Origin of the sequence: Janthinobacterium sp. BJB304, assembly GCF_002735765.1 — a bacterium.
Taxonomy (GTDB): Bacteria; Pseudomonadota; Gammaproteobacteria; order Burkholderiales; family Burkholderiaceae_D; genus Janthinobacterium.
Genome location: NZ_PDZN01000010.1, coordinates 1 through 112538 on the forward strand (window position 1 = coordinate 1; position 112538 = coordinate 112538).

General features: G+C 63.5%; 110 protein-coding genes (1 of these 110 running past the window's edge). 51 read left to right on the top strand and 59 right to left on the bottom strand.

All coding sequences use genetic code 11. The annotated features are described in order from the left end of the window. Positions 1-588: IS3 family transposase (locus tag CSQ95_RS13395; RefSeq protein WP_143449967.1), on the top strand; the 588-nt coding region annotated here is incomplete at its 5' end. 43 nt (positions 589-631) lie between these two features. On the opposite strand, the gene CSQ95_RS13400 is transcribed toward CSQ95_RS13395, so the two are convergent. The 10 genes from CSQ95_RS13400 to CSQ95_RS13445 all read right to left on the bottom strand — a co-directional run bounded on the left by CSQ95_RS13400 (position 632) and on the right by CSQ95_RS13445 (position 9632). Beyond that, complete coding sequence (locus CSQ95_RS13400; protein ID WP_373631942.1) at positions 632-1573, bottom strand: type II secretion system F family protein; 942 nt, start codon at positions 1571-1573, stop codon at positions 632-634. Between the two features lie 18 nt (positions 1574-1591). Continuing rightward, on the bottom strand, positions 1592-2560 hold the full coding sequence (locus CSQ95_RS13405; protein ID WP_099409871.1) for a type II secretion system F family protein: 969 nt from the start codon (positions 2558-2560) through the stop codon (positions 1592-1594). A 6-nt stretch (positions 2561-2566) separates the two neighbouring features. Further along, entirely contained in the window at positions 2567-3913 is a 1347-nt protein-coding gene (locus CSQ95_RS13410; RefSeq protein ID WP_070225027.1) for a CpaF family protein, read from the bottom strand. Between the two features lie 63 nt (positions 3914-3976). Continuing rightward, on the bottom strand, positions 3977-5137 hold the full coding sequence (locus CSQ95_RS13415; protein WP_070224964.1) for an AAA family ATPase: 1161 nt from the start codon (positions 5135-5137) through the stop codon (positions 3977-3979). 37 nt (positions 5138-5174) lie between these two features. Further along, positions 5175-5447, bottom strand: coding sequence for a pilus assembly protein (locus CSQ95_RS13420; RefSeq protein WP_099409872.1), 273 nt, complete (start codon positions 5445-5447; stop codon positions 5175-5177). 9 nt (positions 5448-5456) lie between these two features. Further along, complete coding sequence (locus CSQ95_RS13425; RefSeq protein ID WP_099409873.1) at positions 5457-6965, bottom strand: type II and III secretion system protein family protein; 1509 nt, start codon at positions 6963-6965, stop codon at positions 5457-5459. Positions 6966-6990: 25 nt separating this feature from the next. After that, positions 6991-7824: a Flp pilus assembly protein CpaB gene (gene cpaB / locus CSQ95_RS13430; protein ID WP_070224961.1), complete on the bottom strand. Its 834-nt coding sequence runs from the start codon at positions 7822-7824 to the stop codon at positions 6991-6993. A gap of 63 nt (positions 7825-7887) precedes the next feature. Then, entirely contained in the window at positions 7888-8448 is a 561-nt protein-coding gene (locus tag CSQ95_RS13435) for a prepilin peptidase (protein ID WP_099409993.1), read from the bottom strand. Between the two features lie 116 nt (positions 8449-8564). Next, positions 8565-8738, bottom strand: a complete 174-nt coding sequence (locus tag CSQ95_RS13440; RefSeq protein ID WP_071650303.1) for a Flp family type IVb pilin — start codon at positions 8736-8738, stop codon at positions 8565-8567. A 201-nt stretch (positions 8739-8939) separates the two neighbouring features. Next, the gene (locus CSQ95_RS13445; protein WP_257218045.1) at positions 8940-9632 is read right to left on the bottom strand and encodes a response regulator transcription factor; all 693 of its coding nucleotides are present in this window, start codon (positions 9630-9632) and stop codon (positions 8940-8942) included. A 558-nt stretch (positions 9633-10190) separates the two neighbouring features. On the opposite strand from CSQ95_RS13445, the gene CSQ95_RS13450 reads away from it, so the two are divergent. Genes CSQ95_RS13450 through CSQ95_RS13460 form a run of 3 tightly spaced genes read left to right on the top strand, consistent with a single transcriptional unit; the run spans position 10191 to position 12624 of the window. Further along, the gene (locus tag CSQ95_RS13450; protein ID WP_070224959.1) at positions 10191-10679 is read left to right on the top strand and encodes a TadE/TadG family type IV pilus assembly protein; all 489 of its coding nucleotides are present in this window, start codon (positions 10191-10193) and stop codon (positions 10677-10679) included. Beyond that, positions 10679-11284 carry a TadE/TadG family type IV pilus assembly protein gene (locus tag CSQ95_RS13455; protein WP_099409875.1) on the top strand — a complete coding sequence of 202 codons (606 nt, stop codon included), beginning with the start codon at positions 10679-10681 and terminating at the stop codon, positions 11282-11284. The genes CSQ95_RS13450 and CSQ95_RS13455 overlap by 1 nt, the downstream gene beginning before the upstream one ends. Continuing rightward, on the top strand, positions 11284-12624 hold the full coding sequence (locus CSQ95_RS13460; RefSeq protein WP_099409876.1) for a VWA domain-containing protein: 1341 nt from the start codon (positions 11284-11286) through the stop codon (positions 12622-12624). The genes CSQ95_RS13455 and CSQ95_RS13460 overlap by 1 nt, the downstream gene beginning before the upstream one ends. A 14-nt stretch (positions 12625-12638) precedes the next feature. On the opposite strand, the gene CSQ95_RS13465 is transcribed toward CSQ95_RS13460, so the two are convergent. Both CSQ95_RS13465 and CSQ95_RS13470 read right to left on the bottom strand, forming a co-directional pair. After that, a complete protein-coding gene (locus tag CSQ95_RS13465) occupies positions 12639-14489 on the bottom strand; it encodes an amidohydrolase (protein WP_099409877.1) in 1851 nt (616 codons plus the stop codon). A gap of 70 nt (positions 14490-14559) precedes the next feature. Next, a complete protein-coding gene (locus CSQ95_RS13470) occupies positions 14560-15213 on the bottom strand; it encodes a hydrolase (protein ID WP_070224955.1) in 654 nt (217 codons plus the stop codon). Between the two features lie 219 nt (positions 15214-15432). Here CSQ95_RS13470 and CSQ95_RS13475 point away from each other — a divergent pair, with 219 nt between their 5' ends. Then, positions 15433-15687 (top strand): hypothetical protein, encoded by a 255-nt coding sequence (locus CSQ95_RS13475; RefSeq protein WP_070224954.1) that lies wholly within the window; start codon positions 15433-15435, stop codon positions 15685-15687. A gap of 15 nt (positions 15688-15702) precedes the next feature. On the opposite strand, the gene CSQ95_RS13480 is transcribed toward CSQ95_RS13475, so the two are convergent. From CSQ95_RS13480 to CSQ95_RS13495, 4 genes are all read right to left on the bottom strand, one after another. Beyond that, the gene (locus CSQ95_RS13480; RefSeq protein ID WP_099409878.1) at positions 15703-17853 is read right to left on the bottom strand and encodes a TonB-dependent siderophore receptor; all 2151 of its coding nucleotides are present in this window, start codon (positions 17851-17853) and stop codon (positions 15703-15705) included. 74 nt (positions 17854-17927) lie between these two features. Then, positions 17928-19139, bottom strand: a complete 1212-nt coding sequence (locus CSQ95_RS13485) for a M23/M56 family metallopeptidase (protein ID WP_099409879.1) — start codon at positions 19137-19139, stop codon at positions 17928-17930. Positions 19140-19142: 3 nt separating this feature from the next. Beyond that, positions 19143-19520, bottom strand: coding sequence for a BlaI/MecI/CopY family transcriptional regulator (locus CSQ95_RS13490; protein WP_099409880.1), 378 nt, complete (start codon positions 19518-19520; stop codon positions 19143-19145). A gap of 100 nt (positions 19521-19620) precedes the next feature. Continuing rightward, positions 19621-21342, bottom strand: a complete 1722-nt coding sequence (locus CSQ95_RS13495; protein WP_099409881.1) for a methyl-accepting chemotaxis protein — start codon at positions 21340-21342, stop codon at positions 19621-19623. Positions 21343-21632: 290 nt separating this feature from the next. On the opposite strand from CSQ95_RS13495, the gene CSQ95_RS13500 reads away from it, so the two are divergent. From CSQ95_RS13500 to CSQ95_RS13525, 6 genes are all read left to right on the top strand, one after another. Continuing rightward, on the top strand, positions 21633-23003 hold the full coding sequence (locus CSQ95_RS13500) for a DEAD/DEAH box helicase (RefSeq protein WP_070291324.1): 1371 nt from the start codon (positions 21633-21635) through the stop codon (positions 23001-23003). A 244-nt stretch (positions 23004-23247) separates the two neighbouring features. Further along, on the top strand, positions 23248-24048 hold the full coding sequence (otnI, locus tag CSQ95_RS13505; RefSeq protein ID WP_099409882.1) for a 2-oxo-tetronate isomerase: 801 nt from the start codon (positions 23248-23250) through the stop codon (positions 24046-24048). A gap of 88 nt (positions 24049-24136) precedes the next feature. Then, positions 24137-24955 carry a hypothetical protein gene (locus CSQ95_RS13510; RefSeq protein WP_099409883.1) on the top strand — a complete coding sequence of 273 codons (819 nt, stop codon included), beginning with the start codon at positions 24137-24139 and terminating at the stop codon, positions 24953-24955. Then, entirely contained in the window at positions 24940-25413 is a 474-nt protein-coding gene (locus CSQ95_RS13515; RefSeq protein WP_083287293.1) for a hypothetical protein, read from the top strand. Before CSQ95_RS13510 ends, CSQ95_RS13515 begins: the two co-directional genes overlap by 16 nt. Before the next feature lie 83 nt (positions 25414-25496). Further along, the gene (locus CSQ95_RS13520; RefSeq protein WP_099409884.1) at positions 25497-25916 is read left to right on the top strand and encodes a VOC family protein; all 420 of its coding nucleotides are present in this window, start codon (positions 25497-25499) and stop codon (positions 25914-25916) included. A 108-nt stretch (positions 25917-26024) separates the two neighbouring features. Continuing rightward, complete coding sequence (locus tag CSQ95_RS13525; RefSeq protein ID WP_099409885.1) at positions 26025-26405, top strand: TraR/DksA family transcriptional regulator; 381 nt, start codon at positions 26025-26027, stop codon at positions 26403-26405. 168 nt (positions 26406-26573) lie between these two features. Here the strand turns inward: CSQ95_RS13525 and phbB are convergent, their stop codons facing one another. Then, on the bottom strand, positions 26574-27320 hold the full coding sequence (phbB, locus tag CSQ95_RS13530; RefSeq protein WP_099409886.1) for an acetoacetyl-CoA reductase: 747 nt from the start codon (positions 27318-27320) through the stop codon (positions 26574-26576). Between the two features lie 168 nt (positions 27321-27488). Here phbB and CSQ95_RS13535 point away from each other — a divergent pair, with 168 nt between their 5' ends. Beyond that, a complete protein-coding gene (locus tag CSQ95_RS13535; RefSeq protein ID WP_099409887.1) occupies positions 27489-28355 on the top strand; it encodes a universal stress protein in 867 nt (288 codons plus the stop codon). Positions 28356-28376: 21 nt separating this feature from the next. On the opposite strand, the gene CSQ95_RS13540 is transcribed toward CSQ95_RS13535, so the two are convergent. From CSQ95_RS13540 to CSQ95_RS13575, 8 genes are all read right to left on the bottom strand, one after another. Continuing rightward, positions 28377-28736, bottom strand: a complete 360-nt coding sequence (locus CSQ95_RS13540) for a hypothetical protein (protein WP_099409888.1) — start codon at positions 28734-28736, stop codon at positions 28377-28379. Between the two features lie 196 nt (positions 28737-28932). Beyond that, positions 28933-29499 (bottom strand): glycine zipper domain-containing protein, encoded by a 567-nt coding sequence (locus tag CSQ95_RS13545; RefSeq protein ID WP_099409889.1) that lies wholly within the window; start codon positions 29497-29499, stop codon positions 28933-28935. Positions 29500-29613: 114 nt separating this feature from the next. After that, positions 29614-30357: an amino acid ABC transporter ATP-binding protein gene (locus tag CSQ95_RS13550; RefSeq protein ID WP_099409890.1), complete on the bottom strand. Its 744-nt coding sequence runs from the start codon at positions 30355-30357 to the stop codon at positions 29614-29616. Then, entirely contained in the window at positions 30354-31046 is a 693-nt protein-coding gene (locus CSQ95_RS13555) for an amino acid ABC transporter permease (RefSeq protein ID WP_099409891.1), read from the bottom strand. The genes CSQ95_RS13550 and CSQ95_RS13555 overlap by 4 nt, the downstream gene beginning before the upstream one ends. After that, positions 31046-31729 carry an amino acid ABC transporter permease gene (locus CSQ95_RS13560; RefSeq protein ID WP_099409892.1) on the bottom strand — a complete coding sequence of 228 codons (684 nt, stop codon included), beginning with the start codon at positions 31727-31729 and terminating at the stop codon, positions 31046-31048. The genes CSQ95_RS13555 and CSQ95_RS13560 overlap by 1 nt, the downstream gene beginning before the upstream one ends. Before the next feature lie 128 nt (positions 31730-31857). Further along, entirely contained in the window at positions 31858-32688 is an 831-nt protein-coding gene (locus CSQ95_RS13565; RefSeq protein ID WP_099409893.1) for a transporter substrate-binding domain-containing protein, read from the bottom strand. A 110-nt stretch (positions 32689-32798) separates the two neighbouring features. Then, positions 32799-33671, bottom strand: coding sequence for a zinc-dependent peptidase (locus CSQ95_RS13570; RefSeq protein ID WP_070224937.1), 873 nt, complete (start codon positions 33669-33671; stop codon positions 32799-32801). A 318-nt stretch (positions 33672-33989) separates the two neighbouring features. Then, complete coding sequence (locus CSQ95_RS13575) at positions 33990-34490, bottom strand: winged helix-turn-helix domain-containing protein (RefSeq protein ID WP_223278908.1); 501 nt, start codon at positions 34488-34490, stop codon at positions 33990-33992. A 466-nt stretch (positions 34491-34956) separates the two neighbouring features. Here CSQ95_RS13575 and CSQ95_RS30285 point away from each other — a divergent pair, with 466 nt between their 5' ends. The 7 genes from CSQ95_RS30285 to CSQ95_RS13610 all read left to right on the top strand — a co-directional run bounded on the left by CSQ95_RS30285 (position 34957) and on the right by CSQ95_RS13610 (position 42124). Next, on the top strand, positions 34957-35193 hold the full coding sequence (locus tag CSQ95_RS30285; protein WP_099409894.1) for a hypothetical protein: 237 nt from the start codon (positions 34957-34959) through the stop codon (positions 35191-35193). A 397-nt stretch (positions 35194-35590) separates the two neighbouring features. After that, a complete protein-coding gene (locus CSQ95_RS13585) occupies positions 35591-36592 on the top strand; it encodes an ABC transporter substrate-binding protein (protein WP_070224935.1) in 1002 nt (333 codons plus the stop codon). Between the two features lie 42 nt (positions 36593-36634). Beyond that, entirely contained in the window at positions 36635-37444 is an 810-nt protein-coding gene (locus tag CSQ95_RS13590) for an ABC transporter permease (RefSeq protein ID WP_373631952.1), read from the top strand. 11 nt (positions 37445-37455) lie between these two features. Further along, positions 37456-38247 carry an ABC transporter ATP-binding protein gene (locus CSQ95_RS13595; RefSeq protein ID WP_034786306.1) on the top strand — a complete coding sequence of 264 codons (792 nt, stop codon included), beginning with the start codon at positions 37456-37458 and terminating at the stop codon, positions 38245-38247. A 235-nt stretch (positions 38248-38482) separates the two neighbouring features. Then, entirely contained in the window at positions 38483-40381 is a 1899-nt protein-coding gene (locus CSQ95_RS13600) for an ATP-binding protein (protein WP_099409895.1), read from the top strand. Positions 40382-40384: 3 nt separating this feature from the next. After that, complete coding sequence (locus tag CSQ95_RS13605) at positions 40385-41731, top strand: sigma-54 dependent transcriptional regulator (protein ID WP_099409896.1); 1347 nt, start codon at positions 40385-40387, stop codon at positions 41729-41731. Positions 41732-41836: 105 nt separating this feature from the next. Further along, positions 41837-42124: a hypothetical protein gene (locus tag CSQ95_RS13610; RefSeq protein ID WP_099409897.1), complete on the top strand. Its 288-nt coding sequence runs from the start codon at positions 41837-41839 to the stop codon at positions 42122-42124. A 1-nt stretch (position 42125) separates the two neighbouring features. On the opposite strand, the gene CSQ95_RS13615 is transcribed toward CSQ95_RS13610, so the two are convergent. Next, the gene (locus CSQ95_RS13615; RefSeq protein ID WP_143449968.1) at positions 42126-42644 is read right to left on the bottom strand and encodes a hypothetical protein; all 519 of its coding nucleotides are present in this window, start codon (positions 42642-42644) and stop codon (positions 42126-42128) included. A gap of 162 nt (positions 42645-42806) precedes the next feature. Between CSQ95_RS13615 and CSQ95_RS13620 the strand changes: the two genes are divergently transcribed. From CSQ95_RS13620 to CSQ95_RS13630, 3 genes are all read left to right on the top strand, one after another. Next, on the top strand, positions 42807-43487 hold the full coding sequence (locus CSQ95_RS13620; protein WP_099409899.1) for a hypothetical protein: 681 nt from the start codon (positions 42807-42809) through the stop codon (positions 43485-43487). A 92-nt stretch (positions 43488-43579) separates the two neighbouring features. Further along, positions 43580-45898 carry a DUF3274 domain-containing protein gene (locus tag CSQ95_RS13625; RefSeq protein WP_099409900.1) on the top strand — a complete coding sequence of 773 codons (2319 nt, stop codon included), beginning with the start codon at positions 43580-43582 and terminating at the stop codon, positions 45896-45898. Positions 45899-46008: 110 nt separating this feature from the next. Then, positions 46009-47631 (top strand): DUF2875 family protein, encoded by a 1623-nt coding sequence (locus CSQ95_RS13630; RefSeq protein WP_180279052.1) that lies wholly within the window; start codon positions 46009-46011, stop codon positions 47629-47631. Here the strand turns inward: CSQ95_RS13630 and pbpC are convergent, their stop codons facing one another. Both pbpC and CSQ95_RS13640 read right to left on the bottom strand, forming a co-directional pair. Next, positions 47632-49728, bottom strand: coding sequence for a penicillin-binding protein 1C (pbpC, locus tag CSQ95_RS13635; protein ID WP_099409994.1), 2097 nt, complete (start codon positions 49726-49728; stop codon positions 47632-47634). 17 nt (positions 49729-49745) lie between these two features. Beyond that, entirely contained in the window at positions 49746-55490 is a 5745-nt protein-coding gene (locus CSQ95_RS13640) for an alpha-2-macroglobulin (RefSeq protein ID WP_257218046.1), read from the bottom strand. A gap of 20 nt (positions 55491-55510) precedes the next feature. On the opposite strand from CSQ95_RS13640, the gene CSQ95_RS29125 reads away from it, so the two are divergent. From CSQ95_RS29125 to CSQ95_RS13650, 3 genes are all read left to right on the top strand, one after another. Further along, complete coding sequence (locus CSQ95_RS29125) at positions 55511-55771, top strand: hypothetical protein (RefSeq protein ID WP_143449969.1); 261 nt, start codon at positions 55511-55513, stop codon at positions 55769-55771. Positions 55772-55962: 191 nt separating this feature from the next. Next, positions 55963-56916 (top strand): OmpA family protein, encoded by a 954-nt coding sequence (locus CSQ95_RS13645; RefSeq protein WP_099409902.1) that lies wholly within the window; start codon positions 55963-55965, stop codon positions 56914-56916. A 72-nt stretch (positions 56917-56988) separates the two neighbouring features. Next, on the top strand, positions 56989-57936 hold the full coding sequence (locus CSQ95_RS13650) for a YihY/virulence factor BrkB family protein (RefSeq protein WP_099409903.1): 948 nt from the start codon (positions 56989-56991) through the stop codon (positions 57934-57936). A gap of 62 nt (positions 57937-57998) precedes the next feature. On the opposite strand, the gene CSQ95_RS13655 is transcribed toward CSQ95_RS13650, so the two are convergent. The 3 genes from CSQ95_RS13655 to CSQ95_RS13665 form a co-directional block, all read right to left on the bottom strand. After that, positions 57999-59195 (bottom strand): AI-2E family transporter, encoded by a 1197-nt coding sequence (locus CSQ95_RS13655; RefSeq protein WP_373631957.1) that lies wholly within the window; start codon positions 59193-59195, stop codon positions 57999-58001. Positions 59196-59267: 72 nt separating this feature from the next. After that, a complete protein-coding gene (locus CSQ95_RS13660; RefSeq protein WP_034758914.1) occupies positions 59268-59579 on the bottom strand; it encodes a BON domain-containing protein in 312 nt (103 codons plus the stop codon). A gap of 82 nt (positions 59580-59661) precedes the next feature. Continuing rightward, the gene (locus CSQ95_RS13665; RefSeq protein WP_046682431.1) at positions 59662-60216 is read right to left on the bottom strand and encodes a hypothetical protein; all 555 of its coding nucleotides are present in this window, start codon (positions 60214-60216) and stop codon (positions 59662-59664) included. A 270-nt stretch (positions 60217-60486) separates the two neighbouring features. Between CSQ95_RS13665 and CSQ95_RS13670 the strand changes: the two genes are divergently transcribed. The 3 genes from CSQ95_RS13670 (at position 60487) to CSQ95_RS13680 (ending at position 61500) form a co-directional block, all read left to right on the top strand. Continuing rightward, positions 60487-60933, top strand: coding sequence for a glycine zipper 2TM domain-containing protein (locus tag CSQ95_RS13670; RefSeq protein ID WP_070224919.1), 447 nt, complete (start codon positions 60487-60489; stop codon positions 60931-60933). Positions 60934-61000: 67 nt separating this feature from the next. Beyond that, a complete protein-coding gene (locus CSQ95_RS13675) occupies positions 61001-61153 on the top strand; it encodes a DUF3309 family protein (protein WP_010396415.1) in 153 nt (50 codons plus the stop codon). A gap of 44 nt (positions 61154-61197) precedes the next feature. Beyond that, positions 61198-61500: a hypothetical protein gene (locus CSQ95_RS13680; protein WP_099409904.1), complete on the top strand. Its 303-nt coding sequence runs from the start codon at positions 61198-61200 to the stop codon at positions 61498-61500. A 27-nt stretch (positions 61501-61527) separates the two neighbouring features. Here CSQ95_RS13680 and CSQ95_RS13685 read toward each other — a convergent pair whose 3' ends face one another. The 7 genes from CSQ95_RS13685 to CSQ95_RS13715 form a co-directional block, all read right to left on the bottom strand. After that, positions 61528-62682 carry a patatin-like phospholipase family protein gene (locus CSQ95_RS13685; protein ID WP_099409905.1) on the bottom strand — a complete coding sequence of 385 codons (1155 nt, stop codon included), beginning with the start codon at positions 62680-62682 and terminating at the stop codon, positions 61528-61530. Between the two features lie 136 nt (positions 62683-62818). Beyond that, on the bottom strand, positions 62819-63157 hold the full coding sequence (locus CSQ95_RS13690; RefSeq protein WP_070224916.1) for a hypothetical protein: 339 nt from the start codon (positions 63155-63157) through the stop codon (positions 62819-62821). A gap of 21 nt (positions 63158-63178) precedes the next feature. Beyond that, on the bottom strand, positions 63179-63565 hold the full coding sequence (locus CSQ95_RS13695; RefSeq protein WP_070224915.1) for a phage holin family protein: 387 nt from the start codon (positions 63563-63565) through the stop codon (positions 63179-63181). Positions 63566-63583: 18 nt separating this feature from the next. After that, positions 63584-63886: a YqjD family protein gene (locus CSQ95_RS13700; protein ID WP_070224914.1), complete on the bottom strand. Its 303-nt coding sequence runs from the start codon at positions 63884-63886 to the stop codon at positions 63584-63586. A 58-nt stretch (positions 63887-63944) separates the two neighbouring features. Continuing rightward, positions 63945-64481 (bottom strand): ferritin-like domain-containing protein, encoded by a 537-nt coding sequence (locus CSQ95_RS13705; RefSeq protein WP_070224913.1) that lies wholly within the window; start codon positions 64479-64481, stop codon positions 63945-63947. 87 nt (positions 64482-64568) lie between these two features. After that, positions 64569-65468, bottom strand: coding sequence for an OmpA family protein (locus CSQ95_RS13710; RefSeq protein ID WP_070224912.1), 900 nt, complete (start codon positions 65466-65468; stop codon positions 64569-64571). Between the two features lie 25 nt (positions 65469-65493). Then, positions 65494-65898, bottom strand: a complete 405-nt coding sequence (locus CSQ95_RS13715) for a DUF4398 domain-containing protein (RefSeq protein ID WP_070224911.1) — start codon at positions 65896-65898, stop codon at positions 65494-65496. 261 nt (positions 65899-66159) lie between these two features. On the opposite strand from CSQ95_RS13715, the gene CSQ95_RS13720 reads away from it, so the two are divergent. Together CSQ95_RS13720 and CSQ95_RS13725 are read left to right on the top strand one after the other, a co-directional pair. Further along, positions 66160-68196: an AsmA family protein gene (locus tag CSQ95_RS13720; RefSeq protein ID WP_099409906.1), complete on the top strand. Its 2037-nt coding sequence runs from the start codon at positions 66160-66162 to the stop codon at positions 68194-68196. A gap of 169 nt (positions 68197-68365) precedes the next feature. Further along, entirely contained in the window at positions 68366-68584 is a 219-nt protein-coding gene (locus CSQ95_RS13725; RefSeq protein WP_034758955.1) for a glycine zipper 2TM domain-containing protein, read from the top strand. A gap of 119 nt (positions 68585-68703) precedes the next feature. Here the strand turns inward: CSQ95_RS13725 and CSQ95_RS13730 are convergent, their stop codons facing one another. Next, positions 68704-69480, bottom strand: a complete 777-nt coding sequence (locus tag CSQ95_RS13730; protein WP_257218047.1) for a Crp/Fnr family transcriptional regulator — start codon at positions 69478-69480, stop codon at positions 68704-68706. Between the two features lie 184 nt (positions 69481-69664). Here CSQ95_RS13730 and CSQ95_RS13735 point away from each other — a divergent pair, with 184 nt between their 5' ends. From CSQ95_RS13735 to CSQ95_RS13745, 4 genes are all read left to right on the top strand, one after another. Beyond that, the gene (locus tag CSQ95_RS13735) at positions 69665-70330 is read left to right on the top strand and encodes a glycine zipper 2TM domain-containing protein (protein WP_099409907.1); all 666 of its coding nucleotides are present in this window, start codon (positions 69665-69667) and stop codon (positions 70328-70330) included. 165 nt (positions 70331-70495) lie between these two features. Continuing rightward, positions 70496-70741, top strand: coding sequence for a hypothetical protein (locus tag CSQ95_RS13740; protein WP_070224908.1), 246 nt, complete (start codon positions 70496-70498; stop codon positions 70739-70741). Positions 70742-70907: 166 nt separating this feature from the next. Further along, a complete protein-coding gene (locus CSQ95_RS29130) occupies positions 70908-71054 on the top strand; it encodes a lmo0937 family membrane protein (RefSeq protein ID WP_121670992.1) in 147 nt (48 codons plus the stop codon). Positions 71055-71267: 213 nt separating this feature from the next. Next, positions 71268-71903: an OmpA family protein gene (locus CSQ95_RS13745; protein ID WP_034759522.1), complete on the top strand. Its 636-nt coding sequence runs from the start codon at positions 71268-71270 to the stop codon at positions 71901-71903. A 70-nt stretch (positions 71904-71973) separates the two neighbouring features. Here the strand turns inward: CSQ95_RS13745 and CSQ95_RS13750 are convergent, their stop codons facing one another. Next, entirely contained in the window at positions 71974-74820 is a 2847-nt protein-coding gene (locus CSQ95_RS13750) for a pitrilysin family protein (protein WP_099409909.1), read from the bottom strand. A 285-nt stretch (positions 74821-75105) separates the two neighbouring features. Between CSQ95_RS13750 and CSQ95_RS13755 the strand changes: the two genes are divergently transcribed. The 3 genes from CSQ95_RS13755 (at position 75106) to CSQ95_RS13765 (ending at position 77647) form a co-directional block, all read left to right on the top strand. Then, positions 75106-75393: a hypothetical protein gene (locus CSQ95_RS13755; RefSeq protein ID WP_139143790.1), complete on the top strand. Its 288-nt coding sequence runs from the start codon at positions 75106-75108 to the stop codon at positions 75391-75393. 69 nt (positions 75394-75462) lie between these two features. Then, positions 75463-77010, top strand: a complete 1548-nt coding sequence (locus tag CSQ95_RS13760; RefSeq protein WP_070312973.1) for a TerC family protein — start codon at positions 75463-75465, stop codon at positions 77008-77010. A gap of 67 nt (positions 77011-77077) precedes the next feature. Further along, on the top strand, positions 77078-77647 hold the full coding sequence (locus tag CSQ95_RS13765) for a DUF3617 domain-containing protein (RefSeq protein WP_099409910.1): 570 nt from the start codon (positions 77078-77080) through the stop codon (positions 77645-77647). Here the strand turns inward: CSQ95_RS13765 and CSQ95_RS13770 are convergent. Next, positions 77635-78744, bottom strand: a complete 1110-nt coding sequence (locus CSQ95_RS13770) for a porin (RefSeq protein WP_099409911.1) — start codon at positions 78742-78744, stop codon at positions 77635-77637. The two genes, CSQ95_RS13765 and CSQ95_RS13770, sit on opposite strands and share 13 nt — an antisense overlap. A 320-nt stretch (positions 78745-79064) precedes the next feature. Between CSQ95_RS13770 and CSQ95_RS13775 the strand changes: the two genes are divergently transcribed. The 4 genes from CSQ95_RS13775 to CSQ95_RS13790 all read left to right on the top strand — a co-directional run bounded on the left by CSQ95_RS13775 (position 79065) and on the right by CSQ95_RS13790 (position 83189). Continuing rightward, positions 79065-81176 carry a site-specific recombinase gene (locus CSQ95_RS13775; protein ID WP_099409997.1) on the top strand — a complete coding sequence of 704 codons (2112 nt, stop codon included), beginning with the start codon at positions 79065-79067 and terminating at the stop codon, positions 81174-81176. A gap of 11 nt (positions 81177-81187) precedes the next feature. Further along, positions 81188-82564 carry a cardiolipin synthase gene (cls, locus tag CSQ95_RS13780; RefSeq protein ID WP_373631964.1) on the top strand — a complete coding sequence of 459 codons (1377 nt, stop codon included), beginning with the start codon at positions 81188-81190 and terminating at the stop codon, positions 82562-82564. Between the two features lie 96 nt (positions 82565-82660). Then, on the top strand, positions 82661-82906 hold the full coding sequence (locus CSQ95_RS13785) for a type II toxin-antitoxin system ParD family antitoxin (protein ID WP_070224900.1): 246 nt from the start codon (positions 82661-82663) through the stop codon (positions 82904-82906). Then, positions 82899-83189, top strand: coding sequence for a type II toxin-antitoxin system RelE/ParE family toxin (locus CSQ95_RS13790; protein ID WP_070291352.1), 291 nt, complete (start codon positions 82899-82901; stop codon positions 83187-83189). Before CSQ95_RS13785 ends, CSQ95_RS13790 begins: the two co-directional genes overlap by 8 nt. Before the next feature lie 30 nt (positions 83190-83219). Here the strand turns inward: CSQ95_RS13790 and CSQ95_RS13795 are convergent, their stop codons facing one another. From CSQ95_RS13795 to CSQ95_RS13805, 3 genes are read right to left on the bottom strand one after another with little or no spacing between them, the layout of a single operon-like run. Then, on the bottom strand, positions 83220-84038 hold the full coding sequence (locus CSQ95_RS13795) for a metallophosphoesterase (RefSeq protein WP_070224898.1): 819 nt from the start codon (positions 84036-84038) through the stop codon (positions 83220-83222). 9 nt (positions 84039-84047) lie between these two features. Then, the gene (locus CSQ95_RS13800; RefSeq protein ID WP_099409998.1) at positions 84048-84956 is read right to left on the bottom strand and encodes a diacylglycerol kinase family protein; all 909 of its coding nucleotides are present in this window, start codon (positions 84954-84956) and stop codon (positions 84048-84050) included. Positions 84957-84967: 11 nt separating this feature from the next. Continuing rightward, a complete protein-coding gene (locus tag CSQ95_RS13805; RefSeq protein WP_306532451.1) occupies positions 84968-85720 on the bottom strand; it encodes a phosphatase PAP2 family protein in 753 nt (250 codons plus the stop codon). A gap of 147 nt (positions 85721-85867) precedes the next feature. On the opposite strand from CSQ95_RS13805, the gene CSQ95_RS13810 reads away from it, so the two are divergent. Then, on the top strand, positions 85868-86092 hold the full coding sequence (locus tag CSQ95_RS13810; RefSeq protein ID WP_010396348.1) for a hypothetical protein: 225 nt from the start codon (positions 85868-85870) through the stop codon (positions 86090-86092). Between the two features lie 107 nt (positions 86093-86199). Here the strand turns inward: CSQ95_RS13810 and CSQ95_RS13815 are convergent, their stop codons facing one another. From CSQ95_RS13815 to CSQ95_RS13825, 3 genes are all read right to left on the bottom strand, one after another. Beyond that, positions 86200-87312, bottom strand: coding sequence for an AI-2E family transporter (locus CSQ95_RS13815; RefSeq protein ID WP_099409913.1), 1113 nt, complete (start codon positions 87310-87312; stop codon positions 86200-86202). Positions 87313-87404: 92 nt separating this feature from the next. Further along, positions 87405-88589, bottom strand: coding sequence for a DUF1501 domain-containing protein (locus tag CSQ95_RS13820; RefSeq protein WP_099409914.1), 1185 nt, complete (start codon positions 88587-88589; stop codon positions 87405-87407). 15 nt (positions 88590-88604) lie between these two features. Then, positions 88605-90152: a DUF1800 domain-containing protein gene (locus CSQ95_RS13825; protein ID WP_099409915.1), complete on the bottom strand. Its 1548-nt coding sequence runs from the start codon at positions 90150-90152 to the stop codon at positions 88605-88607. Between the two features lie 251 nt (positions 90153-90403). Between CSQ95_RS13825 and CSQ95_RS13830 the strand changes: the two genes are divergently transcribed. After that, positions 90404-90781: a cytochrome c gene (locus tag CSQ95_RS13830; RefSeq protein WP_099409916.1), complete on the top strand. Its 378-nt coding sequence runs from the start codon at positions 90404-90406 to the stop codon at positions 90779-90781. 44 nt (positions 90782-90825) lie between these two features. On the opposite strand, the gene CSQ95_RS13835 is transcribed toward CSQ95_RS13830, so the two are convergent. After that, positions 90826-91740, bottom strand: coding sequence for a LysR family transcriptional regulator (locus CSQ95_RS13835; protein WP_099409917.1), 915 nt, complete (start codon positions 91738-91740; stop codon positions 90826-90828). A 226-nt stretch (positions 91741-91966) separates the two neighbouring features. On the opposite strand from CSQ95_RS13835, the gene CSQ95_RS13840 reads away from it, so the two are divergent. Beyond that, positions 91967-92980 (top strand): zinc-binding alcohol dehydrogenase family protein, encoded by a 1014-nt coding sequence (locus CSQ95_RS13840; protein WP_099409918.1) that lies wholly within the window; start codon positions 91967-91969, stop codon positions 92978-92980. A 2-nt stretch (positions 92981-92982) separates the two neighbouring features. Here the strand turns inward: CSQ95_RS13840 and CSQ95_RS13845 are convergent, their stop codons facing one another. Beyond that, complete coding sequence (locus CSQ95_RS13845) at positions 92983-94251, bottom strand: glycerate kinase (RefSeq protein WP_099409919.1); 1269 nt, start codon at positions 94249-94251, stop codon at positions 92983-92985. Between the two features lie 90 nt (positions 94252-94341). Between CSQ95_RS13845 and CSQ95_RS13850 the strand changes: the two genes are divergently transcribed. Next, positions 94342-94695 carry a YnfA family protein gene (locus tag CSQ95_RS13850; RefSeq protein ID WP_099409920.1) on the top strand — a complete coding sequence of 118 codons (354 nt, stop codon included), beginning with the start codon at positions 94342-94344 and terminating at the stop codon, positions 94693-94695. On the opposite strand, the gene CSQ95_RS13855 is transcribed toward CSQ95_RS13850, so the two are convergent. Together CSQ95_RS13855 and CSQ95_RS13860 are read right to left on the bottom strand one after the other, a co-directional pair. Further along, positions 94696-95097 carry a TerB family tellurite resistance protein gene (locus CSQ95_RS13855; RefSeq protein ID WP_070224889.1) on the bottom strand — a complete coding sequence of 134 codons (402 nt, stop codon included), beginning with the start codon at positions 95095-95097 and terminating at the stop codon, positions 94696-94698. It abuts the gene before it with no gap. A 70-nt stretch (positions 95098-95167) separates the two neighbouring features. Further along, a complete protein-coding gene (locus CSQ95_RS13860) occupies positions 95168-96130 on the bottom strand; it encodes a TerC family protein (RefSeq protein ID WP_099409921.1) in 963 nt (320 codons plus the stop codon). A gap of 160 nt (positions 96131-96290) precedes the next feature. Here CSQ95_RS13860 and nhaR point away from each other — a divergent pair, with 160 nt between their 5' ends. Beyond that, positions 96291-97190, top strand: coding sequence for a transcriptional activator NhaR (nhaR, locus tag CSQ95_RS13865; protein WP_099409922.1), 900 nt, complete (start codon positions 96291-96293; stop codon positions 97188-97190). A 115-nt stretch (positions 97191-97305) separates the two neighbouring features. Beyond that, a complete protein-coding gene (locus CSQ95_RS13870; protein ID WP_099409923.1) occupies positions 97306-98649 on the top strand; it encodes a chloride channel protein in 1344 nt (447 codons plus the stop codon). Here CSQ95_RS13870 and CSQ95_RS13875 read toward each other — a convergent pair. The 6 genes from CSQ95_RS13875 to CSQ95_RS13900 form a co-directional block, all read right to left on the bottom strand. Further along, positions 98639-99133: a MarR family winged helix-turn-helix transcriptional regulator gene (locus CSQ95_RS13875; protein ID WP_099409924.1), complete on the bottom strand. Its 495-nt coding sequence runs from the start codon at positions 99131-99133 to the stop codon at positions 98639-98641. The genes CSQ95_RS13870 and CSQ95_RS13875 overlap by 11 nt on opposite strands. 79 nt (positions 99134-99212) lie before the next feature. Further along, positions 99213-100037, bottom strand: a complete 825-nt coding sequence (locus tag CSQ95_RS13880; RefSeq protein ID WP_143449970.1) for a toxin-antitoxin system YwqK family antitoxin — start codon at positions 100035-100037, stop codon at positions 99213-99215. A gap of 9 nt (positions 100038-100046) precedes the next feature. After that, the gene (locus CSQ95_RS13885) at positions 100047-101174 is read right to left on the bottom strand and encodes a toxin-antitoxin system YwqK family antitoxin (RefSeq protein ID WP_070224883.1); all 1128 of its coding nucleotides are present in this window, start codon (positions 101172-101174) and stop codon (positions 100047-100049) included. Between the two features lie 159 nt (positions 101175-101333). Next, the gene (gene msbA / locus CSQ95_RS13890) at positions 101334-103169 is read right to left on the bottom strand and encodes a lipid A export permease/ATP-binding protein MsbA (RefSeq protein ID WP_099409926.1); all 1836 of its coding nucleotides are present in this window, start codon (positions 103167-103169) and stop codon (positions 101334-101336) included. A 107-nt stretch (positions 103170-103276) separates the two neighbouring features. After that, positions 103277-103660 (bottom strand): hypothetical protein, encoded by a 384-nt coding sequence (locus CSQ95_RS13895; protein WP_143449971.1) that lies wholly within the window; start codon positions 103658-103660, stop codon positions 103277-103279. 45 nt (positions 103661-103705) lie between these two features. Continuing rightward, entirely contained in the window at positions 103706-104668 is a 963-nt protein-coding gene (locus CSQ95_RS13900; RefSeq protein WP_180279053.1) for a Dyp-type peroxidase, read from the bottom strand. A gap of 155 nt (positions 104669-104823) precedes the next feature. On the opposite strand from CSQ95_RS13900, the gene CSQ95_RS13905 reads away from it, so the two are divergent. After that, complete coding sequence (locus tag CSQ95_RS13905) at positions 104824-106248, top strand: PLP-dependent aminotransferase family protein (protein ID WP_070224879.1); 1425 nt, start codon at positions 104824-104826, stop codon at positions 106246-106248. 5 nt (positions 106249-106253) lie between these two features. Here the strand turns inward: CSQ95_RS13905 and moaA are convergent, their stop codons facing one another. Both moaA and CSQ95_RS13915 read right to left on the bottom strand, forming a co-directional pair. After that, complete coding sequence (gene moaA / locus CSQ95_RS13910) at positions 106254-107342, bottom strand: GTP 3',8-cyclase MoaA (protein WP_099409929.1); 1089 nt, start codon at positions 107340-107342, stop codon at positions 106254-106256. A 104-nt stretch (positions 107343-107446) separates the two neighbouring features. Next, entirely contained in the window at positions 107447-107722 is a 276-nt protein-coding gene (locus tag CSQ95_RS13915) for a helix-turn-helix domain-containing protein (protein ID WP_099409930.1), read from the bottom strand. Between the two features lie 197 nt (positions 107723-107919). Between CSQ95_RS13915 and CSQ95_RS13920 the strand changes: the two genes are divergently transcribed. The 3 genes in view from CSQ95_RS13920 to CSQ95_RS13930 are tightly spaced (at most 30 nt apart) and all read left to right on the top strand, a layout consistent with a single transcriptional unit that may run on beyond the window. Further along, entirely contained in the window at positions 107920-110232 is a 2313-nt protein-coding gene (locus CSQ95_RS13920; protein WP_099409931.1) for an FdhF/YdeP family oxidoreductase, read from the top strand. Positions 110233-110245: 13 nt separating this feature from the next. Continuing rightward, the gene (locus CSQ95_RS13925; RefSeq protein ID WP_099409932.1) at positions 110246-111625 is read left to right on the top strand and encodes a cytochrome ubiquinol oxidase subunit I; all 1380 of its coding nucleotides are present in this window, start codon (positions 110246-110248) and stop codon (positions 111623-111625) included. Between the two features lie 30 nt (positions 111626-111655). Next, on the top strand, positions 111656-112538 hold the 5' portion of the coding sequence (locus CSQ95_RS13930; protein WP_099409933.1) for a cytochrome d ubiquinol oxidase subunit II. It continues 98 nt past the right edge of the window; only the first 883 of its 981 coding nucleotides appear in the window; the start codon lies at positions 111656-111658; its stop codon lies beyond the right edge, outside the window.

Here is a 112538-nt window from a genome sequence, read left to right on the forward strand (position 1 = left end):
GTGCAACCACAGCGGGCCTATCATAAGACCACGAATAGCCATCACCGCTTCCGGCGCCATCCCAATTTACTCAAGGAGGGGCCGGGACAAGTGCTCGCCACGCGGCCGGAGCAGGTGTGGGTAGCCGATATCACGTATCTCCCGAGCGCCGGAAAATTCGTCTATCTGAGCTTGGTAACGGATGCGTATTCGCGCAAGATCGTGGGCTATCACGTGCACGCAAGCCTGCAAACCGAAGAGGTCAGCGAGGCCTTGAAGATGGCCCTGCGAGCACGACAGCGCAAGACGCCGCTGATCCATCATTCAGACAGGGGCATCCAGTACTGCTCGACTTACTATCAAGAAATTCATCGTCGTCATGGACTGACTTGCTCCATGACCGACGGCTACGACTGCTATCAGAATGCGCTGGCCGAACGTATCAACGGCATTCTGAAAGGCGAGTTCTTGCTGAATCGACCTGCAGACCTGAAACAGGCGAGCAAAATGGTGGCGCAATCGGTGCGGATATACAACCAGGAACGACCACATACGGCCTTGAAGTACAAAACGCCCGATGCGGTGCATCGGGCGTTTGTGCAGCAATAAATACTGTCAACCTATTTTAGGACTGGACAGCCCCGGCCAGCCCTCAGCCACCCCGCATGGCCGGCAGCAGCACGCGGTAAATCTGCAGGAACGCCGGTCCCATCAGCACCACCATCAGCGACGGGAAGATAAAAAAGATCAGCGGGAACAGCAGCTTGAGGGCGATCCTGGCCGCCGTTTCCTCGGCGCGCTGGCGCCGCTTGGTGCGCAGCTGATCGGACTGCACGCGCAGCGACGCGGCGATGCTCGTGCCGAAGCGCTCGGCCTGGATCAGCAAGGTCACCAGCGCATCGACATCTTCCACCCCGGTGCGCAGGGCCAGGTTGCGCAAGGCCTTGTCCTTGGCGCTGCCGGCGCGCAATTCCAGCGTCACCAGTTGCAGCTCTTCGGCCAGGACCTTGCTTTTCAAGCCGATTTCCTGCGCCACGCGCGCCAGCGCCGCATCCATGGCCAGCCCCGCTTCGACGCACACCGTCATCAGGTCCAGCGCATCGGGAAAGGTTTCGAACACTTCGCGCTGGCGCTGTTTCAGGCAATGCGACAGCCAGACATTGGGCAGGTAATAGCCGAGGGCGGCCGCCGCGACCAGCCACAACAGCATATTGTGCCCGCCGTGGCGCAGCAGGAAGTACGCCAGCAGCGGCAAGCCCACGAACAAGGCCGTCTTGCCCGCGTAAAACAGGGCGGGCGCGGCCTGGCTGCGCCAGCCGGCATGGACGAAGCGGCTGCGGATGGGCGAACTTTCCCAGCCCTCGTCCGGCAGCGACAGCCTGGCCAGCGGGCGCGTCAGGCTGACGGCATGCGCCAGCCAGCGCCGCCTGGCATGGCGCCCGCTATCGCCGGCGGCGCCGGCATCGCCCAGCGCCTGCAGCCGCTCCTGCACGGCGCTGCCGGCGAATATGCGCAGCACCAGCAAGACCAGCGCGAAAACGATCAGGAACAGCAGGCCCAGCAAAGCCAGCTGCGCCGCGCTCATGCCGCTCATCGTGTTTTTTCTTTCATGTCACACCCGGATATGGATAATTTTTCTGATGCAGAGCACGCCAACCATCAGCAAGCCCAGCGCCACGCCGACCATCTTGCGCCCGCCCCCATCCGTGTACAGCACGGCGATAAACTGCGGATTCATCACGTGCATCATCAGCGCCGCGCCGAACGGCAGCAGGCCCAGGACCCAGGCCGACATGCGCCCTTCGGCCGACAGCACGCGCACCTGTCCCAGCAATTTCAGGCGGTCGCGGATGATGGCGCTGATGCTGCTCAGCAATTCAGTCAGGTTGCCGCCCGTTTCGCGCTGAATCAGCACGGCGATGACGAAATAGCGCAAGTCCGTGCTGGGCACGCGCGCGGCCAGGTTGCCCAGCGCATCGGCCATCGCGACGCCGAAACTGACTTCGTCGAACACGGCGCGAAATTCCTCGGCCAGCGGCCCCGTCATCTCCTCGCCCACCATTTTCAGCGCGGTGGGAAACGCATGGCCGGCGCGCATGGCGCGGCCCATCAGGTCGAGCGCATCCGGCAGTTGCTGCTCGATGCGCACCAGCCGTCGGCTCCTGGCGCGGCGCACCAGCAGATACGGCAGCATGGCGCCGCCCGCGCCCAGGCCCAGGCGCACATACCAGGGCAGCGGCAGCGCGCCGGCCAGCAGCAGGCCGGCCAGCGCGCCGAGTGCGCAATAGCCGAGGAAGCCGGCCACGAGCCAGCGCATGCCCGCCTGCAGCAATAGCTGCTCGATGCGCCCCGCGCCGGGCAAGCCTTCCAGCACGCCTTGCAGAAACGGATGGACGCTCAGCGGGCGCTGCTTGGTGATCGACAGCGCCTGTTCGCCACCGCTGGCCGTATACATGGCTTGCAGGCGCCGCGCCACGCGCGCCGCACCCGGCCCCCGCGCCGCCTGCCACGCCAGCCAGGCACCAGCCACCAGCAGCAGGACGGCCAGGAAAATAAACAGATAGACAAGGTAGGAAAGCATGGCGTGTCAGCGCCCCGCCGCGGTGGGTTCGAACAGCGAGGCCGACACGCCGATGCCGAAGCTGTTCAGTCGTTCGAGGAAGCGCGGGCGGATGCCGCTGGCCGAGAAATGCCCGACCACCGCGCCGCCCTCGGCCACGCCCGTCTGCCGGAAACTGAAGATTTCCTGCATCGTGATGACCTCCCCTTCCATGCCCGTGATTTCCTGGATCGACGTCACCTTGCGCTTGCCGTCGATCAGGCGCGACACCTGCACCACCACCGACACGGCCGAGCTGATCTGCTGCCGGATGGCCTTGCTGGGCAGGTTGGCCGCCGCCATGCTGATCATGTTTTCCAGCCGCGTGATGGCGTCGCGCGGCGTGTTGGCGTGGATGGTCGCCATCGAGCCTTCATGGCCCGTGTTCATGGCGCCCAGCATGTCGAGCGCCTCGGCGCCGCGCACCTCGCCCAGGATGATGCGGTCGGGACGCATGCGCAGCGCATTGCGCACCAGCGCGCGCTGGCTCACTTCGCCCTTGCCTTCGATATTCGGCGGACGCGTTTCGAGCCGTACCACGTGCGGCTGCTGCAACTGCAGTTCGGCCGCGTCTTCCACCGTGACGATGCGCTCGGTCTGGCCGATAAAGCCGGAAATCACGTTCAGCATGGTGGTCTTGCCGCTGCCCGTGCCGCCGGAAATGAGGATATTCATCTTCGCCTTGCCCAGGCCCTGCAGCACCTCGGCCATTTCCGCCGTCATGCTGCGGTAGGCGACCAGGTCGGCCAGGCGCAGCGGATCGACGGAAAAACGCCGGATCGACATCACGGGGCCGTCGATGGCCAGCGGCGGGATGATGGCGTTGACGCGCGAACCGTCGGGCAGGCGCGCATCGACCATGGGGCTCGATTCGTCGATGCGCCGGCCCACGCGCGAGACGATCTTGTCGATGATTTTCATCAGGTGGGCGTCATCGTCGAAGCAGACATCGGTCAGCTCGAGGCGGCCGCCGCGCTCCACATAGACCTGCTGGTGGCCGTTGACGAGGATGTCCGACACGCTGGCGTCCGACAGCAGGGTTTCCAGCGGGCCGAAGCCCAGCATCTCGTGCTGGATATCGCGCGTCAGGCTCCTGCGCTCGGCCTCGTTGATGACCACCGCCTCTTCATCCAGCAAGCGCTCGACCAGGCCGCGCAATTCTTCGCGGATGCGCTCCTGCGACAGGCGCTGCATGCTTTCCAGGTCGACCCGTTCGAGCAGCAGCCCATGGATGCGCAGCTTGAGGTCGCGGTAGCCGCGGTTGTCGATGGCCGCCATGCGTTGCGGCGCGAGCGCGGCGATCTTGGCGCTGCCAAGCCGTTCGCGGATGGACAAGGCGGCGATGGGGGAACCAGCCATGAAATGCTCCTGTTCTATGATGTGGATCAAGCGCGTGGATCAGGCGCGCCGCAGGACGCGGCCCAGCCAGCCCTGGCGCGCCGTGCTGGCCGCGCCGCCGGCCAGGCTGGCGGCGAATTCCTGCAGCGAGCGCGTGATCGGGCTGGCTTTGTCGAGCTGTAAAATCGGCACGCCCTGGTTGACCGAGGCGGCCGCCGAGGCGTAGTGATTGGGCACGGTGCGGTAGACGGCCGTGCCATAGGCCGCTTCCAGGTCGCGCAGGCGGATCTCGCCGCCCTTGTCGTGGCGGTTGACGATGATATGCACCTTGTCACTGGCGTATTCGAGCGAGCGGAACATGCCCAGCAGGCGCTTGCCGTCGCGGATGTAGGGCAAGGTCGCCTGCAGGACGGGAAAGATCATGTCGGCGTGGTCCAGCGCGCGCACGCTGACGGCGTCGAGGTTGCGGCCCACGTCGAGCACGATGAAATCATACTGGCGCCTGGCCTGCCGGATGATGGCGTCGATGTGTTCGGGCGCCACTTCGCTGGCGTGGGCGGGATCTTCGGGCGCGGCCAGCACGCTGTAGTTGGGCAGGATGTGCAGCATGCTCGATCCCAGGAACGAGGAATCGAGCCGGTGGATGTCGCGCGTGACGTCCGACAGCGTGGCCAGCGGCTTGTTCTCGGAGACGAACAGCGAGGCGTCGCCAAAATGCAGGTTCATGTCGATCAGGGCAACGCGCTGCTGGCCGCCGGCGGCCAGCGCATAACCGAGGTTGCTGGCGATGAAGGTGGCGCCGCTGCCGCCCTTGCACGAGATGAAGGCCAGCACCTTGCCGTTGCCATGCTCGCGCCGCTCCAGCTTTTCCTCGATGCGTTCGAGCGCCGCATACAGGCTGGCCGGCGCGGCGGGAAACGGCAGCACGTCGCGCACGCCCGCGCGCATGGCCTGCAGCAGGAATTCGGGCGGCTGCTGGTGGCACAGCACGATGAAAGCCATGCGCGGATGCAGGTTGCTGAGGCGCTCGATGGCGGCCAGGTCGGCGCCGTCGTTCGACGGGCGGTCGAAGATCAGCACGTCGGGCGGCGACTGCGCCGCCTGCAGCGGTTCGAGCGTTTCGCCGCCCGCATCGATCTCGTCGAGCCGGTTGCGGCCGCGCAGCAGCTGGCCCAGCGCGGACAGCGTTTTTTCATCCCTGGAATTGATGGCGATTTTCACGATAGGCCTTGCTGGTTCTGTGGTGACGGTGCCAGCTTCACTTGCGCGCCCCGACGCCGATGGTGAAGGCGGCCGCTTGCGGCGCGGGTGCGGCAAAGCTTTTCTGGTACGCCGCGTAGGCGGCCTGGGCGGCCTTGCCGTCCATGCCGGCCACGGGGTCGCGGTTCGCGCCCGCCTGCGGCGACAGCATTTGGCGCTGGCGCAGCTGCGCGACGCTGTGGCCGAACTGGCGGTCCAGATTCGGGGTGGCGGCGCAGCCGCTGGCGGCCAGGGCGGCCAGCAGTACGGAGAGGAAAACGGGATGCTGCATGATGTGCTCCTATTGAATGTCCGGATCGGCCGGCGCTGTCTGCGTGGCCGCGTCCTGCCGCGGCCGTGGCGCGGCGGCGCCTTCCATTTTTCCTTGCAAGAAGAACTCGCCGCGGCTGGGCGCCACGTAGGCATCGGTCGGCAGCACAATTTCACTGTCGAGCGGCTTGACCAGGTGCGGCGTGATGATGAAGACGAGCTCCGTGCGGTCAGTCTGGAAATCGCTGCTGCGGAACAGCGCGCCCAGCACGGGGATCTCGCCCAGGAAGGGCAAGGCCTTGATATTGGTCGTCACATTGTTCTTGATCAAGCCGCCGACGGCAAAACTCTGGCCGTCGAACAGCTGCACCGTCGTGGTGGTGCGCCGCGTGGTAAAGGCCGGCAGCACCGCGTTGGCGGCGGCGCCCCCGCCGGTGGTGATGCCGATGCCTTCGCGGTTCAGCTCCGACACTTCCGGCGCCACCTTCAGGTTGATGCGTCCGCCTTCGAGCACGGTGGGCGTGAACTTGACGGCAATGCCGAATTCCTTTTCCTCCAGCGTGATCTTGTTGGTGGTGCTGTCTTGCGCGACCGGAATGAAAATCTTGCCGCCCGCGAGGAAACTGGCTTCCTGGCCACTGATGGCCATGATGTTCGGTTCGGCCAGCACCTTGACCAGGCCGTCGCGCTTTTGCGCATCGAGCGTGAGACCGTTGCCATTCTTGCCGTTGACGGCGCCCAGCTGGCTGGGGTGGCCGCTAAGCAGGTTCGACAGCAGGCCGTAGCTCCAGTTGCCGCGCGTGCCGCTGATGCCCACGCTGGCGCCCAGCTGGTCGACCAGGGTCTTCGACACTTCGGCGATTTTCACTTCCAGCATGACCTGCTGCGGCGCCGCGACCGTCAGCATATTGATGACCTTGACGCCGCCGGCGGCATTGGCAGTGCTGGCGGCGCCGTCGGCCGGCGCCGCCGCTTCGCCCGCGCCGCGCTGGGCATAGGCTTGCGCCATCTCGAGGATCTGGCTGGCCTTGACGCTGTCGCTGACCTGCCCCGACAGCACGATGCTGCCGCCGGCCGCGCCCGCCTTGACGGCATGCTCGCCGGGGAAGACATAGGCCAGCTGCGCCTGCAAGCCCTCGACATCGATCTCGACTTCAATATCGACGATCACGGGGCGCTGCTGCCGGTCCCACAGGATCAGGTTGGTGCTGCCCGGGGCCAGGCCCCAGACGAACAGCTGGCTGGACGAGCCCAGCATCCTGGCGCCGGCCACGCGCGGATCGTTGACGGCGATCTGCGACACCGGCAGGCTCAGGCTGCGCAAGGTGGACTTGCCCACGGCGATGCGCACGGGCGCGCCCAGGCGGGCGATATCGGCGCCCAGCGACATGGGCGGCGCCGCGACTGGCGTCATGACGGCCTGCCGGGAAGGCGCCGCCGCGCCGGCGCTGCCGGGCCAGGCCAGGCCCGCGGCCGCGCCGCCCAAGGCCAGGGCCAGGCGCATGCCCGCACTCGAGGCGTGCTTACGAAATGTATTCATCGATCATCCTTGCTTGCCTGCTGATTTAAAATTGCTGGACGCTGGTATCCATGCCCTTGATGACGGTGATGCTGTCGCGCGCGGCAGCGCGTGCCGGGGCCGTCTGGCGCCGCGCCGCGCGCACGGGCGCCGCCGCCGGCGCCAGCGCCTTCAATTCCAGCAGCGACTCCTTGGTGGCGCCGCCCGTGTCGGCGGGCGCCGGATCGACCTGGTTGCGCAGCACCAGCGACAGGCTGCCCACGCTGCGCGCCAGGTCCAGCTTTTCCACCTGCTCCGGCGTCAGCTCCAGGGTCACGGCGTTGACCACCTTGGGCTTGTTGTCGTCGCGGCCGGATTCCTGCGCCACGGCCAGCACCAGGATGCGTTCCAGCACGATCTTGGAAATGGCCAGCGGCCCGCCGCCCGCCGGCCTGGCGCGGTCATCCTGCGTATGCACGAGAATGTCGACGAAGTTGCCCGGCAGCGCGAAGCCGGCCACGCCCACCACATCGTTGACGCGCACGGTCATGGCGCGCTTGCCGGCAGCGACGATGGCCGACAGGCCACCGGTGGCGCCGGGCGGCGCGAGCTTGCTTTCCAGCACAGGCTCGCCCCTGCTGACGGCGCTGCGCGTGATGCGCCCGTCCAGCGCGCCGGCCTCGCCAAACGCCCCCGGCGGCATGGCACCCGCCGGCCAGTCCATGCCGCGCAGCATGGCCGGCGTCACCTTCGCGCCCACGCCGATATCGACCAGCGCGACCATCACCGTCTGGCTGGCCGGCGCGCCCTGCCCTGACATCCAGCGGGCGGCCGCCAGCACGGCGCCGCCCGCCATCAGCAACGCCAGCAGCAGCACGATCGCAACGCGGCTATTTCTCATGATTTATCCTCTTGGTGAAACATGGGTTTCCGCGCGCACGCGGCCATATCGCTGCCCGGCGCGTCATGCATGGCCGCCGGCCGCCAGGGCCAGGCTGATGGCGGTGCCGGCGGCAATGGCGATCGCGTACGGCAGGCTGCCGCTTGGCAGCTCGGGCGGGCCGACCTGCGGCGCCTCGCCTGCCGCGGCGCGCAGCCAGCCTTGCAGCAGCAATTGCCGGGCATTGGCCAAGGCCTGGCGCAGCGTGCCCTGGCACAGGGCGACGGCCAGCGCCAGCACGCCGCCAGCAAGCAGGCTGCACAGCACGGCAAACACGGCGGGGCGCGGGCCCAGAAACGCCCCCACCATCGCCATCAGCTTGACGTCGCCCGCGCCCAGCGCCTTCAGCGCATACATGGGCAACAGCAAGCCCAGGCCGACGGCCAGGCCGCCCAAGGCCAGCCACGGCCCGGCCGGCGTCAGCCCGGGCAACGCCAGGCTGTTGAGCAGCACGCCGAGCAAGGCGCCGGAAAATACCAGCCGGTTGGGAATGCGCCGGCGGCGCACGTCATGCCAGACAGCGGCGGCCAGCAGCCCCCACAAGACTATGGCGGGGCTGAACGTCCAGAAAGAATGAGGGTCCATCGTGTACCTGATGCAAGCCGAGCGCATGACGGCATGCGCATCGTTGGGCGGGAAGCCGGCAGGCCAGTGCGCATGGGCAGCTGGCATGCCGGGGTGCAGCGCGGTGGGCGGGCGTCTTAGATCGCCGCGCCCGTCAACTTGGTGCCGATGGCCTTGAAGGCGCCATCGAGGCCGGTGGTGAAATAGCCGACGGCCGTGACCAGCGCCGCCGCCACCAGCGCAGCGATCAGCGCATATTCGATGGCGGTCACGCCATCTTCTTCGGCGATAAAGTTTTTAATGAAATTCATATTATTCCCTTTCAGGTCAAGTTTTAAACATGATAAAAACTGAAAATACAGTCTGAAAATAAAAACATTCACCTTGTTTTTATTTGCCAATTTCTGATGCGTGTATTTTATATAAACAAACATTAAATCGAATCAGAGAAAAGTCATTTTATGCGCAGTACAAACCATCTTAATTTTTTGTCCACATTCAGGACATATGTACTATCCCTCCACAGGCAGGGACTCGGCCAGCCGGTTGCGGGTGGCGTACACATATAATTCCAGGCGGTTGGTGACATCGAGCTTGCTGTAGATCGATGTCAAATGATTACGCAAGGTTTGCTCCGAGATAAAAGCGCGCTGGGCTATTGCACGGTTCAGCGCGCCATTTCCCTCCACCATCATGGCAACGATCTTGCGCTCCTTCAGCGTCAGCCTGGCGATCCGCTGCTCTTCCGGATCGGGTGCCGCTTCCGGCTTGTTGAGCACCCCCAGCATGCTGTCGAGCAGCGCCGGAGCCAGGCACAACTCGCCCTGATGCAGGCGGGCGATGGCGTCGATCATTTGCTTGACGGGCGTCTCCTTGCCCACCACCGCGCGCACACCGCTGCGCACGGCGCGTCCGCACTCGACCTGGTCCTGCGTGCCGCTGAACAGCAATACGCGCGAGACGCCATTGCCGAGCAGCTGCGGCAGATAATCGATGGCGCAGGCGCCGCCGCAGCCCAGATCGGCGTCAAGCACGATGACGTCGGGACACAGGGTCCGGGCCAGCAGCAGCGCGCCGTCGATCTCGGTGGCGCTGGCCACCACCTGCATTGCCGGCTGGGCGCCGGCGAGCAGCTGCTCCAGGCCCCACAGCCAGGTTTTGTGGTCCGACACCAGCATGACGCGTATGACATTTTTTGTTGACATGCTTTACCTCTTAACGTGTAACCCATTCCCTTCGGGGAATGTTGTTGATCCGAATCGGATTGCCAGCCTCGCCCGCGCGCGCCTCTGTTGCCGCGCGCAGGGGAGGAAGTCATGGGGGCACGAAGGAAGAGGCCTTGGGCCGGCACGCGCAAACGCGGTGCGTGCCCCATCCCAGCGGTCGCCGCACGCCGGGCGAGTGCCGATGGATGGGCAGCGCGGCCAGGGCGGGCGCGCCGCCGGCGCGCCATCGCTGCTGCCATCGCTGCTGTTGCTTACATTGCAGCATTTTTATTGCATCACCTTGCAAAACAAGTCTTTGCCTGCACGCAGGACAATCCTGACACCAAGCCTGTTTTCATACCCGCGCATATTACTCCCGCCCCTGTAGGGACGGGGGCCGCACACTTGAAATAAGGCGCTTAATTACGATTATCTTGACCTGTAATAATTTAATGGGAAGACATGCCCTTGAAAATCGATATAGAATAATCGCCAGTCAAATTACGCAATACCATCCGCCCGACATTCTTCATCGTGGCACCTAACCGGATTAATCCCATGCGTTTAAAACAGGCCGATTCCCCTATATTCCGCAAGCAAAGCGGACAGGGCGGCGCCACCTTGCTGGAATTGGCCCTGATAACGCCGGTCTTTCTCATGCTGATAATCGGCATCATTGAATTGAGCATGGCGTATTTTGCCAATATGACCATGCAGCATGCGGTGCGCGAAGGCGCGCGCTATGCCGTCACGGGGGCCAAAGACCTCGACCCCGACAGCGCCAACCAGCAGCGCTACCAGGCCGTGATACAAAAAATACGCGACAGTTCCATGGGCATGTATGACAAGGTCAGCCCCGTGATCTCCGTCAACGGCAGCGATGCGGTCGGCGCCGCCATGTTCGGCCAGGCCGGCGATATCGTCGTCATCTCCGTCGATTGCCGCTGGGCATTTGCCACGCCGATGATCCGGGCCCTGTTCCGCGACGGCCAGGCGCACTTCGTGGTGGCCGCCACCATGCGCAATGAAAGCTTTGGCGGCCTGTGATGCGCGCCCGCCCTCCTGCGCCGCGCGCCGCGCGCGGCATCGCCGCCGTGGAATTTGCCATCGTTCTGCCGCTGCTGGCGCTGCTGCTGTTCATGCTGGCCGACCTGTCGCGCGCCATCCAGGCCAAGACCATCCTGCTCAACATCAGCCGCGAAGGCGCCAACCTGGCCTCGCGCTCCACGTCCGACCTGAGCGGCTCGGGCCAGGCCATCATGAATGCGCTGGCGGCCACCACCCCGCCGCTGGACATGAACAAGCGCGGCATGATCTACATCACCAAGATCATGGGCTACACGGCAAAGAGCGGCTTGCGCAATATCGTGCTGGAACAGTACCGCTGGGATGCCGGCGCCAGGGCCAGCGGCTACCTGCCCGCCAGCCAGGTATGGCAATGCGGCAGCTGGAGCAACGGCACCTGCACCGGCATCGCCAGGGACGAGCATGCCCCCACGGTGGCATTGATGCAGAACCAGCTGGCCGATGGCGAACTGATCTACGCCGTGGAAACGTTCTACGATTTCGACATGCTGTTCGGCACCCTGAACTTTGGCAACAGCACGACGCCCGTGCTGGCGCCCAACCTCACTTCGATGACGGTATTCTGATGCGCATTCCACACAAGCGGCAAGGCGGCCAGGTGCTGATCATGGTGGCGCTGTCGGCCGTCGTCCTGATCGCCTCCGTGGGCCTGGCCATCGATTCGGCCCTCGGTTACTTCGTCAAGGCCAAGCTCAATGCGGCCGTCGACGCGGCCAGCCTGGCGGCGGCGCGCGGCGTCACCGCGGGCAGCTCGGAAGAGGCGCAGCGGGCCAGTGCGCGCCAGTCAGCCAGGGATTTTTTTGACATTAATTATCCGGACCACTTCCTGCTGTCGACGCCGGTCCTCGATCCCGTCGGCGTGGTGTTCGACAGAGGCACCGTCACCATCGACGTCTCGGCCACCGCCTCGCTGCCCGTCTCGCTGATGGGCGTACTCGGTTTCAAGACCCTGAACGTGGCGGCCAGCGCGCAAACCATCCGCAAGGACCTGGACATGGTGCTGGTGATGGACACGTCGCGTTCACTGGAAAACAATGCGGACGCCGTGCGGGCGGCAGGCAAGTCCTTCCTGAACAAATTCAACTCCACGGTCGACCGGGTCGGCTTGCTGCACTTCGCTTCGGAAGCGCAAATCGATGTCCCGATCAGGCAGGTCGAGCGCGGTTTCGACCGCGACAGCATGACCATGAAAAATGGAAAGATCGATCAATTCTCGTTTGTCGGCGGCACCAATTCTTCCGCCGGCATGTTCCAGGCGCGCAAACAGCTGAACGATATCGAGCAACTGAACCGCTCCAGCCTGCGCGTCATCGTGTTTTTTTCCGATGGCTCGCCAGCGGCGTTTTCCGCGTACTTCCCCAATAAGGACAACAAATGCAAGGACGCAGGCGGCCTCGCCACCTTTCCGAAACTGCAAAACCCGGCATTGGCAGGCCTGTACAGGATGAAAGTGAGCGACTCGCTCCAATACGGCGATTGCGCCGCCAGTCAGATCACCGCGCTTCCCGCATGGTATAACGCGAATAATGACGCGGCGCTGCGCGAGTTTCCCATCGTCACCAATACGCCCCGCGTCGTGACTTCTTCCACCGCAACGGCGCAAGCGCAATGGACGAATATGCACCGCGCCTCGCGCAACCTGGTTGAAGCGATGGCGGCAAAAGCGCGCCAGGAAGGCATTTTTGTCTTTACCCTGGGCATGGGCGCCTCGCTGAAAACCAAGGAAGGGCCGGACAACGAGCTGGGCGAAGACTTGCTGCGCTGCCTGGCCAACACGACCGACGCAAAAGCAGCTTGCCGCAAGCCGGCCGAACCCGTGGGCCTGTACTGCTATGCGGCCACCGAAAGCGAGCTGAGCCCATGTTTCACGCGGCTCGCCTCGGCCATCCTGCGCATTTCCAAATAAGGCCAGGCCGCCATCTAAAAGGCGAAGCAGCTGCAGCCCAAGGTGCCCCAGAAGCCGGAAAAGTCACTGATCGGCACGGCCGACTTGCGCGCCCGGTCGTGCGCATGCGCATGCACGCCGCAGGCGCCCGCGCACTGGTGCGGCAGCATGGTTTGCGCCGGCCTGGCCGCGGGCCGGTAATGACCGGGCACCGTGCGCACGGGCGACCATTCGGGCAGCACGGGGATAGGCGGCGGCGCCAGGGTCGTGAATTCCGCCTGGCCGTAGACGACCTTGCCGCCCACCATGGTCAGCACGGATTCGATGGACTTGATCGCCTCTTCCGGCACCGTAAAGTAATCGGCCGACAGCACGCTCAAATCGGCCAGCATGCCCTCGCGGATGCGCCCCTTCTTGCCTTGCTCACTGGAGAACCAGGCGCTGCCCGCCGTCCACAGCTCCAGCGCCGTGTCGCGCGACAACCTGCCCGCCACATCCGTCAGGGCCAGGCCGCCCACGGTGCGCCCCGAAACCAGCCAGTACAGCGCCGTCCACGGATTGTAGCTGGCGACCCTGGTCGCATCTGTGCCGCCGCCGACGGGCACGCCCGCGTCCAGCATGCGCTGCACGGGCGGCGTGGCCTTCGCCGCGTCGGCACCATAGCGCTCGACGAAATACTCGCCCTGGAAAGCCATGCGGTGCTGGATGGCCAGGCCGCCGCCCAGCGCTTTCACGCGGTCGATATTTTTCGGGCTGATGGTTTCCGCGTGGTCGAACAGCCAGTGCAGGCCGCCGAACGGCGTGTCGCGGTTGACCTTTTCAAACACGTCGAGCATGCGGCCGATCGATTCGTCATAGGTGGCGTGCAGGCGGAACGGCCAGCGCTGCTCGACCAGGTGGCGCACGACCTTTTCCAGTTCGTCTTCCATGCCGGCCGCCAGCTCGGGGCGCGGCTCGAGGAAATCCTCGAAGTCGGCGGCGGAAAACACCAGCATTTCGCCTGCGCCGTTGTGGCGGTAAAAATCGGTGCCGTCGCCGGGTTTCACCATGCCCGTCCACTTCTGGAAGTCCTGCAATTCCGCGCCCTTGTTTTGCGTGAACAGGTTGTAGGCGATGCGGATGGTCAGCTGCTCTTTTTGCGCCAGCTCGTCGACGACCGCGTAGTCTTCCGGATAATTCTGGAAGCCGCCGCCCGCGTCGATGGCGCTGGTGATGCCCAGGCGATTGAGTTCGCGCATGAACTGGCGCGTGGAGTTCACCTGCAATTCCAGCGGCAGCTTGGGGCCTTTCGCCAGGGTCGCATACAGGATCATGGCGTTCGGCCGGGCGATCAGCAAGCCCGTGGGATTGCCCGATGCATCGCGCACGATCTCGCCGCCGGGCGGGTTCGGCGTATTTTTATCGTAGCCGACGGCGCGCAGGGCCGCGCGGTTGAGCAAGGCGCGGTCGTACAGGTGCAGGATGAAAACGGGCGTGTCGGGCGCAGCCGCGTTGATTTCGTCCAGCGTCGGCATGCGCTTTTCCGCGAACTGGAATTCCGTCCAGCCGCCCACCACGCGCACCCATTGCGGGTTCGGCGTGCGCAGCGCCTGTTCCTTCAACATGCGCAGGGCGTCGGCCAGCGAGGGCACGCCTTCCCAGCGCAATTCCAGGTTGTAGTTCAAGCCGCCGCGGATCAGGTGCAGGTGCGAGTCGTTCAGGCCGGGAATCACCGTGCGGCCAGCCAGGTCGATCAGCTGCGTGGCGGGACCGCGATGACGGATCACGTCTTCGACGTCGCCCACGGCGAGGAATTTACCATCGGCGATGGCAACGGCGGACGCCAGCGGCTGCGTCCTGTCGACCGTGTGGAAACGGCCATTGAGTAAAATCGTGCTTGCGTGCATGGAAACTCCCGGTTCAGGTGAAGAATACCGCCCCGCCGGCGGGCGGCGGTGGCGCAATATCAATACAATCTCAATGGCCTTCGCTGGCGTTGAACATGGATTTGGCGTAGATCAAGCCCAGGCCATAGCCGCCGCCGTGCGCCACGGCCGTCGCCACCGTCTCGTTGTAGGTCTCGCCGCGGGCCCAGTCGCGCTGCAGTTCCAGCAGGTATTGCACGGACGTCATGGGCTGCGCTCCCGCCTGTATCATGCGCTGCATGGCCATCGCATGGGCTTCGTCGGAGACGTCGCCGCTGGCGTCGGCGATCACGTACACCTCGAAGCCCTGCTCCAGCGCCGACAATGCAGGGCCCACGATGCAGACGGACGTCCACAGGCCGGCCAGCACGATCTTGCCCTTGCCGTAGCCATTGACCTTGTCGGCGATGCGCGCGTCTTCCCAGGTATTCATGCTGGTGCGGTCGATCGGCGCCTGCTCGGGGAAGACGGACTGGATCTCGTCAAAAATAGGGCCGGAGAACGATTTGGCGGCCACCGTCGTCAGAATCGTCGGCACCTTGAATTGCGCCGCCGCCTTGGCCACCAGGGCCGCATTGTTGCGCAGCAAGGCCAGGTCGATCGAACGGGTGGCGAACGCCATCTGCGACTGGTGGTCAATCATGATCAGGGTATGATCGTTGGGAGTCAGCAGTTTGTGGGCGGCTTGGGCGGTGGCGATAGGCATGATGTTTTCCTTAGTGAAAATAATTGAATATGAAAAAAGAGAGGTACTTGTACGGCATTTCTGCTCCTGCCCTTGCGTCACGCTGTGTGTGCCGGGCCAGTGCTATGCAGTATGGACGAGATACTTTGAAAACAAAAACGGAAAGAATGCCAAGCTATGTGCAATTTTTTCGATAATTAAAAATAGCCGCTGCGGCGGCCTGTCAATCAAGGAGAAAACATGGGATTTGAATTCAGGATCGCGGCAAGCCTGGCGCCGCGCCAGCGCCAGCACCTCGAACAGCTGCTGGCGGCACTGCCGCAGGCGCCGCGCGTAACCGGCGCCGCCATGCCCGACACCGACGCCAGGCTGACGGACGCCGGCCTGTATATATGCCAGCACCTGCGCCCCGACCCGTGGCACGGCCTGGACGCCGTGCGCGGCTACCTCGAGGCGCAGGGCGTCAGCTACACCGTCGACGAGATCGACGACTAGGCTGGCTACAGCTGGCTACAGGGTTCCCTCCAGCATCAGCCGCCAGGTGCGGTAGCTGCCCGTATCGACCGTGCGCAGCAGGCTGCGCGCGCCATCCGCATACAGGCTGCGCGTGCGGTAATCCTGCCCCAGCAGGTTGGCGCCCGACAGGCGCAGGCGCAGGCGCAGCCTGTCGCTGACTTTCCATAGCGCGTACATATCGAGTTCGCGCTTGCCGCCCTGCCAGGCCAGCAGCTGGCCGGACTCGCGCGAGCGCCCTCCCGCCTGGTAATTCAGGTCGACGCCCAGGCTCAGGGGCAGGCGGGCCAGCTGGTAGTCCCCTCCCACGTTGGCGCTCCACGGCAATTGGCTGTCGAGGCGGCTATCGGGGCCGGGCACGGCATCGAGCCTCGACCAGTTGCGCGCCACGTTGGCCCGCAAGTCCAGCGCGGGAGCGCCCGCCCACAGCGCCGTCAAGGGCAGCTTCGCTTCCAGCGCGATCGAGCGCACGCCGGCATGGCCATGGTTGACGGGCGTGCTCACCCAGCGCCCGTTGTCCTGGTACAGGCGCTCCAGCATCACGTCGCTGATGCGCCGCAGCGAGGCGCTGGCGCCCAGCATGGCGCCCGCGCCCGGATAGTATTCATAGGCGGCATCGAGGCCCCACGCCAGCTCCGGGCGCAGCGCCGGATTGCCCTGGGTGTCGGGATTCGTGGGGCTGTTGCCATTGTCGACCGTGTACGGGCGCGGGATCAGCTCGAAAATCTGCGGCGCCTTGTAGGTGCGCGTAACGGCCAGGCGCACCTGCTGCTTGCCGCCGGACTTCCACAGGCTTTGCAGCAAGGGGCTCCATACCTGCGCGCGCACGTCGACCGGCTCGCCGCCGCCCGTGGCGCTGGCCGTGCGCCAGCTTTCCCAGCGCAAGCCCAGGTACAGCGACCAATGCGCGGACAGTTCCCATTCATCCTGCGCGAACAGGGCCAGGCGCCGCACCGTGGCCGCATAGTCTTCGTCGCTGAGCACGGGCGGCCCGCCCGGCTCCAGCTGGCGTTCGCGGCGAAAATCCGTGCGCCGCCGGTGCCCCGCATCCCAGCCCGCCGCCAGCGTGTGGTGTTCGCCCAGCGCGCGGCGGTAGGTGCCGCTCGCCTGCACGCCCACCTCGTCCAGGCCCGAATCGACCAGGCGCGTGATGCCCTGTCCCGGCGCCGCGCCGCGGCCCAGGAACTGATAATCATTGGCGCGGTGATTGATGCTGGCGCCCAGCTTCACGTCGAGACTGGCGCCATGGTCGAGCTTGCGCAGCCAGTGCAGGTCGCTGCGCACGGTGCTGCTGTCCTGGTTGAAATGGGCCTGGTTCTCCGGATAGGCGGTCGTGCCGCCCAGGTAAGCCGTTTCCTGCGCATGGCGGCGACTGGCCAGGCGGCGCACGTTGACCAGGCTTTGCCAGGCCAGGCTGCCCTCGCCCGCCAGCGCCCATTGCACGCGGGGCGCCAGTTCGATGGCGTCGCTCGTCACGCGCTCGGTGAGCGGCACGTGGCGCACCACCGCGGGCGCGCCCGCTGTGTCGAATTCGCGGCTCCACTCGTCGAGCAGCGCTTCGCGTCCCGTATGGCTGAGCGTGCCGGCCAGCGCGTACGACCGGCGCCCATCCTTGTCCGACCACTGCACGGTGGCGCTGCCGGCGGGCATGCCATGGCTGGCGGACGCGCCCAGCTTGAACGTGCGTTCGCGCCGCCCGCCCGACTTTTTCAGCACGATGTTGATGGAACCGGCGATCGCCTGGGTGGAAAATTCTGCCGTGGCGGCGCGCATGATTTCCACGCGCTCGACCAGTTCCGGGTCCAGCGCGTCGAGCGAAAAGCCGGGCGCCACGGGCACGCCATCGAGCATGATCAAGGTATAGCCCTGGCCCAGGCCACGCATCTGGATTTGCCCGCCAGCGGCGCCCGCAGCCGCGCCGGACGGCCCGCCGATGGAAATGCCGGGCAGGCGCTTCAGGGCGTCGGACAGCACGCGGTCGCCCTGGCGTATCAATTCATCGTGGCCGACGACGATGGCGGCGACGGTGTCGTTGCGGCGCTGCTCCACTTTACCGGCATGGACCGTCACGGAAGGGAGAATGTCTTCGGCACGGACGTGCGCCGTCAACGGCAGCACGAAGCTGCACAATACAATACTCAATCGCATGGAGAATCCTGAAAGGGTTGTGGTGGTGTCGGCTTGCGCGTTCCCGCGCTCACCCGACCAGCGGCCAGCTCACGCTAATGGCCGAACTGCTCCTTGCGCGTGCGCAGGGCGCGCGCGGTGGCGTTGGCATCGAGACCGGCCAGCCACTGTTGCGGGTCCTGCAAGCGCCCGTCGCGGATCACCTCGAAATGCAGATGCGGCCCCGTCGCCAGGCCGGTGGCGCCCACGGTGCCGATGGCCTGCCACGCCGTGACGGCCATGCCGGTCGTGAGCGTGACCCGGTCGAGATGGGCATACAGCGACTCGACGCCGCCGCCATGGTCGATGCGCACGGCCTTGCCGAGGCGCGCATCTTCGCTGACGCTGGCGATGCCGTCGGCCGCCGCATGCACGGGCGTGCCGCGCCTGGCGCCCAGATCGATGCCGCGATGGCCCCGCGGCGTCAGCTGGCGCACCACGCCAAAGAAGCCGGTCACGCGCATGGTATCGAGGGGATTGCGCCAGAGCGCTGGCGCCGTCGCCGGCGCAGCGGGCAGGGTTGCCGGTGCGGCTGCCACGGCCCACGCCAATGCCGGCTGCAGCGCCAGGCTGGCCGCGCCGATCGCGCACAGCAGCAGCGGCGTCAGCACCCGCAGGGCCGCAGGCGGGCGTGTCTGCCCGTCACGCATGCGCAGCAGGCGCTCGGCCATGCTGCCGCCGCCGAAAGCCAGCCCCGGCAGCGGCTGCGCCTGCAATCCCAGCTGCCGGACCAGGGCCGCCGCATATTGCTGGCGCTGGCGCGCGGGGCGGCCGGCCAGAACCTGGCGGTCGCAACCGAGCTCTTGCGCCCAAGCCAGCTGGCCGGCCAGCCAGCGCGCGGCCGGATTGAACCACAGCAGCGCCTGCAGCAGATTGGCCAGCAGCAAGAGCACGGGGTCGCGCCGGCGGGCATGGGTCAGCTCATGGGCGATCACCAGCTGCCGCTGTTCCGGCGTAAATTGCGCCAGGTGCGCCGGCAACAGCAAACGCGGCCGCCACACACCCACCAGCATCGGCGAGATCGGCGCGTCCACTTCCAGCACGTCCATGCCATGCAGGCGGCGGCGCTGCGCCAGCTGGCGCGTGTCGGGCAGCAGCGGCAGCACAAACACGGCGGCCAGCACCAGCTGAGCGCCCAACCACACGCTGCGCTGAGCCGCCAGCGCGGGCCAGCGCCGTTGCGCCAGGCTCAGCAATGCCCACAGCAGCGGGCCCGTCACGAGACAGACGGCGCTGGCCTGCAACAGCGTGAGAGAAAACAGCAGCATCGCTTATTCCTTTCCCTCGAGCGGCCAGTCCTGCAGCAGCAGCTCCAGCGCCGCCAGCTCCTGCTGGTCCACCAGTTTGCTGCCCGTAAACATACTGACCGGCAAGGGACTGTCGATTTCCATCACGCGCCGGCCAAAGTCGTGGGCGAACGCGGCCAGGGTGGCCACCTTGTCCACGTTCGCTTCATACACGAGCACGCCGTGCACGCTGCGCTGCAGCAGCATGCCCTTGTCCAGCATGCGCTCGAGCGTCTTGCGCGTGGACGAAAAAGACCAGCCCAGCTCTTCTTCCACGCGGGCATGCAATTCGCGCGCGGACAGCGGGTGGTCTTTCCACAAGGCTTTCAATAACGACAGTTCGGTGACGGAGGGCGTGCTCATGGTGCATCCTTTGAGTGACTATTGACACAATTATGCGACAACAGTCACACGCACGCAAGCGGTATTTGCGACAGCTGTCACATGCACTCGGACGCCGCCATTAAAACTCATCCCACTCATCGTCCCCAGGACGCTGTTTGCCAGCTGGAACTTGCGGCGCATGGCGCGCCGCGGGTTTACCGCTGAGGCGGGTGGGCGCGCGCGCCGCCTTGAGCGGCACGGGACGGCGCACGGCGGGCCGGGGTGCCGGCGCCGCGATGGCGTCCACCTGCGCCGTCCTGAACACGCTCACCGCATCGGCCAGCCGCGCCGCCTGCTCCTGCATGGCTTCCGCAGCCGCGGCAGCCTCTTCCACCAATGAAGCGTTTTGCTGGGTCACATGGTCCATTTCGCTGATCGCCTGGTTGACTTGCTCGATACCGGCCCGCTGCTCATCGCTGGCAGCCGAGATATGCCCGACGATGCTGCTGACCTTGTGCACGCTGTCGACGATCTCGTGCATGGTGTGGCCCGCCTCGTCGACCAGGCGCGCGCCGCTCTCCACCTGCGCCACCGAGTCGTTGATCAGGGCCTTGATTTCCTTCGCTGCGCCGGCTGATCTTTGGGCCAGGTTACGCACTTCCGTGGCGACGACGGCAAAACCGCGCCCCTGCTCGCCCGCCCGGGCCGCCTCGACGGCCGCGTTCAGGGCCAGGATATTCGTCTGGAAGGCGATGCCGTCGATCACGGCGATGATGTCGACGATCTTGCGCGACGAGTCGTTGATCGAACCCATGGTGTCGACCACCTGCGCCACCACGCTGCCGCCCTTGCCCGCCACGGCGGAAGCCGATGCGGCCAGGCCATTGGCTTCATGGGCATTCTGCGCATTCTGCTGTACCGTGCCGGTCAGTTCTTCCATCGAGGACGCGGTCTCTTCCAGCGAACTGGCCTGCTGTTCCGTGCGCGCCGACAGGTCGAGGTTGCCCGAAGCGATCTGGCGCGAGGCCGTGGCGATGGCCTGCGTGCCGCCGCGCACCTCGGTGACGATGCGCAGCAGGCTGGCCGTCATGTCTTTCAATGCCTGCATCAGCTCGCCCGTCTCGTCCTTCGAGCGCACTTCCACCTGTACCGTCAGATCGCCCTGCGCCACCTGCCTGGCCACGTCGATGGCCGAACGCAACGGCCCGCTGATGTTGCGCGCCAGCCACCAGGCGATCAGGGCGGCCAGGATCAGCGCCGCCGCGCCGCCGCCCAGCAAGGTCCAGTGCGTGCGCGCCTGCAAGGCCGCCGCCGCTTCCGAGCGCTGCGCCAGCAGCGCCGTTTCCGCCTGGCCGATCTCGCCCAGCAATGCGCGCATGGCATCCATGCCCTGCTTGCCCCGGCCCTCCTTTTCCAGCGCCAGCACGGGCTCGATGGCCGCCGTGCCCTGCGCCACGGCGCGCCGCAGGGCGATCACGGGTTCGAGCGCGCCGGCCAGCCAGGCTTGCTTGGCGGCATCGAGCTTCGCCAGGCGCTCCTGCTGGGCAGGATTGTCGCTGGTCAGGGCGCGCGCCTTGTCCAGGTGCGCGCCGAACGCGGCCTGCCCCGCCTTGTACGGTTCCAGCGAGGCCTCCGCACCCGTGATCACATAGCCGCGCTGCCCCGTTTCCATATTGATCAGGCTTTCCAGGATCGCGCTGTTTTCAGCGAGTACCTGGTAAGTGTGGGTATTGATGGCATTGGCGTCGGCCAGCCGCGAGACGTTCAATGTGGCGACGGTCACCAGGGCGGCCAGCAACAGGACGATGGTGGCAAAACCGCCATACAGGCGGGTGGCGATGCGAAGATCGGCAATACGCATGATAGTCCTCCGGGAGTGAACACCCCGGCGGCGCGGCGAGTCCCGCGCATGGAGTGCTACAGGGAATGATAATGAAGAACGACATGCAAAGGCGCGCTCCAGCCATGTATTTCTTTTACCTGTGGCATTGCATACTTTAAACAAACTCGGCGGTTTTTTGCCATGCTGTTATACTTCGCGTGTGCGGCACATATGACCAGTCCCCTTGCCGCTGTCTTTCGACCCCTAATCTGATTGCCTGCGACTGGCGCCTCACGATGGCGACAGGCCGATCTCACAATAAAGTTACCATGTCCTTTTCCTCCCTCGGATTGTCCGACGCTATCGTACGTGCCGTTACCGAACACGGCTACACCGTGCCGACCCCGATCCAGTCGCAGGCGATTCCCGCCGTGCTCGCTGGCGGCGACTTGCTGGCCGGTGCACAAACCGGTACCGGCAAGACGGCCGGCTTTACCTTGCCCGTGCTGCACCGCCTGTCGACCGACACGAATGGCGCTGCCATCACCAGCAACACCTCGACGCGCCCGATCCGCGCCCTGATCCTGGCACCGACGCGCGAACTCGCCGCGCAGGTCGAGGAAAGCGTGCGCGCCTACAGCAAGTACACCAAGCTGAACTCCACCGTGATCTTCGGCGGCGTCGGCATCAACCCGCAAATCAAGCAGCTCAAGCATGGCGTCGACATCCTCGTCGCCACGCCTGGCCGTTTGCTCGACCACATGGGTCAGGGCACCGTCGACCTGTCGAAAGTGGAAATCCTGATCCTGGACGAAGCCGACCGCATGCTGGACATGGGCTTCATCCGCGACATCAAGAAAGTGCTGGCCGTGCTGCCGCCGAAACGCCAGAACCTGCTGTTCTCGGCCACGTTCTCGGAAGAGATCAAGGCCCTGGCCGACGGCTTGCTGAACAAGCCGGCCATGATCGAAGTGGCGCGCCGCAATTCGACCGTGGAAGTGATCAAGCAAAAGATCCATCCCGTCGACCGCGACAAGAAGCACCCGATGCTGTCCTACCTGATCAAGTCGAACAACTGGACGCAAGTGCTGGTCTTTACGCGCACCAAGCATGGCGCGAATAAACTGGTCGAGCAGCTGGGCGCGGACGGCATCGGCGCCCTGGCCATCCACGGCAACAAGAGCCAGTCGGCACGCACGCGCGCCCTGTCGGAATTTAAAGATGGCACCCTGCAAGTGCTGGTCGCCACCGACATCGCCGCGCGCGGCATCGACATCGACCAGTTGCCGCACGTCGTCAACTACGACTTGCCGAACATTCCGGAAGACTATGTGCACCGTATCGGCCGCACGGGCCGTGCCGGCGCCAAGGGCGAAGCCGTGTCGCTGGTCTGCGTGGACGAGCACGAAATGTTGAAAGACATCGAAAAGCTGATCAAGCAAACCCTGCCGCGTGAAGTCATCCCCGGCTTCGAGCCGGACCTGAACGCCCGCGCCCAGCCTGTGCAATTGCGCAGCGGCACCGGCGGCCACCGCAACAACAGCCGCGCGCCAGCCGGCGCCGTCGTGCGCGTAAAAACGGGCGGCAGCGGCGCCAAGCCACGCAGCGCCGGCCCATCGGGCGGCGGTGGCGGCGGCAACCGTTCGGGCAATGCGCCGCGTTCGGCGGCCTCCCACCGCTCCGGCGGCCGCGGCCGCTAAAACGCGGCCTGAAAGCTACTGCGCGGGGCGCTATTGTGTTTGCGTTGCTCGCCGTACTCCAGTACGGCTGCACTACTCGACGCAATATCACTCCCGCTCGCTACGCTTTCAGGCGGCGTTTGTCTTTGTCAAAAAGAGGACAAAAACCGTTCCAGGACTTGATTCTGGAGCGGTTTTTTCATGCACGCCACTGATTGGCAATTTGGGCTAGGATAGTATCCATCTTCCTCACCTGCGTGCCGCCATGCCGAACTTCGCTGCCAACCTCAGCATGATGTTTACCGAACTGCCTTTCCTCGACCGCTTTGCCGCCGCCAGGGAAGCGGGCTTCGATGCCGTCGAATTCCTGTTTCCCTATGCCGTCGAGGCGCGGCAGATCGCCATGCGGCTGGAACGCCACCATCTGCAGCTGGCCGTCTTCAACTTCCCGCCCGGCGACTGGGAACACGGCGAGCGGGGCATCGCCTGCGACCCGCGCCGGGGCGAGGAATTTCGCACGAATGTGCAGCTGGCACTCAACTATGCGCTGGCGCTGGGGGCGAAACAGCTGCACTGCATGTCCGGCATCGTGCCGCCCGGCATGAGCCTGGAGCGTGCGCGGCAAAGCCTGATCGGCAACCTGCAATTTGCGGCCGACGCCTGCCGTCCGCACGGCATCAACGTGCTGATCGAGCCGATCAACCGCTTTGACATGCCCGGTTACTTTCTGAACCATAGTCAGCAGGCGGCCGACGTCATCGCCGACTGCCAGCGCAGCAATATCTTCCTGCAGTACGACATTTATCACATGCAGCGCATGGAGGGCGAGCTGAGCAACACTATCCGCGCCCTGCTGCCCCTGATCCGCCACATCCAGATCGCCGACACGCCGGGCCGCCACGAACCGGGCACGGGCGAGATCAATTACCGCCACCTGTTCAAGCTGCTCGACCAGGTCGGCTACGCAGGCTGGGTCGGCTGCGAATACCGCCCCGCCAGCGACACCGTGGCCGGACTTGGCTGGCGCGAACAATGGGCCACCACCACGGGCACAACAGGCGCCTGATCGCAGCGCGCTTGCGCCCGCACAAGGCGGGCAACGCAGGCCGGCACGACAATACCTTTCCATACAGTATTTCCTGTCGAGAGGTGACGTGTCCACCCTGCCCGCCCGCCATCGCCGCGCCCTTTGCCTCAACCTGTACCTGAGCCTCTTCCTGGCCGTCGTGCTGTGCGGCTGCGCCAGTCCGCGCACCGACCTGGCGCAAGTGCGCGCCCTGGCCGCCGGCACCGATGCCTTGACGGCCTTCGGCGAACTGTCGCAGCGCCACGTGGACAGCTACCAGCGCACCCGCCCCTATCTGTCGCCCGCCGAAGACGCGCGCGAACGCCTGCTCGATGCGCAGCGCCGCGCCGCGCAGACGGACGTCGCGCGCCTGGCGCAGGCCGTGCGCCTGTACCTGCAGGCGCTGGGCCGGCTGGCGAATGCCGATGCGTTTGACGTGCAGCCGGAACTGGCCGGCGCAGGCGCCGCCATCCGCGCCTGGCCCGGCAGCGGCATCGACGACCGTCATGTCAGCGCCTACACCCTGTTGCTGCAGCAACTGTCGCGCCTGGGCGGCGCGGCCAGCCAGCAGGCGCACCTGGCGCAAGTGCTGCACGACGGCGACGCGCCGCTGCAAGCCCTGCTGGCCGCGCTCGACAGCTTGCTGGCGCTGTACGACAAAAGCGGCGACAACGAGCGCGACATGGTGCTCGGCCTGCTCGACGTGGAAATCGCGTTTGCCGACACGCCGCAGCAGCGCCTGCTGGCCGTGCTGGCGAAAACCATGCAGCAAAGCAAAACCGAAGAATACCGGCTGCTTGGCCTGCGCCACACGCTGGCGCGCCGGCAACTGGCGGCACTGGCGCGCGACCACGCACAGCTGGCCGCCGCCCTCACCACCACGGAGGCAAGATGGACGGATCGGTAGGCAGGAGCAGCGGCAGCGAACGCCGCGAAGCGGCTCTCAGCAGCGCCATGCGCGTCGAGCAACTGGCCGACAGCCTGTCGCAGGCGGCCGTCACCTTGCACGGCGCCGTCATGCGCGCCATCCGCAAGCGCGCCAGCCAGGGAGAAAATGGCATCAGCCACAGCCAGGCACAAGCCGTCTTCGCCCTGGAAGTAGCCTTGCGCCAGCAAGCCAACCAGCTGTATGCCGATGCCGCCGGGCATACGGTAATGGGCCTGGAAACGGCGCAGCGCCAGCTCAGCGGCCTGCTCGACACGGTGCGCCTTCGCATCGCCCGCAACGACGATGTGCGGCACTGGATCAGCCTGTCGACGAGTTTGTTGCATCTGGGCAGTGCCGTCCTGGCCGGCAATCCCGAGCGCATCCTCAGCACGCTGGGCAAGGTGCGTGAGCGGCTGCAAGAGATGGCGCCGGACTGATTGAAATCGGCCGGCGAGCGCCTATACTGGGACGTCCCCGCCTGGCAATCGTGCCTGCGGGGCGATTGCCAGAGGAGACCAACATGCGTATCGAACCGTATTTGCAATTCAATGGAAACTGCGCGCAAGCGCTGGAATACTACCGGCAGCACCTGCATGGCACGGACCTGTGCCTGATGCCGTTCCGCGGCTCGCCGGGCCAGGAGCAAGTCAAGGAAGACTGGTATGACAAGATCATGCACGGCTCCGTGCAGCTGGGCCCCACCATGCTGATGGGCTCGGACGGCGGCTGCCAGGAAGATGGTGCCAAGGGCATGAGCGGCAGCTCGATCTGCCTGACCGTCGACACGCCGGAGGAGGCGGAACGGGCCTTCGCCGCGCTGGCGCGTGACGGCTCCATCCAGATGCCCATGGAAGAAACGTTTTGGGCCAAACGCTTCGGCATGCTGAAAGACCAGTTCGGCGTGGCCTGGATGGTCAACTGCCTGAAAGAGCCAGCATAGAACGGCCCGCGCCTGCCTGCGCCGCGTCAAACGCGGCGCAGGTAGTAGCGCAAGCAGAGCTGCCCATCCTGGACTACCATATAGGAGATACGCCTATCGGGGACCGCCATGAATGGATTGCCGCAAGACCAGCTACAGCGCCTGCAAGGCGTGCTGGAGCAACGCAAGCTGGCGTTGCTGGAACAGATAGAGAACGAAGCGGCCGAAGCGGACGCGCGCGCCTCGCTGCTCAATGAAATCGAAGCCTCGCCGGCCGACAACGCCAGCGTGCGCACCTTGAACGCCCTCGTCAGCGAAGCGGCCGAGCACAATATGGCGCAGCTGGCCATCATCAAGCACGCGCTGGCCAAGTTTGCCGACGGCAGCTACGGCCTGTGCGACAACTGCGGCGAAGCCATCGGCCTGTCGCGCCTGAACGCCCGCCCCGAAGCGCGCCTGTGCATCGATTGCCAGACGCGGCTGGAAAAGGCCAGGCGCGCCATACCATGACCCTAGCTTAACGGCGGCACGACAACAAAGGGCAAGGCATCGCTGCCCTGCCCCCTGTTTTCCAGCGTAGTTACCATGCTGCCTGCCGTCCTCCGCCAGCGTCTTTGCGCCGGCTGGGTGGACGGGTCTCCTCTACTGCCATTGCCTCTATGCAAGCTGTACGCTTGCTTAACTCATGTGCTGTCCGCCATTGATGGCGATGTTTGCCCCCGTGACGAATGCCGCCTCGTCGGACGCCAGGTAAGCGACCAGGGCCGCCACCTCGTCCGGCTCGCCCAGGCGGCCCAGGGGAATTTGCGGCAGGATCTTCGTTTCCAGAATATCGGCCGGCACGGCCGTCACCATCTGCGTGCGCAGGTAGCCGGGCGACACCGTGTTGACGGTGATGCCGTGGCGCGCCACTTCCAGCGCCAGCGCCTTGCTGAAGCCATGCACGCCGGCCTTGGCGGCCGCGTAGTTGCACTGGCCAAACGCGCCCTTCTGGCCATTCACGGACGAGATATTGATGATGCGTCCCCATTTCTTTTCCAGCATGGGTTCCAGCACCTGCTTGCTCATGTTGAACAGGCTGTCGAGATTGGTCCGCATCACCTCGGACCAGTGCGGCAACTCCATCTTGCGCATGCTCTGGTCGCGCGTGATGCCGGCGTTATTGACCAGCACATCGATACGGCCGAACTGCGCCAGCACCCTGCCGACAGCTTCGCTGCAGGCAGCAAAATCCGTCACGTCGAGGGCCAGCGGATGAAAATAATACTGCTGCGCCTGCTGCTCGTCGAGCCAGCTTTCCACCCGCGTGTTGCCCGGCGTATGCGCCGCCACGACGGCAAAGCCCGCCGCATGCAGGCGCCGGCACAAGGCCGTGCCCAGGCCGCCCATGCCGCCCGTCACCAGCGCTACCTTTTGTTCCTTCATTGCTATCTCTCCCCGCTTGTTATGGTTGTTCTGCGTAGGATCAAGTGTAGGAGTAGTTTTTATTGCCAGCTTTGCGCTAGATCAAGTGCTCAGCCTGATACAGTCGTGCGCGTGCGGCGCCCCGGACTGTGCCAGAATGGCCGCTACTGCACAGCGAGAGGACAGGCCATGACGTACAAGACCGTATTGCTCCACATCGACGACAGCGCCGGGCGCGCCGCCCGCATCGAAGCGGCAGCCAGCATCGCCCAGGCGTGCGGCGGCCACCTGACGGGCGTGGCGCTGACGGGCGTGTCGCGCCTGCTGTACCAGCACCAGCCCGACCTCGATGCGGACCCGAACCTGAGCTTGCATCTGAATTTCCTGCGCGACCGCGCCACGCGCGCCCTCGACGGTTTCGAGCAACAGGTGCGCGCGGCCGGCGTCGCCTCGTTCGAACAGCGCGTGCTCGACGACGAAGCGGCGGGCGGCATCAGCCTGCTGGCCCGCTATGCGGACCTGGTCGTCATCAGCCAATACAATGCCAAGGATAAATCGCCGTCCGTGATGCGCGACTTTCCCGCCTATGTGCTGCTGCATTCGGGCCGGCCCGTGCTGATCGTGCCGTATGCGCCGCCGCTGCCCCTGCTGGCGCCGCCGGCAGCGGCGCGCAATGTGCTCATTTCCTGGAACGCCAGCAAGGAAGCGAGCCGCGCCGTGACCGCCGCCCTGCCCCTGCTGCAGCGCGCCGGGCAAGTCCACGTGGCCATCTTCGACGCCCAGGTGCATGCGGCCGAGCACGGCGAACAGCCGGGCGCGGAACTGGTGCACTACCTGGCGCGCCACGGCGTGGAAGCGCGGCTGCATTTGCTCGATGGTGGGGGCGTGCGGCGCGGCGATATCGGCGAAGCGCTGCTGTCGCAGGCCGCCGACCTGTCGGCCGACTTGCTGGTGATGGGAGCGTATGGCCATTCGCGCCTGCGCGAAACCATCCTGGGCGGCGTCACGCGCACGATTCTGCAGAGCATGACGATCCCCGTGCTGATGGCGCACTAGGCTCTTGGCAAGACGGCAGGGCTAGCCGCCCTGCCAGGGCTGGCTGCGGATCTTCGCCACCTGGCGCTGCGCCAGCCACTGCCACAGCTGCAGCGCGTCGTGCTGCGGCAGGGCCGACATGTGGCGCGGACTGGCCAGGGCAATTTCGCAATCGCGGTCCGACCATTCCTCGAAAGTGACTTCGCCTCCGCTAGCGACTTCGACCTGATACATCAAGCCGTCGTCGTAGCCAAAGCGCAACAAGACGGCGGCCGGGCTGCCGTCCGGCGTGACGGCGCCGCCGCGGTACACCTCGGCCAGCGCATCGGCCAGCTGTGCCGGCGAGGGCGCACAGATGTCGCGCCCATCGGCCCGTGTCAGAATGAACCATGCCTGTGTCATGACGCGCCCTCCTATCCATACTCGTTAGCATGCGAGGCAAGTACTACGGGCAGTCACCTTGGTCCAGTGTCACTTCGGGCGCGCGGAAACTATCCCTGTCGGCATTGTTTACCAATAATTACTCATACTAACAAGGATCATACCTAAATTTCGTGCGGCGAGGAATTTATGCATATGGCACCACAGAGACACCGGTTCACGCCACCAGCACGGGAATGCTGAGCGGATCGAAGTCATACCAGTCGCCATTGGCGATCGTGCCTTCCGCTTCCTCGATATGCTCGGCGCCCAGCCGGTGCAGCGCCTCAAGCGCCCGTTCACGCTCTTCGAGGCCGCCCAGCGCCACGGCGATCAGCATGCCCGGATGGCGCGGCTGGCGGCGGTTTTCGCCATTCTTCTCGCCATGCTTCTCGGGCTCGCCCGCCTCCTTCATCTTGTTGAAACTGTAGAGCGAGCCCACGTGGGCACCCACCAGCGCCCCCACCACCGGGCCCAGCGGTCCCGTCGCCAGGGCGGTGGCCGCGCCGATGCCCGCGCCCAAGGCGGCCCCGACGGCCACGCCTTCCACCACGCCTTCCGGCGTCTCTTTGGCGCCGGGCGAGATGTCGCGGTCGCCGCCGAGCACATGCAAATCGTGCTGGCCCGGCTGGTTGACAAAGAAGGCGCTGATGCGGCTATCGGGAAAGCCCGCCTGGTTCAGCGCGGCGCGCGCGGCGTCTATCTGTTCCTGCAACTGAAAATGACCTGCGATGATGCGTGACATGATACGGCCCTCCTGGTCGGCTGCGGGCGCACCGTGCGCCGCCTCGATAGCGTGCGCCGGACAACGCCAACAGACCGTTCGCTTGCGCACACAGCCACACTATCATGCGCTCATTCATGCGCTCGCGCTGAACGGGCTGCGGATATCGGCCAGGAATTGCTGTGCGCGCACATGCTGCGGCCGCGCAAAGAACTCCTCGGGCGCGGCCCGTTCCAGCACTTGCCCGTGGTCCATGAACCAGACGCGGTCCGCCACTTCGCGCGCGAAACCCATCTCGTGCGTCACGCACACCATCGTCATGCCGCCGTGCGCCAGATCGCGCATCACTTGCAGCACCTCGCCCACCATTTCCGGGTCCAGCGCGCTGGTCGGCTCGTCGAACAGCATCAGCGGCGGCTGCATGGCCAGCGCGCGGGCAATCGCCACCCGCTGCTGCTGCCCGCCCGACAAGGCCGCCGGCATGGCGCGTGCCTTGTGCGCCAGCCCCACCCGCTCCAGCAGGGCCAGCGCCCGCTCCTCGGCTTCGCGCCGGGTGAGGCCGCGCAAGCGCTGCGGCGCCAGCGCGCAATTGTCCAGCACGGATAAATGGGGAAACAGGTTGAATTGCTGGAACACAAAACCGATATGCGAGCGGAAGGCATTCACGTCCAGCCCGGGCGCGTGGATATCCTGGCCCGCCACCGCGATGCGGCCCGTAGCGATCGCTTCCAGGCGGTTGATGGTGCGGATCAGGGTTGACTTGCCGGAGCCGGACGGCCCGCACACGACCAGCACCTCGCCTTTGGCGACGTGTTCATTGATCTCGCGCAAGGCGTGATACTCGCCATAGTATTTGTTGACGTTGTCAAAGGTAATCATCTAGCCGCTTTCAGGAAACGCGCCTGGCGCCGCTCGAGCCAGAAGGCGGCGCGCGACAGGCTGAAACACAAGACAAAATACGTCATGCCCAGCAGGAAATACACTTGCACGGGCTTGGTCAGCACGAGGCCGTTCACTTGCGAAGCGATGAACGACACCTCGGCCAGGCCGATGATGTAACCGAGCGAGGTTTCCTTGATGGTCGAGACGAACTGGTTGACCAGCGAGGGCAGCATGTGGCGCAGCGCCTGCGGCAGCACCACCGAGCGCATGCTGTCCAGATAATTCAGGCCCAGCGAGCGGGCCGCCTCCACCTGCCCGCGCGGCACGGCTTGCACGCCGGCGCGCACGATTTCCGCCAGATAAATGCCGTCGAAGATGACGAGGGCGGCCAGCATGGTGCCGAATTGCCCGCTTTCATGTCCCGTGATACTGGGCAGGAAGAAATACGCCCAGAAGATGACGAGCAGCAAGGGGATGCCGCGCACCACGTGGATCAGTACGGCGACGGGCCAGCGCAGCAGCCGCCAGGGACTCAGGCGCGCCAGCCCCAGCAGCAGGCCGAACGGCAAGCTCAGTACCAGCGCCAGGCTGGCCAGCACGACCGTCAGTGCCAGCCCGCCCAGCGGCCCCTCGGGATAGCGGCCGACGAGAAAATACAGCCAATAATCGTGGATCAGTTCCAGCATCAGGACACCTTCCTTTGCAGCAAGGCCGCCAGGCCGGCGATCAGCAGGGAGACGGCCAGGTAGGCCGCGCTGGCGAAGACGAAGGCATCGACGCTGCGGAACGAGGCCGCTTCCACGCGCTGCGTCTGGTACATCAGCTCGGCCACGCCGATGACGGTGGCGATGCTGGTGTTTTGCCACAGGGTCAGGATTTGCGACAGCAGCGGCGGCGCGGCCAGCCGCAGCGCCTGCGGCACGATGCACAGGCGCATGGTGGCAAGAAAACTGAAACCCAGCGCCCGGCCCGCCTCGAATTGCTGGGCGGGTATGGCGCGGATGCCGCTGCGGATGTCTTCCGCCATGTAGGCGGCTGTATATAAAGTCAGGGCCGTGACGGCGCTGACGGCTTCGATATTGCCGGCATACAAGCGCTCCTTCCACACATCGGGCAGCAATTCGGGCGCGCCGAAATACCAGAACAGGAAGTGGGCCAGCAAGGGCACGTTGCGGATCAGCTCGACATACGCGGCGCCCAGGCCATTGAGCAGGCGCGACGGGGCCAGCCGCAGCATGGCCACGCCGCAGGCCAGCGGCAAAGACAAGAGCAAGGTAATGCCCATCAGTTGCAGGGACAGCAGCAAACCGGAAACGAGCCAGTCGCGGTAGTCGCCGGACAGCAAAAAGGTCAGATCAAATTGGAACATGATGGTGAAATATCATTGATGCCTAAGAAAACCGTAGCGAGCGGCAGTGATTGGTGGCTGAGAAGCGCAACCGTGCTGGAGCACGGTGAGCATCGCAGGCCGCAAAGCGCGCCGCGCAGTAGGTTTGCTTAGGCGTCAATCTTGTCCGATTCGATCTTGAAGGTCCGTTTTTGAAACTTGACGTTGCTCGTCGGGCCATACCATTTGAAGAACAGTTTTTCCGCCTCGCCCGATTTTTCCAGCCCCCGCAGCACCTGGTCGACGGCTGTTTTCACGCCCGTCTCGCCCTTGCGGATGCCGAAGGCAAACACTTCCTGGCTGATGTTTTGCGGCAGCACAAGGTAATCCTTTTGCGCGGCGCCCAGCTTGGCGTAATTGTTCAACAAGGAGACTTCATCGTCGACATAGCCGGCGCCCTTGCCTTGCTGCAAGCCCAGATAAGCCTGGCCCGCCGTCTCGAACGTCACCACCTCCACGCCGGGCACGGCCTTGCGGATATTCGGTTCCTGCGTGCCGCCCTTGACGGTCAGCACTTTCTTGCCGGCCAGGCCAGCGACCGTCGTGATATGGCTGCTTTTTTTGACCAGCACGCGCTGGCCCGTGTAAAACGTGGACAGGGAAAAATCGACGAGCGCCTCGCGTTCCTTGTTGTGCGTCAAGGACGCCGTCAGGATATCGATGCGGCCCTGCTGCAATTCGGGAATGCGGGCGGCCACGGCCAGCTGCTTGATCACGGGCTTGACGCCCAGGCCCTGGGCGATGGCGCGGCACAGGTCCACTTCATAGCCGACCAGCTGGCGCGACTTGGCGTCGATAAAACTGTTCGGCTCATCCGTGCCCAGGGTACCGCAGACCAGCTCTCCCTTCGCCTTGATGGCGGCCAGCTGGTCCGCTTGCGCCACTTGCGTGAAAGCGATGGAGGTGAAAAGAAGCGCGGCGAAATGAAGGCGGGTCTGCATGGGATTCCTCTGGTGGATAACGAATGCCGCCATTAGACCGCAGCGCACTTATTTCCAAAAAGGAATCTTTTCACCCTTGCTTATGAGTAAATCATGTAAGGCGCTGCTGGCTACCAGTGGGGCGCGTAATTGGGAAACGGCGAGGCCATGTGTTCGGCTTCCACGGGCGGCGCCATCCAGTCGCGCGGGTCGACCTTGTAGTACTGCAAGAATTGCGCATACAGTTCTTCGTGGTGCTCGGCCATCTGGTATGGCTTTTCAAAGAAGGTTTCCGTGGCCACGGCAAAGAATTCGGCGGGATTCGTGGCGCCGTAATGGTCCATCACGCTGTGCTGCTGATAGATGGCGTCGTGGCGCAGGTTGTCGAAGTCGCGCGACAACACGGTGGCCCAGCTGCGGTAGCTCGACACGCTGGGCAGGTAGGGCGCGCCATTCGCGGCGCCCGATTCGCTGTCGAGCTGGTGGGCGAATTCATGCAGCACGACGTTGTGGCCATCAGTCCAGTCGGCCGCACCGCGCTGCACGTGGTCCCAGGCCAGCACCACGCGGCCATCGCCCCAGGATTCGCCCAATAAACCATTGGCCGATGGCGTGACCACGCCGCCCGGCCCCACTTCATCGCGCGTAACGATGAATTCCGTGGGATACACGAGGATGGTGTCGAGTTCCGGATACACCTGGGTCTGGCGATTGAGCAGCAGCAAGCACGCCTGGCCGGCGATGGTGTAGCGCATCTCGTCCGTGATCTCCAGGCCGCCGCAACCGACGAATTTCTTCTGATACAGGAATTGCACGACCAGACGGCGCAACTGCTGCTGCAGCGGCGCCGGCATGCGCGGATAGACGGGGATATTCTTTTCCAGCACGGCCAGGCCTTCGGGTGGCAAGGGCCTGGACAGGGCCCGCTTCAAGCGCCAGCGGGGGAACCATAATGAAAAGACGATGGCGGCCGTGACGAGGGCGATCCACAGCAACGGGTTCATGCGGCGGCCCGTTTCAGGCAGCGCAATGGCGGGAACGATAACAGGGCGGCGTAGGCAGACAAGGACAAGCTCCTTCAAGTGAACCCGCGTGTTGCGGGCAGCAGTCCAGCCCACATGGGGTTGATTAATATCTTTTCAATCCGCCAAGCTCAAAGGGCTTGCCCCAACGCCAAAAGCCGGGCTGTCACCCGGCTTCTATTACGTCCCAACGCCTGACAAAACCGTAGCGAGCGGCGATGATTTGTGGCTAAGAAGCGCAACCGTACCTTGGTACGGCGAGCATCGCAGTCCGCACGCCGCGCGAGGTTTGGTCAGGTGTTACTCGGCCGACTTTTGCTGTGGCGCGCCAAACAGGGCTGCCACCAGCGGATCGCGCGTCACGGGACCGCGGTTGACGCGGATGGCGTAATGCGTGTCATCGGCCAGGATGTGGAAGTGGCGGCCGCTGCCGGCCATGCTTTGCTCGCGCAAGCCTGGACGGTCCTTGCGCGGTGGCGCGCCTTCGCGTTTCGGCTGGACGATGGCGGCCAGGAAGGCGCGCACGCGCTCAGGATCCGGCGTCAGCTGGTACACTGCCTTGCCCAGGTAGGTGGCGGTGCCTTCGATGTAGCGGGCCAGTTCGATCACGCCCGCTTCGCGCAGGTCGCGGATGTATTTGCGGGCGCCCGACGGCGAAAACTTGAGGAACCAGGCGATTTCGTCAGCCAGCATCTCGTGCAGCGACAATTCGCCAATCAGTTTTTGCATGTTTTCGATGCGGCGCAGGGTGGCCGACGTCGAGCGCACGCGCTCGATCGGTGCCATGGAAATAGGATTCATGCGTTCCGGGGGGATCGGTGCTGCGCGTTCGACCATTTGCGAGCCTTTTTCGGGGCTACGAAGTTCCTGGTGCGCTGCCTTTAATTCGCTCTTCACGTGAGACTGAGTCATTGCATGCATTTGAATACTCCTTTTAAACGATTGCCGGTAGCCCGGATTGTTAAGTTCTTGGCAATTTTTATACCAGAACACCACGAATCCTGAGCGTCTGCGCACAGAATGCCATCCTGCTCCGCACTGGTCTGTGCGTTAACGAACATTAGAAGCAAGAAAGTGAAAAATATTGCCTTGCTGAATTATTTCTCTTGAGGCATCTACAAAAGACATTTAAACCGCTGTGCCTCGATGCGCGCACAAAGTGAAATAGCGAACAGAAGCGTCGGCATTCTTGCAATAAATTCAAGCTTCGCGCGCGGCACCCGCCGCCCGCATCGCGCCAATCTTGATACTTTGCAAAGGAACCATCATGAACATGCCTACTCTGCTGGCTGCCGCCGCCCTGATCACCTTGTCCGCCTGCAAAAAACCGGCCGAAGCACCGCTGCCTGAAACGGCGCCCAACCCTGCTTCCACCCCACAAGTGATGCCCCCTCCCGTCACGCCAGCCACGCCGGAAACGGGCCCGGGCAGCACGACGCCGCCTGCCCCGCTGACCGATCCGGCCACCGCGCCGGCCCTGCCTCCCGCCACGGCGCCGAAATAAGGCCCGCCAAAGGCGACCGATCAGGCGCCCCTGCGGCGCCGCCCCTACTCCACGGGGGAGTTACGCGTTGCCAGCCTGTTTGCAACGCGTTTTTTTACGATTGGAGTCGGCCGCGCCCTGAAGGTTCACCGGCATGCGGCACCGCAAGCCGGCACCGGACCAGCCAATCAAAATGCGGTAATCCGCACAGTCTTTCCCTTCGTCGTGCGGAAAGACGGAATCTCGTCATTTCCCATTTTCAATAGATTCAAATTAAACCTTTATAAACAATCACTTGCAATAAACGCCAAAATGCGCTCCACTGGCACGGAAGATGCTTTTATATTTTCATAACCGCCACCAGAGCGGCAGCCTTACCCAATATAAAAACCATCTACCTTTTTTTGGAGACAACAGCATGGCACGCACCTTCCGCATCTCGTCCTTCCTGAACACCAAGGCACTGGCCGTGGCCGTCGCACTGGCCGCGCAATTCCCGCTGGCCGTCCATGCGGCCGACCTGGTCCGTCTGGGCAACCTGAAATTCGCCCATTACGGCGCCGTCGCCTACATGAAGGAAATCGCGCCGAAGTACGACCTGAAAATTGAAGAACGCATCTTCGCCAAGGGCCTCGACATCGTGCCGGCCATGATCGCCGGCGAAATCGACGTGTCCGCCAGCGCGCTGGAAGCGGCCATCACGGGCCGCGCCACGGGCTTGCCCGTGTACCTGGTGGGCGGCTTCGCCAAGGGCGGCGTGCAGATCGTCGGGCGTCCCGACCTGAACATCAAGGATATTGCTGGCCTGAAAGGCAAGAAAGTCGGCGTCACGCGCGGCGGCCCGCAGGAAATCCTGCTGTTTGCCGAATTGACCAAGGCCAAGCTGACCTGGTCCGACAAGCCGGGCAAGGACGTGCAGATCCTGTACATGGGCTACCCTGACCTGAACCAGGCGCTGCTGACCAAGGATATCGACGTCATGAGCCAGTCCGAACCGTACTCGACGCAGGCCATCCACAAGAAGTACGGCGCGGCCATCATCAAACCGTATGACACGCCGCTGGGCGAGCCCGTACGCGCCCTCGTGATGACGGAAAAGATGTACAAGGAAAAGCCAGCCGTGGCCCAGCGCTTCATGGATTGCTTCGTCGCCGCCACGCGGGCGTTTTTGGCCGACCCGAAACTGGCGGAAAAATACGTGCGCGAATCGATGTTCAAGAACCAGATCACGACCGAGGATTACCGCGATGCCATCGACAACGCCATCTTCACGGAAGACATCACGCAAAGCCACGTGCAGCTGACCACCGACTACATGGTGAAATTCGGCGTGGGCCGCATGGCCAAGGCGCCTGCCGCCAAGGATTGGGTCAAGCTGGACCTGCTGGAAAAAGCCAAGAAGTCCTATGTCCCACGCTAACCACGACCTCGCTAATCTGAAAGTATCACGATGAATATGCAAATGATGAAACGCTTCGCGCACGGCGCCGCCGTGCCCGTCGCCGTGCTGCTGCTGTGGCAAGCCATGTCGACCTTCGGCTGGATCAACCCGCAGATCCTGCCCTCGCCCGTGGCCGTGCTGGTGAAGTGGTATGAATACCTGATGCCGATGCAAGCGTACACGCCCGAAGCGGGCAACTACCTGGTGTGGATGTTCTCCGGCGAATTGCCGCATGACGCCTGGGCCAGCCTGTCGCGCGTGCTGGGCGGCTTCGCCATCGGCGCCGGCCTGGCCTTGCCGCTGGGCTTGCTGATGGGCACCAACAAGACCATCTATAAACTGTTCGACCCGCTGGTGCAGGTGCTGCGCCCGATTCCGCCGATCGCCTACATTCCGCTGGCCATTTTGTGGTTCGGCCTGGGCAACCCGCCCGCCTTCTTCCTGATCAGCATCGGTTCCTTCTTCCCCGTGCTGATGAATACCATCGCCGGCGTGCGCCAGGTCGACGGCATTTATATTCGCGCCGCGCGCAACCTGGGCGCCAGCCAGATGACCATGTTCCGCCGCGTCATCCTGCCGGCGGCCACGCCGTATATCCTGGCCGGCGCGCGCATCGGCATGGGCACGGCCTTCATCGTCGTGATCGTGGCGGAAATGATCGCCGTCAATAGCGGCCTCGGTTTCCGCATCCTCGAAGCGCGCGAGTATTTTTGGTCTGACAAGATTATCGCCGGCATGTTTACCATCGGCCTGTTCGGCCTGGCCATCGACATGGCCATGAATGCCCTGAATAATCATTTGCTGCAGTGGCACCGCGGCCTGGAACACTGAGAGGAACGGCCATGACCACGATCAATATCAATGCAGTCAATAAAATCTTCACCACGGGCGGCGCGGACGTCATCGCCCTGAAGGATATCAACCTGGAAATCGCCAGCGGCGAGTTCATCTGCCTGCTGGGGCCGTCCGGCTGCGGCAAGTCGACCCTCTTGAACGCCATCGCCGGCTTTTCGCAGCCGACGTCGGGCCAGATCCTGGCCGGCGGCAAGCTGATCACCGAACCCGGCCCCGACCGCGGCATGGTGTTCCAGGAATACGCGCTGTTCCCATGGATGACGATTGAAAGCAATATCGCTTTCGGCCTGGAAATCGCAGGCAAGACGCCGGCCGAGATCAAGGAACGGGTCGACATGCTGCTGAGCATGCTGGGCTTGACGGAATTCCGTGCCCGCTACCCGAAAGACTTGTCCGGCGGCATGCGCCAGCGCGTGGCGATTGCCCGCGTGCTGGCCCTCGATTCGCCGATCATGCTGATGGATGAACCGTTCGGCGCGCTGGACGCCTTGACGCGGCGCAACCTGCAAGACGAATTGCTGAAAATCTGGAAAGTCTTCGGCACCACCATCGTGTTTGTGACGCACTCGATCGAGGAATCGATCTACCTGGCCGACCGCACCATCGTCATGACCTACCGTCCCGGCACCATCAAGCGCGACGTGGCCATCGACCTGCCCCGCCCGCGCGACCCGAGCGACCCCGAGTTCAACCGCTTGAAGCGCATGCTGGGCGAGATGGTGATGGAAGAGCAGCAGCGTCATCACAATGCGGAGACCATGGCCAGCACCGCAGATTAGTGGTGTCTGACCAAACCTACTGCGCGTCGGTATAGGCGGCCTGCGATGCTCACCGTACTAGAAGTACGGTTGCGCTTCTCGGCCACCTCTCCCTTCCGCTCGCTACGGTTTTGTCAGGCACCGCAAGTTTGCATGTCAGACATTACTTTGGATTCGCCCATTCGGGTGAATCCCACCGTACACTACAATTCCTTCTTTGCGGTACACGCAAGCTTAACCAAATAGACGGAGCACCATGGCATTCGGCAAATGGCCCCTGAGACCCGCGCTCGGCCCCCTGCTGGCCGTGGGCTCGCTGGTCGTGCTGACGTGGGCCTCGTATGCCTGGGTCAAGCAGCGCCAGCTCGATGAATTGCACCGCACGCTAGATTCGCGCGCGGAACTGTATGCGGCGTCCATCGGCGGCGCCCTGAACAAATACGAATTCCTGCCCCTGGCCGTGGCCCAGAGCGATGCCGTGGCGCAATTGCTGGAGCAGCCCAGCGCCGATAAAGTCACGCAGATCAATGCCTACCTGGTCGACATGAACCGCCGCGCTGGTGCCTTTGCCGTCTACGTGCTCGACGACAAGGGCACGACCCTGGCTTCGAGCAACTGGCAAGACCGCAGCTCGTATGTGGGCGTCAACTACGGCTTCCGTCCGTATTTCAAGAACGCCATCGCGGGCGGCATCGGCCGCTTCTACGGCATCGGCTTTTCCACCTTCGAAGCCGGCTACTTCATTTCGCAGCCCGTGCAGCGCGACGGGCGCATCCTCGGCATCGTCGCCGCCAAGGTCAACCTGGACTGGATCGAGCAATCGTGGCGCACGCCGGGCGCGGGCGAACAGATCTGGGTCAAGGATGCGAATGGCGTGATCATCCTGGCCACCACCCCCGCCTTCAAGTTCAAGACCCTGGCGCCTTTGTCGCCGGCCGCCAAGAAAGACATCAGCGAACAGCGCCAGTTCCTGCAAGAAAATCTGCCCATCCTGCCGCACAAGGTGCAGCGCCAGTTCGCCGATGGCGCCAGCGTGATGACGTTGGAACGCCCGCAGACGAATGACTCCCCCGCCCTGTCCGGCAGTGCCGACAAGGCGGACTATCTGGCCGTGAACCGCGTGCTGGGCCCGCTGCAATGGCAAATCACCGTGCTGGCCGAGCTCGACCAGGTGAATGAGGCGGCGCGCAACGCGGCCATCGCCGCCGCGCTGGGCTGGGCCTTGCTGCTGCTGGCCCTGATGTATGCGCGCCAGCGTCGGCGCCGCATCGCCGACAAGCTCAATGCACAACAAACGCTGGCCCGTGCCTATGAACAGCTGGAAATCAAGGTCGAACAGCGCACGGCCGACCTCGTGCACGCGAACGGCCGCCTGCAGGCGGAAGTGGCCGAGCGCGAGCGGGCCGAGCAGACCTTGCGCTATGCCCAGGCGGAACTGGTACAAAGCGGCAAGCTGGCGGCCATCGGCCAGATGGCGGCCGGCGTCACGCACGAGCTGAACCAGCCGCTGGCCGCCCTGCAGACGTTTTCCGACAATGCCAAGGTCTTTTTGGCACGCGGCCAGATCGACGACGCGCTCGACAACCTGTCGACCATTTCCGACCTCGTCAAGCGCCTCGGCTACGTGACCTCGCAATTGAAAGGCTTTGCGCGGCGCAGCGACGACGCCCGCAAGCCCGTCAGCGTGCGCCAGGCGTTTGCGCAAACCATGCTGCAAATCCGCACGCGCAAGGGCTCGCAGCGCCTGACCCTGCATGAAAGCTGGCTTGAGGACGACATTATCGTGCTGTGCAACGCCATCGGCCTGGAACAGGTATTTACCAACCTGATCACGAACGCCATGGATGCCGTGCCGGAAAGCGAGCCCGTGCAGATCTGGTTCCAGGTACGGCGCGAAGGCAGCCTTGCCGTGCTGCATATCACCGATAATGGCCCCGGTATCCCGCTGGCTTCGCTCGACAAGATCTTCGACCCCTTCTATACCACCAAGGAACACGGGCTGGGCTTGGGATTGTCGATCAGCGCTGGCATACTGCGCGCGGCCGGCAGCGCCCTGGCCGTGCGCAACCGCAGCGCGCAGGAAGGGGGCGGCGCACAATTTACCATCACCCTGAGCTGCGCCCCGGGGGAGAATAAGATAGAGACGAAGGAATAGGGAATGCACGAAAATAATTTTGAAGGCATGCAAGTGCTGCTGGTGGAAGACGATGCCGTCGTGCGCAAGGGCGCCCGGCAATCGCTGGAACTGGCGGGCCTGCAAGTGACGGCCGTCGCCACGGCCGAGGAAGCGCTGCCTTACCTGGTGCCCGAATTCGCGGGCATTTTATTGAGCGACATCAAACTGCCCGGCATGGATGGCTTGAAACTGCTCGATATCGCCGTGGCGCAGGATGCCAGCCTGCCCGTCATCCTCGTCACGGGCCACGGCGACGTGTCGATGGCCGTGGGCGCCATGCGCCGTGGCGCCTACGATTTCATCGAAAAACCGTTTTCCGCCGACCTGCTGGTGGAAGTGTGCCGCCGCGCCCTGGATAAACGCCACCTGGTGCTGGAAAACATGAACTTGCGCCGCCAGCTCGAGCAGCGCGTCGGCATCGAGGCGCGCATCGTGGGCCGCAGCGCAGCCATGGCCAAGGTGCGCCAGCTGGTGCTGAACCTGGCGCCGAAATCGGCCGACATCATCATCCTCGGCGAAACGGGCACCGGCAAGGAACTCGTCGCGCGCTGCCTGCACGACTTCAGCGAGCGGCGCGACCACCCCTTCGTGGCGATCAACTGCGGCGCCCTGCCCGAATCGATCTTCGAATCGGAACTGTTCGGCCACGAGGAAGGCGCGTTCACGGGCGCGCAGCGCCAGCGCATCGGCAAGATCGAGTACGCAAACGGCGGCACCCTGTTCCTCGACGAAATCGAAAGCATGCCGCTGGCCCTGCAAGTGAAACTGCTGCGCGTGCTGCAGGAGCGGCAAGTCGAGCGTCTCGGTTCCAACAAACTCATTTCCGTCAATTTCCGTGTCATCGCCGCCGCCAAGGAAGACTTGAATGTGCTGGCCGAGCAGGGAAAATTCCGGCCCGACCTGTATTACCGCCTGAACGTGGCCAGCCTCACGCTGCCCGCGCTGCGCAACCGGCGCGAGGATATCCCGCTGCTGTTCGAATTTTTCGTGCTGCAGGCGGCGCTGCGCTATGGCCAGCCGGCCGCCCTCGTCAGCGGCGAACTGATCGCCTCGCTGATGGCGCAGCGCTGGGCCGGCAATGTGCGCGAACTGCACAACGTGGCCGACCGCTTCGTGCTGGGCTTGCTGGACGACACCCTGAGTCCTGCCGGCTGCCGCGAGGCATCGCTGGCGGAACAGGTCGACACCTTCGAGATTTCCATCATCGAGGAAGCCTTGCGCCGCCACAATGGCAACGTCATCGACGCGGCCGCCAGCCTGAATATTCCGAAGAAAACCCTGTACGACAAACTCAAGCGATTTGACATCTCGACGGAACAATTCCGTTGATCTGAAGCAAATGGCCGACACAGCCATGCGGCGGCGTCCTACCCGTGCGGGCGGTCGCCTGTGTGAGAATGCAAGCTCTTATTCATTTCTGCACAGGACACTGCCATGAAAACCGCCGCTCTCTTGCTGGCCGCCACCCTGATGACCGTCGGCGGCGCCTGGGTGCAAGCCCAGTCGACGACGAACGTCAACCAGACGGGCAACCACACCAACAATGCCAACGATCCGGGCCAGCAATCGGACCAATCCGACAAGCTCGACAACAAAGGCAAGCTGGTCCACGACGGCAAGCCTGCCAAAACGCGCACCGACAAGCGCACGCGGCGCGGCAAGCCGACGGCCACGCCGGCCGCCAGCGCAGCGGCCACCTCGCCACCATCGACGACGCGCTGAACTACAGCACGTGGCGGTCGAACAGCCAGGTGCCGTAGCGTTCAACGAAGACATAGGTGTTGGAATAGTGGGGCTCAGTATTGCCGAGTCCTACGAACTCGACCGTCAAGCTGATGGTCTGTGCGTCATGCACGATCCAGTTGCATAAGCGGCGCGCAAGAAGATAATTGTAGTCATCGATACGCGGCGGCTTGATCAAGGCCAGTTCGCCGTTGTAGGTCGTCACCATGCGTATCGCATGCGCAGGCTGACGCACCTGCCCGGTCACTTGGAAAAATTGCACGATCGGATTGATGGCCGCCTTGACGGCCGCCAGGTCGTCGGCGCGGGTGATGGCGGACAAGTCCACGCGCCGCTTGAATTTCCGGTTCGGCGCCTCCTCCATAAAAGCCAGATCCAGCGCGCCTGGCACAGGCGCCGAAGCGGCGCGCATGGCATACGGCGCATCTTCCGCCTGCGCGGCTGGCAGAACGAGCACGCCGCACAGCAGGGACAGCAATATCGATAATCGTAATGTCATAGGCGAATTCCTGCAATGATCCATGCCGCGAAACGCGCGGCCCGCTGATGCAAGTCGCAGGTGGTCCTGATGCCGCCCGCAGCTCGAGCATAAGGCAATCGTGCACGAGTGAACAGTAGCAGCACGCTATCATCGCATCATTAAAAAATAACAAGGATGGCAATGAAAGCAGCATGGCAAGTGTTGGTGGCGGCAGGCGTATTGGCGGCCGCAGGCGTACAGGCGGCGCCCACGGTGGGCGAGTGCATGGAACTGACGACGGGTGTCAAGTTCAGCAAGAACAATGGCGACGCGCAAGTCAACGTCGAGGAAGTCTTCGAAGGCAGGAAACTCAAGGGCATCCAGCTGATCCTCGACGGCGGCGTCTTGCTGGCCACGTCCTACCAGGACATCCGCGACGGCCAGGTCTTCCTGACGGGCACGGTCCATTACAACGAAGACGGCACAGTGCGCAGCAAGAACGTCTACGCGCCGCAGTCGGCCATCCCTGCCAAAATGCGTCCGGGCCAGGAAGTACGCGTGCAATTCACCGACACGCAAACGAGCACCCACTACCCGCTGGCGGGCCTGTCCGACAAGATCACCACCTCCACGCGCACGGACCAGCGCGATTTCTCGATCACCTTCCTGGGCTGGGAACGCCTGGAACTGGGCGGGCGCCGCTTCCCCGACGCCTGCAAGTTCGAACTGCACGATGTGGGCGGCAAAAGCAAGGGCAAGAGCGGCGAATACGTCTGGTATGCGCAGGGTTTCGGTGTGATCATGACGGACAAGCTGGACCAGGATGGCGACGTGCAGCCCGCGTACCGCATCGCGCTGACGAAGATCATCAGCGCGCCGTAAGACCGCATTCTTTCCCGCAAAGTTTGCGTAAGCGCAACTAATCCGCCATCGCGCCTCTCTACACTGTCCTGACTGGTCAGCATGGAGCGGCGATGGCGTATCCCAAACTTCCCTACACCAGCGGCAAGAGCACCGCCCTGCTCCATTGCGGCCGCTTAAACGACGCCATCGTGCGCATCCGCCCTGAGCTGCCCGGCAACGTCATCGTCATCCATGGCGTCAACGACGTAGGCACCAGTTTCGGCGCCGTGGAAAAGGGTTTATGCCAGGGACTCGATGCACGCATGTATGGCGGCGGCCACGTGTTCATGCCAGCCGCCTACCGCATGCCGCAGGCGTCCGACAAGAAGGAAGCCCTGGCCGACCCGGACGACGTGTTTTTCAAGCGCCAGCCTGATGAGACCACGTACAGCCCGGTGATCCCGTTTTACTGGGGCTTTCGCGAACGCAGCAACGCGAGCAAAGTGGTCAACGGCCAGAACACGGACCGCTACGGCAACCGTCTGGACAAGGACATGTCGAAGAACGGCGGCCCGTTCGGCAATGCCACCAACACCCTGCCCGACATGTGGAACAAGGGGCTGTTCTCACCCTACGACGTGGGCGGCGACCCCGTGCGCCCGTTGAAGACGGCGCCGGGGCGCATGTACATGGTACTGGCCGCCAAGCGCCTGGCAGCCCTCATCGCCATGATCCGCGATTACGACAGCAACGACGTGGTCTCCATCGTCGCGCACAGCCAGGGCTGTTTGATCTCGCTGCTGGCGCAGGCCTTCCTGCTCGACGAGGGCAAGCGGCCCGCCGACACCTTGATCCTCACGCATCCTCCCTACAGCCTGGTGGAGGACACCACGATGTTCTTCGGCGCGGCGGAAGCTAGCCGCATCTTCGGCGGCGGCCGGGATGCGGTGATGGAGGAGCAATACGATGCCATCGACAACCGCCAGACCCTGCATGCGCGCCTGCAGACGCTGGTGCAGATCGTGCAGGGCGTGGTGGCAAAAAAGCATGCCAGTCCCGCCTTTGCGCAGATCAAGGATCACGCCGTCTGCCATGGCATGGCGGGCGCGGCATGGCGGGCGGAAGCGGACCGCGACAACCGGGGTAAGGTCTACCTGTACTTCTGCCCCGAAGATATGACGGTAGCGCTGGACAATATGCAGGGCATCGGCTGGCAAGGCATACCCGACTACATCGACGGCCATCGTCTGTCCAAGACCAAGGGCAAGACGGACAAAAGTATCTGGGGCGACGGCCCCACCTGCTGGGAAAAGGAATTCCAGCGCCGGCAACCGCTGGCGGAACTGGGCAAGGGATTTTACCAGCGTGTCTTTACCAACAAGCAACGTCCCGATGCGACTGGAAAGAACAACGGTCCGGTGCTGGTGGGCCAGCCGCCGCACGACTTCGCCCTGCGCCTGGAAGGCGAGGACGATCACGCCCATGTGGCCGGCGCCAATCGTGGCCATCGCGGCAGCCATGCCGAGGCACCATGGCCGCCCGTCAAACCCGGCAAATGGAATATCTTTTCAACGGAACCAGGCCGGCGTGAAGGCTTGCGCACGATCAATGGCGAAGCGCTGCGCGCGCCCAGGGCGGCCGTGCTGGACGGCGGCGAGATCCGCCCTGGGCAATTCCCGAAGGATTCCGACCAGGCCAAGCTGCCGCGCGACCAGCAAGGACCGTGCGAAGAAGTCGACCCCATCGATGCAGCCATCGCGGTGACCAGCACGAAAGGTTTGCGGATGCGCAAGCAGGAAATCATCGCCGACCCGCGGCCGAAGCAGCATCGCATCCCCGAATTCGGTGCCGGCATGTTCGGCGCGGGCGAGCGCGAGCAGGTGGAAAAAGCCCTGAACCTGGGCAAGGAAGCGGGCGACCAATGCAGGATAGACCGCGTTTCGCGCCATCCGGGCAGTGGCGACAAGCTGATTGTCGACCGCGAAGAGACCCCGAATGAGGCGCGCAAGCGCTGGCAGAACGAGGTCAGCCCCAAATCCTTCCACGGCGCCATCATCGGCAACGCGGAAAACCACCGCAACGTGACGGCGTATGACGTGGCCATCGGCAGCGGGAAGGCGAGCAGCGATCCGCAGTTTTATCAGTATTTGTGTGCGGTGGCGGATTGGCGGCTGCAAAACGACAAAAAAAATCCTATAAGAAAATCCATCCTGAGATGGGAGGATTTCATGAAAAAATTTGCAATCTATTGGGCTGCAGAACCTCTACAACGCAAGCAAATCATTGAAGGTAATGCACATTACTACAGTTCGGGAGACTTACCTGCCTTTGTGCCCGCACTGCAAGCAGGCCTGCCGTCTACCGTCGTTTGTGAAACAGTGAATGGCAGGCGTACCGAATCGGTCGTCACTCCTTTTGTACATAAAGCCAGCGATGACATTCCAAGATGAAAAAATTTTTCCCAAACTTGCTCTCTCCCTTCTGCGTAACCCTCGCATTGATGACTCTGCTATTGCTTGGGTTTGTATTGATCAGTCCTACTTATTTACAGGAGTCCACGATGAGCAGCAAAATATGGCGCCACCTGCAATGGCTGTTGCTGATCCCGCCCATCGTCGCGGCTACATTGCTCGGTTCTCGCTGGCTGCATTCGTCCAAGCCTGTGGCCGTCGCACAGCCGCAAGTGCAACAGGCGGCGCCCAGCGAACAGGACAAGCGGGAATATGTGCTGGAAGTCATCGGTCTCGGCGTCACTCTGGACAAGTATCGCCAAGGCAAGCTGTGGGAAGTGCTGCAGCAGGGAAATGCCTATGCCAGCATCCGTGAACAGGACAAGGAAAAATACACCTGGGATGCCATGCAGAGAGCTGGGATAGCAGGTGGCCGCGGCGGTGACACGCTGGAAAATGGGGCAAGGGACATTCCCATGTATTTTGGCGTGCCCGTTTTCAATGCCGAACCACCAATCTTTAATTCGCACATGCTGGACAGCCCCGACTCGCCGGCCATAGGTCTGGCCGGTGGCGCTGCGTCATCCGGCCTGCACTGGCATCTGTTCGCCAGTGGTCCGCGCCGCCTCAGTGAACATCCGGACCGCATACTGGAAGATGTATTTGCATTTTTCGATGCCCATCCCGACGTGCCCTACATCGTGCTCAATTCGGAAGACAGCATGCCCACGCGCGATCTGTACAGCCCGGACAACTCGCCACCGCTCACAAGAGACGGCCGCTACATCCCCGAAATGCCCGACGCCTCCGCCCTGTTCGTGCTGGCCCGGCGCGAACGCATCGATGCCGTACGCAAGTTTGCGTATGACGATGCGCCGCCAGAGGACAGCGTCGACGATTTGAATACCTACGGCGTGGCGCGGCGCTTGTATCTGGCCTACTATGATTTGATGGGAACCGTGCCACAGGCACGCCTGGAAACTGATCCCACAGCCATCACCCGGCGCCAGCCCAGCATCGCCGAATGGCTGCCCGTCGCCGCGCAATTCGCCCGGCGTCCCGACATCCGCGGCACGGGCAGCTTCAGCATGCTCGACAGGCTCCAGCACAAGACTTATCACCCGCCGAAAGAGTGGCAGCCCACGCCCTGGTTTCCCCTGCCGTTTAACAAGGAACAGCTGGCGCAGCTGGACCGCCTGCCCACCTTCGGCTTCCTCCACCGGCCCACTTTTATCAAGTTGACGGATGAACACGGCAAGCCGCTGACGCGGCGCGACCAGCGCGAACGCGCCCTGCAGGCGGGCTGGCGGCAAGCCTTGCACAGCTTGCCGGAAACCGAACGTCCCGCCGCACCGGCACGCCTCGTCGCCGCCACGGGCGGCAATCAGGCGCAGCTGGTGGCGCTGCACAAGACCTTGCTGAAACATGCGGAAGATGGCGGCACGGAACTCGACAGCGGCAACACGGCGCAATGGATAGACACGGACCGGCGGCTGGGCAACACGGGCGCGGCCACCCTGTTCGTACAGATGGCCATAGCCGTGATGGGCAGCTACCGCGATGGCGGCGTCAGCGCCGTGGTGAATTTGCGCAATCCGGACGAGGCGACCATCGTGCTGGTCAGCCCGCCATCGGACGAAAAACGCCACACGCAGCAGCATCCGCACGGCGGCGATGTGCTGCGGCACTACGTCACGCCGGCCATCGATCCGGCGAATTATCCATCGAACTGATTATTTTTCCTGTGCGGCAAGCTGCGCCAAGGCATTCCCCCGCACCTGGAACGCCACCCGCGCCACCGTCTTGCCAACGTCGTCGACGAGGGCCAGCGCATGCTTGCCCGGCACGGGGCGCCAGCTGATGCTCTCGGCTGCACCGCCCATATCTTTGCCGTCGAGCACCCAGCGCAAGCCGTGGCTGCCTTGCGCCTGGAAAAACACGCGCTGCAGGGCGGGCGGGATGTCGGGGTCGATGGCGAGGATGCTGTCCTCGGCCGGATACACGATGGCGGGCGGCTTCACGGTGTCGCCCAGCACGGCGATGACGGGACTTTCCGTGCCGGAGATAAACCATTCGCGGCGCGGCGCTTCCAGTGCGGGTTGGTACGCCACCATTTGCTGCAGCACGCCGGGCGGCGCTTTCGGTGCATGGCTGGGCACGTTCTTGTGCAGATAATCCATGACGTCGCGCCACACGGGCGCGGCGCCCGTCACGCCCGACACGTCCCACATGGGCTTGCCGTCGAAGTTGCCCACCCAGACGCCCACCGTGTAGCGCTCCGAGTAACCCATGCACCAGTTGTCGCGCATGTCCTTGCTCGTGCCCGTCTTGACGGCGCTCCAGAAATTCGTCCCCAGCTCGTTGCGCAAGCCAAAGGTCATGCTGCGCGCGGCGCGGTCGGCCAGGATATCGCTCACGATGAAGGCGGCGCCCGCCTCCATCACGCGGCGCCGGTCCTTGCCAGCCTGGCCCGGCTGCAGGCTGGCCGTGCTGTACAGCCCGCCATTGGCCAGCGCGCGGTAGGCGTTGGCCAGTTCCAGCAAGGTCACTTCCGACGAGCCCAGCGCCAGCGAGGGGCCGTAGTATTCGGCCGGTTCCGTCAGGCTGGACAGGCCCACGTCCTTGAGGCGGTTGTAAAAGCCGTCCTGTCCCGTCAGCAGCACCGTGCGCACGGCGGGAATGTTGAGGGAACTGGCCAGACTGGTGCGGGCGCTGACGTAGCCCTTGAAATTGCGGTCGTAGTTTTGCGGCGCATACATGCCGGACGCCGTGGCGACGTCCAGCGGTGTATCGTCCATGACGGAGGCGGCCGTCATCAGACGGCGCTCGATGGCCAGCTCATACAGAAAAGGTTTCAGGGTGGAACCGGCCTGACGCAGGGCCGTCACCCCATCGACATGGCTGCCGCCCGCATTGCCGACATAGGCGAGGATCTCGCCGCTGCGGTTATCTAGCACGATGATGGCGCCGTCGTTGACATTGCGCTCGCGCAAAGATCCCAGTTGCTGGCGCAGGTTTTCCTGTGCGAAGCGTTGCAAGGGACCATCGAGCGTGCTGGCGACCTGCGCGCCCGGCTGTTTCAGCAACTGCTGTGCCACTTGCGGCGCCGGCGCCAGCTCCGCATACAGCGCATTGCGCTGCAAGGCCGTCTGCACGCGCTGGCCGATCAGCTGGCAGCTGCTGTCCATGCGCCATTTCTTTGCCAGCGCGCAGGCGCGCCGCGTGACGGTGGCCGGCGGCGCGTTCGGCGAGCGCACCAGGCTGGCCAGGATGATGCCATCCGTCTGGTTCAGGCCCGACGGCGCCTTGCCGAACAGGCTGTAGGAGGCGGAGGCGATGCCTTGCAGTTCGCCGCGGAACGACACGAGGTTCAGGTACGCTTCGAAAATCTGCGCCTTGCTCCAGCTGTCTTCGATTGCCTTGGCGGCGCGCATCTGGTCCCATTTCTGGCGCAGGCTGCGGCCGCCCGCTTGCGCCTGCAAGTCCGCATCGAGCTGGCCCGCCAGCTGCATGGTGATGGTCGAGGCGCCGCGGGGTTTCTTGGAAAACAGATTGTCCCAGGCGGCCGTGGCCAGCGCGGACACATCCACGCCGCCATGGCGCATGAAGCGCTGGTCTTCCGCCAGCAGCACGGCCTGCTGCACGGCGGGGGAAATATCGGCCAGCGGCACCCACGGCAGGCGCCGCACTTTCATGTCCACGCGCAACGATTGCAGCGGCGCGCCGCCCCTGTCCAGCAACTGCGCTTCGGAACTGCGGTAGGCGGCCTGCACCTGGGCCGGCGTCAGGACCGCCTCGGCGAAGACCGGGCTGGCCAACAGGCCGCCCATGATAAAAATCAAACTCTTCACTGCGCCACCTTGACATTTGCATTCGGCGCTTCGCCAAACATCTCGGGCGAATACATGGCCTCGATGCGCGTGGCCGGCAGGCTGAAATCCCCGGCATTGTTCAGGCGCACCGTGTATTCCACGCTCCAGTTACCTTTCGGCACGAAGGCGTAATACGCTCGGAAAGCGTCAAACGCCCGCTCTTCGAACGTGGGCCAGACCCAGCCCGTGGATTTTTCGCCGGCCGTCAGCAGCTGCGAGTCGCGGCCCAGGCCATTGCCCAGCACGCTGGCGCTGGCCGGGATCGGGTCGTCGACCACCACCCAGCTCATGTCCGCCTGCGCCGACAACTCCAGGCGCACGCGGTAGACGTCGCCGCGCGACCATTGGCCTGTGGTTTTCTGTTCCACCGGCGTTACGGTTTTCTTGATCGTGTAGCCGCTGGAGACGGGCGCCTTGAGCGGCATGGCCGCCAGGCTTTGCACGGTGGCCCACGGCTTGCCCGTGCCGCTGTGTGCCAGGCCCAGAGTATCCGTGCCCTTCGGCCACGCCTGCAGCACGGGGCCGACTTTCGCCGCGCCATTCCACACGAGCGCTTGCGTATCGCCGCCCAGCTTGACGGCACTGGCGCCCGTCACCGGCGTCGACTCGAATTTGGCCGAGAATTTGGCGATGGCCAGGGTGCCCCAGGCGTTGGCCACCGTGGTATCCCAGCGGCCCTTTTTCTGGCGCCCCATGCTGCCGCGCACCAGGCGGCCGATGTCGTCCTTCCACGCCGGGTCGTCCATCACGGCCAGTAATAAACGGTTGGCGTTGACGTCGCCGGACACCATCAGCCACCACCAGTTATCCTTGCGCTCGGTGGAAAAGCCCATGGTCGTGCCCTGGAAATTCAGGCGCGAACGCAAAATCTGCTGCGCCTCGGCCAGCAGCGCATCGCGGCGCGCCAGGCCAGGCGTGCGTTGCAGCAGCAAGCTCCAGTCGATGACGGCGGAGGTCGGCCACAGGTTCGGGCTGATGCTGATGCTCTCCAGCGCATCGGGCGGCACCTTATTCGAACGCGACAGCGCTTCCAGCGCGGCCAGCTTGCGCACGGCCAGGTCGGTCGTGGCCAGCGCGGAGCGGCGCACGATCTTGCCCTGCACGAATGCCGTCAAGGCTGCTTCCATGCGGTTCTTCGTCTGCTCGGGAATCGCATAGCCCGCTTCCCTGGTGGCCGACAGCACGTAGGCCGTCAGGCTGTCGCTGCCCTGCTCCATGATGGGGAAGTATTTCAGCATGCCGTCGCCGTCCAGGTAGGCGGGCAGACTGGCGGCCAGCTTGTTCCACGCGTCCTGGTCTTGCAGGGCGATGGCCTTCGACGTGTTTTGCTCGAAGCAGGTGTACGGGTAGGCGGCCATGTACTCGCGCACGCCGGGCAGCTCGCCGCCCAGCCTGGCGACAAAGCTGGTCTGCAGGCCGCCCCGGCCCGGCAAGGCGCCAGCCGGCATTTGCACGGACATATTGACGGGCTTGTCGATCTGCATCAAGGTGGCCTGGTACGTGCGCACGGGCGTGGCCTGGCCGACTTTTTGCGTGATTTTCAGTTTATCGGTGTGGCTAGCCGCCTTGGCGCTGATCTCCCACACGACAGTTTGCGCGCCAAGCGGCACCTGGTAATCCCAGCCCGTCTCCCGCGCTTCGCCCGCCGCCAACGTCAAACTCTGGCGCGGCAAGGCCTTGCCAGCCGCCGTGGCATTGAGGTCCACGTTCAAGGAGGCGGCCGAGGTGTTGCGCACCGTAAAGCCCGCGCGCAGCTGGTCGCCTTCGCGCACGAGGGACGGCAAGCCCGACATCAAGATCAGGTCTTGCGAGCTGCGGATATCCGTGCTGCCCGTGCCGAACAATTCCTTGCCGGCGCTGGCAATCGCAACGATGCGGAATCCCGTCAAGGAATCGTTGAGCGGCACCTGCACCGTCGCTTCGCCCTTGGCGTCGAGCTTGACGGTGCCTTTCCAGAACAGCAAAGTGTCGAACAGCTCACGGCTGGCGCCCTTGCCGCCGCCCCCGCCGGCCGGAAACGCCTTGCGGCCGAAATGGCGCTTGCCGATCACCTGCATCTGCGCCGTCGCCGTTTCCACCTGCAAGCTGCGCTGCGCCATCATGGTATCGAGCAACTTCCAGCTATCGTTGGGCATCAGCTCCAGCAAGCCCGTGTCGACGGCCGCCAGCGCCACTTCGGCACCGGCCGGCAGCGGTTTTCCGTCAGCGCGGCGCACGCGCACGGACACTTCCGCCTTGTCGCGCGTTTTATATACTTCCTTGTCGGACACGACCATGACGTTCAGTTCATGCGCCTGCCAGCCCACGTTCAGCGGTGCGATGCCCATCTTGTAGGCCGGCTTGCCCAGGTCGACCAGCGCCGTCGGCTGCACGCCATCGACCCGGCCCCGCACGACAAACACGGAGACATACACATTCGGTGCGTAATTCGATTTGACCGGGATGTTCACCACAGGTTCCCGGCCGTTCAACTGGCGCACATAGGTGTCGAGGATGCCTTCGCGCTCGACCGTGATCAGCGCCGTGCCCGAGCGGAATGGCATGCGCACCTGCAAGCTCGCCTCCTGGCCCGGTTCATAGCGTTTCTTTTCAGGCAAGACGTCGATGCGGTCGTTGTCGCTGGCGTTGAACCACCAGTCGCCGCTGCCGGCCACCCACGTTTCGCGGTTGGCCACGGCCGCATTGCCGGCACTGTCCTGCGTGCGGGCGCGCAACACCAGATTGCCGCTGGCGGGCGCCTTCACGTCGCAGACCAGCAAGCCTTTACTATCCGTCTTGCCCGAGCACGCTTGGCCCAGCTTGACGACTTCGCTGCTGTTTTCATACGCATAGAAGCCGCCGATCAGGCGGCGGCGGTGCGAATAGCTGTTGCGCTGGAAGAAGTCGACGGCCACGGGGGCGTTCGGCACGGGCTTGCCATTGGTTCCGAGCACGGCTACCGTGAACTTGAAGGCATCCTTGCTCAAGGCCCAGACATCGGGCTTGATGCCGACCACGTAGTTCGACGGCCACAGCGGCACGCGCGTGGCGACGGATACCGTCTCGCCATTCGCATCCTGGAAAGCCATTTCCGCCACCAGGTCGCGCGGCACGGACAGCTGCGGCAACTGGTCGATGACGATGCGCGCGCCGCCCGCCTTGTCGAGGGTCAAGCTTTGCGTGCGCGCGGCAGCCGCGCCGGCGCCGGAGTGGCCGCCACGGCCCTCGTCCTGCCACTCGCCCTCATCGTCGTCGTAGCCCGCGCCCTGTTTCACCAGGCCTTCCTTCACGTCGCCGTTGCTGAAGCTGAAATCGGGATAGTCGGCAAACGTCACGCTCTTGTCCTGCAGCACCGTGCGCAGCTTGACGGGTGCGTTGGTGGCGGCGCCGCCGGCCAGATACGTGATTTGCGCATCGAGGGCCAGCTGCTTTGCCTGCACGGCGGGCGCCTTCGGTCCCTGCAGCACGGCTTTCATGGTCGGTACGCGAAACGCTTCCACGCGGAAACTGCCGGACGGGCGGCCCGCCATCGTGACGCTGTATTCGCCCTGCTTGGCGTCGGCGGGGATGAGCCAGTCGCTTTCCGCCGTGCCGCCGGCGGACCAGCGCAGCGGTAATTGATAGTTCTGGTCGCTGCCCTGGTGCGTGATGACGACGGAGGTGGCGCTGCCGGGACCGTTGTTCTTGTCGACCAGGCTCATGCCTTCGGCCGTGTGCTTGCGAATAAAGTGCTTCATGTGCACGGTTTCGCCGGCGCGCAGCAAGGTGCGGTCGAATACCGTGGCCAGCAAGGTGTTGTCGGCGCGCGTGTCATCCGTGGGCAAATTGAAACGCCAGGCTTCGATGCCGCCCACCCAGTCCGACAGGGTGAACGTCATGTCGCCGCCGCTGCGCGCACTGATAAAGTAGCGGCCATTGTTCTTGCAGCTGGAATTGGCCAGCTCGCCGGGGATGTGCGCCACGCCGTCCGCGCCCGTGGCGCCTTGCCACAGCAGCTTGCCGGCGCAGTCGCGCACGGCCACTTGCGCTTTCGCAACAGGCACGCCCTTGTCCAGCGACGTCACCCACACCAGCGACGATTGCGCGCCATGCTTGAAGTGGGCCGCCAGGTTCGTCACCAGCGCGGCCGTGCGGATATACGCGGTCGTCGGCTTGCCCAGCAACGCCTTGCCAAGGATGGGGCTGGCCAGCTCGACCACATAAAAGCCCGGCTTCTGCAAAGGGATGCCGATCACTTCAAAGGTTTTCCGGCCATCAGGACGCGGCAGGCTGATGGGGCGCGTGCCGGCAGCGCCCGCCAGCACGGATTTGCTCATGTTGCCCGCATACTGGGCGTAAGGCTGCCAGTATTCGCCCCCGTCGCCATTGCCGGCCAGGCGCTGCATCCACTCGATGATGAACTTGTCGTCATTGTCGGGCACGCGCAAGCTGGCGCCCGTGGCGGCAGCCGAGGCTTGCGCGACTTCCTTGCCCGACAGCACGGGCTCGATATTGCGCACAGTGACGGGCAGCAAGCCGTCGCCCTTGGCTTCGATAATGCCGAACGGGGCCGGGAACTTCAGCAGCGGCGGCTGTTCGCCCGTGCGCACCGTCATGGGGAAGCGCGCGCGATTGAGCAAGGCGCGGCCCGCATCGTCCTTCAAGCCCGGCGGCAAGCTCAGCACAAAACTGGCCTGCACGGGAAATGGACCATTGAAGGTGGCGCCATACAGGAATTCCGCCTTTTCTTCCTCTTTTGAAATCGTCGGCGCATAGGTCTTGCCGCCGCCCTTCAGGGTCATGGCGCGCACCTGCGCCGCGCTCACGGGCGCGGAAAACTGCACGCGCATGGGCAGGAAGGCAATGCACTGCTCCTTCGGATTGCTGCGCTCGCAGCTGAACTTGGCCGTGAAGTCGGGACGCGTCTTGAACTGCAGGGTTTGCGCCTTGTCCGTGGCGATGCCGCCGGCGCTGGCGATGCCCTCGCCCCACACCAGCGACACCTTGGCGTTGGCGGGGAAGCTGCGCTTGCATTGCAGCACGGTGACAGGCAAAGGCGGCGCGCCCTTGCTCGCAACAGGCATGCCCACTTTCCACACGACGCCCCGCTTCTTGAAGTACACGGTCAGGTAGCGGTCGAGAAAGCTCTTGCGCAAAGTCAATACCTGCTCCAGCTCCTTGCCTACAAGCCGCCGCACGGGAATCTTTTCATTGATGCCATCGGCGCGGCAATACGCGTTGGCGGCCACGCTGGCCTCGTTCGGCGCGGCGTCCAGGCCCAGCACGAATATCTGGTTTTCATCGATGTAGGGCTGGCCGTCATACGGTACGGCCTCGACGATGGCCGGGCCGCCAGTGGAAAAGCGGTAGGACGTGCTTCCCTGCAGGGTCTGGCCCGCCAGGTCCTTGAGTCCCGGCTTCAAGGTAAAGCTGCAGGCCACGCCGGCCGGCAAGTCGCGCTCGAAATCGAAGTTCCAGTTGCGCTCGTCGGCCCAGCGACCCGCGCCCGCCACGACGGCCGGCTCGGCCTTGCCGCAATCGATGGCGAACGGCGCGGGCAAGCCCATGTCGCCGAACGGCACCATCGGCGTGGCGAACTGGGCCCGCACCTGGCGCACGGCCTTGACCGTGCCGCTCGGTGAAAACAGGGACACGCCGCTATCGGCCCAGGCTGGCGCCGCCAGGCCCAGCGACAGCAGCAGGCACAGCGGGCCCAGCTTGCCGGACAGCGGGGAAGTAAGAACACGGGACAGGTCAGGCACGGATGACTCCTTGAGGAAAAGTGGCGGAGCTGGCTGCGGCGCGCAAAAGTTGCCTGGCGGAAGCCCAGAAAAACAACAGAACGCGGCAGGAATACAACATCAATGTATTATTAGTTATCAAGCTCATCATTGTTGCTAATATACAGTGGCATGCAGGTGATAAGTCGTACGATTGCCTGTCGCCGCGGTGCCAGGAAATGACCGTGCTTGTAAAAGTTTCACCAATAAAATTAGTTTTTTTCAACACCACAATCTTTGTCGTGAATCTGCAACGCTATTGATATACCGCAATGCTTTGTGCGCCAGCGCACCGACCACCTGAACCTGCAATCGTATTCTCTAGTCCAACAGCAGTGCATTTATCACAAGAATGCGCACCTGGAAGTGTGGTCTATATCTAGCAATAGCACGTGTAGCAAGATGTGTCTTTGATGCCGTAGAGAAAATCTCTTATCAACGTTGGGAGTTACTTGTGAATAATCTAAAAAAAATCGCCGTTGCCGCCGCAGTCCTGTGCTCCGCCCTCGGCGCACAGGCCCAGGAAATCAATCCCTCCTGGTATATTCAACCTAGCATCAACGCACTCAAGCCAGATTCCGATTTCGCCACGGATAAAACCGGTTATGGCGCAGGCTTGCGTTTCGGTAAGCCTGTTTCCCAGGACTGGGATATCCAGCTGGGCACCACGTATGCCCGTTCCAAGGATGGCGGTCAGCGCTACCAGCAAAATACGCTGGGCGTAGACGGCTTGTACATGTTCTCGCGCAAAGCCTTCCGTCCTTTCCTGCTGGTCGGTGCAGGCATGCAGCGCGACAAGGACACCAGCTTCGCCTTCGGTGAACGCACGAAGAGCTCGCCATACGCGAGCGTGGGCCTGGGTTTCCAGTCCAGCATCACGGAGCAGCTGTCCCTGCAGGCTGACGTACGCAATGTGCACGGCTTCCTGCGCGGCAATACGTTCGACCCGAGCAGCAAGTCCAACAACTACTACGTCACCGTGGGCTTGAACTACGCGTTCGACAAACCGCCTGCACCGCCGCCACGCTTTGAAAAAGTGACGATGTCGGCAACGGAACTGTTCGCGTTCGACAGCGCCAAGCTGGGCCCGACACAAACCAAGCTCGACGAAATCGCACGCGTGCTGAACGCATCGCCGGACGTCAACAACGTCGTCATCAGTGGTTATGCCGACCGCATCGGTTCGCCCAAGTACAACCTGAAACTGTCGCAACAGCGCGCTGACGCAGTCAAGGAATACCTGGTCGCCCACGGTGTTGCCGCCAACCGCCTGTCGGCTGAAGGCAAGGGTTCGACCAATCCGGTCGTGGAGTGCAACAACAAGAAACGTGCCGACCTGATCAAGTGCCTGGAACCTAACCGCCGCGTTGAAGTGGAGCAAATCACCATCGAACGCCGCGTGCAGTAAGCTCGACAGTGGTACGCCACTTGTGAATTAAAAAAAAGGGGCTCGCGCCCCTTTTTTGCATTGAAAGCCATCATGAATTTCTCTACCCGCTATCCCAGACTGGCCGGCCTCGCGCCGTTCAGCAAGCAGATGCGCAGCGTCGTCTACTGCTCCGTCACCGAATGGCTGGAACACCGCGCCTCGAGCAAGGGCGCCGCCCTCGCCTACTACACCCTGTTTTCCATCGCCCCCATCCTCGTGCTGGTGATCGCCATCGCCGGCTTTTTCTATGGCCCGGCCGCTGCGCGCGGCGAGCTGATGGGGCAATTGCAGGGCTTGCTGGGCACGCAGGGTGCCGAAGCCATCCAGCTCGTGCTGGCCGGCGCGAAAAACCATGAACAGGGCCGCATCGCCACCCTCATCGCCAGCGCCCTGCTGCTGTTTGGCGCCACCAGCGTATTTGCCGAACTGAAAGCCAGTCTCGATGAAATCTGGCAAGTGCCACCCTTGAAGGAAGCGGGTGCCTGGGACATGGTGCGCACGCGCTTGCTGTCGTTTGGCCTGGTACTGGTGCTGGCCTTCCTGCTGATGGTGTCGCTGGTGGTCAACGCCGCCATGGCCATCCTCGCCAACTTTTGGGAAGGCGTGTGGAAAGACACTGCCGTGCTGTTTACCATCCTGTCGAACCTGATCGGCTTTGCCGTCATCGCCAGCCTGTTTGCCGTCATCTATAAAATGCTGCCGCGCGTGCGCCTGTCCTGGCGCGACGTGCTGATCGGCGCCATCGGCACGGCTTTCATGTTTTCACTGGGGAAATATGCGATTGGCGTGTATATCGGCAATAGCGGCGTGGCCAGCAGCTATGGCGCCGCCGGTTCGCTGGTCGCCCTGCTGCTGTGGGTGTATTACTCGGCGCAAATCTTCTTCCTGGGCGCCGAATTTACACGCCAGTTCGCCTTGCAGCTGGGCAGCATGAAGGATATGCCGAAGACGGAAGACGGCGACGTGCAAGTGAAGATACTGAAACGCCACCAGTCGTAAGGTGTCGTTCCGGATGCAGCAACGGCGCCCGAGGGCGCCGTTTTTCTTGGCGTTGCCGCAAGCTATTCGCCCAGCAGTTCCGCCACCACTTCCATGCCTTGCACGCGCTCGGCGACGACCTTCACCATGACGATGATGGGCACGCCCAGCAGCAATCCCCAGACACCCCACAGCCAGCCCCAGAACAGCAGGCTGACGAACACGGCAGTAGGATTCATGCGCGCGATACGCCCCGTCATCCAGGTGGTGACAAAGGTGCCCACCAGGGTGGCGATGGCCATCGACGTGCCCGTCACCAGCAAGACCATTTCCAGCGATTCGAACTGCAGGAAGGCGACCAGCCCCGTGGCGATGGTGATGAGCAAGGGGCCGAAATACGGCATGATGTGCAGCAAGCCGGCCACGATGGCCCAGGCGCCCGCGTTTTCCAGGCCGATCACGCGCAGGGCGATCCACATCAGGACGGCCAGCAAGACATTCGTGACGAGCAGCATGAACATATAGTTCTGGATTGAAGTGTTGATATCTTCCAGGATGTGCACGGTGACCTTCTTGCGGCTCAGCGACGGTCCCGTCAGCTTGACGAGCTTGCGCTTGAAGGTGTCGCCCGACAGCAGCAGGAAGAATACGAGGAAGATGACCATGGTGGCCTGGCTGAGGAAGCCCACCAGGCCCAGCGAACCGGCCCAGACCCAGTCCATGATCTTGAAGTTGGGCGCCTCGGCCGCGGCGGCGCGGCGGTTGTTGCGGCGCGCTTCGGCGCCGGCGGCCACTTGCTCGATTTCATTGGCCACGGCCTGCATCTTCTGGAAGGTGCTGTTCTTGCCGCCCGTATTGGCGGCGATCAGCCGCGACAGTTTATGCGTGGCGGCCGGCAACTCTTCAACGATGGATTCGAATTCGCCCTGCACGCGCTCGACCACGACGATGGAGCCGAACAGGATCAGGGCCGTGACGGCCGTGGCGCCGATGGCGCGCGGCAGGCGCAGCTTTTCCAGCCAGGCGACGACGGGATTGAGGGTGTAGGCAATGAAAATGCCGAAGATGACAGGAATGAGGAATTTCTGTGCCCACTGCAGCGCATAAATGAAGCTGACGGTGGCGATGATGCCCAAGGCCATGCCACGCGCATTGACATGCAGCGGCAAGCGCAAGGTTGAGTCTGGCTGCTCCACGGGCGCGCCGGGAGGTGGCCCGGCAGGCTCGGTGGAGGCAGCCGCCACCGGCTCGGGCGGGGTATCTGTAGGCTGGATATGCATGCGATTCCCGCGACGGTCGGTGGAGGGCCGCAGTGCCAGCCGTGAGGCTGGCCGCTGCGGCAGGTCAGGCCATTACTTGACGCGGATGTCGTTTTTTACCGACTTCACGCCCTTGACGCCACGGGCAACTTCGCCCGCTTTGGCGGCATCGGCTGGCTGGGCAACGAAGCCGCTCAGCTGAACCACGCCCTTGAAGGTTTCAACGTTGATTTCCGTCGATTTCAGGGTAGGCTCGTTGAAGATGCTGGCTTTCACTTTGGTGGTGATGGCCGCGTCGTCGATGTACTCGCCCGTGCCTTCTTTGGTTGGGGTCGATGCGCAGCCTGCAACGGCGAACAGGGAAGCGACGAAAAGGCCAGTAGCGATAGATTTAGTGAATTTCATGGTTTTTTCCTTAGGAGTGGTCAATCAATGTGCTCACAATGAGCTTCTTATACCAGTGTGGTGACTGCGCGCCGGAGGGAGCTCAGTAGCCAAACTGGGTTTTTGCAGCCTTGATACAGTCATCCTTGGCTGCGCCGGCCAATGCATCGCATTTTTCTGTCGCGACCTTGTACTCGGCTTTTCTTTTTGCTTCACGCGCATCGCTGCGCGCTTCGATGACTTTCTTGTCCGCTTTGGCGTCGGCCAGGGCCGCCACCTTGGTGGACTTGGCCAGCTTGACGCAGACATCCTTGTCGTTGCCCGTCAGCGCATTGCAGCGGGCCAGATCGACATCGTAATTGGCATCGGCAATCTTGATGCGCGCCTTGGTGTAGGCACGCAGCGTATTCGTGTATTGCGCCTGGGCCACGGCTTCATCGTAGGTGCGCACGGCCTTCGCTTCGGCGATGCAGACATCCTTGGGGTTGCCCGTGATTTTTTCGCACTCGGCATGCGCCAGTTTGTAATTCAGGCCAGCCTGTTCATTGGCCGCCTTGTACGCTGCTTTTGCTTCCGGCGTGGCCGCCACTGCCTGGCCGCCCCATGCGGCGCATGCCAGGCTGACGACGATGGCGGTGAAAAGCTTATTCTTGTTCATGTTGTATTTCTCCCTGGTGGTAGCAAGCATGTCTGCTTGGCATGACTACCGTTTTACGTGGATAGTCGCCGCTCTTCTGTACGCTGCCGTACACAAGTAATTTATTTTGAAAGTGGAAGGGCAATATGGAGAAATAACAACGTTTTTGCCGGATCGCTCCTGCCCGCACTCCCCTTTTCGACTGCAAATAAGTACGTGCGGCAGCGTACAGACCGGGGACAGGGGCATGACTAAGATGGCACTACACCCTCACCTCGTCAGGAGAATAAAATGAAAACCAACGCCACCTTGGCTGCACTGATGCTCGCCGCCACCGCCGTACTGAGCGGCTGTGCCACCGGCCCTACCCAGTCGCAACAATATTACCCGGCCAACCAGCCTGAGTCCGCCATGTACGGCACCGTCGACTCCATCCAGATCGTGCAGGGTGGCGGTCAAACCAGCGGCGCGGGCGCCGTGGTCGGCGGCATCGCCGGCGCCCTGCTGGGCAATACCATCGGTTCGGGCAGCGGACGCACGGCCGCCACCGTGGCGGGCGCCGTCGCCGGCGGCGTCGTGGGCAACCAGGTCGAAGGCCGCAGGCAGCAGGCGCAGGCCTACCAGATCAGCGTGCGTCTCGACAACGGCGAATACCGTACTGTAGTGCAGGACAACGCGAATGATTTGCGCCCGGGCAACCGCGTGCGCGTCGTGGACGGCCGCGTCTACCGCTATTAATTCTCGGCGGAGCTTGTCAGCAGGCATCCGCCATACCGCATGAGTCGTACCATAACAAGGAGTTGCCATGGGCACCATCATTCTGATCATCTTGATCCTGGCCCTGGTCGGCGTCCTGCCTACCTGGCCGCATAGCCGCAACTGGGGTTACGGCCCCAGCGGCATCGCCGGCCTGGTCGTAGTGATACTGATCCTGCTATTACTGACGGGCAGGTTGTAAAAAAAGGCGCTACGGCGCCTTTTTTATTTCAAGGAGGAAATATCATGACTATCCACAATACACTCTTGGCCACCCTGCTCGCCTGCAGCCTGGCGCCGATGGCACTGGCGCAGACGGCCACGCCGCAGCCGGGCGACCCGCAACGCTGGTACCAGGAAGACAGCACGGCGCAAGCCCAGCTGCGCACTTTGCGCAAGGAAATCGCCGCCGCCCTGGCCGAGGCCAAAAAAGCGTGCCGCTTGGAACCGTCCGCCACGCGGGCCACCTGCCTGAAGGACGCGCAGGATACTTACCGGCAAGACATGGCAAATGCGGAAAAACTGCGTGCAGCGGCGCATCCGCAGTGACGCGCATGCGATTTCGACGCGGCCTGATCAGGCCGCGTCGCGCTCGTAGGGCGGCAACTCGTGCACCACGAGCGGCGTGTCTTCCGTGACGAAGGCCAGCCAGCCGGCCGCCTTGATCGCGCGCAAGCCATCCTGGTAGCCCTGCTCCCAGCGCCACTCGATGGAGCCCTTGGAGAAATTGATATCCTTGGCCGCCATGTGCCAGTCGCGCCCCGCATACGGCAGGCGCACGATGTGCATGGTGCTGTCGCAGCCCAGCGCTACGAGCTCTTCCGTCTGCTGGCGGTTGTGCTTTGTGCCAGGCAGGCCGGCGTACAGCTCGCGCAATTTGCGCTGCAAGGTGTGCGTATTGACATAATCAGCGATATGCCGCTTCGAGCGCGAGGCGAAGGTGACGTCCTTTTGCCGCGTCTGCACCTCATCGAGGGTGGTCGGTTCCGGCCCTTCCGAGCTCCACAGGTCGACCATGAAGACCAGGGTATCGACGTGGGGCGTGTCGTCGAGCACGGTTTCCAGCGGCGTATTCGAGTACAGGCCGCCATCCCAATATAAATCGCCATCGACGCGCACGCCGGCAAAGCCGGGCGGCAAGGCGCCGCTGGCGCGGATATGGTCCGCCGTCAGGGCTTGCTGCTGGCTGTCGAAACTGGTGAGGCTGCCGCATTTGACGCGCAGGGCGTTGACCGTCAGGCGCATGCCGCCGGGCTGGTTCAGGTAATCGAAATCGACCAGTTCCTCGAGGGTGCTGGCCAGCTCACTGGTGTCATAAAAGCTGGCCTCTTCCGGCTTGACGGCGATTCCCGCGGAGAACAGGCTGAAAATGCGCGGCTTGAAGAAGCCGGGCACGCCGCGCAGCACCGTATCGAGCGTGGCCAGCCAGATGTTCGAGCGGCGCTGCTGGTCCGAAACGAGATTCATGTCGACGCTGTCGCGGTGCGCCACGCGCTGCCAGAACTGTTTTAAACGCACGAGCCTGTCCTCGTGTTTGTTGCCGGCCAAAATGGCCGCATTGATGGCGCCGATCGAGGTGCCCACCACCCAGTCGGGCGCCAGGCCATGTTCGTGCAGCGCATGGTAGACGCCGGCCTGGTAGGCGCCCAGTGCGCCGCCGCCCTGCAGCACCAGCACGATGCGCAGGCGCGAGGGATTTAACTGATTGATCGGTGTCTTTGAATTCGTCATCAAGATGGCCCCTCTGTGCGCCGCGCGAAATACGGCGTGAATCATTGTAAGGGATTGCGTCTGCCCGTGCCGGACGTTGGGTACGGGCAAAAAAAACGCCGTCAATGACGGCGCTCCTGTGCAACACGGCTGGCGTTCAACGCTTGCGGCGCAGCCAGCTGGCGGCCACGGCGGCCACGGCCACGAGGACCAGGGCCGGCTTGACCAGCTTCTTGCGCCCGATAAACGATAACGCCGTCAGCACGTAGGGCATGGCGCCCTGCAAACGCATGCCGCCCGGCGCCAGCAAGGACTCGACGCGGTGGCCGGCAAAGCCGACCGCCGTTTCGACCACGCCCTGCAGCAGCGATTCGGGACGCAGGGCATAGCCCACGTTGGCGCGCGCATGCACGATGCCCACGCGATACATTTCGCCCTGGGCGATCAGCAGGCGCTTGCGGGCGGCTTGCGCCGCCAGTTTGTCGGTTTCCGACATGAATTCTCCTCGTGAGCCCGCTTACATCAGCATGTCGCGGTCGGCCTTCAATTCCGCCATGGTGGCAGGCATGGACAGCTTTCCTTGACGCAGCATGGCGCGCGCATACATGACCAGCGCGATGGCCAGCAGTACGAACACGACCGTCATGATCGCCAGGATCTTCCAGCCCAGGCTATCCCAGGCCAGGAAAACGATCAGTACGCTGCCGTAAGCGATGGCAAACAAGCCCGCCACTGTCGCCAGGGCGAAAATGACCACGAGCTGCAGCATGTGATTGCGCACTTCCGACAGTTCAATGGTGGCCAGTTCCAGCCGCGACAACATCAGTCCGACGGCGTTTTTGGCCAGGCCGGCGACCGAGCCGATCAATCCCGGCCCCTGGTGAGACGAAGCAGACTTGTCCATATCGCTCCTGACAATGGATTACTTGCGGCCCAGGATGAAGCCGACCAGTACGCCGACGCCAGCGGCGACGGCTACCGTGCGCCATGGGTTTTCCTTGACATAACCGTCCGCCTGGGAGGCGAGCTGTTTGGTAGCAACGATGGCCGACGCTTGCGCTTCGTGCGCCTTGGCCAGGGCAGCGTCCAGGGTTTTCATGCCCTTGATGCGCACTTCATCGGCTTTTTCACCGGTCAGGGCGGCAGCGGCGCTGAACAGGGCTTGCGCATCCTTGACCAGGGTTTTGACATCGTTATTGACGGTGGTGATATTATTTTCCAACATGGTTTAGCTCCTTAGCTGTGGATGAATGTAGTTACTATACCTACTTTACTCAAAAACACTATTCCATTAGATCGCGCATATCATCGGCGTGCTCTTCTTCGACAGCCATGATTTTGATCAACAAATGGCGTGTGGTCGGGTCTTTATCGCCAATTTTCACGATCATCTGGCGATACGACTCGATCGCCACCCGTTCCGCGATCAGATTGGCACGCACCATGCTTTGCACGTCTTCGGAGTCATCATACTCGGCATGGCTGCGCGCAAGCAATGTTGCAGGATTAAAATCTGGCTTGCCATTGAGTTGCACGATGCGTTCGGCCAGCCAGTCGGCGTGTTCCTGCTCCTGCTGCGCATGCTCAAGGAACTCGGCCTTGATGGTGCCGTTGTCGCGTCCGCTCACCGTGTAGTAATGGCGTTTATAGCGCGCAATACACACCAGTTCGGTGGCCAGCGCCCCATTCAACAGGGTGATCAACTCCTGGCGGTCGCCCTGGTAGCCGGCCGTCACGGCGCCGTCATCGAGGTTTTTGGCGGCGGCGCGGATGGCGGCCGTATCGATGCCAGCTGGAATCTCAACAGATGTTTGGGTCATGATGCTTCCTTTCAAGTATTACATGGGTATCCACCGGCCAAACTTCGGCCGGTGCTGCCTTTCTACTGCCGCACCAGGCGGCGCGGCTTAACGGCGGGCTGGAATGGCCGTGTTATCTTCCGACAAGACGATTTCCACACGGCGATTCAGCTGGCGGTTTGCCGCCGTATCGTTGCCGGCGGCCGGATAGGCGGCGCCATAGCCTTTCGTGGCGATGCGGTCGCGGCTGATGCCTTGCTCCAGCAGCGCATTGCGCACGGATTCGGCGCGGCGTTGCGACAATTCCAGGTTGTGCGCGGAGCCGCCCGTGCTATCGGTAAAGCCTTCTATCAGCACGGTGCGCTGCGGGTTGTTTTTCAGCACCTCGGCCAGCTTGCGCGCCGTATTCACGCCATCGGCCGTCAGGTTCGCCTTGTCCGTGCCAAACAGCACGTCGCCCAGGGTAATGACCATGCCGCGTTCGGTTTTCTTGGCGGCCAGGTCGGCCAGCTGTGCTTCGAGTCCGGCGGCGCGCGCTTGCGCATCGCGGGCCGATGCTTCTGCAGCCTGAGCCTGGGCCTTGGCCGCTTCCGCATCCGCTTGCGCCGTCTGGGCGCGGGCCGTGGCCTGGTCAGCCTGCTGCGTGCGCGCATCGAGGCGCAACTGGTCGCGCTGCTTGCCCGCGTTGGCGATATCGGCTTCGGCCGCTTTCTGCTTGGCTACTTCTTGCGCCGTGGCTATCTTTTGCTTGGCCAGGTAGGCCAGCTTGTCGACTTTTTCGCTATCTTCCTGGCGCGTGGCGGCGGCGTTTGCCGCTTCCAGCGCAGCGCTCGCTTCGCGGAATTCGCGTGGCGCATAGGTCGATACCATCGGGTTCGATTGCGCCGCCATGTAGTCGCCGCGGGTCTGGTCGAGCAGGCTGGTGGTGGTCGGTGCGGAACTGCAGGCGGCAACGAGGGCGGCCATGGCCAGCAGGCCGGGAATGGTGGTGTAAGTAGCTTTTTTCATGATGGAATCCTGTTCTTATTCTTGGTTATTGTTTCGGGGCTTGCTGATTGGCACGGTCGAGTTCTTCGCGCATGACGCGGATGTTCTCGTTGATTTCGTCGGCGGCGCTGGTGGCCTTGGCCGAGTTGGCCTTGCTTTGCGCCAGCTTGGCATCGGCTTGCGCCTGGTCGGCCAGGTCGCGCGCCGTTTTGTAGTCACGGTCTTTCAGGGCCTGGTTAGCCATGCGCATTTTTTCGCGGGCCGAACGCATTTCATCGGGTGCCAGGTCGGCGGCGCCGGCGCTGGCGGCGTTATCGACGGCGGCGCGCGACACGGCGACATCGGCCGTGGCTGGCGTTTTCAGGCTCGAGCAGCCCGTCATCAGGACAACGGCCGTGGCGCAGGCGGCCAGGGCGGCCAGTGGGGAAATCTTGAAATCTCGGTTTGTCATTTTTTTTCTCCTGGAGAATGTGTAAGCGTTAGGGTTCATACGTCGGTACATCTGGAATCAGGAACGGCGTTTGATGTAGACGTTATAGGCTCCAGCTCCCCGCATATCCGTTCGGTGCCGCACATAGAGTAAGAAATCGACAATACTTGCATCGGCAACGTGCGCCAGCGCACGTGCCGGACCGCAAAAGCGAGAAACGGGCCCGGCTGAGGAGCGATTCCTGTAGCATCGTGAATACTTGTCCAGAAAGAATCGTCTACCATGCAACTGTCCCGCCGTCAGAAAATCTCCCTCGTCAGCGCCGCCGTACTCATCGCCCTGCCCGTCACCGCCTCCATCGTCCTGATGAATATGGACTGGAACCGCGCCAGGCCCTGGCTCAATGCGCGCGCCAGCGAAGCGCTGGGGAGACCGTTCGCCATCGAAGGCGACCTGACGCTGACGTGGCAGCAGCCCACGACGGGAGGCAAACAAGGCTGGCGCGACTATTTGCCATGGCCGCACCTGCAGGCAAAGGATGTGCGCCTGGGCAACCCAAGCACCATGTCCGGGACGGACGACGGGGCGCAGCTGGCCACCGTCAGCCAGCTGGCGTTCTCGCTCAATCCCCTGGCCCTGCTGGACAAGAAAATCATCATTCCGCAATTGCGCTTCGACACGCCGCAGGTGCGCTTGCTGCGCAACAAGGACGGCAAGAACAACTGGACCTTCGACAAACAGGAGCAGCCATCGCCGTGGCAGCTGGAATTGCAAGGCGTGGTCTTCAGCAAGGGCACCGTGTATCTGGACGATGCTGTCACGAAAACGGCGATGCGCGCCGATGTCGACACCATCGCGGACGATGCGCGCTACGGCATCGCCTGGACGCTGTCGGGCAAATACCATGGCGAAAGAGTCAAGGGCGGCGGCAAGGCCGGCGGCGTGCTGTCGCTGCAGCAGCAAGGCACGCCCTTCCCCATCCAGGCCGACATGCGCGCGGGCGGCAGCAGCATGGCCATCGAAGGCACCCTGACGCGTCCGGCCAAGCTGGCAGCGCTCGACGTGCGCCTGAAACTATCGGGGCCCAGCATGGCGAGCCTGTATCCATTGACGGGCGTGCTGCTGCCGGAAACGCCGCACTTCAGCACGGAAGGCCATTTGACGGGCACCCTGGCGCCGCGCGGCGGTGAATGGGTGTACGACAAGTTCACCGGCAAGGTGGGTTCCAGCGACATCAGTGGCAAGCTGGCCTTTTCCGCCAGCACGCCGCGCAAGCGCCTGACGGGAGAAGTCCACTCGCGCCTGCTGCAATTTTCCGACCTGGGTCCGCTGGTGGGCGCCGATTCCAGCGCCAGCAAGAAGGAACGGGGCGTGGCATCGACGCAGCCAGCCGGCCGCGTGCTACCGGTGGAAACGTTCAAGACGGAGCGCTGGACCAGCCTGGACGCCGACGTGCGCTACACGGCCGACAAGATCACGCGCGATGCCGAGCTGCCAATCAGCAAGCTCGATACGCATGTGGTGCTGACGGATGGCGTGCTGTCATTGACGCCGCTCAACTTCAACGTGGCGGGCGGCACCCTGACGTCGCAAATCAAGCTCGACGGCAGCGGCAAGGTCATCGCCAACGGTATCGCGGCCGAACTCAAGGCCAGCGCCCGCCATCTGCACATCCAGCAACTGTTTCCCCGCCTGCCCGCCCTGCAGGCGAGCGTGGGCGAAATCAATGGCGACGCTTCGCTGTCGGCCACGGGCAATTCCGTCGCCACCCTGCTGGGCAGCTCGAACGGCGAAGTGCGCGCGCTGATCAACCGGGGCAGCATCAGCAAGCTGCTGCTGGAAGAAATGGGCTTGAATATCGGCAGTGTCGTGCTGGCCAAACTGTCTGGCGACAAGCAGGTCAAGCTGAACTGCATGGCCGCCGATTTCGCCGTCACCAAAGGATTGATGCAGACGCGCCAGTTTATCGTCGACACGGATGATGCCGTCCTGCATATCGATGGCACGGTGAACCTGGCCGATGAACGGCTGGACCTGACCCTGCGGCCGGACAGCAAGGGCTTGCGCGTCTTTTCGCTGCGCTCGCCCCTGTACGTGCATGGCACTTTCAGCAAGCCCGACGTGAGCGTCGACAAGGGCGTGCTGGCCTTGCGCGCCGGCGGCGCACTGGCGCTGGCCGTGGTGGCGCCCGTGGCGGCACTGCTGCCGCTGGTCAATACCGGCCCCGTCGAGGATAGCGAGTGCGCGGCCCTGCTGGCCCAGGCGCGCGTGAAACCGGTGGCGCCCAAGCCGGGGAAAGCCGTACGCAAGGTGCGCTGAACGCGGCGTGGGCGCCTTTACAATTGTTACACCCCTATGTGCGTTGCCGAACAGACCCTGCCTTGCCGCAATCCTATGCTGTGATCGTGCCTGAAACACACGGCGTCACGAAGTCATCCGGCCCATACCATGCCGGCGCCACGAGGTCTGAATTCATAGGAGAACTATCATGCAAATCATTAAAAAAATCGCCGCTACCACTTCCGTTGCCGCCCTGCTGCTGAGCCTGACGGCTTGCGCCAACATGTCCGGCCAGGATAAAAACACCGCCATCGGCGCTGGCGTCGGCGCCGTTGCCGGTTCCGTGCTGACCGGCGGCAGCGCTGTCGGCGCAGTCGGCGGCGCCGCTGTCGGCGGCGTGATCGGTAACCAGGTCAAGCCGAAGTAATTATTGCTCAAGAAAGCGGGGTGGGTGCGCAGGCGCCCGCCCCGCTTTTTTGCGTCTGCGGCACAAGGATAAAAGCAAGCGGGATGAAGGCAAGCCTGCTGCAAGGCAAGCGAGGAAAGTCAGACGAAGACGTTGGCCATGCCGATGGTGCCGCTGTCCTTGACCAGCTCGTAGCAGCGGCAGGAGACAGCTTCCAGGCCGGCCGAATCAAGAATTTCGATATTGCCGCGGCTGTAAGTGATGAGTTTTTGCTGTTGCAGCGCGCTCGCTGCCTTGGTCACGCCGACCCGCCGCACACCCAGGGTATGGGCGAGGAATTCATGCGTGAGGTGAAATTTTTCGGATTGCAGGCGGTCGCGCGTGATCAGCAGCGAACGGGCCAGGCGCGCCTCGAGCACGTGGAAGCGGCTGCACACGGCAATCTGGATGGCTTGCGCCAGCAGGGTGTCCGTGTAGCGGTACAGCAAGCGCTGCAGGGACTCGAGCTGGGCGAACTCGGCGCAGAAATCGGCCCGCGCGATGCGGCTGGCCATGCCGGAACGTTGCACCACGGCACGCACTTGCGCCAGCTCATGACCGAGCGCGACGGACGCGCCCAGCACGCCTTCGCGGCCGACCGAGCCCACTTCCAGGGTCATGCGGCCTTCCGCCACGGCCAGCAGCGAGATCAGGCAGTCGCGGGGGAAATAAATGTGGCCGATAGGCTGGCCCGGTTCGTACAGCACCTCGCCTACCTCGACCGTGACCGTATCGAACAGCGCCGTCAGATGCCGCAAGTCGTGCTCGGGCAGGCTGGCCAGCAGGCGGTTGCCGGCGTCAAGCGTACCCGCAGGCGTGCCCAGGCCGGATCGGCCTGCATCGCGGGACAGGGTCATGCTGGCGTTCGTTAGTGGCATTGCTTTTCCTTGGTGCCGTTACAACTCGACATAATTTTTACTTAGCCTACGGTGCCATACCGTCCCTGTATGTACGGTGACGCACGGAAGCGAAGCAAGCGGCACAGCACACTGGCAATACACGCGAATCGCACGGATAACACGCACTACCCATTTATTATTTATAAAAACCAAGGAGCTTTCCATGACCACCACCACCAAATCCCTCCATCCGCTGGTGCTTGCCGCCGCTGTCGCCGTCCTGCTGTTTTGCGGCGTGGGCACGGCGGCCCTGATGGGCTGGCTGCCTTCGTCCCAGAGCGACAGCCGGCCACTGGCAGCCGGCACTTCGGCCGAACAGATGGCCAACCTGCAGGCGAACCAGCCGCCAGCGAACCTGCAGCCTGCCGGCGCGCAGCCGCTGGCCGCCCTGCCGCCTCAGCAGCAACAGCAGCAACAGCAGCAGCCAGTGCGCCAGCCGCAGCCCCAGCAGCAACCACAACAGCAATACGCGGCTGCCCCGGCACCGCAAGTGTGCAGCAACTGCGGCGTGATCGAAGCCATCCATGAAGTCAATACGCGCGCCGAAGGCAGCGGCGTGGGCGCGGCCGGCGGCGCCGTCGTCGGCGGCTTGCTGGGCAACCAGGTAGGCGGCGGCCACGGCAAGCAGCTGGCCACCGTGCTGGGCGCCGTAGGCGGTGCCGTGGCCGGCAATCAGATCGAAGGCAGCGTGCGCGCCACGCGCAGCTACAACATCGTCGTGCGCCTCGATAACGGCAAGACGCGCACCGTGCACCAGAGCGCCGCGCCGAACTGGCGCCAGGGCGACCGCGTTCGCGTCGTCAACGGCGGCTTGCGCGCCATGGGCTAAGCGGAGCGCGGCGGCGCCGCTGCCGCGATGAGTTGCAAATTCAACACACGCCCGGCCTGTCCGGGCGTTTTCTTTTTGACAATGTTCGTTGGCGTACAGATGAGTTTGCCGTCCCGCGAGATGATGCATTCAAGAAAGTTCAACGAATATCTTCAAGGAGGTGCGATGGAAAACGACAAGACAAACAGTCACCGGATCTGGCTCGGCTTTATCGGTGGCGGCATATTGGCCACGGCGCTGGGCTTTTGCGCGCTGGACCTGGCGCCCGTGCAAACAAGCGCGCCCGTGTTTGGCGTCATGCTGCTGTTGACCGGCGGCATGGTCAGCTGCCTGGCCGGCGCCGTCGGCATGGCCGGCATGCTGGCCTGGATACCGGGCATGGCCGATGAACACGCCGACCGCTCCCGCTAGTTGAGCCTTGTGTACGACAGCGTACAGAACACAATGAAAACAAAGTAGACACTTAGTCATGGCATAAGCGTTCAGCGACCCGGTCGCCGCGCAATGACAAAAACTGATGACAGCGCAAGGCCAAGGCAGCCGCCGTCATCCACACATTACTCTCGGAGGACACATCATGCTGTATACAATCGCCGTCGTACTCATTATTCTTTGGCTGCTGGGCCTGGTAACTTCCTATACCATTGGCGGCTTCATTCACATCCTCCTGGTGGTGGCAGTCATCATGATCCTGTTGCGTTTGATCAGCGGGCGCGGTTTATAGAGGCCACTCCATTGGCCAGACAGGGGCGGCGCGCGTGCAAACGGGCGCCGCCCTTTTTCCGCCTTTTGCGTACAGTGTGCGCGCACTGGCACACTGCGGCATTTTGCAGTAACGTGTGCAGGTAATTCCTGGGTATGTCCCAATAACAAAACAAGGAGAAAATCCATGAAAGAAGCATTCAAAAAAGGCCCTGGCGCCACATCCCTGATCGGCATGCTGGTGATCGCACTGGCCGCCACCGGCTGCGCGGATATGTCCTCGACGCAACGTGGCACGGCCACGGGCGCCGGCATCGGCGCGGGCCTGGGCGCCTTGATCGGCGGCACCACCGGTGGCGGCAGCAGCGGCCGCACGGCCGGCGGCGCACTGATCGGTGCCGCAGCTGGCGCCGTGGTCGGCAATATCTGGTCGAACCGCATGGAAAACCAGAAGCGCGCGATGGAGCAAGCGACACAGGGTACCGGTGTGCAAGTGTCGCAAACGGCCGATAACCGCCTGAAAATGGAAATCCCCAGCGACATTTCCTTCGATACCAACCGCGCCGACATCAAGGGCAACTTCCGCCCCATCCTCGACCGCTTTGCCGCCACCCTGAACGAAAACCCGAACACCACGGTCAGCATCATCGGCCATACGGACAGCACGGGCAGCGATTCCATCAACGAACCGCTGTCGGTGGAACGCGCGGCCCACACGCGCGACTACCTGGCCATGCGCGGCGTCTCGCCGACGCGCGTCGTCACGGAAGGCCGCGGCGCCCGCGAGCCGATCGCCTCGAATGCGGATGCCTCGGGACGCGCACGCAATCGCCGCGTGGAGATCTACGTAGCCGAGCTTGCTCCGCGCTAAGCTGACACGCATCAATAAAAAACCCGCTGGCAAGTGACCTTGCCAGCGGGTTTTTTCTATGTGAAACGGATTATTTCGACGTCGTTGCCTTCGCGCCGCTGTCGCCCTCTTTCGCCACCTTGGCAAAGTCGCCCGCCGTCACGATCGAGACGGCCGATGGCTTCAGGTATTCGCGCAGGCCCTGGTTCACTTGCGCCAGCGTCAAGGCGGCCACTTTCGCTTCCAGGTCCTTGTCGTAAGCCATGGTACGGTCTTGCGCCAGGTAGCTGGCGAGGCCGCTGGCCAGAGCGCTGTCCTGCGTGCGGCTCACTTCTTCCGATTGCAGCCAGCCCTTTTTCGCCTCGGCCAGTTCCGCTTCCGAGAACCCGTCGGCCAGCGCCTTGGTGATTTCCTCGCGCAGGGCCGCTTCCACCTTGACCGTGTTTTGCGGCGCGCTGATGGCATACGCCATCCAGTAGCCGGCCGGTTCGCGCGACGGCACGCTCACTTGCGAACCGACGCCGTACGACAGGCCTTCCTTCTGGCGGATGCGGTCGGCCAGGCGGCTGCGCAAGGCGCCGCCACCGAGCATGTGATTGGCGATCAGCAAGGCCGGATAGCTGGCGGCGTCATCCTTGAGGGGAATTGGCTGGATGGCGAACAGCACGCTGTTGGCCTTGTCCGGGGTTTCCAGCGTGACTTTCTCGCCGCTCACAGGCTTGACGGCATCGGGAATGCGCACATACGGCTGCTGCGTCTTCCAGCTGCCGTACAGGCTGGCCACTTGCGCCTTCAGCGCGGCCGGGTCGAAGTCGCCCACGGCGGCAAACGTGGCGTTCGACGCGCCATAGTAAGCGCCATGGAAGGCTTTCACATCGGCAACCTTGATGGCTTTCAATTGCGCCAGTTCTTCCGGCAAGGTGCCGATATGGCGCACATGGCCCTCCGGCGTGGCGTCGAGCAGGCGGCGGAAGGCGTTCACGGCCAGCGGCTGCGGTTCAGGCAATTCCTGCTCCGCGCGGCCGACCTGCTCGCGCTGCAATTCCAGGAATTCCGTTTCGTTCAGGGCCGGCTTTTGCAGCACTTGTGCCAGCAGGTCCATGGCGGCAGGCAAGTTTTCGCGCTTGCCCATCAGCATGGCGGTAATGCCCTCGGCGCCGCCCGTGATGGCCACTTGCGTGCCCAGCTGGTCGAACTTGTCCTTTACTTCCTGGCGCGACAGTTTATCCGTGCCGCGCGACAACAGACTGGCCGTGTAGCTGCCCACTTGCCCCTTGCCGCGCAGGCTCTCTTCGCTGCCGAGCTGCAGTTTCAGCACGACGCTGACGGTGCTGCCCTTGGTTTTCTTCGGCAGCAAGGCGCCCTTCAGGCCGTTCGGCAAGGTGAAGCGCTGGGTGCGCGCTTCGATATTGTCGGGACTCGGGTCGAACGCCTCGCCCTGCGCCACCACGGCACGGCCCGTATAGCCGGCCAGTTGCGGCGCCACGTCGGCATAGGCCGGCACGACGGTGCGGTCCGGCGCATCGGTGGGGATAAAACGGCCCACAGTGCGGTTCGAGCTCTTCAGGTATTTCTCGGCCGCCGCCTGCACCTGCGCCGTCGTCAGCTTGTCGAGCTGGTCGCGCTGCAGGAAGAACAGACGCCAGTCGCCTGCCGCCAGGGACTCCGTCAGGGCGATCGTCAGGCGCGCCGTATTCGACGTGATCAGCTCGACCTGCTTGTTCAGCTGCTGTTTCACGCGCGCCACTTCCGCATCCGTGACCGGCTGCGACTTCAGTTCTTCCAGCACTTTCAGCATCGCCGCTTGCGCCGCGTCGAGGTTGCCATCGACGGGCACCAGGGCGCCGAACAGGTTGTAGCCCGGCTCCAGGTTGCTCACCGAGTTGTATTCGATCTTGCTGGCCAGCTTGGTTTCCACCAGCGCCTTGTGCAGGCGGCCGGCGGGCGCGTCCGTCAGCACGTGACCGAGCACCTCGATGGCGACAGCGTCCGGGTTGCCGGACGGCGCCACGTGATAGCCGGCGCCGACGAACTGCGTGCCGCCGCTGCGGCGCACCGTCACGGCGCGCTCGCCATCCTGCACCGGCTCGGCCGTGTAGGTCGGTTCGATCACGCGCGTCGGTTTCGGGATCTTGCCGAACAGTTCATTGATCTGTTTCAAGACCTTGGCTTCATCGAAGCGGCCCGCCACCATCAGCACGGCGTTATCCGGCTGATAATATTTATGGTAAAACGCGCGCAGGCGGGGAATGTTGACCTGTTCGATGTCGGAACGGGCGCCGATGGTCGACTTGCCGTAGTTGTGCCAGTCGTAGGCGACGGCCTGGATGCGTTCGCTGGTCACGCCGATCGGGTCGCTCTCGCCCATTTCGAACTCGTTGCGCACGACCGTCATTTCGCCCTTCTGCGTCTTCGGATTCCACAGATCGTTCTGGTCGATGGCCGCGTTGACCATGCGGTCCGCTTCCATGGCCAGCATCTGGCGCAGGTTGTCATCGTTGGCGGGGAAGGTGGCGTAGTAATTGGTGCGGTCGTACCAGGTGGTGCCGTTGAAATCGGCCCCTGTCGAGTTCAGGATCTCGACGGGGGTTTTCGTGCCCTTCTTGACGCCGAAGTTGGCGCTGGGCTTGAACAGCAAGTGCTCGAGCAAGTGGGCCATGCCCGTTTCGCCGTAGTTTTCATGGCGCGAGCCGACCAGGTAGACGATGTTGGTGGTCAGGGTCGGCTTGCTGGCGTCCGGGAACAGCAGCACGCGCAAGCCATTGGCCAGGCGGTATTCGGTGATGCCTTCGACGGACGTGACCTTGACGGCGGCGGCACGGTTCGATGCGGCCTTGCCGGTTTTCTGAATCGGCGCGGCTTCGACCGGGATGGCGGCCAGGATGAACGACGGCGAGAGGATGCCGGCGGCAAGCAGGAGGGCGGTAATTGGTTTCAAATCGGAATCCTGGTAGCACTACGTTATTAGACAAGCGCAAAAGCGGGCGCAATGGAATACGAACGCAAGAATTGCCATGGACCCGCGCTGCGTCTTCGCTGCCCAGGGAAATCATTGCTCTCGCAATTTACGTCATGCTTGTCAGTTACGCAAGTGCCTGTCATCGGGCTGTTATGTGCGCGTGTTATACTCCACGGTTCCGGAACTATCTGCCTGTATATGAGACGAGCTCTCGTCCTGCTCTGCCTTTTTGTCTTCATTGCCTTACCCCAGGCGTTCGCCAGCATGGCTGACGCCAGCCCTTCCCCATTCCAGCATGCAGTCGCGGCCGGCACTACTGCCACGCCTGCCTTCGTCGCCGATTGCCTTGACCCCGGCGTCCATGCGGGCTTGCCCGGCGACAGCTGCGACGCCGACGAATGCGACAACGACCCCATCACGCTATACCCGACCTCGCGCCAGGGGGCGCCGTTTTGCGCCATCATTTGGCAAGCGGGACCGGGGGCACTTGCCGAAGCGGACGCGCGGCAGGCCACCCGGCCGCCGCGCGTCCGCCGCCACATCACGCAATAGCAACACGATTCCCTGGGGCACTGGCCGCCAGGCAAGCTTGATACTTACTGACTTTACAAGGTTACACACATGGAATGGTTATTTGACCCGACAATCTGGGTCGGCCTGCTGACGCTGGTCGTACTGGAAATCGTACTGGGTATCGACAACCTGATTTTCATCGCCATCCTGGCCGAAAAGCTGCCGCCGCACCAGCGCGACAAGGCCAGGGTGCTGGGCCTGACCCTGGCCCTCGTCATGCGGCTGGGCCTGCTCTCGCTGATTTCCTGGCTCGTCACCCTGACGACGCCCTTGTTTTCCATATGGGCCTTCTCGTTTTCGGGGCGCGACCTGATCCTGCTCATCGGCGGCCTGTTCCTGCTGTTCAAGGCCACCAGCGAGCTGCACGAGCGCCTCGAAGGCGTCACGCATGCGCAGACGGGACCGAAAGTCTACGCCGGCTTCGGCCTCGTGGTGGCGCAGATCGTCGTGCTCGACGCCGTCTTTTCGCTCGACGCCGTCATCACGGCCGTCGGCATGGTGGAAAACCTGTACGTGATGATGGCGGCCGTCGTCATTTCCATCGTCGTCATGATGCTGGCCTCGAAGGTGCTGACGCGCTTCGTCAACGCCCACCCCACCGTCGTCGTGCTGTGCCTGAGCTTTTTGCTGATGATCGGCCTGTCCCTGGTGGCCGAAGGCCTGGGCTTCCACATTCCGAAAGGCTATCTGTACGCCGCCATCGGTTTCTCAATCGTCATCGAGTTCTTCAACCAGCTGGCGCGCCGCAATTTCCTCAAGCTGCAGTCGAACGCCCCGCTGCGCGACCGCACGGCGCAAGCCGTGCTGAGCCTGCTGGGCGGGCGCAAAGGCCGCGAAGCCGTGGAAGAGCACGAAGTCAAGGAATTGCCCGACGTCTCCGCCTTCGGCGTGGAAGAGCGCAACATGGTCAGCGGCGTGCTGACCCTGGCCGAACGCTCGATCCGTTCCGTGATGACGCCGCGCGGCGACGTCTCCTGGGTCAACCTGAACGACAGCAGCGAGAAGATGCTGCAATTGCTGCGCGACACGCCGCACAGCATGATTCCTGTCTGCAATGATGACCTCGACAATGTGGTCGGCATCGCGCGCAGCAAGGACCTGATCGAGGACCTCGTCTCGCGCGGCAAGATCGACCCGGCCAGCATGCGCGAAGCCGTCGTCGTGCCGGAAGCGGCCGGCGTGCTGAAAGCCATGGAGACCTTAAAGCGCTCGCGCGGCCAGCTGGTGCTGGTGGTAGACGAGTTCGGCACCGTGCAAGGCGTGCTCACGCCGATCGACATCCTGGAAGCCATCGCCGGCGAATTCCCCGACGAGGACGAGCAGCCGGATGTGGAAGTGCTCGGTCCCGGCCACTGGCGCATCGACGGCGCGACGGACCTGCATTACCTGGAGCAAGTATTCGAGACGGAAACCCTGGTCAGCGAAGACGGCGAGTACAACTCGCTGGCCGGCTTCCTGCTGGCGCATTTCGAAAACATGCCGGCCGTGGGCGAAGTGCTGGAACTCGACGATCTGCGCTATGAAATCCTCGAGGCCGACGAGCGCCGCATCGCCAGCGTGGACGTGCGCCGCATCGAGCCCGATCACAGTTTGTAACACAATGGCAAGCGTGCCCCGCTTGCCATGCCGTATGCTGGGGTCTGCCTTTTCCGGAGACGCCCACATGAAACATTCTTTGCTACGCCTGACCCTGCTCGCTTGCGCCGCCTTCGGCAGCCAAGCCATGGCCGCCGCGCCATCGGCCACCATCAAGCCTGGCCTGTGGCAAGTCGACAGCAAGATGGCGTCGCCCGACGCCGCCACCGACAATGCCATGTCCATGGTGCTGCAGCAACTGGGCAACCTTCCTCCCGATCAACGCAAGCAGCTGGAAAACATGGCGGCCAGCCGCGGCATGGCCATGCCCACTGTGGGCGCCGACGGCGCCGTGCGCGTGACGGCGTGCGTGACGCCCGACATGGCGGCGCGCAAGCAGATTCCCACGGGCCAGCCCGGCGATTGCACCTCGAAGAACAAGGACATCGCGGGCGGCATGCAGGTGTCGTTCACGTGCGCGAATCCGAAATCGAGCGGCGAAGGCAAGGTGCTGTTCTCGGGCGACCAGGCGTTCAGCATGCAGCTGGCCGTGACGACGAGCGCGCGCGGCACGCCGGAACAGGTGAATGTGACGAGCAACGGCAAGTGGCTGGGAGCAACGTGCCCTGCCCCGTCCGCCGCCGCTCAGAAACCGTGACGGAAGCCCATATTAAAAGCGGCGTCGCCGCGTCCCGCGTCGCTGGCATTGCCCACCGTGTAGCGGGCGCCGTTCTTGTTGTGAATCTTCGCGTAGGACGCGTAGAAATCGCTGCGTTTTGACAGGGAATACGTGAGGCCGACGGCCACCTGTTTGGCGTCGCGGTTGGCCAGGTCGCGGTCATCCTTGCGCACGTACGAGGCCAGCAGCTTGAAGCCGCCCACGGGCACGGACACGCCCAGCAGAGTGTCGCGGCTGTCCGACGACGACATCGACAGGGCCAGCGAGCTGTAGGCATTGTTCGGGTCCCACGGCGAGCTGCCATAGCCCTTGTTCACGCCCACGGCGGCAAAGGCGGTGGCCACTTTCAGGTCGATGTTCGCCGCGATCAGGGTGTTGCGCGACGACATGTCGATGGCGGGCAAGGTGCCGGAGGCGAGGATGAAGTTGTTCTTGCGCTGGTGCGACACGCTGACATTCACGGCGCCGGACGAATAGCCGAGGGTGGCGCCATACGCGCGGTTGTTGGCGCTGCTGTACGGCGACTCGCCGAAGCTGTAGATGGCGCTGGCCGTCACGCCGCGCAAGGCGGGCGTCACGTATTTGACGGTATTGTCGTAGCGTTTCACGCTGTAGCCGGCCAGGTTGCTGGCGCTGCCGGCCATGCCGCCCTTGAACGGGTCCGCCACGTCGGTGAGCGCCAGGTATTGCAGGTTGTACTGGCGCCCCAGGGTCAGCGCGCCCAGGCGGCTGTCCAGGCCCACGTAGGCTTGGCGGCCAAACAGGCGGCCATCTTCCGACTGGCCCGTGTCATTCTGGACGCCCGCTTCCAGGGTAAAGACGGCGGAAACGTCGTTGCCCAGCGCTTCGCGCCCCTGCACGCCCAGGCGCGAGCCGGAGGCGACGCCGCCGGATACCTTGGTGCCGGCGCAACCGGCGGCGCAGCCCCGCTCGGCCACGATGCCCGCGTCGAGCACGCCGTACACGGCAACGTTGGTGGATGCGGCACTGCCCGCGCCATCGGCAGCCTGGGCCGTCGCGCCCAGCGCGAAAGGCCCCATCCCTATCACAGCAAGCGCAAAATACGAGGTCTTCATGATAAATATCTCGGTGACGTGAAAAGTAAACTACCCGGTATTGATCAGGACATGCGCTGTGTGTCTGATCCAAGTGTTACCTTATCCTCGCTTTTTGTCCAGCCATCCGTGCGTTGTACAACAGAAACTTCAGCTTAGCCTCAAGAAACACGTCGCACACTGACAACACGCAAGATTGGCCATGATTGTGGCAATATGCGGCAAAATGGCGTGAATTGCAGACCCTGCAGTAAAGCAATGTTCGGTGGCGAACGTTGCGCGATCTGACGCAGGCGGTACACTACTGGTTTTACCGACAGCGGCTCGCCCGTTTTTTCTGCATGCTAGCTATCCTCGAACGCATTGACCCCAACTCCAGCAATATCGACTTGCTGGTGGAATTATTCAACTCATTGCGTCCCAAGCGCCCCCACGACAGCGCTACCGCGATCGCCAACGTGCGCACCCTGCGCCAGCTTCTCAAAGGTAACCCCGCCCAGGCGCGCGCCCTGCACGAATACGTGCTGCGCGTGCTGGCCGCACGCCGCCACGCCAGCCTGTACACGGACATCGGCGTGCTGTCGAACAGCGGCTTCTTTACAGAATTGAAACGCCGCATCGCCTACCGCATGCTGCCGCCCGCCCTTGGCGATGAATACCTGAACGACGCGCTCGATCAGGTGCTGTACCTGAAAACCGATTATTTGTGGATCAGCAACGTGCCCGCCACGGACTGGCTGGAACTGTTCGACGTGCTCACCAGCGACGAGGTCGAACTGGCCGTCGGCGACGGCAATATCATGTTGCCAGGGATGCTAGACGCCATCCGCACCCTGTCCTACCGCGTCTGCGCCATGGGCCTGGAACCGGAACTGACGCGTTTCCACAATGAAATCGAAGTGTTCCAGTCGCCGTTCATGGTGCAGAACACGGAAGTGAACGCCTACCTGGATGCCTACTCGAGCCTGCTGCAAGGCGACATCGAGCACATCGAGGACGCGCGCCATTTGCTGGTGATGCTCGACCAGTGCGACGCCGTCATCGCCAAGATCCGCAAGAAGGCGCTGTACCAGGGCACCAGCATTCCCCTCACGTATTTACTGGTGGCGCTGGCGCAGAGCATCGACCGCCTGCGCAAGCTGCTGTTCCTCGTCGACACGAGCGGCGAGCTGCCCGCTTCAAACAACGTGGACATCGACGCCATCACGGTCGACGCCACGCAGGACTTGCTGCACCCGCAGCCCGTCAGCCGCCGCCGCGCGGGCGCCGTGGGGCTGGCGCTGGAACTGATACGCGCGCATAACCACAAATACAAGGTCAGCGACCTGTTTTCCGACAATATCAACTTGCTGGCGCGCAATGTGACGGAAAACGCCAGCCGCACGGGCGAGCACTACATCGCGGAAAACCGCCGCGAAATGGGTGCCATGTTCCTCTCGTCCGCAGGCGCGGGCGTGATCATCGGCTTCATGGCCCTGTTCAAGATATTGATGTCGTATTTGCGCTCGGCGCCGCTGGTCGAAGCGTTCATGTTCAGCATGAATTACTCGATCGGCTTCATGTTCATCCACTTGCTGCACTTCACGGTGGCCACCAAGCAACCGGCCATGACGGCCTCGCGCATCGCCGCCGGCCTGCACAGCAAGGATGGCCGGAATATCGACCTCGACAGCATGGCGGAACTGATCAACAAGGTCTTCCGCACGCAAAACATGGCCGTGCTGGGCAACCTGGCGACGGCCATCCCCACGGCGTGGCTGATCGCGCTCGGCTACAAGGCGATCACGGGGCACAACCTGGTGTCGCCGGAAAAAGCCATGCATCTGCTGCACGATATCGATCCCATCGGCAGCCCCGCCATCTTTTACGCCATGATCGCCGGCGTGTGCCTGTTCGTGGCCGGCCTGATTTCCGGCTACTACGATAACCAGGCGCTGTACACGCGCTGGGCGCAGCGCATCGCGCAATTGCGCGGCCTGGGCCGGGTGATCGGCCAGGAGCGCTTGCAGCGTCTGGGCCTGTACCTGGAAAACAACCTGGGCGGCCTGATGGGTAACTTCTATTTCGGTATTTTGCTGGGCTCCATCGGCACCCTGGGCTTTTTGATCGGCTTGCCCATCGATATCCGCCACATCACCTTCTCGGCCGCCAACTTTGCGACAGCCCTGGTGGGACTCGACCACAATATGAGCTGGCAGCTGGCCGTCAAGTCGCTGTCGGGCATCTTCGCCATCGGCACGGCCAACCTGCTGGTCAGCTTCGGCCTGGCCCTGTGGGTGGCCCTGCGTTCGCGCCAGGTGCGCTTCAAGCACGGCATGCAGTTGCTGAAGATTCTGGGCAAGCGTTTCCTGCGCTCCCCCATCGTCTTCTTCTTCGGTTCGAAAAACCCGCCGCCACTGGCACTGGCCGATGATTCGGCAAACCTGTCACTGACAAACAAGGCTCAAAAATGACCGCTAGGCGCATGCAACCCTGTCTCACCGCCCTCCTGCTGTGCTGGACCCTGGCTGCATGCGCCTCGCTGCCCAATGTCAAGAACCTCAACACCACCCTCGAACCCGTAGCCAAGCCCAAGGTGATCACGGGCAAGGGCGCCGTGCTGAACGTCAACAGCCGGGCCGCCCTGCTCAACAAGCGCTGGGCCAAGTCCGGCATGGACTTGAAGACCCAGGCCGCGCTGGAAGAGGCGGCCACGGGCGTGCCTCTGATCAAGGGCAACAAGGTAACCCTGCTGTTTGACGGCCCGCAAACCATGGCCGCCATGTTCCAGGCCATCAGCGAAGCGAAGAACAGCATCAACCTGGAAACGTATATCTTCGACCAGGACCCGCTGGGCCTGAAGTTTGCCGACATGCTGATCGAAAAGCAGCAGGCGGGCGTGACGGTCAACGTCATCTACGACAGCGTGGGTACCCTGGGCGTGCCGCAGGCGTTTTTTGACCGCATGCGCGCGGCCGGCGTGCACCTGGTGGCCTTCAACCCCGTCAATCCGGCCAAGCTCAAGGGCGACGACTGGAAGATCAACAACCGCGACCACCGCAAGGTGCTGATCGTCGACGGCAAGACAGCGTTTACGGGCGGCATCAATATCAGCGATACCTATGCGAAAAGCTCGCTGTTCCGCTCGAAATCGAAGCCCACCGACAAGAAGGACGTGGGCTGGCGCGACACGCACGTGAAAGTGGAAGGCCCGGCCGTGGCCGCCTTCCAGTGGCTGTTCATCCGCACCTGGGCCCAGCAAGACCAGGCAGACTTGCCGGACGCCAATTATTTCCCAGTGCTGTCCGAAGTGGGCGACAAGCTGGTGCGCGTGGTGGCCAGCGAGCCGGAAGGCGGCTTTGAAATCTACAAGGCGTATATCCTTGCCATCCAGGAAGCAAAGAAATCGATCCACATCACGTCCGCCTATTTCGTGCCCGACCAGCAGACGGTCGACGCGCTGGTCGCGGCCGCCAAGCGGGGCGTGGACGTCACCGTGGTGCTGCCCGGCGTGTCCGACAGCGGCCTCGTGTTCCATGCGGGACACGCGCTGTACAACCAGCTGCTGGCCGGCGGCATCCGCATCTTCCACTTGAAACTGGCCGTGCTGCACGCCAAGACGGCCGTCATCGACGGCGCCTGGTCGACGGTGGGCTCGACCAACATCGACATGCGCAGCTTCCTGCACAACAGCGAGCTGAACGTGATCGTGCTGGGCGACAGCTTCGGCCGGGAAATGGAAAACGCCTTCCAGGAAGACTTGCGCGACTCGGAAGAGATCACCAAAGCGAAATGGGAAACCCGGCCCATCTCCGACCGCATGAAGGAATGGGCGGCCCGTTTCATGAATTACTGGTTATAAGCACCGATCAGGCGACTGGATATTTGCACAAATATGCACTATATTGCACCAATAGTATGACGATCGTCGTACTGCTCATATCTGGAGTGAACCACCATGGGAACCGTGCGCAAGACCATTACCTTGACGGACCAGCAGGACGACTGGATCAAGGCGCAAATTGACGCCGGGCGCTATACGAACGACAGCGAATACATCCGCGACCTGATCCGGCGTGAACAGGAACGCAGCGCCGAACTCGATGCGATCCGCGCGGCGCTGGTGGAAGGCGAGGCCAGCGGTGAACCCCAGCCTTTCGACGCCAGGGCTTTCAAGCAGAGAATGCTGGCAGCGCATGGCTGAATACCGGCTGACGCCCGCCGCCGAGCATGATCTTGAGGCGATCTGGGCGTATACGTCGCAGCGCTGGAACGTGCAGCAGGCCAGCCTTTATCTTGACAACATGACGGCGGCCTTCGATGACCTGGCACGCGCGCCCGAGACAGCACCGGCATGCGAGCAGATTCGGCCCGGCTACCGGCGCCGCAAAGTCGGACGGCACATGATTTATTTCCGCATCACTCACTATGGCATTGCCATCGTCCGCATTTTGCATGACCGCATGGATGCGGCACGCCATCTGTAATTAAAACATCATCGGGCAAGACGCGGCGCCTCACAGCGGCCGCAAGCTGGCCCACACGCCGCCCTGGCGTTCGAACGCTTCCGTGCTGACCTTTTCAAACTCGGCGCTGTCTTCATTCCAGCTGTAGCGCTCGACCCGGATGCAGCTGTTTTCCACGCGCAGCACATTGAAGGAGTTCGACTCGCCCCTGCCCCGCGTGGACGTGGCCGTGCCCGCCTGCACCATCAGGGCCGCGTAGCCGGCGATCTTGTAGCGCTCGGCCGTGTTGCCCGCCACGCTGGCATGCAAGTGTCCCGCCAGCAATAAATCCACGCCGCATTCGGAAAACATTTGCAGCGCCTGCGGCGCGCGGTCCACCAGGTCATCCTCGTCGAAGTGCTCGGGCAAGTCGAATGGATGGTGCGTGACGATGATGCGCGTCAAACCGGGCGGCAAGCGGCCCAGGCGTTCACGCAGGAAATCGATCTGCTCGTGGCTGATGCGGCCATCCTTGAACGTCAATGAACGGGCCGTGTTGATCCCCAGCACGGCAATTTCCTCGTCCACATATTCGGGCGACAAATCGTCCGTCACGTGGCGCCGGTACTTCACCAGCGGCGTCAGGAAACGGGAAAAGACGTTATACAGGGGCACGTCATGGTTGCCCGGCACCACGATCTGCGGCCCCGGCAAGCTGTCGAGAAAGTGCCGCGCTGCCTGGAACTGGGCGCTGCGGGCCCGCTGGGTGAGGTCGCCGGAGACCACCACCACATCCGGCTCCAGGCGCTCGACCAGCGCGCGCAAGGGCGCCAGCAAGTCCCCGTCGACCCGGCCGAAATGCAAATCCGATAAATGCACGATGGTACGCATGGCGTTCTCCTAGCTGGCGGCGGGCACGGACGCCGGCACGATCACTTCGAGCGCGGCCGTGCGGATGCGGTAGCGCAGCGGCGTATTCATGACGGTCACTTCGCCATCGGTGGCCACGCGCAGGCGGCGGTGTTTCGTGGCGATCTCCAGGTCGGTCGCTGTCAGCACATCGAAATCCTTGGCCTGCGACAACTTGCCGAACAGCGCGTGCATGGCCAGGCGCACGAGGCCCAGGCGGCCCGGCCGCTGCGCCACGTACAGGCTCAGCTGGCCACCGTTGAGGCGTTCGCGCTCGCCGATATTCAAGCCTTCCATCCGGTATTCATTATTGCCGATGAAGACGAAGGGCGTGCGCCGCGCATGCACGGCGTCGTTGAGTTTCAATTGCACGCTGAGAAACGGATAGCGGCGCAAGGCTGCCACCAGGGCCCAGCCGAAGGCCAGCCACTTGCCCCGTCCCAGCCGGCGCTGCTGCTTTTCGCGGTCGCGCACGATATCGGGATACAGGCCCAGGCTGGAATTGTTCAGGAAGATGCGGCCATTGACTTCGCCCACGTCGACCTGGTGCGGCACGCCCCGCGCCACATTGGCAATCGCCGCAAGGAGGTCAAGCGGGATATTCAAATCCTTGGCGAAATGGTTCAAGGTGCCCAGCGGCAAGACGCCAAACGGCGTACCGCTGCCGACGACGACGGACGCGACGGCATTGATGGTGCCGTCGCCGCCACCGGCCACGACGATGGGCGCGCCATCGCGCAGGGCCTGCTCGGCAGTGGCGATCATCTCGGCCCCGCTTTGCGCCAGGGTGATGGCGGCGTCGAGACCCACGGCCAGGAATTGCGCTTCGAGCTGCTGCGCCCAGTCCGGCGCATAGCCGCAGCCGGCGCCCGCGTTGATGATGACGGCGATTTTGCTCAGGATCGTTCCCCTTATTTCGTTTGCCGGATATGCCGGCGGCGGCGCAGGGTCGACACACCGGCGATGCAGATGGCCAGCCAGCCATAGCTTTCCGCCATGGCCGCAAACACATCGCTCAGGTAATGCGCGCCCAAATAAATGCGGCTGAAGCCCACGAGCGACGCCATCAGGAATGCGCCCAGCGCGATGCCGATGCGCTTGCACCAGGCGCCCGGCGCCGTCTGGCAAATCAGGTAGGCGGCCAGCAAGCCATACAGGGCTGTCGAGGTGGCCGTATGGCCGCTGGGAAAGCTGTACGTGCTCAAGGCCGTCTGCAGGATGGGCTCGTCAAAGCTGGGCCGCGCGCGCACAAAAATGTACTTTAACAGCAGGTTCAAAAACATGACGCCCGGCATGGTGATGACCAGGGTAAACAGCCAATAGTCGGCGCCCTTGCGGTGCAGATACCAGCCCAGCAAGACGGCCAGGGTGATGGCGCCGATCACGCCATGCATATGCGTGACGACCAGCAGCACGCTGGTGATCCACGGCACGGCATGCCGGTTGAACCACTGCGCCACCTGCAGGTCGATCACGGTGATCTGCTCCATGCCCATCACGGCTTCGGCGATCTCGTGGAAGACCACGATGGCCACCAGCATGAGGGCCACGCCGACCGTCATATGCAGGCCCAGTTCGCCTTCGGGCGACAGGCGCGCCTCGACGAAGCGGCGCAGTTTCATGGTCCAGCCCATGGTCACGCCCATGTCATTTTTCTCTTGCAAACTGATCTCTCTTTCTTGTTCCTGGCGATGATCAAAAAAACCACACCAGCAAAAAAATACTGTTTATTCATACAGTAGCTGTGTATTCATACAGTAGTTATGCTATTCTGATGACTCGTTCAACACATCTCCCTCAAAGGAATTGTCATGGCAACATTGAATAGCGGTTTTGGCTCACGGTTCGGCCTGGAATACGCCCCAAGCTCTTTCCTCGTCCGCATGGGCAAGCGCGAAATCCTCGTCTGCCGCGACTTCCGCAAGCGCTACTACACCGTCAATCCCTTGATCGAGTGCGGTACGGGCATCGAGCCGGGCTATGTTGAAGTGCTGCTGATGCGCCGTTGGCTCCTCATTTTATCCAAGGCGCATTAAGAATGACTTTAAAACAAGGTGCTTGCACTCTGTTTTGAAGTCTGCTCCGCCCGGCCACGCCGGGAGCGCGCCAGTACCGGCCAGCGGCAACGCTGGCCGACCCCTCATTACTGTGTGCGTTCCGGTGCGGCCGGGCTGGCAGGTGTATTCGCGCTTGTCTTGACAGGCGCCGCCTTGTCGAACACATTCGCCTCGTACCACAAGGTCACGAACAGCACCATCACGACGGGGCCGATGAACAGGCCCACGAGGCCCAGGGTTTCCACGCCGCCCAAAATGCCGAACAGCACGGCCAGGAAAGGCAAGCGGGTAGCGTTGCCGATCATGCCGGGACGCACGAAGTGATCGGCCACGAACAGCACCACGGTGCCCCAGGCTGCCACGCCGATGGCGGCGCCCACATTGCCCTGGAACACCAGCAAAGCGGCCGCGCACAGGTAAGCGAGCGGCGCGCCGAACGGGATGATGGCCAAAATACCGGTGGCGAACGCCCACAGGGCCGGCGACGGCAAGCCGGCAATCGCATAGGCGAAGCCGATCAGCACGCCTTCGGCCAGGCCCACGAGCACCAGGCCATTGACGGTGGCGCGGATGGCCGTGGGGATCTTTTGCGCATAGCGGCCCCAGCGTTCAGGACGCAAAAAATGGCTGCCGACGGCCGTGATCTGGCGCGTCAGCGCTTCGCCATCCTTGTAAAAGAAAAACAGGCATAGAAAGGCCAGGCCGAAATCGACCAGGCGGTGGAAGACGTCCGCGCCCAGCACCTTGAGCATGTCGCGCGCGGAATGAAAACCGCCCACGGCGCTGCCCGCAAAGAAGTGGCCGAGGCCGTGGGGCTGGCTCAGGGTGGCTTGCCACCAGTCGCCGATGGCGCTGCCGGCCAGCGGAATATGCGCCACCCAGTCCGGCACGGGCAAGCCGTCCGTATTCGCATGGACGACGAAATTGGCCAGCACGGGCACTTCGCGCGCCGCCTGCGCCACGCCGAACAGCACGGGGATGATAAAGATGCAGGCGAACGCCAGGGTCAGCACGGCGGCCGCGATGATGGTGCGCTGGCCCAGCGCCGCGCGCACGCGCAGGTACAGGGGCCAGGTGGCCACGCACAGGATGCCGGCCCACACGAGCGGCAAAAAGAAACGCTGCATGACGAAGGCCGTCACGGCGATCAGGGCCAGGGAAAAGCCTGCGCTGACGATGTCGCGCTGGGTATCGGTCATACCACTCCATTCGTGCCCGGCGCCGGGAAGCGCGACGGGACTTAGCTACGCGCCAGTTGCGCAGGCGTAGCGTAACACGGAGCCATGGCGATTTATACGAGGCCCAGCTCCACCGGTTTGACGCCGGCAAACACGTGCTCGAGTTGCGCCGGCGTCAAACCGAAGGTGCGGCGCAGCAAGCCGCCCAGCACGGCGCGGTATTCATTGAGCACGGGCATGTCGCGGTTCTGGAACAGCGTCGCCTGCGAAATCGCCACCTGCTCGCCCGCCACCTGCTTGCCCTTGATGCCGCCGCCGAGCACCCAGAAGACGCTGCCGTGGCCATGGTCCGTGCCGCGGTTGCCGTTTTCGCGGAAGGTGCGGCCAAATTCGCTGACGACGACGACGACGGTATTGCGCCATTCGCTGCCCATTTCCTGCGAAAACGCGGCCAGGCCCCGGCCCAGCTCATCGAAACGCCCTGCCAGGTAGCCATTCGCGCCGCCCTGCCCCACGTGCGTATCCCAGCCGCCCACGTCGACGAAACCGAGGTTGTATTTGTCCCTCATCAAGCGCGCGATGCGCTGCGCTTCCAGTTCAAAGCCCTTGGTACTGATGGCGTTGCGGTTGGCCGCCTGCATTTCTCCCGTCAATTCCTTCGTCACGTCCTCGCGCACGGCAAAGCCCGCGCTGACCGGTTGCTGCAGAGGCGTGCCCTTGTACATCGCCGCGATGAGCTGGCTTTGACGCGCATCAATACCGGACTTGCCCACGGAGCGCAGCCCCATGTTCGGCACTTGCACGCCGCCCTGGAAGATCAGGGGCAGCTGGTCCGTGAAGGAAATGGCGTGATTGCCGCTATTGAGGCTTTGCGCGAGCCGGTTCAAAAAGCCCGAACGGAAATCGCGGCGCCCGCCCAGTTCCTGTCCCAGTTCGATGCTGTCCTGCGTCTCGAAATGGCTGCGCGTCAAATCCGTCGTGCCGGCAAACGGAATGAAGGCCGCCTCGCCGCCCGTGAACATCGGGTAGATGGTCTCGCGCAAGGCCGGATGCAGGGCCCAGTCGGCGTTCAAGGCCAGCGCACCGTTGTCCGCCCCGGGTTTCGCGATGGCGATATTCGGCCGCGATGCATAGTAAAAATCGCTGCCGATGGGCACCAGCAGGTTGTTCGCGTCATAGCCGCCGCGCAGGAAGACGAACAACAGCTTCGCATTCGTGGCGGGCGCGGCCAGCAAGCTGCCCGCGTGCGACAACAGGGGCGCGGCGGCCAGGGCTTTCAACAGGTCACGACGGTTCATGGCTATCCTTTCAATCTAGCGGTGCATCATTTCCGGCGAAGAGAGCAGAAATGTATTCCACTCCTGCGGCGAGGCGGCCTGCTCCAGCGCCTGGCGCGTGGCCGGACTCAGGCCTGGCTGCAGCGACTGGTAATACAGGGCGCTGGCCAGCTGGGGAAACGCGACCTTTTCCTGCGGCTGCGGGCCGTCCGTCTTGAACAGGCCGGCGCTGCCCGAACCGATGGTGCGGGCGATATCGAAACGCGTCGTCATCTGGCCGGGGCTGGCCCAGGACGCATCCGTCAGCGGATAGCCGTCCGGCGTCTGGCGCCCGTACAGGGGCTGTCCCATGCGCGCGAGCCAGCTCAGCATGGGACCGGCGTTGAGGATGGGCTTGTCGTCATAGCTGAGGCGCACGGCCGACACCACATAATGCATGGGATCCTTGAATTTCTTGCCCAGCGACTGCCTGAACTCGGGACTGCTGAACATGGTCTGCAGCAGGTCGGCGATCATGCCGTCGCTGTGCTGGAAGGTGGCCGCCATGCGCGCCACCAGCGCTTCGGGAGGGCTATCTCCCACGAAATACTGGGCCAGCTTGCCGCTGATAAAGCGCGCGGTGGCGGGACTGCGGCTCAGGCGGTCCAGCGCTTCATCGAGTTCGGCCAGTCCCCGCCCCTTCACCGTTTGCCCGAGGAATTGTTTATCGCCGTAATCGTGGCGGTTCGGATTGAATTCGAACAGGCCGCGGCGCACGTATTGCGATTGCAGCGCCGGTTTCACCTTCGGCGTATCCGTGCCCAGGTTGACGCCCACGCCGGTGAGGATACGCGCCAGTTCCTGCACGTCGGTCTGGCTATAGCCGCCGTTCACGCCCAGGGTGTGCAACTCCATCAGCTCGCGCGCATAGTTTTCATTGATGCGCTTGACGGCGTTGGCTTCATTATCGAGGTAGCGCAGCATGGCCGGGTGGTGGACGGTCGCGCCCAGCAAGTCGCGGAATTTCCCCAGGGCATGCGGCGCGATGGCGTTCGCCTCGTAATCGCCAACCATGGCGCGCAAGTTGTGCTTGCCCTGGTGCACGCTGAAATGGTTGAGCCAGAACCAGCTCAGCTGCTGCTGCAGCTGGTTCGGCGAATACACGTCCAGCAACAGCGAGCGCGTGGCCGCCTCGCGCGCCAGGCGGTTCAGTTCCTGCTGGTACTCCTTTTGCGCTTGCTGCTTCGCCATGTCGTCCATGACGCCGGCCGACTCCTTGCGCTTTTGCTCCACGGACATGACGAGCTGGTCGAGCGGCACCTGGCTGATGGTCATGGCGTCGATCTGCGCCTGCACGGCGGGCGGCAGGCTCGTTTTGCCTGGGTGTAACTGCGCCTGCAGGTAAGCGTTCCAGCCTTCCTTTTGCAACTGGCGCACGCTGCCGCCGTTCACGCCCCAGCTGACGCGCTCGAGCATCGCGATGCCTTGCGCGGCATTGTCGGGCGCGGCGACGGCATGCTGCGCGGCCGGCGGCGCCGTCGCGGCACAGCCGGCCAGCAACAGCAGGGATATCAAGGTCGTCGGCAATAATCGGTTCGGGCTCATGGCAATCTTTCAAGCGGTTTCAACCAGAATGCCTGAGGGTACGCCCAGGTTGACCCGCGCATGATTGCCATTTGCAACGAGTTGTAATCAAGCGGGCGTGTTCGCCAGCCGATCGCGCGCGGGCGCGGGCACGTTAGCAATGAACAATCTCGGATAAAATGTTATCGAGAGAATGGCGTACTGCAATGGCAGCTCCGTATTTTCTCTTAAACCAGACATTATCCATACAATACGTCCACATTAAAAAAGAAATGAAAATATTATTTATCGCCGCATCAGGAATCTTATCGCTCATTCAAACGCCCTTATCCTTCGCCGAGAATCTGAATGGAAAAACCCTGTATGTGCAGCGATGTGCCGTGTGCCACGGAGCAGAGATCAAGGGCACCGGGCCATTGGCGAATAAAAGCAATCCCCCTACACCGGATCTGACAACGGCCGCTTTTAAAAAACGCCTGAAGGATTATCCGGGCGTGATCGTATCGTCCGTCATACTGCGCCCGAATGGCGATTTGATTCCAAAGACCTTGAAAGAGAATGGCGTCAAGATCGCGCCATACGCCTGGCGGGTAAAGGATTTTCGCGATTTGAATCAATACATGAGCGATGTGATTTTCAAAAACCGCTGATCTTGAAATCAGCGGAGTACACCTCGCGCAGGAATAATCCGAAATCAATCATCCTGTTTGAATAACTCCACGCACTGATCTCGCAGGAAGTCGCGCAACTGCAGCACCAGCGGCGTCACTTGCGCCCGGTGCGTGCAGACCAGGTGCAGGGGCGTCGCCTCGCCCGCCACGTCAGGCAACAGCGCTTGCAGGCGGCCGGTGGCCAGGTCGCCAGCCACGTCGAGCCGCGATTTATAGGCGATGCCCAGGCCCGCCACAGCCCAGCGGCGCACGAGGTCGGCGTCGTCGGCGCTGCGGTTACCGCTGACGGAAATCGTCACCTGCTCGCGCTGGGGCAGGCGGTAAAAAGTCCAGCGGTCGTGCAAGCCGTCTTCCAGCGCGAAGCGCAGGCAATTGCGCTGCGACAAGTCTTGCAGCGCGAGCAAGGGGCCATGTTCGCGCAGGTAGCCGGGCGAGGCCACCAGCACCCGGTCGTTGGCGGGCGCGATCGGCATGGCGACCATGCTCGAATCATCCTGCTGGCCATAGCGGATGGCCACGTCGACTTGCTGGCGCACCATGTCGGCCACCCGGTCGCTGACGCTGAGCTGGTACTGCAGCTTCGGATGGCGCGCCTGGAACTCGTCCAGCCAGCCCAGCATCAGGTTGCGGCCCAGGTCGGAAGGCATGGCAATTTTCAAGGTTCCGCCGAAACTGTCCTTGCCGGCCAGCAGTGCGTCGTGGCCCGCGCGCAGCAGGCGCAGGGCTTCTCGCGCATGCTCCAGGTATTGCGTGCCTTCCGGCGTCAGGCTCAGCGAGCGGGTCGTGCGGGCCAGCAGGCGCAAGCCCAATTCCCCTTCCAGGCGCTTGACGGCAGCGCTGGCCAGCGCGGGCGAGATGCCGATCTCGCGCGCGGCCGCCGACAAACTGCCCCGGTCAGCCGTGCGGACAAACACCTGCAAGTCATCGAGTCGCAGCAATTTTCAGCATTCCTTTGAAAGTGTTTCGGTACGCGCCCTCTTTTACCGCGGCGTGAAAATGGCCATGATACGTCATCAAGCCTGTATGGCGTAGGTCGGATTAGGTCCAAAGGACCGTAATCCGACAACATTGTTGGCGTGGCCGATGGTGATGTCGGATTACGCGCGGTACAGCCGCGCTAATCCGACCTACCCGACTCCATCACTGTTTTACCAAAGGAAGAATATGAAAGCCATCGCCTACCACCACAGCCTGCCCATCACCGATGCCGACGCCTTGGTCGACATCGAGCTGCCCGTGCCCGTCGCCACCGGACGCGACCTGCTCGTCGCCGTCAAGGCCATTTCCGTCAATCCCGTCGACACCAAGGTGCGCAAGAACCGCGCGCCGAAAGACGGCCAGCCGGAAGTGCTCGGCTGGGATGCGGCCGGCGTCGTCACGGCTGTCGGCCCCGACGCGACCCTGTTCCAGGTGGGCGACAAGGTCTGGTACGCGGGCGCCATCAACCGCGCCGGCAGCAACAGCGAATTCCAGCTCGTCGACGAGCGCATCGTCGGCCACATGCCGGCCAGCCTCGATTTCGCCCCGGCCGCCGCCCTGCCGCTCACGGCGATTACGGCGTGGGAATTGCTGTTCGACCGCCTGCAGATCAGCCGCGACAGGAATCTGACCGGCAAGTCGCTGCTCGTGATCGGCGCGGCCGGCGGCGTCGGCTCCGTGCTGGTGCAACTGGCGCGGCAGTTGACGGGCGTCACCATCATCGGCACGGCCTCGCGCGCGGAAACGGCCGATTGGGTCAAGCAACTGGGCGCCCACCACGTGATCGACCACAGCCTGCCGCTGGCCGCCGAAATCACGCGCCTCGGTTTACCGCCCGTCGATTACGTGATCAGCCTGAACCAGACCGACAAGCATTTCGAGCAGATCGTCGAACTGATCGCGCCGCAGGGCAAATTCGCCCTGATCGACGACCCCGAGCACATCGACGTGCGCAAGTTCAAGGGCAAGAGCGTGTCGCTGCACTGGGAACTGATGTTTACCCGTTCGCTGTTCCAGACGCCGGACATGGTCCAGCAGCATGCACTGCTCGAGGAACTGGCGCAGCTGGTGGACGCCGGTATCATCAAGACCACCGTGGCCGAGCGCTTCGGCACGATCAACGCGGCAAATTTGAAGCGCGCGCATGCCCTGCTGGAAAGCAATACGGCCAAAGGCAAGATCGTCCTTGAAGGGTTCTAAACTCAGGTAATCAGAATGGCCCGAAAATCATTGACATTCGTCAATGTCGGGCCCGTGATCACACTATCTCCCAGCGCCTGGAAGAAGCCGTGTCCATCGTTGTTGTCGAGGCTATCGCTGGGCTTGATGCCCTGCGCCCAGGCACGCTGCAGGGTGTCGGGCGCGAGATAAGCACCGGCGATCTCTTCCTGGCCGTCGACGCCATCCGTGTCGCCCGCCAGCGCGTGGATGCCCGCTTGCCCATCCAGCGCGATGCCCAGCGCCAGCAAAAATTCCACGTTGCGCCCGCCGCGGCCCTTGCCGCGCACGGTGACCGTCGTTTCGCCGCCCGACAGCAGCACGCACGGGGCGGGAAACGGCTGGCCCCGCATCGCCGTTTGCAGCGCGATGCCGGCCATCACCTTGCCCACGTCGCGCGCCTCGCCTTCCAGGCTGTCGCCCAATATATACGGCGTGACGCCGGCCGCGCGCGCCACGGCGGCGGCCGCTTCCAGGGCCATCTGCGGCGTGGCGACCAGGGTCGTGCGCGTGCGCGCCAGGCGCGGGTCACCGGGTTTCACGGATTCGCCGCGCCCGCTTTCCAGCGTTTTTCTTATGCTGTCCGGCAAGTCCATGCCATAGCGGCGCACGATGGCCAGCGCGTCCTCGCACGTCGTCGCGTCGCCCACCGTGGGGCCGGAGGCGATATCGCCGAGCTTGTCGCCAGGCACGTCGGAAATCGCCAACGTCACCACTTGCGCCGGATGGCAGGCGGCTGCCAGCCGGCCGCCCTTGATGGCGGACAAATGGCGGCGCACGCAATTCATTTCGCCGATGGTGGCGCCCGACGCCAGCAGCGCGCGGTTCAAGGCTTGCTTGTCTTCCAGGGTGATGCCGACCAGGGGCAAGGCCAGCAGCGACGAGCCGCCGCCCGAGATCAGGCACAGCACCGTGTCGTCCGCCTGCAGATTGCCCACCACGTCCAGCATGCGCCGCGCGGCCGCCATGCCGGCCGCATCCGGCACAGGATGCGACGCTTCCACGATCTCGATGCGTTCACAGGGCACGGCATAGCCGTAGCGCGTGACGACGAGGCCCGACAGCGGCCCCGGCCAGTGCCGCTCCACGGCTTGCGCCATGGCGGCCGAGGCCTTGCCGGCGCCGATGACGATCAAGCGTCCCCTGGGCGCGGGCGGCAGATGGGGCGGTATGCAGTGCGATGGCTGGGCCGCTTCGATGGCGGCCTGGAACATGGCTTGCAGCAAGGCGCGCGGCGCTGGGGTCGTCGTCATGGTGTCTCCTCCGGTATCCGAAGCCGATCATAGCAGGGACGGCGCCGCCCGGCGGCTAGAATGGCGTCTTGACCACATCACAGGAACACCATGAGCGACGCCATCGAATGGACCAGTCTTGCCCGCACTTTCGGGCTGTTTACCGTCACGGCCGTGGCCGAACTGCTGGGCTGCTACCTGCCCATGCTGTGGTTGAGCAACAAGGGCAGCGCCTGGCTGCTGTTGCCGGCCGCCATCAGCCTGCTGGTCTTCGTGTGGCTGCTGACCTTGCATCCGGCCGCCAGCGGCAGGGTCTACGCCACGTATGGCGCCGTCTACATCGCCACGGCGCTGGGCTGGCTGTGGCTGGTGGACGGCATCACGCCCGCCTGGACGGATGTGACGGGCGTGGGCCTGGCCCTGGCCGGCGCCGCCGTGATTGCCATGGGACACAAGGCAGCATAATTACGCCGCGTGCTGGCGGAAATTCGTTTCCGCCGACCAGGCCGCGCTGGCGCGGGCCAGCAGCACGGCTTCGCCATCGGCCAGCCAGTCGTCCGCGTCGGCGATCTTCCACATGGCTTGCAACAGCTTGCGGCGCAAGTCCGGGTCCGTGATTTCATCGAGCAGGCTGTCGATCACGCCATGGGCCAGCTGCACGGCGCCATGCACGGTCGACGTCAGCATGTCGTCGCACAGGTCTTGCAACAGCTGTTGAAAAGCGGCCGGCGCCAGGTCGATATGCTCGAGAATCTTGCTGCGGTGCATGGCTTGCAGCTCGGCGCTGGCCAGGTTGCCGTCGACCACCATCATCAGGGCCAGGATACGTCCCGCTGCCTGGGGACTGTTCGCTTCATAGGTACGCATGATTTCATTCTTTCATTGTGATTGATCAAAAGACGCGCCACCGCCTTGCGGGGCGCGCCGTACTGCAGTGTTACTTTTTGTCGCTGCGGGTGATGAATACGCTCGCCACGCAGCTCGACACGATCAGCACCGCCACCACCAGCAGCGACGCTTCGACGGGCACGTGGTACCACGGCATGATCAGCATCTTGGCGCCGATGAACACCAGCACCATCGCCAGGCCATACTTGAGCATGTGGAAGCGGTCAGCCACGTCCACCAGCAGGAAGTACAAGGCGCGCAAGCCCATGATGGCGAACAGGTTCGACGTGAAGACGATGAACGGGTCCGTCGTGATGGCGAAAATCGCCGGGATCGAGTCGACCGCGAACACCAGGTCCGTCACCTCGATCAGGATCAGCACGAGGAACAGCGGCGTGACATAGCGCAAACCGCCCTTGGCCACGAAGAAACGCTCGCCGTGGTCGCCGTCGGCCACCCGCAAGTGACGGCGGGCAAAACGCAGCACGGGATTGTTCGCCACGTCCGGTTCCGCATCGGCCGCCACCAGCATGCGCATGCCGGTAATCAACAGGAAGGCGCCGAACAGGTACAGCACCCAGCTGAACTCGCTCACCACCCACGCGCCGGCCATGATCATCACGGCGCGCATGACGATCGCGCCCAGCACGCCGTAGATCAGCACGCGGCGCTGGTACTGGATCGGCACCTGGAAGGCGCTGAAGATCAGCAGGAAGACGAACACGTTATCGACCGACAGGGCTTTCTCGATCAAGTAGCCGGAGAAAAACTCCAGCGCCTTCTGGTTGGCGATCTCGGGACCGGCCGTGCCGTTCAGATACCACCACAGGCCGCCGTTGAACAGCAGGGCCAGGCTGACCCACACGAGCGACCAGGTCGCCGCTTCCTTGACACTGACCTTGTGCGCCTTGTTGCCGCCGAAGACGAACAGGTCCAGCGCCAGCATGAACAGGACGAATACGATGAAGCCGGCCCACATGGGTGCCGTTGCAATACTCTCCAGGCCGTTCATCGGCGGCCTCCGCAACCGTCTGTCTCTATCCTGATGCCCATGGCACTCTCCTTGCATGAATTGAGCAGTCATCATAGGCTGAATATAAACATCGAACAAATCGAATATAATTTACGAATACATCGAAAAAATCGATGTATTAATTTTGCCGGGAACAAACATGTCCACACTCAACTTCAAGCACTTGCGCTATTTCTGGATGGTGGCCAAGACGGGCAGCATCGCCCGCGCGGCCGAGCAGCTGCACCTGACGCCGCAATCGATTTCCGGCCAGCTCAGCGACTTTGCCGACACCCTGGGCGTGGAACTGTTCCGCCGCAGCGGGCGCAAGCTGGAATTGACGGAGACGGGCAGGCGCATACTCAGCCATGCGGAAGAGATTTTCAGCACGGGCGACGAATTGCTGGAAATCGTGCGCGACCAGTCGCGCACGGCGACGACCACGTTTCGCGTGGGCTGCGCCGATTCCGTATCGAAACTGATCGCCTGCCGCCTGGTCGAACCGGCGCTGGGGCTGGCCGAACCGCTGCGCATGATCTGCCGCGAAGGCCGGCTGGCCAGCCTGCTGGCGGACCTGGCCGTGCACCGGCTGGACCTGATCATCGCCGACCGCCCCATGCCGTCCCACTTGAGCGTGCGCGGCTACAACCACCTGCTGGGCGAAAGCGGCATGACCCTGTTCGGCACGCCGGCCCTGGCCGCCACCCTGGAAGGCGGCTTTCCGCTATGCCTGAACGGCGCGCCGCTGCTGCTGCCGGGCGAGGATTTCGCCATCTACGGCCGCCTGCTGCAATGGCTGGGCGACAACCACCTGCACCCGCGCATCGTGGGCGAGTTCGACGACAGCGCCATGATGCAGGCCTTCGGCCAATCCGGCGCCGGCCTGTTCTTCGCCCCCACCGTGATCGCGCCCCAGGTGTGCGAACAGCATGGCGTGGTGGCGCTGGGCCGGGTCGACAGCCTCGTCGAGCAAGTGTATGCGATCACCACGGAGCGGCGGCTGAGCCACCCGGCCACCATCGCCATCAGCCAGAGCGCGCGGCGCGAACTGTTCGTGTAGTAGTTCCACAACTGAAGTTCCACAATTAAAACCCCGCAAATACATTTGAGCAAATACATCTATATAATGACAAGCCTCCCCGACGCCCTGCGCGCCCCTTCCAGGACTTGCCGCAATGAAGCACTTGCACGACATCCCCTCTGCCTTCAAGCATGAATTTGCCAACCCGCGCCTGTGGTGGTCGCGCGCCGTCGTCGTCGGCATGGCCGCCGTCGCGGGCCTCGTCGTCGTGGGCTTTACGTGGCTCGCGGAAACAGCGCTCGATTGTTTTCTCTTTTTTAACGGCAAGGCCTGGTGGTTCGCCCTGCTGTGGACACCGGCCTGCGCCGCCCTGCTCGTCTGGCTGACGCGCCGCTATGCCATGGGCGCGGCCGGTTCCGGCATCCCGCAAGTGATGGCGACACTGGACCCGGCCGTGGCGCCGGAACAGCGCTCATTGTTTGTCTCCCTGAAACTCAGCGCCGCGAAGATCGGCCTGACGGCGGGCGGCTTGCTGGGGGGATTGTCGCTGGGGCGCGAAGGGCCGTCCGTGCAGATCGCCGCCGGCGTGATGCTGGCCGCGCGACGCTGGCTGCCGCGCCACGCGCAGGTGAGCGCCCATTCGCTGCTGGTGGCCGGTGGCGCGGCCGGCATCGCGGCCGCCTTCAACACGCCGCTGGCGGGCGTCATGTTCGCCATCGAGGAATTGTCGCGCTCGCCCGAGCAGCGCAACAGCGGCTTGATTGTCGCCGGCATCGTGCTGGCCGGCATGATGGCCGTCTCCATCCACGGCAACGCCACCCATTTCGGCATCATCCACCCCGGCCCCATCGGCCTGGCGCTGGCCCTGCCAGGTTTACTGGTCACCCTCGTGGCGGGCGTGGCCGGCGGCCTGTTCGCCCGGCTGCTATTGGCGTCCGCCCGGGGCAATCCGCTGGGAAAATTATCGGCGTGGAGAACAGGCCGGCCCGTGCTGTTTGCCGCCGTCTGCGGTTTGCTGGTGGCGGCCATCGGCATCGCCAGCCACGGCGCCACGTTCGGCAGCGGCACCGTGGCCACGCGCGCCATGCTCGAAGGCGCGTCCGACGTGGCGCCCGCCTTTGTGGCCTTCAAATATGTGGCAACGTGGCTGACCGTGTGGTCGGGCGTGCCGGCCGGCATCTTCGCGCCATCCCTGGCCATCGGCGCCGGCATCGGGCATGACATTGCGCAATTGCTGCACTATCCGCACGCGCCCGCCCTGATCGCGCTCGGCATGGTGGGCTTCCTGGCCGCCGCCACGCAGACGCCGTTGACGGCGTTTATCATTGTCATGGAAATGGTCGATGGCCACGGCATGGTGCTGAGCCTGATGGCGTGCGCCGTGGTGGCCAGCACCGTGTCGCGCGTACTCAGCGAGCCGCTGTACGGGGCGCTGGCGCAGCTGCAGCTGCAACGGTTGCCGCTGCAGCTGCAGGTTGGCCGGGACACTACATCGTAAACGGAAACGGCTGCATGCCCGCCTGCCTGTCATCGGGGGAGACGACGGCCAGCAAGGCGTTCAAGCCCTGGTTCAGGTGCGCCAGGCTGTCGGGGTCCAGCTGGGCCAGCGCGCTGGGCAGCAAGCCGCGCGCCGGCTGCGGCGCGCCGGCGATCACGGCTTGCCCTTCCGCCGTCAGGGTCAGGGTGACGACGCGCTGGTCAGGCTGGTCGCGCGCCTTGCGCACATAGGTTTTTTTCACCAGCGCCTCGACCAGGTTGCTGGCCGTCGTCTGGTGTATCGACATCTTGCCGGCCAGCTCGCCCATGCGCAGGCCCGGCCGCTCCAGCAATTCCTGCATCACCCACAGTTGCGCGCCAGACACGCCGCATTGCTTCTCGATCTGCGCCGAGTGCCGCTGCGCCGCGCGCATGACGACGCGCATGTTTTGCAAGGCCATGCCCTGCGCTCTGGCCACCACCGAAATGTCCGCTTCCACCACCATTGCCTCCGTTATCGTACCGGCTGCGCGCCTGCTGGCGGGCCGGAATCCCTGCATGATACCTGCAAAGGCGGGGGGATTCCTAGCGCATGGGGACTGGCTCTCCAGCTTGCCAAGCCTGTTCCAGCACCAGCTTGCCAGCCGGGTCCCACTGGCGCTCGATGCCGTGTTTCTTGTCATGTTCATACGGCACGACCTGCTGCGGGCTGCCGTCCGCGTACCAGGTCTGCAGCAAGCCATGGCGCTGGCCGTCGCGCATGGGCGTGACACTGGCGCGCACGCCGTTGTCATGCCATTGCGTCACGTCGCCCTGCTCGCGCCCTTGGGCATCCTGCTGCCAGGCAACGGTCGGCTGGCCATTGCTGCCCCACTTCTGCATGCTCAGCAGCTTGCCCTTGCGGTACAGCGCTCTCTGCGCCAGCTGACCATTGTCATGGCTATCGAACGACCAGCCGTCGGGCTCGCCATGGCGCCACGTCGTGCTGGCGACTACCTTGCCGTCGGGCGCCAAGGTGACGGCCTCGCCATCCTGCTGGTCATGGATGAAATGGCTGCGCTGGAACAGCTTGCCGTCGGCGTAAAACACTTGCTGCAGCCCATGCATCCTGCCGCCCTTCAGGAAGGCGCGGCTGCTCACCTTGCCATTCGGCCCGTACGACACATACTCGCCATCGGCCATTTGCTGGCCGTGGTAGCGGATGCGGTTCATCAGCTGGCCATTCTCATGGTAAGACTCGACAATACGGTCGCGCCCGTTCGGCAGCACGGTCACTTTTTGCTTGAGCTGGCCGTTGTCATAGAACGACGTGCCGCGAGCCGGCGCCTGTGCCTGTTCCTGCGCCGCCAGCGGCAGCACCGTCATGAGCGCTGCCAGCAGCGCCAGGCGCATTTTCTGTGCATACCGCATGCCGCCCCCCTACTGCGCGGCCACCGGCTGGCCATCGTGCCACGCCTGCTCCAGCACCAGCTTGCCCGTCTTGTCCCACTGGCGCTCGATGCCGTGCTTCTTGCCGTGTTCGTACGGCACGATCTGCCGCAGGCTGCCGTCGCTGTACCAGGTCTGCAGCAAGCCGTGGCGCTGGCCTTCGACAAACGGCGTCACGCTGGCGCGCACGCCGTTGGCATGCCAGTCGGTCGTGTCGCCATGGTCGCGCCCCTGCGCGTCTTTTTGCCACGCAAACACGGGCCGGCCATTCGGGGCCCACGTTTGCAAGCTGAGCACGGCACCTTTATGGTACAGCGTCTTGTTCGACACGACGCCATTGCCATGGCTTTCAAACGACCAGCCGTCGGGCTGGCCGTGCACCCAGACGGTCCGGGCCAGCACCTTGCCGTCCTCGGCAAGCATGACAAACTCGCCCTCGCGCTGGCCATCGACGTGCCGTCCCCTTCGGAACAGCTTGCCATCCGGATAAAACGATTCCTCCACGCCATCCATCTGGCCATTGCGGCGATACGAGCGGTTGCTGACGGCGCCATTCGCGCCATACGACACGTGCTCGCCATCGGCCATCTCGTCGCCGTGGTACAGCGTGCGGCTCATCAATTGGCCGTTCTTGTGATACGTTTCCGAGATGCTGTCGCGCCCGTTCGGCAGCGGCGTGACCTTCTGCTGGATCTGGCCATTCTCGAAGTACACGCAGCCGCCCAGCAGCTCCTCGCCCTGGGCATTGAAATAGGTTTCCCGTAACAGCTGGCCATTCTCGTAGTAATACTTGCGAAACTTTACGAACCTGATCTGACTCAGGTCCAGATCCGTGGCATAGGTTTCAAAGGCCAGCACGCCCGGCGTGTCGGGAAATTCGAGCCGCACATGCCAGGCGCCCAACGCCTCGTCGCGCACGGGCGGCGTGCGCAGCGCATACACGGCGCGGCGCTGGTTGCTGGGCATGAAATTTTCATCCAGATACATGGTGTGGTCTTCCTCCTGCAAGGTTGGCGTTGGCATTTGCCCTTCGGGCTGTTCCTGAGCCGCCAATGGCAGGGCTGCGCCCATGCCCAGCGCGGCGGCCAGCAGCCAGCGCATCGTCTGTTGATTCTTCATGTTGCTCCATTGTTCATGTTGCTTTGCGGCCACTATCATAAAGGCAAGCGCCGTTCGCCATGGGCACGATTGCCGCCCCAACAATAAAAAACCGGGACCAGACCTGCTGGTCCGGCCCCGGTCCGGGGACATGCGCTGGCGCGGCAAGCGCGCCACACATCAGCCCATGCCATCCTTGACAGGCGACAACTGGCTCGCATGCAGCCGTGCATACGCGCCGCCCTGCTGCAGCAAGGCGGCATGGCTGCCCGACTCGACCAGGCGGCCGCCCTGCATGACGACGATGCGGTCGGCGCTTTCGATGGTGGATAAGCGGTGGGCGATGACGATGGTGGTGCGGTTGCGCATCAGCACTTCCAGCGCCGCCTGCACGGAGCGCTCCGACTCCGTGTCCAGCGCGCTGGTCGCTTCATCGAGCAGCAGGATCGGCGCATCCTTGTACAGGGCGCGCGCGATGGCCAGGCGCTGGCGTTGCCCGCCCGACAGGCGCGAACCGTTCTGGCCCGCCTGGGTCGCGTAGCCTTGCGGCAGCTGCATGATGAAGTCGTGCGCATACGCGGCGCGCGCCGACGCTTCGATGCGGGCCATGTCCGGCGCCGGGTCGCCATACGCGATATTCGCCGCCATCGTGTCGTTGAACAGGATCACATCCTGGCTGACGAGGGCGAACTGGCGCCGCAGGGCCAGCAAGGCGTAGTCGCGCACGTCGACGCCGTCGAGCAGTATCCGGCCGCCGCTGACGTCATAGAAACGCGGCAGCAAGCCCAGCAAGGTCGTCTTGCCGCCGCCGGAGCCGCCCACCAGGGCCACCGTTTCGCCGGCGCGGATGTCGAGCGTGATATCGCTCAAGGCCGTGGGCGCATCGGGATCGTCGCTGTTGTAGCGGAAGTGCACGTTCTGCAGAGACAGATTGCCTTGCACGGTGGCCGGGGCGATGGTGCCCGGGTCCGGTTCCAGCGGCGTGTCGATCAAACCGAAGACGGACTCGGCCGCAGCCAGGCCCCGCTGCAGCGGCTCATTGATCTTGGTCAGGTTCTTGATCGGCGACTGCATGGCCATCAGCGCGCCCATGAAGGCAACAAAAGCGCCCGGCGTGATGGCGCCGCTTTGCGCGCGCAGCATGGCGAAATAGATCACGGACGACAGGGTAATGCCGACGAGCATCATGATGAAGCCGGAATTCATGGCCGAGGTGGCCGCGTGCTTGACGGCCAGCTGGCGGTTGCGCTTGACGACGTTGCCGAAGCGCGCCTGTTCATAGTCTTGCCCGCCGAAGATTTTCACCACGCGCTGGCCGCCGATGCTTTCGTCCAGCACGGACGTCAGCTCGCCCACGGCCTGCTGCGAACTCTTGCTCAGGTGGCGCATGCGCCGTCCCGCCAGGGTCACGACGATGGCGACGATGGGCATCGATGCCATGCAGAACAGGGCCAGTTTCACGTCGATACTGAACAGCAGAATCAGGTAGCCGATGGTGGCGACGGAATCGCGCACCATCACGTTGAGCACGTTCAAGCCCGCCTGCGACACCTGGCTGGCGTCGAAGGCCACGCGCGACTGCGTCAGGCTGGTGGTGGTGGTATCGAAGAAGCGGCTGGGCAGGCGCATGATGGTGGCGAACATCTTTTCGCGCAAATCGGCCTGCACCCGGCTCGATAGCCAGACGGAACCGTAATCGCCGGCAAAGCTCGACACCATGCGCAGCACGGCCAGGCCCAGGATGGTGGCGGGAATCACCCACAGATCCACCTGTCCCGCCTGTGCCGGCAAGAAACGATCAACCCAGCCCTGCAGCATGCCCATCACGCCGGACACGGGCGCGACCTGCGTGCTGGCCGTCGTGCGCATGGCGTCGACGACGTTTTGCAACTGGCGGATTAACAACACATCGGTGGCGGACGCCACGCCCACGGCCAGCAAAGTGGCGGCAACGATGGCGCCATAGCGGCGAAACTGGCCGGCCAGGCGGAAGAACAGGAGGCGACTTTGCTGCATGCAGGTGAGAAAAGTAAGGGTAAAACGTGATTCTAACCGCTGCCAGACTCACCTATGAGAAAGTCGTCACCTTGCCGGCGCAGGACCGGCAAGGAAAACACGGACGATCAGCTCTTCGCCACTTTCCACGCGGCCGTGCCAGCCTTGCAGACTTTCAGCTTGAGGGTCTGTTCCTGGCCCTTGGCGTTCAAGCCCACCTGCACCTTGCGGCACGTTTGCACGTCCGTCTTTTCCGTGTCGCTGGCCGTGATGTCGGCGGCGATGCGCACGGAATTGCGCAAGCCTTCATTGCTCCATTGCACGGTTTCGCCATCCTTCTTGTCGTTGAGCACGTCGGTGACGGCTTTCACGAAGACGGGCTTGTCGTTCTTGTTCAGGTAAGCCATCGGCGTATCGGCCAGGAAACCCAGGCCGACGGCGGAAGCGGAAGCGCTGAAGACGGCGCTGCCCATTATCAGGGTGGACAGCAGTGTGGCGGGACGAATACGCATGGAAAACTCCTAGTTAAGTAAAAATAGGGGCCGCCGGGGCGGCCCTTAGCCGGGATCCGCCGGCGAAATACCCACGGCCAGCAAGGCGTCGATGCTGGGCACGAAATAGATCGCCGACGACAGCGCCGTGGAAAAATCCAGCAGCCTGTCCGTCTTGGTGACGCCATCATAGCCTACGCCGTACATTTGCCGCAGCATGCCCATGGTCACGGTGATGTCCTTGCAGAAACCGACAAACATGACGCCCGCCTCGGTCGCATTGGCGTAATTGGCATTGCGGCGCACGATGTCGACTTCCTCGCCATCGCGGATAAACTGGTTGCGGCCCACGTGAGAATCGACGGGCAGCGGCGACAATTCGTGGCTGCCGGCCTTGGTGCGGCCCCACACCTGCTCCGCCGCGTGCACGGGCAAGGCGCGCAGGCGCTCCACGTCCATGCGCCATTTCTGCAGCAGCACGGTGGAGCCGCCCGCGCCCGCCTCGCCGTCCGGGATGATGGCCACGCCGTTGGCGCGGAACGGATTCGGATTCGCGACGCCGTCGGCAAAGCCGTCGAAGGTCACGTTATTGTGATACGGAAAACACACCTGCTCGCTGGCCAGATCGGCGTAAGGGCTCAGCAAGGTGAGCGTCGTGCGCATGCTGTCGTACAGGGTGGCCGCGTTCGATTGCGTGATCCAGACCCAGAAATCGTGCTGGGTGGCCGGCGCCGTCTTGCCATTGGCGCCCACGAGGTCTTGCGCGAACGATGCCATGTTGTCCGGCACGCAGCCGGGGCAAGCGGCGCGCCACAGCTCGGGCTTGAATCCCAGCACCACATTGGCCGTGCCGCCTGTTAACTGATGGTGGCGGTTCAGGGTGGGATCCAGGATGCCCGTGACCTGGGATTCCCACAGTTTGCCCAACACCCTGAACAGCTGCTCCGGTTTAACGCCGGCCTTCACATTGAACTGCAAATGCACTTCGTCGCGCGCGACGACAGACAGCATGCTTTGTGGAATTGCCATGACAGATGTTCCTCTTTTAGTTTTCTCTATGAATATTAAACCAGAAGTGCAGCCTGGGAGTTTCATTTAGGCAACATGCGATAACTGTAACTATAGGTCGTCATGAATTGGACGATAATGCAATGACGTAGAGCAAGATTCAAGAATGGATACCAATGAAATTGTATGAAAAGCTCGTCAGCGACATCGAGCAACTGGTGACCAAGGGCGTGCTCTTGCCCGGCGAACGCATACCCTCCGTGCGCCAGACCAGCCAGCAGCACAAGCTGAGCATCACCACGGTGCTGCGCGCCTACGTCAAGCTGGAAAGCATGGGCGTGATCGAAAGCCGGCCCCAGTCCGGCTACTTCGTGCGGCCTCGCGCCGACGGCGATGCACAGCCGGCCGACCTGTGCATGCAAGCCTCCCAGCCAAGCACCGTGCCTGCCGAAGTGCACGTCAGCCGCCTGGTGCTGTCGACCCTGCGCTCGATCGGCTTGCACGACGCCATCCCGCTGGGCTCGCCCTACCCCGACCCTTCGCTGTTTCCCTGGGAACGCATCAACCAATACGCGGGCGCCGTGGCGCGCCGCAACCGCGAGTGGAACATGACGGACGACCTGCCGCCGGGCAACCCGCAGCTGATCCGCGAAATCGCCCGCCGCTACATGGAAAACGGCCTGGCCGTCGATCCCGACGAAATCATCGTCACCGTGGGCGCCACGGAAGCGATCAACCTGTGCCTGCAAGCCGTGGCCAGGCCGGGCGACACCATCGCCGTCGAGTCGCCCACCTTCTATGCCATGCTGATGGCCGTAGAACGGCTGGGCATGAAGGTGGTGGAAATCTCCACCGATCCGTACGACGGCATCAGCATCGAAGCGCTGGCCGACATCATGGCCCGGCAACCGATCGCCGCCGTCATGGTGATGCCGAACTTCCAGAATCCCCTGGGCTTCCAGATGTCCGACCAGCGCAAGCGCGCGCTGTATCAGCTGCTGGAACAGCACGACGTGCCCGCCATCGAAAACGGCGTCTACAACGAGCTGTATTACGGCGACGCCCACCCGTCCTCGCTCAAGTCGTACGACCGCAAGGGCCTGGTGCTGCACTGTTCCTCGTTTTCCAAGAGCCTCAGCTCGGCCCAGCGCGTGGGCTGGGCGCTGGCCGGGCGCTACCGGGGCAAGGTGGAGGAACTCAAGTTCCTCAACACCCTGGCCACGTCCTCGTTTCCGCAACTGGCCATCGCCGAATACCTGCAGAACGATGGCTACGAACAGCATCTGCGCCGCACCCGCAAGGCCTACGCCCAGCAGGCGCGCATCATGGCCGCCGCCGTGCTGCGCTTCTTTCCCGCCGGCACCAAAGTCTCGCAACCGCAGGGCGGCTACGTGCTGTGGGTGGAACTGCCGGGCAACGTGGACTCCATGCAGCTGTACCGGCGCGCACTGGAATGCCGGATCACGGTGGGTCCGGGGCGCATGTTTTCCGTCAGCCAGGCTTACAAGCATTGCATCCGCCTCAACTACAGCTATCCGTGGAGCGTGGAGGTCGAGCAAGCCATTATTCTGCTCGGCAAACTGATCACCGAATTTTTGTAGACCATTCACCCGCCCACCAGCGACATGCGCACGGTGGGATACTGCTTGCGCTGGGCGCCGCCGGCCTGGGCCAGCGCGCCGCGCACTTCCGAGTAGCGGTCGCCACGGCGTTGCCAGTGCCGGCGCAGCACGGTTTCCAGCCCTTGCTCGGTATCCAGATGGGGCCGCAGGTCGAGGCCGTCGTGGGCGAACAGGCAGGTAAACAGCTTGCCATCGGACGAGACGCGCACGCGGCTGCAGTCGCCGCAGAACGGCTGCGACACGCTGGAAATGAAACCCACTTCGCCGCCGCCATCGAGGTAACTGTAGCGGCTGGCCGTTTCATGCGAGATCGGCTTGCCTTCGCCCAGCGATACAAGGGGAAATTCTGCCGCGATCAGCGCGCGCGCCGCGTCCGACGTGACGACGTGCGTGCGCGACCAGGCGCCGATGCCGCCCACGTCCATGAATTCGATCAGGCGCAGGATCACGCCCGTGTGGCGGAAGTGGCGCGCCAGCGGCACGATCTGGCTGTCGTTGACGCCTTTCTGCACGACCATGTTGACCTTCACGGGATGCAAGCCCACGGCTTGCGCTACCTCAATCCCGTGCAGCACTTTCTCGACGGGAAAGTCGACGCCGTTCATGCGCTGGAAGATGCCATTATCCAGACTGTCGAGGCTGACGGTGACCCGGTCCAGGCCCGCCTCCTTCAGCGAGCGCGCCTTGGCCGCCAGCAAGCTGCCATTCGTCGTCAGCGCGATGCTCACGGCGCGCCCGTCCGGCGTGGTGAGTCTCGCCAGCATCTCGATCAGCTGTTCCAGGTTCTTGCGCAGCAGCGGTTCGCCGCCCGTGATGCGGATTTTATCCACGCCCAGGCGCACGAAGGCGCGCGCCATCGTCTCGATCTGGTCGAAAGACAGGCGCTCGCTCGATGGCAGAAACGGGTAATCGCTGGGGTACAGCTCGGCCGGCATGCAATAGGTGCAGCGGAAGTTGCACTGGTCGATGACGGAAATGCGCAAGTCCGTCAGGGGACGGCCCAGCATGTCCACGCACGGCGCGATATGGCCTGGCTGCCGGAGTGCTGGCTGCGGATACAGGATGGTGTTCATTGTGCTTCCCCCTTGATGTGCATTCGTCAGGACGTAGCATAGGGCGAATGGGGCCAGGCCAGCAGGTACAGTCCGGCGCCGGGCGATAGAGTACAGATGCGGCTTTACTCTGCCGGCGGCGGCGCGAACACGCTGGCGCACAGCTGCGCCCCCGCTTCGCTGAGCAGTGCGCTGCCGCCACCGCTCTCCGCCGTCGTCACGTTCACCAGTCCCGCGCTGGACAGCGCATTGAGCTGGCGCAACAAAGTGCTCATCTGTACCCCTGCCCGCTTGGCCAGTTTGGCCAGCGACCACGGTTTATCGGGCGCCTCCTGGCGCGCCTGCCACAGCAGCGCCAGCAGCGCTATCAGTGCCGCGTCGATTCCTTCTTTCTGTTGCATATTGTTCCTCGTTGAAGGCTGGAAATGCGCAATGCACTTCCCTCGTTTGCATCATAAGTCAGCGGCATGGCGGGTGCGATGCAAATCGGCGCATGCCCATCTGTACTCTGTTTTTTTGTCCGGAACTGTGCGCCTACGGCGCGGTCCGCCGCCCCTACCATGTGATTGTCCCATCGCATATCACCAGGAGAGTCATCATGAGCAAGCCAAAGTCCGACGCGCGCATCGCGCCCTATACCCATGCCGCGGCCGGTTGGGGAGCACTCAAGTACGTGGCCATCAATCTGTTCAAGGAAAAAGTCAGCGCGGGCAATTACCGTTCGCTGTTCGAGCAAAACCAGCCCGACGGCTTCGACTGTCCCGGCTGCGCCTGGCCCGACCGCGAACACGCGTCGACGTTTGAATTCTGCGAAAACGGCGTCAAGGCCGTGGCCGCCGAATCGACGAGCAAGCGCGTGCGTCCCGAGTTTTTCCAGGAGCACACGGTCACGGAATTGATGGAGCAGTCGGACTATGATCTGGAACAACATGGCCGCCTGACGGACCCCATGGTGTACGACGCGGCCAGCGACAAATACCAGGCGATAGCCTGGGACGATGCGTTCGCCCTCGTGGCGCACCATTTGCACGCGCTGGACGACCCGAACCAGGCCGCCTTCTACACATCTGGCCGCGCCAGCAACGAAGCGGCCTTTTTGTATCAGCTGTTCGTGCGCGCCTACGGCACGAATAACTTCCCCGACTGTTCCAACCTGTGCCACGAAGCGACCAGCCGCGGCTTGCCGGAAACGGTGGGTATCGGCAAGGGCACAGTGCTGCTGGACGACTTCGAGCATGCGGACACCCTGCTGCTGTTCGGCCAGAACCCGGCCACCAACCACCCGCGCATGCTGGGCGAATTGCGCGAAGCGTCGCGCCGCGGCGCCACCATCGTTTCCATCAACCCGCTGCACGAACGGGGCCTGGAGCGTTTCACCAGCCCGCAGCATCCGCTGGAAATGCTGACGGGCGGCAGCACGAACATCTGTTCGCTGTTCATCTGCCCCACCCTGGGCGGCGACTTCGCGCTGATCAAGGCCATGGCCAAGCGCGTCGTCGAGCTCGATGATGACGCCGTCGCCCACGGCCAGGAGCGCGTGCTCGACTGCGCCTTCATCGCCGAACACACGAGCGGCTTCGACGCCTTCGCCGCCGACCTGCGCGCGGAAAGCTGGGACTTGCTGCTGGCCGAATCGGGCGTGGCGCGCGACAAGATCGAAGAGTTGACGCAGATCTATATCAAAGGCAAGGCCGTCATCGCCACCTGGGGCATGGGCGTGACGCAGCACAAGAATTCGCTGGCCACCGTGCAAATCCTGTCGAACTTGATGATGATGCGCGGCAATATCGGTAAGCGCGGCGCGGGTCTGTGCCCCGTGCGCGGCCACTCGAACGTGCAGGGCGACCGCACCATGGGCATCGAGGAACAGCCGACCAAGGAATTCCTCGACCGCCTGGGCCTGGTCTTCGGTTTTGAACCGCCGCGCCACCACGGCTACGACGCCGTCGGCACGATCGAGGCCATGCTGGAGAAAAAGGTGAAAGTGTTTGTCGCCCTCGGTGGCAATTTCTCGATGGCCACGCCGGACACGCCGCGCACCTGGGATGCGCTGCGCTCGTGCGACCTGACGGTCCACATCGCCACCAAGCTCAACCGCAGCCATCTCGTGCACGGCAAGGATGCGCTGATCCTGCCCACCCTGGGACGCACGGAGATCGACGTGCAGCAAGGCGTGGCGCAGGGCGTGACGGTGGAAGACTCGATGAGCATGGTGCACATCTCGTTCGGCATGAACCAGCCCGCCTCGCCCAATCTGCGCTCGGAAATCGCCATCGTGGCCGGCATGGCGCAAGCGACAATCGGTAGCGAGAAGATCGACTGGCTGCGCTATTCCGGCAACTATGCGCTGCTGCGCGATTCCATCGAGCAAGTCTTTGACGATTTTTTCGACTACAACTTGCGCGTGGCCAAGCCGGGCGGCTTCCACCTGGAAATCGCCTCGCGCGAACGGGTGTGGAAGACGGCAAGCGGCAAGGCGCAATTCCTCGTCAACGCCGTGGAACGCGATACGCCGATCCACCGCGCGCGCCAGCAATATGGCGAGCGCCTGATGGTGCTGATGACCACGCGTTCACACGACCAGTACAACACGACGATCTACGCCATGGACGACCGCTACCGGGGCGTGTTCGGCCAGCGCCGCGTCGTCTTCATCAACAAGGACGACCTGGCCATGCTGGGTTTTGCGGCCGGCGACTGGGTCGACCTGATCGGCGTGTGGCATGACGGCATCGAACGCCGCGCCGACCGCTTCCTGCTGGTCGAGTACGACATTCCGCGCGGCTGCATTGGGGCCTACTACCCGGAAACCAATCCGCTGGTGCCGCTGGGCAGCGTGGGCGAAGGCTCGCGCACGCCGACCTTCAAATCCATCCCCGTGCTGCTGGCGCCGTCGGCCGCCCTCAGCTGATCAGGAGAACGCCATGTTCGGTTTCGATACCCTGGACCTGTCGCGCGCGCAATTTGCGATGACGGCCATCTTCCACATCCTGTGGCCCATATTGACGATCAGCCTGTCGCTGTTCCTGTTCGTCGTCGAGGCGCTGTGGCTGCGCACCAGCGACCCCGTCTACTACCGCCACGCGCGCTTCTGGAGCAAGCTGCTGGTGCTCAACTTTGCCGTCGGCGTCGTCAGCGGGATTCCCCTGGAATTCCAGTTCGGCACCAACTGGGCGCCGTTCTCGCACCATTCGGGCCAGTTCATCGGCAACATCCTCGGCTTCGAGGGCGCCATGGCCTTCATGCTGGAAGCGGGTTTCATCGGCGTCATGATGTTCGGCTGGGGCCGCGTACCGAAGGGCGTGCACCTGTTTGCCACCGGCATGGTGGCGCTCGGTTCCAGCATTTCCTCGTTCTGGATCATGGTCGCCAATTCCTGGATGCAGACGCCGGCCGGCGTGCGCGTGCTTGATGGCAAGATCATCGTCACCGATTACGTGGCCGCCATCTTCAATCCCGACATGGCCTGGGCCGTGGGCCACATGTGGGTGGCCGCCGTGGAAACGGGCTTGATCGTCATCGCCGGCATTTCCGCCTGGTATATGTTCAAGCGCCGCGAACCGGCCTTCTTCGCCCGCTCGTTCAAGCTGGCGCTGATGCTGTTGCTGGTCATCGCACCGTTGCAAGTGTGGCTCGGTGATTCGAGCGGCGTCGACGTCTTCAAGACCCAGCCCGCCAAGGGCGCAGCCATCGAAGGCCACTGGCACACGAACCCCGATGGCGAAGGGGCGGCCTGGTCCCTGCTGGCCTGGCCCAACCAGACGGAGCAGAAGAACGACTGGTCGCTCGAAGTGCCCGGCATGCTCAGCGTGATCGCCACGCATAGCGCCACGGGCAAGATCACGGGCCTGGCCGACATCGCCCGCGCAGACCAGCCGCCCGCGCTGCCGCTGCTGTACTACGCGTTTCGCGCCATGGCCGGCATCGGCATATGGTTCGTGCTGCTGGCGTTCTGGACCTTTGTGGCCTGGCGCAAGGTGGGTGGGCGGGTGCAGGAGTTCGTGCGCAACCGCAAGCTGCTGCTGGCCTGGGTGCTGACGATACCGCTGCCGTATATCGCCGTCGAATGCGGCTGGATCGTGCGCGAAGTGGGACGCCAGCCATGGATCGTGTACGGCCTGCTGCGCACGCGCGACGCCGTTTCCGACGTGGCGGCCCACGCTGTGGCCGGCAGCATGCTGATGTTCTATGTGTTTTACATCGTGCTGTTCGTCACTTTCTTTGTATTTGCCAGGAAATGGCTGCAACAAGGCCCGGACGTGGCGCTGCCCCTGCCGGACGCCGCCCATGCCGCGGGGTATTGAAATGCGCCCCCATCAATCAAGGAGTATGTAATGGATATCAATTCGCATGCCATGCTGGGCAATGCCTGGTTCGGCCTGATCGGCCTGATGCTGGTGTTTTACGTGGTCACGGACGGCTTCGACCTGGGCGTGGGCATCCTCAGCCTGTTCACGCGCCGCGAGCAGGAACGCAACCTGATCTTCCAGTCGATCGAGCATGTGTGGGACGCCAATGAAACCTGGCTGGTGGTGGTGGGCGGCGCCCTGTTCGGCGCCTTTCCCAGCGCCTACGCCACCCTGCTGGAACAATTGTACATTCCCATCATGCTGCTGATCGCCAGCCTGATCATGCGCGGCGCCTCGATCGAGTTCCGCCATGCGGCCGGCAACAAGCGCCTGTGGGACCTGGTCTTCGGCGTGGGCAGCCTGCTGGCCGCCGTGGCGCAGGGCGTGGTGCTGGGCAAGGTCATCACGGGCTTGCAGCCGGGCCCGCTGAGTGCGGTCTTCACGGCCTGCACGGCGCTGGGCGTGGTGGCCGGCTATTGCCTGCTCGGCAGTACTTACCTGATCAAGAAGACGGGCGGCCAGCTGGAAGCGGCGGCGCGCCGCTACGCGACCACCAGCGTGCTGGCAACAGTCGCGGCCGCCATCGTGCTGTCTGCCGGCACCATGGTCTTCAGCGCCATCGGCCACGACCGCTGGGCGCAGCCGGGCGTGTTCGGCGTGCTGCTGGCCCTGGCCGCCGTCGCCGCCAGCGCGTTTATTTACATCCTGTGGGCCGTGCACGTGAACGGCGTGCGTGGCCCCTTCCGCGGCGCCATCGTGCTGTTTTTGGCGTCGTTCGCGGGCCTGGCCATCAGCTTCTTCCCCGATCTCGTCCCGGGCAAGCTGAGCATCGCGGCGGCCGCGTCCGATGAGCCGACGTTGATCTTCA

Bases quoted from the DNA above. Each gene is read 5' to 3' on its own strand.
- CSQ95_RS13400 (WP_373631942.1), bottom strand. From the start codon at position 1,573: ATGAGCGGCATGAGCGCGGCGCAGCTGGCTTTGCTGGGCCTGCTGTTC.
- CSQ95_RS13405 (WP_099409871.1), bottom strand. From the start codon at position 2,560: ATGCTTTCCTACCTTGTCTATCTGTTTATTTTCCTGGCCGTCCTGCTG.
- CSQ95_RS13420 (WP_099409872.1), bottom strand. From the start codon at position 5,447: ATGCAGCATCCCGTTTTCCTCTCCGTACTGCTGGCCGCCCTGGCCGCC.
- CSQ95_RS13425 (WP_099409873.1), bottom strand. From the start codon at position 6,965: ATGAATACATTTCGTAAGCACGCCTCGAGTGCGGGCATGCGCCTGGCC.
- cpaB (WP_070224961.1), bottom strand. From the start codon at position 7,824: ATGAGAAATAGCCGCGTTGCGATCGTGCTGCTGCTGGCGTTGCTGATG.
- CSQ95_RS13435 (WP_099409993.1), bottom strand. From the start codon at position 8,448: ATGGACCCTCATTCTTTCTGGACGTTCAGCCCCGCCATAGTCTTGTGG.
- CSQ95_RS13440 (WP_071650303.1), bottom strand. From the start codon at position 8,738: ATGAATTTCATTAAAAACTTTATCGCCGAAGAAGATGGCGTGACCGCC.
- CSQ95_RS13445 (WP_257218045.1), bottom strand. From the start codon at position 9,632: ATGTCAACAAAAAATGTCATACGCGTCATGCTGGTGTCGGACCACAAA.
- CSQ95_RS13450 (WP_070224959.1), top strand. From the start codon at position 10,191: ATGCGTTTAAAACAGGCCGATTCCCCTATATTCCGCAAGCAAAGCGGA.
- CSQ95_RS13455 (WP_099409875.1), top strand. From the start codon at position 10,679: ATGCGCGCCCGCCCTCCTGCGCCGCGCGCCGCGCGCGGCATCGCCGCC.
- CSQ95_RS13460 (WP_099409876.1), top strand. From the start codon at position 11,284: ATGCGCATTCCACACAAGCGGCAAGGCGGCCAGGTGCTGATCATGGTG.
- CSQ95_RS13465 (WP_099409877.1), bottom strand. From the start codon at position 14,489: ATGCACGCAAGCACGATTTTACTCAATGGCCGTTTCCACACGGTCGAC.
- CSQ95_RS13470 (WP_070224955.1), bottom strand. From the start codon at position 15,213: ATGCCTATCGCCACCGCCCAAGCCGCCCACAAACTGCTGACTCCCAAC.
- CSQ95_RS13475 (WP_070224954.1), top strand. From the start codon at position 15,433: ATGGGATTTGAATTCAGGATCGCGGCAAGCCTGGCGCCGCGCCAGCGC.
- CSQ95_RS13480 (WP_099409878.1), bottom strand. From the start codon at position 17,853: ATGCGATTGAGTATTGTATTGTGCAGCTTCGTGCTGCCGTTGACGGCG.
- CSQ95_RS13485 (WP_099409879.1), bottom strand. From the start codon at position 19,139: ATGCTGCTGTTTTCTCTCACGCTGTTGCAGGCCAGCGCCGTCTGTCTC.
- CSQ95_RS13490 (WP_099409880.1), bottom strand. From the start codon at position 19,520: ATGAGCACGCCCTCCGTCACCGAACTGTCGTTATTGAAAGCCTTGTGG.
- CSQ95_RS13495 (WP_099409881.1), bottom strand. From the start codon at position 21,342: ATGCGTATTGCCGATCTTCGCATCGCCACCCGCCTGTATGGCGGTTTT.
- CSQ95_RS13500 (WP_070291324.1), top strand. From the start codon at position 21,633: ATGTCCTTTTCCTCCCTCGGATTGTCCGACGCTATCGTACGTGCCGTT.
- otnI (WP_099409882.1), top strand. From the start codon at position 23,248: ATGCCGAACTTCGCTGCCAACCTCAGCATGATGTTTACCGAACTGCCT.
- CSQ95_RS13515 (WP_083287293.1), top strand. From the start codon at position 24,940: ATGGACGGATCGGTAGGCAGGAGCAGCGGCAGCGAACGCCGCGAAGCG.
- CSQ95_RS13520 (WP_099409884.1), top strand. From the start codon at position 25,497: ATGCGTATCGAACCGTATTTGCAATTCAATGGAAACTGCGCGCAAGCG.
- CSQ95_RS13525 (WP_099409885.1), top strand. From the start codon at position 26,025: ATGAATGGATTGCCGCAAGACCAGCTACAGCGCCTGCAAGGCGTGCTG.
- phbB (WP_099409886.1), bottom strand. From the start codon at position 27,320: ATGAAGGAACAAAAGGTAGCGCTGGTGACGGGCGGCATGGGCGGCCTG.
- CSQ95_RS13535 (WP_099409887.1), top strand. From the start codon at position 27,489: ATGACGTACAAGACCGTATTGCTCCACATCGACGACAGCGCCGGGCGC.
- CSQ95_RS13540 (WP_099409888.1), bottom strand. From the start codon at position 28,736: ATGACACAGGCATGGTTCATTCTGACACGGGCCGATGGGCGCGACATC.
- CSQ95_RS13545 (WP_099409889.1), bottom strand. From the start codon at position 29,499: ATGTCACGCATCATCGCAGGTCATTTTCAGTTGCAGGAACAGATAGAC.
- CSQ95_RS13550 (WP_099409890.1), bottom strand. From the start codon at position 30,357: ATGATTACCTTTGACAACGTCAACAAATACTATGGCGAGTATCACGCC.
- CSQ95_RS13555 (WP_099409891.1), bottom strand. From the start codon at position 31,046: ATGCTGGAACTGATCCACGATTATTGGCTGTATTTTCTCGTCGGCCGC.
- CSQ95_RS13560 (WP_099409892.1), bottom strand. From the start codon at position 31,729: ATGTTCCAATTTGATCTGACCTTTTTGCTGTCCGGCGACTACCGCGAC.
- CSQ95_RS13565 (WP_099409893.1), bottom strand. From the start codon at position 32,688: ATGCAGACCCGCCTTCATTTCGCCGCGCTTCTTTTCACCTCCATCGCT.
- CSQ95_RS13570 (WP_070224937.1), bottom strand. From the start codon at position 33,671: ATGAACCCGTTGCTGTGGATCGCCCTCGTCACGGCCGCCATCGTCTTT.
- CSQ95_RS13575 (WP_223278908.1), bottom strand. From the start codon at position 34,490: ATGAATCCTATTTCCATGGCACCGATCGAGCGCGTGCGCTCGACGTCG.
- CSQ95_RS30285 (WP_099409894.1), top strand. From the start codon at position 34,957: ATGAACATGCCTACTCTGCTGGCTGCCGCCGCCCTGATCACCTTGTCC.
- CSQ95_RS13585 (WP_070224935.1), top strand. From the start codon at position 35,591: ATGGCACGCACCTTCCGCATCTCGTCCTTCCTGAACACCAAGGCACTG.
- CSQ95_RS13590 (WP_373631952.1), top strand. From the start codon at position 36,635: ATGATGAAACGCTTCGCGCACGGCGCCGCCGTGCCCGTCGCCGTGCTG.
- CSQ95_RS13595 (WP_034786306.1), top strand. From the start codon at position 37,456: ATGACCACGATCAATATCAATGCAGTCAATAAAATCTTCACCACGGGC.
- CSQ95_RS13600 (WP_099409895.1), top strand. From the start codon at position 38,483: ATGGCATTCGGCAAATGGCCCCTGAGACCCGCGCTCGGCCCCCTGCTG.
- CSQ95_RS13605 (WP_099409896.1), top strand. From the start codon at position 40,385: ATGCACGAAAATAATTTTGAAGGCATGCAAGTGCTGCTGGTGGAAGAC.
- CSQ95_RS13610 (WP_099409897.1), top strand. From the start codon at position 41,837: ATGAAAACCGCCGCTCTCTTGCTGGCCGCCACCCTGATGACCGTCGGC.
- CSQ95_RS13615 (WP_143449968.1), bottom strand. From the start codon at position 42,644: ATGACATTACGATTATCGATATTGCTGTCCCTGCTGTGCGGCGTGCTC.
- CSQ95_RS13620 (WP_099409899.1), top strand. From the start codon at position 42,807: ATGAAAGCAGCATGGCAAGTGTTGGTGGCGGCAGGCGTATTGGCGGCC.
- CSQ95_RS13625 (WP_099409900.1), top strand. From the start codon at position 43,580: ATGGCGTATCCCAAACTTCCCTACACCAGCGGCAAGAGCACCGCCCTG.
- CSQ95_RS13630 (WP_180279052.1), top strand. From the start codon at position 46,009: ATGAGCAGCAAAATATGGCGCCACCTGCAATGGCTGTTGCTGATCCCG.
- pbpC (WP_099409994.1), bottom strand. From the start codon at position 49,728: ATGGGCGGCCTGTTGGCCAGCCCGGTCTTCGCCGAGGCGGTCCTGACG.
- CSQ95_RS13650 (WP_099409903.1), top strand. From the start codon at position 56,989: ATGAATTTCTCTACCCGCTATCCCAGACTGGCCGGCCTCGCGCCGTTC.
- CSQ95_RS13655 (WP_373631957.1), bottom strand. From the start codon at position 59,195: ATGCATATCCAGCCTACAGATACCCCGCCCGAGCCGGTGGCGGCTGCC.
- CSQ95_RS13660 (WP_034758914.1), bottom strand. From the start codon at position 59,579: ATGAAATTCACTAAATCTATCGCTACTGGCCTTTTCGTCGCTTCCCTG.
- CSQ95_RS13665 (WP_046682431.1), bottom strand. From the start codon at position 60,216: ATGAACAAGAATAAGCTTTTCACCGCCATCGTCGTCAGCCTGGCATGC.
- CSQ95_RS13670 (WP_070224919.1), top strand. From the start codon at position 60,487: ATGAAAACCAACGCCACCTTGGCTGCACTGATGCTCGCCGCCACCGCC.
- CSQ95_RS13675 (WP_010396415.1), top strand. From the start codon at position 61,001: ATGGGCACCATCATTCTGATCATCTTGATCCTGGCCCTGGTCGGCGTC.
- CSQ95_RS13680 (WP_099409904.1), top strand. From the start codon at position 61,198: ATGACTATCCACAATACACTCTTGGCCACCCTGCTCGCCTGCAGCCTG.
- CSQ95_RS13685 (WP_099409905.1), bottom strand. From the start codon at position 62,682: ATGACGAATTCAAAGACACCGATCAATCAGTTAAATCCCTCGCGCCTG.
- CSQ95_RS13690 (WP_070224916.1), bottom strand. From the start codon at position 63,157: ATGTCGGAAACCGACAAACTGGCGGCGCAAGCCGCCCGCAAGCGCCTG.
- CSQ95_RS13695 (WP_070224915.1), bottom strand. From the start codon at position 63,565: ATGGACAAGTCTGCTTCGTCTCACCAGGGGCCGGGATTGATCGGCTCG.
- CSQ95_RS13700 (WP_070224914.1), bottom strand. From the start codon at position 63,886: ATGTTGGAAAATAATATCACCACCGTCAATAACGATGTCAAAACCCTG.
- CSQ95_RS13705 (WP_070224913.1), bottom strand. From the start codon at position 64,481: ATGACCCAAACATCTGTTGAGATTCCAGCTGGCATCGATACGGCCGCC.
- CSQ95_RS13710 (WP_070224912.1), bottom strand. From the start codon at position 65,468: ATGAAAAAAGCTACTTACACCACCATTCCCGGCCTGCTGGCCATGGCC.
- CSQ95_RS13715 (WP_070224911.1), bottom strand. From the start codon at position 65,898: ATGACAAACCGAGATTTCAAGATTTCCCCACTGGCCGCCCTGGCCGCC.
- CSQ95_RS13720 (WP_099409906.1), top strand. From the start codon at position 66,160: ATGCAACTGTCCCGCCGTCAGAAAATCTCCCTCGTCAGCGCCGCCGTA.
- CSQ95_RS13725 (WP_034758955.1), top strand. From the start codon at position 68,366: ATGCAAATCATTAAAAAAATCGCCGCTACCACTTCCGTTGCCGCCCTG.
- CSQ95_RS13730 (WP_257218047.1), bottom strand. From the start codon at position 69,480: ATGCCACTAACGAACGCCAGCATGACCCTGTCCCGCGATGCAGGCCGA.
- CSQ95_RS13735 (WP_099409907.1), top strand. From the start codon at position 69,665: ATGACCACCACCACCAAATCCCTCCATCCGCTGGTGCTTGCCGCCGCT.
- CSQ95_RS13740 (WP_070224908.1), top strand. From the start codon at position 70,496: ATGGAAAACGACAAGACAAACAGTCACCGGATCTGGCTCGGCTTTATC.
- CSQ95_RS29130 (WP_121670992.1), top strand. From the start codon at position 70,908: ATGCTGTATACAATCGCCGTCGTACTCATTATTCTTTGGCTGCTGGGC.
- CSQ95_RS13745 (WP_034759522.1), top strand. From the start codon at position 71,268: ATGCTGGTGATCGCACTGGCCGCCACCGGCTGCGCGGATATGTCCTCG.
- CSQ95_RS13755 (WP_139143790.1), top strand. From the start codon at position 75,106: ATGGCTGACGCCAGCCCTTCCCCATTCCAGCATGCAGTCGCGGCCGGC.
- CSQ95_RS13760 (WP_070312973.1), top strand. From the start codon at position 75,463: ATGGAATGGTTATTTGACCCGACAATCTGGGTCGGCCTGCTGACGCTG.
- CSQ95_RS13765 (WP_099409910.1), top strand. From the start codon at position 77,078: ATGAAACATTCTTTGCTACGCCTGACCCTGCTCGCTTGCGCCGCCTTC.
- CSQ95_RS13770 (WP_099409911.1), bottom strand. From the start codon at position 78,744: ATGAAGACCTCGTATTTTGCGCTTGCTGTGATAGGGATGGGGCCTTTC.
- CSQ95_RS13775 (WP_099409997.1), top strand. From the start codon at position 79,065: ATGCTAGCTATCCTCGAACGCATTGACCCCAACTCCAGCAATATCGAC.
- cls (WP_373631964.1), top strand. From the start codon at position 81,188: ATGCAACCCTGTCTCACCGCCCTCCTGCTGTGCTGGACCCTGGCTGCA.
- CSQ95_RS13785 (WP_070224900.1), top strand. From the start codon at position 82,661: ATGGGAACCGTGCGCAAGACCATTACCTTGACGGACCAGCAGGACGAC.
- CSQ95_RS13790 (WP_070291352.1), top strand. From the start codon at position 82,899: ATGGCTGAATACCGGCTGACGCCCGCCGCCGAGCATGATCTTGAGGCG.
- CSQ95_RS13795 (WP_070224898.1), bottom strand. From the start codon at position 84,038: ATGCGTACCATCGTGCATTTATCGGATTTGCATTTCGGCCGGGTCGAC.
- CSQ95_RS13810 (WP_010396348.1), top strand. From the start codon at position 85,868: ATGGCAACATTGAATAGCGGTTTTGGCTCACGGTTCGGCCTGGAATAC.
- CSQ95_RS13815 (WP_099409913.1), bottom strand. From the start codon at position 87,312: ATGACCGATACCCAGCGCGACATCGTCAGCGCAGGCTTTTCCCTGGCC.
- CSQ95_RS13820 (WP_099409914.1), bottom strand. From the start codon at position 88,589: ATGAACCGTCGTGACCTGTTGAAAGCCCTGGCCGCCGCGCCCCTGTTG.
- CSQ95_RS13825 (WP_099409915.1), bottom strand. From the start codon at position 90,152: ATGAGCCCGAACCGATTATTGCCGACGACCTTGATATCCCTGCTGTTG.
- CSQ95_RS13830 (WP_099409916.1), top strand. From the start codon at position 90,404: ATGAAAATATTATTTATCGCCGCATCAGGAATCTTATCGCTCATTCAA.
- CSQ95_RS13840 (WP_099409918.1), top strand. From the start codon at position 91,967: ATGAAAGCCATCGCCTACCACCACAGCCTGCCCATCACCGATGCCGAC.
- CSQ95_RS13845 (WP_099409919.1), bottom strand. From the start codon at position 94,251: ATGACGACGACCCCAGCGCCGCGCGCCTTGCTGCAAGCCATGTTCCAG.
- CSQ95_RS13850 (WP_099409920.1), top strand. From the start codon at position 94,342: ATGAGCGACGCCATCGAATGGACCAGTCTTGCCCGCACTTTCGGGCTG.
- CSQ95_RS13855 (WP_070224889.1), bottom strand. From the start codon at position 95,097: ATGCGTACCTATGAAGCGAACAGTCCCCAGGCAGCGGGACGTATCCTG.
- CSQ95_RS13860 (WP_099409921.1), bottom strand. From the start codon at position 96,130: ATGAACGGCCTGGAGAGTATTGCAACGGCACCCATGTGGGCCGGCTTC.
- nhaR (WP_099409922.1), top strand. From the start codon at position 96,291: ATGTCCACACTCAACTTCAAGCACTTGCGCTATTTCTGGATGGTGGCC.
- CSQ95_RS13870 (WP_099409923.1), top strand. From the start codon at position 97,306: ATGAAGCACTTGCACGACATCCCCTCTGCCTTCAAGCATGAATTTGCC.
- CSQ95_RS13875 (WP_099409924.1), bottom strand. From the start codon at position 99,133: ATGGTGGTGGAAGCGGACATTTCGGTGGTGGCCAGAGCGCAGGGCATG.
- CSQ95_RS13880 (WP_143449970.1), bottom strand. From the start codon at position 100,037: ATGCGGTATGCACAGAAAATGCGCCTGGCGCTGCTGGCAGCGCTCATG.
- CSQ95_RS13885 (WP_070224883.1), bottom strand. From the start codon at position 101,174: ATGAAGAATCAACAGACGATGCGCTGGCTGCTGGCCGCCGCGCTGGGC.
- msbA (WP_099409926.1), bottom strand. From the start codon at position 103,169: ATGCAGCAAAGTCGCCTCCTGTTCTTCCGCCTGGCCGGCCAGTTTCGC.
- CSQ95_RS13895 (WP_143449971.1), bottom strand. From the start codon at position 103,660: ATGCGTATTCGTCCCGCCACACTGCTGTCCACCCTGATAATGGGCAGC.
- CSQ95_RS13900 (WP_180279053.1), bottom strand. From the start codon at position 104,668: ATGGCAATTCCACAAAGCATGCTGTCTGTCGTCGCGCGCGACGAAGTG.
- CSQ95_RS13905 (WP_070224879.1), top strand. From the start codon at position 104,824: ATGAAATTGTATGAAAAGCTCGTCAGCGACATCGAGCAACTGGTGACC.
- moaA (WP_099409929.1), bottom strand. From the start codon at position 107,342: ATGAACACCATCCTGTATCCGCAGCCAGCACTCCGGCAGCCAGGCCAT.
- CSQ95_RS13915 (WP_099409930.1), bottom strand. From the start codon at position 107,722: ATGCAACAGAAAGAAGGAATCGACGCGGCACTGATAGCGCTGCTGGCG.
- CSQ95_RS13920 (WP_099409931.1), top strand. From the start codon at position 107,920: ATGAGCAAGCCAAAGTCCGACGCGCGCATCGCGCCCTATACCCATGCC.
- CSQ95_RS13925 (WP_099409932.1), top strand. From the start codon at position 110,246: ATGTTCGGTTTCGATACCCTGGACCTGTCGCGCGCGCAATTTGCGATG.